The 91,017-nt window shown below is 67.7% G+C and carries 86 protein-coding genes, 2 tRNA genes and 2 rRNA genes (1 of these 90 only partly in view); 44 read left to right on the forward strand and 46 right to left on the reverse strand.

Going from position 1 to position 91,017, the window contains the following annotated elements; all coding sequences use genetic code 11:
- Together BM337_RS19210 and BM337_RS19215 are read right to left on the reverse strand one after the other, a co-directional pair.
- On the reverse strand, positions 1-21 hold the start of the coding sequence (locus BM337_RS19210; protein ID WP_089819010.1) for a hypothetical protein. It extends 432 nt beyond the left edge of the window; 21 of the gene's 453 nt are visible here — the first part of the coding sequence; the start codon lies at positions 19-21; the stop codon falls past the left edge of the window.
- An 83-nt stretch (positions 22-104) separates the two neighbouring features.
- A complete protein-coding gene (locus BM337_RS19215) occupies positions 105-284 on the reverse strand; it encodes a DUF8107 family protein (RefSeq protein ID WP_089819012.1) in 180 nt (59 codons plus the stop codon).
- 197 nt (positions 285-481) lie between these two features.
- Here BM337_RS19215 and BM337_RS19220 point away from each other — a divergent pair, with 197 nt between their 5' ends.
- The 3 genes from BM337_RS19220 (at position 482) to BM337_RS19230 (ending at position 3,875) form a co-directional block, all read left to right on the forward strand.
- Positions 482-796 (forward strand): DUF7990 family protein, encoded by a 315-nt coding sequence (locus tag BM337_RS19220; RefSeq protein ID WP_089819014.1) that lies wholly within the window; start codon positions 482-484, stop codon positions 794-796.
- Entirely contained in the window at positions 796-1,764 is a 969-nt protein-coding gene (locus BM337_RS19225) for an ArsA family ATPase (RefSeq protein WP_089819015.1), read from the forward strand. Before BM337_RS19220 ends, BM337_RS19225 begins: the two co-directional genes overlap by 1 nt.
- 245 nt (positions 1,765-2,009) lie before the next feature.
- Entirely contained in the window at positions 2,010-3,875 is a 1,866-nt protein-coding gene (locus tag BM337_RS19230) for a carbon starvation CstA family protein (RefSeq protein ID WP_089819017.1), read from the forward strand.
- On the opposite strand, the gene BM337_RS19235 is transcribed toward BM337_RS19230, so the two are convergent.
- Positions 3,872-4,537 carry a DUF8052 family protein gene (locus tag BM337_RS19235; RefSeq protein WP_089819019.1) on the reverse strand — a complete coding sequence of 222 codons (666 nt, stop codon included), beginning with the start codon at positions 4,535-4,537 and terminating at the stop codon, positions 3,872-3,874. The genes BM337_RS19230 and BM337_RS19235 overlap by 4 nt on opposite strands.
- Before the next feature lie 144 nt (positions 4,538-4,681).
- Between BM337_RS19235 and BM337_RS19240 the strand changes: the two genes are divergently transcribed.
- The 3 genes from BM337_RS19240 to BM337_RS19250 all read left to right on the forward strand — a co-directional run bounded on the left by BM337_RS19240 (position 4,682) and on the right by BM337_RS19250 (position 6,461).
- Positions 4,682-5,254, forward strand: a complete 573-nt coding sequence (locus BM337_RS19240; RefSeq protein ID WP_089819021.1) for a hypothetical protein — start codon at positions 4,682-4,684, stop codon at positions 5,252-5,254.
- A gap of 72 nt (positions 5,255-5,326) precedes the next feature.
- Entirely contained in the window at positions 5,327-5,590 is a 264-nt protein-coding gene (locus BM337_RS19245) for a DUF7536 family protein (RefSeq protein ID WP_089819023.1), read from the forward strand.
- A gap of 250 nt (positions 5,591-5,840) precedes the next feature.
- A complete protein-coding gene (locus BM337_RS19250) occupies positions 5,841-6,461 on the forward strand; it encodes a DUF8121 family protein (protein ID WP_089819025.1) in 621 nt (206 codons plus the stop codon).
- A 155-nt stretch (positions 6,462-6,616) separates the two neighbouring features.
- On the opposite strand, the gene BM337_RS19255 is transcribed toward BM337_RS19250, so the two are convergent.
- Positions 6,617-7,837, reverse strand: coding sequence for a potassium channel family protein (locus BM337_RS19255; RefSeq protein ID WP_089819027.1), 1,221 nt, complete (start codon positions 7,835-7,837; stop codon positions 6,617-6,619).
- A gap of 87 nt (positions 7,838-7,924) precedes the next feature.
- Between BM337_RS19255 and BM337_RS19260 the strand changes: the two genes are divergently transcribed.
- The 13 genes from BM337_RS19260 to BM337_RS19320 all read left to right on the forward strand — a co-directional run bounded on the left by BM337_RS19260 (position 7,925) and on the right by BM337_RS19320 (position 17,819).
- Positions 7,925-8,470: a GNAT family N-acetyltransferase gene (locus tag BM337_RS19260; RefSeq protein ID WP_089819030.1), complete on the forward strand. Its 546-nt coding sequence runs from the start codon at positions 7,925-7,927 to the stop codon at positions 8,468-8,470.
- 197 nt (positions 8,471-8,667) lie between these two features.
- Entirely contained in the window at positions 8,668-9,807 is a 1,140-nt protein-coding gene (gene citZ / locus BM337_RS19265) for a citrate synthase (RefSeq protein WP_089819032.1), read from the forward strand.
- 76 nt (positions 9,808-9,883) lie between these two features.
- Complete coding sequence (locus BM337_RS19270) at positions 9,884-10,300, forward strand: hypothetical protein (RefSeq protein WP_089819035.1); 417 nt, start codon at positions 9,884-9,886, stop codon at positions 10,298-10,300.
- 6 nt (positions 10,301-10,306) lie between these two features.
- Positions 10,307-10,690, forward strand: a complete 384-nt coding sequence (locus BM337_RS19275) for a gamma-glutamylcyclotransferase family protein (protein ID WP_089819037.1) — start codon at positions 10,307-10,309, stop codon at positions 10,688-10,690.
- A 376-nt stretch (positions 10,691-11,066) separates the two neighbouring features.
- Positions 11,067-12,278, forward strand: coding sequence for a threonine ammonia-lyase (ilvA, locus tag BM337_RS19280; RefSeq protein WP_089819038.1), 1,212 nt, complete (start codon positions 11,067-11,069; stop codon positions 12,276-12,278).
- 72 nt (positions 12,279-12,350) lie between these two features.
- Positions 12,351-12,728, forward strand: coding sequence for a Rid family detoxifying hydrolase (locus BM337_RS19285; RefSeq protein WP_089819040.1), 378 nt, complete (start codon positions 12,351-12,353; stop codon positions 12,726-12,728).
- 25 nt (positions 12,729-12,753) lie between these two features.
- Positions 12,754-12,993 (forward strand): DUF7981 family protein, encoded by a 240-nt coding sequence (locus tag BM337_RS19290; protein ID WP_089819042.1) that lies wholly within the window; start codon positions 12,754-12,756, stop codon positions 12,991-12,993.
- A 28-nt stretch (positions 12,994-13,021) separates the two neighbouring features.
- Positions 13,022-13,103 (forward strand) — tRNA-Ser (locus BM337_RS19295).
- 470 nt (positions 13,104-13,573) lie between these two features.
- Positions 13,574-14,077 carry a thiol-disulfide oxidoreductase DCC family protein gene (locus tag BM337_RS19300; protein WP_089819045.1) on the forward strand — a complete coding sequence of 168 codons (504 nt, stop codon included), beginning with the start codon at positions 13,574-13,576 and terminating at the stop codon, positions 14,075-14,077.
- A gap of 75 nt (positions 14,078-14,152) precedes the next feature.
- Positions 14,153-14,545: a DUF7383 domain-containing protein gene (locus tag BM337_RS19305; protein WP_089819047.1), complete on the forward strand. Its 393-nt coding sequence runs from the start codon at positions 14,153-14,155 to the stop codon at positions 14,543-14,545.
- Positions 14,546-14,721: 176 nt separating this feature from the next.
- Positions 14,722-16,401 carry a thermosome subunit beta gene (gene thsB, locus BM337_RS19310; RefSeq protein WP_177227739.1) on the forward strand — a complete coding sequence of 560 codons (1,680 nt, stop codon included), beginning with the start codon at positions 14,722-14,724 and terminating at the stop codon, positions 16,399-16,401.
- A 311-nt stretch (positions 16,402-16,712) separates the two neighbouring features.
- Positions 16,713-17,279: a type 1 glutamine amidotransferase domain-containing protein gene (locus BM337_RS19315; protein WP_089819049.1), complete on the forward strand. Its 567-nt coding sequence runs from the start codon at positions 16,713-16,715 to the stop codon at positions 17,277-17,279.
- Between the two features lie 87 nt (positions 17,280-17,366).
- Positions 17,367-17,819, forward strand: coding sequence for a ferritin-like domain-containing protein (locus BM337_RS19320; RefSeq protein WP_089819050.1), 453 nt, complete (start codon positions 17,367-17,369; stop codon positions 17,817-17,819).
- A gap of 30 nt (positions 17,820-17,849) precedes the next feature.
- On the opposite strand, the gene BM337_RS19325 is transcribed toward BM337_RS19320, so the two are convergent.
- Complete coding sequence (locus BM337_RS19325) at positions 17,850-18,737, reverse strand: NAD-dependent epimerase/dehydratase family protein (RefSeq protein WP_089819053.1); 888 nt, start codon at positions 18,735-18,737, stop codon at positions 17,850-17,852.
- A 349-nt stretch (positions 18,738-19,086) separates the two neighbouring features.
- On the opposite strand from BM337_RS19325, the gene BM337_RS19330 reads away from it, so the two are divergent.
- The gene (locus BM337_RS19330; RefSeq protein ID WP_089819055.1) at positions 19,087-20,340 is read left to right on the forward strand and encodes an adenosylhomocysteinase; all 1,254 of its coding nucleotides are present in this window, start codon (positions 19,087-19,089) and stop codon (positions 20,338-20,340) included.
- 52 nt (positions 20,341-20,392) lie between these two features.
- Here the strand turns inward: BM337_RS19330 and BM337_RS19335 are convergent, their stop codons facing one another.
- From BM337_RS19335 to BM337_RS19360, 6 genes are all read right to left on the reverse strand, one after another.
- Positions 20,393-20,857 (reverse strand): hypothetical protein, encoded by a 465-nt coding sequence (locus BM337_RS19335; protein WP_089819057.1) that lies wholly within the window; start codon positions 20,855-20,857, stop codon positions 20,393-20,395.
- A 78-nt stretch (positions 20,858-20,935) separates the two neighbouring features.
- A complete protein-coding gene (locus BM337_RS19340) occupies positions 20,936-21,742 on the reverse strand; it encodes an aldo/keto reductase (RefSeq protein ID WP_089819059.1) in 807 nt (268 codons plus the stop codon).
- 62 nt (positions 21,743-21,804) lie between these two features.
- Positions 21,805-22,278 carry a nuclear transport factor 2 family protein gene (locus tag BM337_RS19345; protein WP_089819061.1) on the reverse strand — a complete coding sequence of 158 codons (474 nt, stop codon included), beginning with the start codon at positions 22,276-22,278 and terminating at the stop codon, positions 21,805-21,807.
- 77 nt (positions 22,279-22,355) lie between these two features.
- Positions 22,356-23,144, reverse strand: a complete 789-nt coding sequence (locus BM337_RS19350; RefSeq protein ID WP_089819063.1) for an energy-coupling factor transporter transmembrane component T family protein — start codon at positions 23,142-23,144, stop codon at positions 22,356-22,358.
- On the reverse strand, positions 23,141-25,030 hold the full coding sequence (locus tag BM337_RS19355; protein WP_089819066.1) for an ABC transporter ATP-binding protein: 1,890 nt from the start codon (positions 25,028-25,030) through the stop codon (positions 23,141-23,143). The genes BM337_RS19350 and BM337_RS19355 overlap by 4 nt, the downstream gene beginning before the upstream one ends.
- A gap of 57 nt (positions 25,031-25,087) precedes the next feature.
- Positions 25,088-25,927: a QueT transporter family protein gene (locus BM337_RS19360; RefSeq protein WP_245778709.1), complete on the reverse strand. Its 840-nt coding sequence runs from the start codon at positions 25,925-25,927 to the stop codon at positions 25,088-25,090.
- A 172-nt stretch (positions 25,928-26,099) separates the two neighbouring features.
- Between BM337_RS19360 and BM337_RS19365 the strand changes: the two genes are divergently transcribed.
- Positions 26,100-27,086 (forward strand): ornithine cyclodeaminase family protein, encoded by a 987-nt coding sequence (locus BM337_RS19365; RefSeq protein ID WP_089819068.1) that lies wholly within the window; start codon positions 26,100-26,102, stop codon positions 27,084-27,086.
- 28 nt (positions 27,087-27,114) lie between these two features.
- On the opposite strand, the gene BM337_RS19370 is transcribed toward BM337_RS19365, so the two are convergent.
- From BM337_RS19370 to BM337_RS19400, 7 genes are all read right to left on the reverse strand, one after another.
- A complete protein-coding gene (locus BM337_RS19370) occupies positions 27,115-27,300 on the reverse strand; it encodes a DUF7535 family protein (protein WP_089819070.1) in 186 nt (61 codons plus the stop codon).
- A gap of 145 nt (positions 27,301-27,445) precedes the next feature.
- The gene (locus BM337_RS19375; protein ID WP_089819072.1) at positions 27,446-27,988 is read right to left on the reverse strand and encodes an HD domain-containing protein; all 543 of its coding nucleotides are present in this window, start codon (positions 27,986-27,988) and stop codon (positions 27,446-27,448) included.
- A 223-nt stretch (positions 27,989-28,211) separates the two neighbouring features.
- Positions 28,212-31,157: a leucine--tRNA ligase gene (gene leuS / locus BM337_RS19380; RefSeq protein ID WP_089819074.1), complete on the reverse strand. Its 2,946-nt coding sequence runs from the start codon at positions 31,155-31,157 to the stop codon at positions 28,212-28,214.
- A gap of 53 nt (positions 31,158-31,210) precedes the next feature.
- On the reverse strand, positions 31,211-31,570 hold the full coding sequence (locus tag BM337_RS19385; protein ID WP_089819076.1) for a DUF7344 domain-containing protein: 360 nt from the start codon (positions 31,568-31,570) through the stop codon (positions 31,211-31,213).
- Between the two features lie 127 nt (positions 31,571-31,697).
- The gene (locus BM337_RS19390; RefSeq protein WP_089819078.1) at positions 31,698-32,096 is read right to left on the reverse strand and encodes an Hsp20/alpha crystallin family protein; all 399 of its coding nucleotides are present in this window, start codon (positions 32,094-32,096) and stop codon (positions 31,698-31,700) included.
- A gap of 106 nt (positions 32,097-32,202) precedes the next feature.
- Positions 32,203-33,021 carry a prephenate dehydratase gene (gene pheA / locus BM337_RS19395; RefSeq protein WP_089819080.1) on the reverse strand — a complete coding sequence of 273 codons (819 nt, stop codon included), beginning with the start codon at positions 33,019-33,021 and terminating at the stop codon, positions 32,203-32,205.
- Between the two features lie 58 nt (positions 33,022-33,079).
- Positions 33,080-33,643, reverse strand: a complete 564-nt coding sequence (locus tag BM337_RS19400; RefSeq protein ID WP_089819082.1) for a hypothetical protein — start codon at positions 33,641-33,643, stop codon at positions 33,080-33,082.
- 301 nt (positions 33,644-33,944) lie between these two features.
- On the opposite strand from BM337_RS19400, the gene BM337_RS19405 reads away from it, so the two are divergent.
- From BM337_RS19405 to BM337_RS19415, 3 genes are all read left to right on the forward strand, one after another.
- Positions 33,945-35,645, forward strand: a complete 1,701-nt coding sequence (locus BM337_RS19405) for a sulfatase family protein (protein WP_089819084.1) — start codon at positions 33,945-33,947, stop codon at positions 35,643-35,645.
- A gap of 220 nt (positions 35,646-35,865) precedes the next feature.
- Entirely contained in the window at positions 35,866-36,852 is a 987-nt protein-coding gene (locus BM337_RS19410) for a formylglycine-generating enzyme family protein (protein WP_089819086.1), read from the forward strand.
- Positions 36,853-36,919: 67 nt separating this feature from the next.
- Positions 36,920-37,372 (forward strand): NUDIX domain-containing protein, encoded by a 453-nt coding sequence (locus BM337_RS19415; protein ID WP_089819088.1) that lies wholly within the window; start codon positions 36,920-36,922, stop codon positions 37,370-37,372.
- Between the two features lie 27 nt (positions 37,373-37,399).
- Here BM337_RS19415 and lpdA read toward each other — a convergent pair whose 3' ends face one another.
- The 5 genes from lpdA to BM337_RS19440 form a co-directional block, all read right to left on the reverse strand.
- The gene (lpdA, locus tag BM337_RS19420) at positions 37,400-38,854 is read right to left on the reverse strand and encodes a dihydrolipoyl dehydrogenase (RefSeq protein WP_089819090.1); all 1,455 of its coding nucleotides are present in this window, start codon (positions 38,852-38,854) and stop codon (positions 37,400-37,402) included.
- Between the two features lie 66 nt (positions 38,855-38,920).
- Positions 38,921-40,207, reverse strand: coding sequence for a hypothetical protein (locus BM337_RS19425; RefSeq protein WP_089819093.1), 1,287 nt, complete (start codon positions 40,205-40,207; stop codon positions 38,921-38,923).
- Positions 40,207-41,034, reverse strand: coding sequence for a hypothetical protein (locus tag BM337_RS19430; protein WP_089819095.1), 828 nt, complete (start codon positions 41,032-41,034; stop codon positions 40,207-40,209). Before BM337_RS19430 ends, BM337_RS19425 begins: the two co-directional genes overlap by 1 nt.
- 212 nt (positions 41,035-41,246) lie before the next feature.
- Entirely contained in the window at positions 41,247-43,019 is a 1,773-nt protein-coding gene (locus BM337_RS19435) for a hypothetical protein (RefSeq protein WP_089819097.1), read from the reverse strand.
- On the reverse strand, positions 43,016-43,780 hold the full coding sequence (locus BM337_RS19440; protein WP_089819099.1) for an ABC transporter ATP-binding protein: 765 nt from the start codon (positions 43,778-43,780) through the stop codon (positions 43,016-43,018). Before BM337_RS19440 ends, BM337_RS19435 begins: the two co-directional genes overlap by 4 nt.
- A 149-nt stretch (positions 43,781-43,929) precedes the next feature.
- Between BM337_RS19440 and BM337_RS19445 the strand changes: the two genes are divergently transcribed.
- On the forward strand, positions 43,930-44,379 hold the full coding sequence (locus BM337_RS19445) for a GNAT family N-acetyltransferase (RefSeq protein WP_089819100.1): 450 nt from the start codon (positions 43,930-43,932) through the stop codon (positions 44,377-44,379).
- Positions 44,380-44,409: 30 nt separating this feature from the next.
- Here the strand turns inward: BM337_RS19445 and BM337_RS19450 are convergent, their stop codons facing one another.
- Positions 44,410-46,959 carry a beta-mannosidase gene (locus BM337_RS19450; protein WP_089819205.1) on the reverse strand — a complete coding sequence of 850 codons (2,550 nt, stop codon included), beginning with the start codon at positions 46,957-46,959 and terminating at the stop codon, positions 44,410-44,412.
- Between the two features lie 127 nt (positions 46,960-47,086).
- Between BM337_RS19450 and BM337_RS19455 the strand changes: the two genes are divergently transcribed.
- Complete coding sequence (locus BM337_RS19455; protein WP_089819102.1) at positions 47,087-48,475, forward strand: PQQ-like beta-propeller repeat protein; 1,389 nt, start codon at positions 47,087-47,089, stop codon at positions 48,473-48,475.
- Positions 48,476-48,507: 32 nt separating this feature from the next.
- Here the strand turns inward: BM337_RS19455 and BM337_RS19460 are convergent, their stop codons facing one another.
- From BM337_RS19460 to BM337_RS21350, 15 genes are all read right to left on the reverse strand, one after another.
- Positions 48,508-50,355 carry a 2-oxo acid dehydrogenase subunit E2 gene (locus BM337_RS19460; protein ID WP_089819104.1) on the reverse strand — a complete coding sequence of 616 codons (1,848 nt, stop codon included), beginning with the start codon at positions 50,353-50,355 and terminating at the stop codon, positions 48,508-48,510.
- Between the two features lie 711 nt (positions 50,356-51,066).
- Complete coding sequence (locus tag BM337_RS19465) at positions 51,067-52,065, reverse strand: alpha-ketoacid dehydrogenase subunit beta (RefSeq protein WP_089819106.1); 999 nt, start codon at positions 52,063-52,065, stop codon at positions 51,067-51,069.
- A gap of 1 nt (position 52,066) precedes the next feature.
- Positions 52,067-53,176 carry a pyruvate dehydrogenase (acetyl-transferring) E1 component subunit alpha gene (gene pdhA / locus BM337_RS19470; protein WP_089819108.1) on the reverse strand — a complete coding sequence of 370 codons (1,110 nt, stop codon included), beginning with the start codon at positions 53,174-53,176 and terminating at the stop codon, positions 52,067-52,069.
- A gap of 174 nt (positions 53,177-53,350) precedes the next feature.
- Positions 53,351-54,583, reverse strand: a complete 1,233-nt coding sequence (locus BM337_RS19475) for a hypothetical protein (protein WP_089819110.1) — start codon at positions 54,581-54,583, stop codon at positions 53,351-53,353.
- Between the two features lie 125 nt (positions 54,584-54,708).
- Complete coding sequence (locus BM337_RS19480) at positions 54,709-55,068, reverse strand: DUF7521 family protein (protein ID WP_089819111.1); 360 nt, start codon at positions 55,066-55,068, stop codon at positions 54,709-54,711.
- A gap of 1 nt (position 55,069) precedes the next feature.
- Positions 55,070-55,441 carry a helix-turn-helix domain-containing protein gene (locus tag BM337_RS19485; RefSeq protein WP_089819113.1) on the reverse strand — a complete coding sequence of 124 codons (372 nt, stop codon included), beginning with the start codon at positions 55,439-55,441 and terminating at the stop codon, positions 55,070-55,072.
- Positions 55,442-55,515: 74 nt separating this feature from the next.
- The gene (locus tag BM337_RS19490) at positions 55,516-56,772 is read right to left on the reverse strand and encodes a hypothetical protein (protein WP_089819115.1); all 1,257 of its coding nucleotides are present in this window, start codon (positions 56,770-56,772) and stop codon (positions 55,516-55,518) included.
- A 115-nt stretch (positions 56,773-56,887) separates the two neighbouring features.
- Positions 56,888-58,033, reverse strand: a complete 1,146-nt coding sequence (gene lipA, locus BM337_RS19495) for a lipoyl synthase (RefSeq protein WP_245778711.1) — start codon at positions 58,031-58,033, stop codon at positions 56,888-56,890.
- Positions 58,034-58,352: 319 nt separating this feature from the next.
- Positions 58,353-59,534 (reverse strand): right-handed parallel beta-helix repeat-containing protein, encoded by a 1,182-nt coding sequence (locus BM337_RS19505; RefSeq protein ID WP_089819121.1) that lies wholly within the window; start codon positions 59,532-59,534, stop codon positions 58,353-58,355.
- A 131-nt stretch (positions 59,535-59,665) separates the two neighbouring features.
- Positions 59,666-61,078: a GntP family permease gene (locus tag BM337_RS19510; RefSeq protein WP_089819123.1), complete on the reverse strand. Its 1,413-nt coding sequence runs from the start codon at positions 61,076-61,078 to the stop codon at positions 59,666-59,668.
- A 117-nt stretch (positions 61,079-61,195) separates the two neighbouring features.
- Positions 61,196-61,471, reverse strand: a complete 276-nt coding sequence (locus BM337_RS21340) for a class I SAM-dependent methyltransferase (protein WP_089819125.1) — start codon at positions 61,469-61,471, stop codon at positions 61,196-61,198.
- A 100-nt stretch (positions 61,472-61,571) separates the two neighbouring features.
- On the reverse strand, positions 61,572-61,742 hold the full coding sequence (locus BM337_RS21345; RefSeq protein ID WP_177227741.1) for a hypothetical protein: 171 nt from the start codon (positions 61,740-61,742) through the stop codon (positions 61,572-61,574).
- Positions 61,743-61,962: 220 nt separating this feature from the next.
- On the reverse strand, positions 61,963-62,265 hold the full coding sequence (locus BM337_RS19520) for a DUF7521 family protein (RefSeq protein WP_089819127.1): 303 nt from the start codon (positions 62,263-62,265) through the stop codon (positions 61,963-61,965).
- The gene (locus BM337_RS19525; RefSeq protein ID WP_177227744.1) at positions 62,258-62,620 is read right to left on the reverse strand and encodes an ArsR/SmtB family transcription factor; all 363 of its coding nucleotides are present in this window, start codon (positions 62,618-62,620) and stop codon (positions 62,258-62,260) included. The genes BM337_RS19520 and BM337_RS19525 overlap by 8 nt, the downstream gene beginning before the upstream one ends.
- 44 nt (positions 62,621-62,664) lie before the next feature.
- Complete coding sequence (locus BM337_RS21350) at positions 62,665-62,850, reverse strand: hypothetical protein (protein WP_177227746.1); 186 nt, start codon at positions 62,848-62,850, stop codon at positions 62,665-62,667.
- Positions 62,851-62,934: 84 nt separating this feature from the next.
- Between BM337_RS21350 and BM337_RS19530 the strand changes: the two genes are divergently transcribed.
- Both BM337_RS19530 and BM337_RS19535 read left to right on the forward strand, forming a co-directional pair.
- Complete coding sequence (locus tag BM337_RS19530; protein WP_089819131.1) at positions 62,935-64,332, forward strand: MATE family efflux transporter; 1,398 nt, start codon at positions 62,935-62,937, stop codon at positions 64,330-64,332.
- 135 nt (positions 64,333-64,467) lie between these two features.
- Positions 64,468-66,846, forward strand: coding sequence for a DEAD/DEAH box helicase (locus tag BM337_RS19535; protein WP_089819133.1), 2,379 nt, complete (start codon positions 64,468-64,470; stop codon positions 66,844-66,846).
- Between the two features lie 125 nt (positions 66,847-66,971).
- Here BM337_RS19535 and BM337_RS19540 read toward each other — a convergent pair whose 3' ends face one another.
- Positions 66,972-70,181 (reverse strand): methyl-accepting chemotaxis protein, encoded by a 3,210-nt coding sequence (locus BM337_RS19540; RefSeq protein WP_245778712.1) that lies wholly within the window; start codon positions 70,179-70,181, stop codon positions 66,972-66,974.
- 428 nt (positions 70,182-70,609) lie between these two features.
- Here BM337_RS19540 and BM337_RS19545 point away from each other — a divergent pair, with 428 nt between their 5' ends.
- The 4 genes from BM337_RS19545 (at position 70,610) to BM337_RS19560 (ending at position 74,565) form a co-directional block, all read left to right on the forward strand.
- On the forward strand, positions 70,610-70,858 hold the full coding sequence (locus tag BM337_RS19545; protein ID WP_177227748.1) for a DUF8028 family protein: 249 nt from the start codon (positions 70,610-70,612) through the stop codon (positions 70,856-70,858).
- 198 nt (positions 70,859-71,056) lie between these two features.
- The gene (locus BM337_RS19550; RefSeq protein WP_089819137.1) at positions 71,057-71,797 is read left to right on the forward strand and encodes a PDDEXK family nuclease; all 741 of its coding nucleotides are present in this window, start codon (positions 71,057-71,059) and stop codon (positions 71,795-71,797) included.
- A gap of 38 nt (positions 71,798-71,835) precedes the next feature.
- Positions 71,836-72,903 (forward strand): tRNA-intron lyase, encoded by a 1,068-nt coding sequence (endA, locus tag BM337_RS19555; RefSeq protein WP_089819139.1) that lies wholly within the window; start codon positions 71,836-71,838, stop codon positions 72,901-72,903.
- 54 nt (positions 72,904-72,957) lie between these two features.
- Positions 72,958-74,565: a tryptophan--tRNA ligase gene (locus tag BM337_RS19560; protein ID WP_089819141.1), complete on the forward strand. Its 1,608-nt coding sequence runs from the start codon at positions 72,958-72,960 to the stop codon at positions 74,563-74,565.
- Positions 74,566-74,602: 37 nt separating this feature from the next.
- Here BM337_RS19560 and BM337_RS19565 read toward each other — a convergent pair whose 3' ends face one another.
- Together BM337_RS19565 and BM337_RS19570 are read right to left on the reverse strand one after the other, a co-directional pair.
- Entirely contained in the window at positions 74,603-75,160 is a 558-nt protein-coding gene (locus BM337_RS19565; RefSeq protein ID WP_089819143.1) for a hypothetical protein, read from the reverse strand.
- Complete coding sequence (locus tag BM337_RS19570) at positions 75,157-75,747, reverse strand: DUF7344 domain-containing protein (RefSeq protein WP_089819145.1); 591 nt, start codon at positions 75,745-75,747, stop codon at positions 75,157-75,159. The genes BM337_RS19565 and BM337_RS19570 overlap by 4 nt, the downstream gene beginning before the upstream one ends.
- Positions 75,748-76,147: 400 nt before the next feature.
- Between BM337_RS19570 and BM337_RS19575 the strand changes: the two genes are divergently transcribed.
- From BM337_RS19575 to pheT, 7 genes are all read left to right on the forward strand, one after another.
- The gene (locus BM337_RS19575; RefSeq protein ID WP_089819147.1) at positions 76,148-76,720 is read left to right on the forward strand and encodes a DUF1102 domain-containing protein; all 573 of its coding nucleotides are present in this window, start codon (positions 76,148-76,150) and stop codon (positions 76,718-76,720) included.
- A 14-nt stretch (positions 76,721-76,734) separates the two neighbouring features.
- Positions 76,735-77,280, forward strand: a complete 546-nt coding sequence (locus BM337_RS19580; protein ID WP_089819149.1) for a hypothetical protein — start codon at positions 76,735-76,737, stop codon at positions 77,278-77,280.
- A 2-nt stretch (positions 77,281-77,282) separates the two neighbouring features.
- The gene (locus tag BM337_RS21795) at positions 77,283-77,417 is read left to right on the forward strand and encodes a hypothetical protein (protein WP_281244919.1); all 135 of its coding nucleotides are present in this window, start codon (positions 77,283-77,285) and stop codon (positions 77,415-77,417) included.
- Between the two features lie 88 nt (positions 77,418-77,505).
- Positions 77,506-78,651 (forward strand): signal peptidase I, encoded by a 1,146-nt coding sequence (locus BM337_RS19585; protein WP_089819151.1) that lies wholly within the window; start codon positions 77,506-77,508, stop codon positions 78,649-78,651.
- Positions 78,648-80,423 (forward strand): DUF5305 domain-containing protein, encoded by a 1,776-nt coding sequence (locus tag BM337_RS19590; protein WP_089819153.1) that lies wholly within the window; start codon positions 78,648-78,650, stop codon positions 80,421-80,423. The genes BM337_RS19585 and BM337_RS19590 overlap by 4 nt, the downstream gene beginning before the upstream one ends.
- Positions 80,424-80,842: 419 nt before the next feature.
- Positions 80,843-82,354: a phenylalanine--tRNA ligase subunit alpha gene (gene pheS, locus BM337_RS19595; RefSeq protein WP_089819155.1), complete on the forward strand. Its 1,512-nt coding sequence runs from the start codon at positions 80,843-80,845 to the stop codon at positions 82,352-82,354.
- Entirely contained in the window at positions 82,354-84,093 is a 1,740-nt protein-coding gene (gene pheT, locus BM337_RS19600) for a phenylalanine--tRNA ligase subunit beta (RefSeq protein WP_089819157.1), read from the forward strand. The genes pheS and pheT overlap by 1 nt, the downstream gene beginning before the upstream one ends.
- 1 nt (position 84,094) lies before the next feature.
- Here pheT and BM337_RS19605 read toward each other — a convergent pair whose 3' ends face one another.
- Positions 84,095-84,676, reverse strand: a complete 582-nt coding sequence (locus BM337_RS19605; protein WP_089819159.1) for an NUDIX hydrolase — start codon at positions 84,674-84,676, stop codon at positions 84,095-84,097.
- 112 nt (positions 84,677-84,788) lie between these two features.
- Here BM337_RS19605 and BM337_RS19610 point away from each other — a divergent pair, with 112 nt between their 5' ends.
- Entirely contained in the window at positions 84,789-84,980 is a 192-nt protein-coding gene (locus BM337_RS19610; RefSeq protein WP_089819161.1) for a hypothetical protein, read from the forward strand.
- A gap of 9 nt (positions 84,981-84,989) precedes the next feature.
- Here BM337_RS19610 and BM337_RS19615 read toward each other — a convergent pair whose 3' ends face one another.
- The 3 genes from BM337_RS19615 to BM337_RS19625 are packed head-to-tail and all read right to left on the reverse strand — an operon-like array spanning position 84,990 to position 86,822.
- The gene (locus tag BM337_RS19615; protein ID WP_089819163.1) at positions 84,990-85,475 is read right to left on the reverse strand and encodes an RDD family protein; all 486 of its coding nucleotides are present in this window, start codon (positions 85,473-85,475) and stop codon (positions 84,990-84,992) included.
- A gap of 39 nt (positions 85,476-85,514) precedes the next feature.
- Positions 85,515-86,567: a quinone-dependent dihydroorotate dehydrogenase gene (locus BM337_RS19620; protein WP_089819165.1), complete on the reverse strand. Its 1,053-nt coding sequence runs from the start codon at positions 86,565-86,567 to the stop codon at positions 85,515-85,517.
- Between the two features lie 57 nt (positions 86,568-86,624).
- Positions 86,625-86,822 (reverse strand): hypothetical protein, encoded by a 198-nt coding sequence (locus BM337_RS19625; RefSeq protein ID WP_089819168.1) that lies wholly within the window; start codon positions 86,820-86,822, stop codon positions 86,625-86,627.
- A gap of 237 nt (positions 86,823-87,059) precedes the next feature.
- On the opposite strand from BM337_RS19625, the gene BM337_RS19630 reads away from it, so the two are divergent.
- The 4 genes from BM337_RS19630 to BM337_RS21450 all read left to right on the forward strand — a co-directional run.
- Positions 87,060-87,371, forward strand: coding sequence for a non-histone chromosomal MC1 family protein (locus BM337_RS19630; protein ID WP_089819170.1), 312 nt, complete (start codon positions 87,060-87,062; stop codon positions 87,369-87,371).
- Positions 87,372-88,162: 791 nt separating this feature from the next.
- Positions 88,163-89,635 (forward strand): 16S ribosomal RNA (locus BM337_RS19635).
- A 110-nt stretch (positions 89,636-89,745) separates the two neighbouring features.
- A tRNA-Ala gene (locus BM337_RS19640) sits at positions 89,746-89,817 on the forward strand.
- A 208-nt stretch (positions 89,818-90,025) separates the two neighbouring features.
- Positions 90,026-91,017 (forward strand): 23S ribosomal RNA (locus BM337_RS21450); the annotation flags it as partial.

The following is a 91,017-nucleotide window of genomic DNA, read 5'->3' on the forward strand; positions in this document are numbered from 1 at the left end:
GGTGGCGCTGAGACGTCGCATAGCAGCCGATCATACAGGTGACATGAATACCTTCTGTTTCACGCAGCGAGCAGCCACGTCTCGCACGGTCCCGTCACTGACAGTCATCGCAACACGACGGCGTACGTCACGACCGCAAGGAACAGCGTCGACACCGCGACGGTCGGCCAGCTGAACTCGTTGATGCCGGCGAAATCGAGGAGGGTGACGACCATGACGCTGAAGAAAAACGAGAGTGCCAGGTCGAGCACGAGCAGGACGCGCAGGTCGCCCTCGGCGGCCATACGGTCGCTGGTCCCACGAACGGCTTTGGTATGTGGCTCCTACCCGGAGAGTACTTCGCCGATTCCCAGGCGATACCGAAGAGTGGCAGGAGAGCCGCTATCCGTCGCGACCGCACGCTTATGTTTCTCGATTGCGAAGTTCTGGGCATGGTTGTCATTGACGCCCACGGTTCGCGGTCTGGTGGTGATCGGGGCGTATGAGCGACCGACGCGCCCGGCTCGCCCGTCGTATCGCCGCGTTCCGCGAGTGGGTCGAAGAGTGGGCCCACGGCCTCTGGCACGGGATGGTCGAACACCCCGCCAGCGAGAAGATAGAGAAGGAGGCCGAGGACGTCGAGGACGCGTTCCTCTTCGCCTGCTTCGCCGACGCCTTCGGCATCCCGAGCCCCATCTCCTACTACACCGTCGAACTGCTGCCCTCCCTCGGCGACGAGTTCGAGGCCTGGGAGCGGCGGATGTGGGACCGCGGGTCGCTCCTCGAACGCAAGGGCCAGCAGTACCACGTCCACTGATGGAACGATTCGTCTTCTTCGGCGGGAAGGGCGGCGTCGGCAAGACGACCGTTGCCGCCGCCTACGCGACGAAGTGCGCCGCGGCGGGCCTGGAGACGCTCCTCGTCTCGACGGACCCTGCCCACAGCACGTCGGACGTGTTCGGCCAGCAGTTCGGCGACGACGCCCGGCGAGTCGAGGGGTTCGAGAACCTCTGGGCGATGGAGCTCGACCCCGACGAGGAGGTCGAGCGCCACCTGCAGGAGGTCCGCCGACGCATGAACGACCAGGTGAGCGCGTCCATCGTCAACGAACTCGACCGACAGATCGAACTCGCTCACCAGACGCCGGGAGCCTACGAGGCGGCGCTGTTCGACCGGTTTATCGAAGTAATGCGCAGTGCGGGTGAGTACGACCGCGTCGTCTTCGACACCTCGCCGACCGGCGGCACCCTCCGCTTGCTCGCGCTTCCGGAGTTCCTCGAGAAGTGGATCGAGCGCCTCGTCGCCAAACGCGTCCAGAGCGTCGACCTGTTCGAGAAGGCCGCCATCGGGAAGCAGGCGGCCCGCCGCCGCCTCGACGACGACCCGATCATCGCCCACCTCCGCGAGCGCAAGGAGAAATTCGAGTTCGCGGCGCGCACCCTCCGCGACGAGTCGGCGTTCTACCTCGTCCTCAACCCCGACGGACTCTCGGTCGCAGAGACGCGACGCGCCGTCGACCAGCTGGCCGACACCGGCCTGACCGTCGACGGTCTCGTCGTCAACCGGGTGACGCCGGAACCCGACGACGACGAGCAGGGCCGGGGCGCCCGGTTCCTCCGCGAGCGCGTCGCGACGGAGCGCGAGCACCTGGGGCGCATTCGCGAAACGTTCGACGAACCCGTCGTCGGGGTCATCGAGACCCGCGCGGGAGACGTCGATTCGGACCTGCTGGCGACTATCGCCGACGAACTGGACGTCAGCGTCGCCGAGTCAGTGGAGGCGTGACCGGCGCCGTCGCCGCTGTCCGAGGTGGCGGACACTCCTGACGCCCGTCCCTGCGTCTTACGTACCACCCTTTCCGCAGGACGTCGTCAGATACCTACAGGATATGACATCGCAAGCCCAGAAAGCACTCGCTACTGCCTTCGAACGTGGCAGCAGCAAGGTGTTAGAAGCACCATTCGACATATACTTTCTGGTGTAGTTAAGGCGACGCTCGGCGTCCGATTCCTGATAGGTGTTCCCATACCATGGTTCAGGTCATGTGGATGGCGGTTCTGGCACTGGTCACGTTCTCGGTCGGCTACGTCGGCTACTCCCGGTACCTGGCGAGGTTCGTGGAACTGGACGACGAGAACGAGACGCCGGCGCACAAGTACGACGACGGCCAGGAGTACGTGCCCTCGAAGCGGTCCGTACTGCTGGGCCACCACTACTCATCCATCGCGGGCGGCGCGCCCATCGCCGGCCCCATCACGGCCGCGGCAGCGTTCGGCTGGATCCCGGCGCTAATCTGGATCGCCGTCGGTAACCCGCTGTTCGGCGCGGTCCACGACTTCATGGCGCTGTCGTCGTCGGTCCGCCACGAGGGGAAGTCGATCGGCTACATCATCGGCGAGTACGTCGGCGAGCGGGGCAAGAACATGTTGCTGTGGTTCGCGTACCTGACGATCATCCTCGTCATCGCCGCGTTCGCGTACCTCATCGGGCTGGTGTTCGACGCCTTCCCGTGGACCGCGACGGCGTCGCTGGTGTACATCGCCCTGGCGGTCCTGTTCGGGGTGTACCTCTACCAGCTGAACCTGCCCTTCCTGCCGGGAGCGATCGCCTTCGTCGCGATGGTGTTCGGCGGCGTCTGGGTGGGCCTCCAGTACCCCATCGCCGTGTTCGCCCGCGAGGGGCTGCCCGCCGGGACCATCGTCCTGCTGGGCGACGGGGGTAGCTGGCTCCCGCTGGCGGCGGCGACGAACGCGAACATGGCGGCCTGGGTGTTCGTCACCATCCTCTACGCCTTCGCCGCGAGCGTGTTGCCGGTGTGGGTGTTGCTCCAGCCGCGGGACTTCCTCACCTCCAGCCTGCTGTACGTCGGCGTCGGCGGGATGATCCTCGGGGCCATCGTCGGCACCGTGGTCGGCTTCTCGCCCATCACCGTCGACGTCGCCTCGGCCGGCATCGAGGGCGTCGAGGTGACGTCGCTGACCACCCAGATCCCGGGCTGGACCGGCTTCGTCCACTCCTCGCTCGGGCCACTGTTCCCGTTCCTCTTCGTGACCATCGCCTGCGGGACGATCAGCGGCTTCCACTCGCTGGTCTCCTCGGGGACGACGGCCAAGCAACTCGACCGGGAGTCCGACGCGCGCGTCATCGGCTACGGCGGGATGCTCGGCGAGGGGCTGCTGGCCATCACTGCCGTCATCGCCGTCTCCATCATCGCGGGCGGCACCGAGACGCTGAGCTCCGCGCTCGTGACCTTCCCGGCCGGCGGCGGCGCCCTCCTCACGGTGTTCGGCCTCGGCGTCACCGCGGCGGCGACGTTCATCGGCCTCGTGTTCGTCAGCTTCCTCCTGACGAGCACGGACACGGCGATGCGCCTGGGCCGGTACATGTACGAGGAGGTCGTCGGGACGCCGGAGACCAGCCTGGAGCGGACGACGACGAATCGCTACGTCAACGCCGGCATCCTCGCGCTCGCGGGCTACCTGCTCGTCGCCAGCGGCACCTGGGAGAACATCTGGCCGCTGTTCGGCGGCGCGAACCAGTCGCTCGCGGCCCTGGCCCTGCTCGTCGCGACGGTGTGGCTGGCCAACTGGGACGACGACAAACAGCTCGTCTCCACCGGCGCGCCGCTGGTGTTCATGCTCGCCGTCACCGTCGTCGCGCTGCTGTGGATCGGGCTGCTGCGCAACCCCTCGACCATCCTCGCCGGTGAGGCCGGTGGCCTGGTCGCGACCGTGTCGCTCCTGTTCCAGAGCCTCATCGCGCTCGTGCTGGTCGGCCTCATCTTCGGCCTGGTGCGTTACAGCGTCGACGACATCAGGGAGGCCCGTGGCGGCCTCGACCGCGAGTCGCTCGTCGGCAGCGGTGGCAGCGGTCCCCCGGAACCGTCCGACGACTAGGGGAGCAGTCGCGACAGGAGTCCCGACGACGAGTCCCCCTCCTCGTCCGACTCCCACAGCGCGAACGCGCGGGCGATGTCGGCCGACTCGCTCGCGACGATGTTCTCCCTTTCCGGTGCGACGACGACCAGGTTCACCTCGTAGTGGCCGTGGTAGCCGTACTTGATCAGCGTCCGATCCGAGAAGCCCGCGACGAACGACCGGACGTCGTCGGGGACCTTCGGCGCGACGACAGCGAACGTGAAGTCGGTGCTGAAGTGCTCTTCGCTGGGCTCGACCGTCTTGTCGGCCAGGTCGTGACCCAGTTCGACGAGACGCTCTAGGTCGGCGACGGTCACCGACTCGGTCCGGCGCGCGTAGAGGTGCTCGGTCCGCTCGTGGTGGCCGTAGGTGAGGTTCGGGTGGACGAAGTGCTTCTGCGAGGTCATTGCCAGGCGGCCGTAGAGGTCGAACCGCTCGCCCGCACCGCTCTCGCCGGCCTCGACCCGGTGGTCCTTCGCCAGGTCGTAGTTGTGGAACAACCGGTCGCTCACCCGGTCGAAGTACTCGTCCTCCCAGTCGGGAACGTCGGGTTCGTTCTCGTCCCTGGCGCTCGCGCCGTCCGCCGACTCCTCGGCGTCTTCCGGTTCTCCGGGTTCGTCGGAATCGCCGGCGGCGCTCATCTGACCACCGCCGCGGTGAGCGTCATGATACCGTGGCCCATACGTCCGAAGACGACCGGTTAGTTGAAAAACACGTCGGCGGAGCGAGGGCGGCTACTCGGTCGGGGCCCACCTTCAAGCCGTCACGAACGCAATATTGCTCGTATGTCCCTCCTCGCCCTCCTCCGCCCGACTCGGGCGATGGCGTTCCCGTTCGCCGCCGTCCTGTTCCCGCTCCTCTGGTTCGTCTACCGCGACGCGACCGGGGTCGACCGGTTCGCGACGTCGTCCCCCCGGATACTCGCACTCGTCGGCGCGGCGGTCCTCGTCAGTTACGCCGCTGCCGTCGTCGTCGGGGCAGTTATCGACTCTGCAGCCGGGGCCCCTAGCCGCACGAAACCGCTCTTCGCGCCGTCGAACGGTGCCCTCACGGTCGTCGCCGTCGTCAGCACGCTCCTGGGTCTGTACCTCCTCGGGGACGCGACGGGCGTCGTCCCGCGCTGGCTCACCACCGTCCTGACCCCCGTCGGAATCGCAGTGGGCTGGCCGATGCTCGTCGCCATCCTCGCGACCTACGCCGTCGGGAACGCGCTCGGGACCGAACTGCCCCTGGCTGTCGAGGGGGCGGTCGTCGCCGTCGGGATCGTCGCCAGCGTCGCCTGGCTGTTCGTTCTCGCGTCCTGGTTCGCGGCGTTCGCGACTGGTCGCTCCGCCACGGGCCACTCATCGGCGTCGTGAACGACGCCCCACGCCCTCGCTTCGTCGCTCCGAACCGACGCGCCCATAATCGCCCCCGCCCAACCCGCGGACGTGTCAGAACGCACCGAACCGTCGGGGCGGGCCGCGTTCGTCCGCGCGCTAAACGTCCGGCGCAACGCGAAGTGGGGGTTCGCCGTCTCCCTGGTCGTCACGCTGGCAGTCTTCGGCTTCTTCGTCGTCGTCCCCGGGACGACTCGTCCGTCGGTGCTCTACGTCGCCCTGGGGTTCGTCCTCGCCGTCTCGCTCGGGGGGCTGACGACGGCCGTCTTCACGCTGTTCTCGGCTATCCGGCTGGCGCGGGAGACGGAGGCGTAGAGCAGGCGGATGGTGCTAGTTCGGGCTGGCTCTGTTTTCGACCACGTCCGAGCGAAACCACGGTTCGGAGCGGGCGCCCACAGATCGATGTGCGGGCTGTGGCTCTCAGTCTTCTGCCAGGGACCTTCGCCGGAGATAGCGCGTGCTTTCGGCCCACGACCAGGCGGTGACTCCTCGAAGGTGAGTACGCGATCAGGGATCCGGTAGTAGTTCCTCAACGTTCTTGATGCTGCCGGCAATTTCGCCGTCTATGCGCCGTCGCGCATTCCTCGCGTCCGCCCTGACCGCCGCCTCCGCCACCGCTGCGGGGTGTAACGCTGTCGAGTCACGAACCGAACACACGGACCCGGCGGTAGAGACCGACGACAACCCGCGGGACGACGGCAAATATCTCGAATTTCGCGACGACGGGACCGGTCTCGCTACCGTGGGCGTCGACCCCAGGTTCTCTCCCTTGCCGGACCATTTCCACGTCTGGATTTCGCACCCCGAGGATACCGAACTGCAGTCGATGACACAGCGGTTCGTGGCCCTGGGCGGTGACGGCACCGCGCCACGCCTATCGCTCCAGGGGCCATTCATGGGTGACCACAGACCGCACCCGGCCGTGTCGCTGTTCCGAGAGGGGACCGCTGCAGTCGTCGAAGTCCACCGGTTCGGCGAAATTGCCGACGAGACCGCGTTCATCGACTTCCCGGTTACCCACTGGCCGGCGTCGGCCCGTCGACTCGTCGTCGAGAACACCGTGGAACTCGCCGAAGCGGGGCTGGTCGATCGGACACACGTCCTCGACGGATCACTCGAATTCGAGTTTACCGCCGAGACCGAAGCCGGCGAACGGACCGCCGACACGCCCGGTTCGTCGGAATAGGGCCGTCGAGCGCGGGTGCCGCTGGCCCCATTCGAGTGTTTGGACCACGCCGCAGAGCCCCGTCACGGGCGTCTCGAGCCTCGTCGCTCGCTCGCAAAAACACCGCTGTGGCCTGGCAGTACTCCCGCTCGTCGGTGGATTCCTGCCAGTAACGACTACCCGGCTTTCGCCAGTGCGGTAAACCGTTCCGCGCCCGAGCGCGTCCCCTTGGCGATGAGGACGTCGCCGCTGCCGAGCGTCGTCGCCGCGCTGGGGGAGACGACCCAGTCGCTCCCCTCGCGGGTGGCGCGCTCGCTCCCGGCGGCCCGCCGGATCGCGATGACGCGCATCCCGGTCTCCGTCTTCACCTGCTCGGCGCCGATGGTAGTGCCGTCGAAGGCGCTACCTGACTCCACCGCGACGCGGACGATAATCTCGTCGGACTCCTGGACTGCTTCGGCGACCACGGGGTGGGTCGAGAGCCCGCGCAGGACGCCTTCACTGATCTCGAGGGCGGCGTCGGAGATGACCTCCGTCGACCGGGCGAGGTGGACCAGCCCCCGGAGGCTCACGGGGTCCTCGACGCGGCCGGCGGCCTGGAGCGTCCATGCCTCGAAGCGGGACTGGAGGGCGTCGACCTCGGCCTCGAGTTCGACGACCTCCTCGGCGACGTCCTGGCTGTCGAACAGCACGGCGCCGTAGGCCAGGTCGACGGCGAGTTCGCCCATGTCCTTCATCAGGACGATGGAGTCGACGGCCCGCTCCAGATCGGTGAGTTCGCTCTCGGGCGGTTCCGGCGGTTCGTAGGTCTCCCCGCCCGTCGCGTCCCGGTAGACGTCCAGAATCCCTTCCTCGGGCCCGCGGAAGAGGACGACGTCGCCGGCCCGGAGCGCCGTCTCGGCGTCGGGGTTGAGCAGCCAGTCGCCCTGCCGGCGGACGGCGATGGCGCGGACGCCCGTCTCGGTCTCCAGGTTGAGCGTCGCCATCGTCTCGCCCGCGAACGGCGAGTCCGGGGAAATCGTCGCGCGCACGAGCGTCTCGACGGCCTCGGGCAGGGCCGCCCGCATCGCGTCGGGGAGGCCGATGTCTTCGAGTACTACTTTGGCGATGTCGCCGGCGGCGTCGGAGATCTTCTCGGCGGCGCCGACCATCCCAAGCACCGGCGCCAGCGCCTCGGCGTCCTCCGTCGACCGGGCGGCCATGAGCAGGCTCATCCGGGCCCGTAGCTGGAGGACGTCCATCTGCGCTTCCAGTTCCAGCACCTCGGCGGCCACCTCGTCGCTGCCCAGCAAGACGGCGGAGTACGACAGGTCGATCAGTAGCTCCGCGGTGTCCTTCATCTCGGCCAGTATCGCCTTGACGCTAACTGGCTCGTACGCCACTTCGTCGCCGGACATACGTTCCTCTCCGGGACCGGCGGGCAAAAAACCGGTCGTTGCAGCACCACCAGAAAACGTATCCTGACCGTGGACGACGATTTCCCCATGCCAGGCACACGCGTCGCGAGCGGTGAGCGCGTCACCCTCCGGACGGTCGAGAGCGAGGACGTGCCGTTCCTCCAGCGGGGCAACGAGCCCGAACTCCGGTACCCCCTCGGAACCCCGGTCAGGACCCGTGACCAGATCGAGACGGCGTTCGAGGAGTCGGACGACGACCGGTTCCTCGTCTGTCTCGACGGCGACGACGCCGACCCGGGCCAGGTCGACGTCGAGAACGTGGACCGGATTGGCTTCGTCTCCGTGGAGGACGCCGACTGGAAGCGTCCCGAACTGGGCTACTGGCTCGTCCCAGCGGTCCACGGCGAGGGATACGGGAGCGAGGCCGTCGCCCTCGCCGTCGACTACACGTTCCGGACCTACGACACGCCGGCCGTCGGGGCGGGTGCGTTCGCGTTCAACGACGCCTCCCGGGGCCTGCTGGAGTCCCTGGGATTCACCGAGGAGGGTCGGCGTCGGAAGTTCATGTTCGTCGACGGCGAGCACCGCGACATGGTCCAGTACGGCCTGCTGCGGGAGGAGTGGCGCGACTGATCTCGCGGGCTATGTTATCACCATTCATACAGTATCGACAGATCCGAAAGATGCTTTCGTTGACCGCCGATTCCGACGATCCTCGCCCACTGTTTTCCAGATTATTGAACGAACATCCACAAAATGGGGCGGTCAGTTCGCTCGTGTCGGTCTTCGAAAGATAATGCTTTTCCCGGCACGTAGTGAACGCTTACCGTATGTCAGACGACCTCAAGAAAGGGCTCGAGGGTGTCCTCGTCGCCGAGTCGGAGCTGAGCGACATCGATGGCGAGGTTGGCAAGCTCGTCTATCGCGGGTACACGATCGAGGACCTGGCGAAGGGTGCGAGCTACGAGGAGGTGCTCTATCTCCTCTGGTACGGCCACCTCCCGGACGAGGGCGAACTCGCGGAGTTCACCGACTCGATGGTGGCCGAACGGGCAGTCGACGACGCGGTTATCGAAGTGGTCCGTACGCTCGCCGAGGCCGACGAGAATCCGATGGCGGCGCTGCGGACCGGGGTGTCGACGCTGTCGGCGTTCGACCCCGACGACGGCGACGCGGACCCGACCGACGACGAGGCCAACCTCCGCAAGGCCCGTCGCATCACCGCCAAGATCCCGACCATCCTCGCGGCGTTCGCACGGATCCGCCAGGGGGACGACCCCGTCCAGCCCCGCGAAGACCTCTCTCACGCCGCGAACTTCCTCTACATGCTCAACGGCGAGGAGCCCGACGACGTCCTCGCGGAGACGTTCGACATGGCGCTGGTGCTCCACGCCGACCACGGTCTCAACGCCTCGACCTTTTCGGCCATCGTGACGGCGTCGACGCTGTCGGACCTGCACAGCTCGGTCACCTCGGCCATCGGCACCCTCAAGGGCCCGCTCCACGGCGGCGCCAACCAGGACGTCATGGAGATGCTCAAGGAGGTCGACGACGCCGAGCAGGACCCCCTGGAGTGGGTCAAGGGTGCTCTCGACGAGGGCCGCCGGGTCTCCGGCTTCGGCCACCGCGTCTACGACGTCAAGGACCCCCGTGCGAGAATCCTCGGCGAGAAGTCCAAGGACCTGGGCGAGGCCGCCGGGTCTATCAAGTGGTACGAGATGTCCACCACCATCGAGGAGTACATGGCCGAGGAGAAGGGCCTCGCGCCCAACGTCGACTTCTACTCGGCCTCGACGTACTACCAGATGGGCATCCCCATCGACATCTACACCCCCATTTTCGCCATGTCCCGCGTCGGCGGCTGGATCGCCCACGTCTTCCAGTACATCGACGACAACCGGCTCATCCGTCCGCGGGCCCGCTACACCGGCCCGGAGGACCAGGAGTTCGTCCCCATCGAAGAGCGGTAATCGTTCGTCGACCGGACCCATTCGAAATCCCTTTGACACGACGCCGAGTTCTCCCGAGCAACTGCCGGTCTCCCAGATGTCACTCCGTTCCCGAATCGAACGCGCCGTCCGCGAACTCCTTGCGCTCGCCGTTCTCGCGACACTCGTCCTTGCAACAGGCTGGGCGGCGTACTGGGGGTTCAGGCGGTCCGGACCGTATGCGCTGTCGACCGGTCTCGTCGTCGGTCTCTTCGTCGTTGGCTTCGAACCGGTCCGGTCGACGCTCGACTCCGCTTGCCAGCGCGTCTCCGATGCGGTCCCACGCGTCGTCGGCTGGCTCTGCTGCATCGGTGCATCGTCGGCACTGGGACTGGTGGACCGGGCGACTATGGCCCGCTGGGCGCCAGTCATCGCTGGGGTGTTCGGCGGCCTCCTCGTCGTCTGGTGCTGGTCGATAGCCACGTCCCTCCCGCGCCTCAGGGACGCAATCGCCGGTGAGACCGGGAAGGCCTGACCCATCATGCACGTCTTCGTCTACGGCACACTCTGTGACCCCGACACCGCCAGCGGCGTCCTCGACGATTTCGCGTACGAGGGGCCGGCCACGCTCGACGGCCTCCACCGCGTCGACGGCGAGTACCCGACGCTCGCGCCCGGCGGCGAGGTCGACGGACGGATCATCGTCACCGACGACGTCGCTGCGCTGGACCGGTACGAGGGCGTCGACCGCGGCCTGTACGTCCGCGTCCCGATACCCCACGCCGACGGCGGGACGGTCCAGACGTACGTCGGCGACCCGGAGCGACTCGGCGCGTCCGCGGCGTGGCCGGGTGAGGGCCCGTTCCGCGAGCGCGTACGGGCCTGCGCCACGGACGAGGACGTCCTCGTTCACTCCTCGCCGTGAGAACCGTTCGCAACGCGCTGTCGTCATTCGATCTCCATACGAAATGGTGGGGGCTGCCTGGCGATTTATTCCAGGCGATTCTCCCCGATGACGGGCGTCTGACGTTCGTCGCACGGCCGTTCTGTGGCCACTCAGTCTGGCACTTTCACTTTCACTCCGCACGGGTGGCCTTTATGACCCATCCACCCATCGCTTCGGCTGCAGTCACACAATCTATTCGTTCCCCCCTCGAAGTACAACTCGTGAGCCGTGGCTGTGGGATGTCGAGTGTATAGACCGCTGTAGCAATGCAGGTAGCAACCTGAACGCTCCACATTACACTCACACGACCACGAACACCGGATCGTTACGTAGCCGCAGGTCCAACGCTCGGGCAATGCTGACTTTCGAGGACGTGCTGGCGGCCCAGGACCGCGTTTCCGCGACGGCCCGGCACACGCCGCTGGACTACTCGCACACCTTCTCGGCGATGACCGGGGCCGACGTCCACCTCAAGCTCGAACTGTTCCAGCGGACGGGGTCGTTCAAGATCCGCGGGGCGACCAACCGCATCGCGACGCTCTCGGAGGCCGAGCAGGACGCCGGCGTCGTCACGGCCAGCGCGGGCAACCACGCCCAGGGCGTGGCGCTGGCGGCGACGCGCATCGGCGTCGACTCGACCATCGTCATGCCCGAGCACGCGCCCATCTCCAAGGTGCGGGCGACGCGCAACTACGGCGGCGAGGTCGAACTCTCCGGCCAGGACTACGACGCGGCGGCCGAGCGCGCCCACGAGATAGAGCGTGCGGAGGGGAAGACCTACGTCCACGCCTTCGACGACTGGCAGGTGATGGCCGGCCAGGGGACCATCGGCCTGGAGATCGCCGAGGACCTGCCCGGCGTCGACACCGTCGTCGTCCCCATCGGTGGCGGCGGGCTGATCAGCGGCATCGCGACGGCGCTGAAGGGCAAGGTCGACGACGTCCGCGTGGTGGGGGTCCAGGCCGAGGGCGCCGCCAGCGTCGCGGACTCGCTCCAGAAGGGCGAGGTCGTCGCTCGCGACTCCGTCGAGACAATCGCCGACGGCATCGCGACGCGGAAGGTCGGCGAGAAGACCTTCGAGGTCATCCAGGAGCGCGTCGACGAGGTCGTCACCGTCTCCGACTCGGAGATCGCCGTCGCCCTGACGACGCTGCTCGAACGTGGGAAGACGCTCGCGGAGGGCGCCGGCGCGGTGCCGCTCGCGGCCGTTCTCGAAGAACGCTTCGACTACGCCGACGACGAGACCATCGTCCCGGCGCTCTGCGGCGGCAACATCGACCTGAACATGCTGACGAACGTGATCATGCGCGGCCTCGTCGAGACCGGCCGCTACCTCAAACTCCGGACCGTCCTCAAGGACCGCCCCGGCGCCCTCGAACGCCTCGTCGAGGTGCTCACAGAGTACGACGCCAACATCTACGCCATCGAGCACGACCGCACCTCCCGGGACATCGCGATGAACGACGCCGAAGTCGAACTCGACCTGGAGACCCGCGGCCACGACCACGTCGCGACGATTATCGACGGCCTCGAGGACGCCGGCTACGAAGTCGAAATTCTGGTGTAGCAGTCCGCGACTCGTTCTGCCTCCTTTCGTTGCCCCGCTGGTTTCAAGGCCGTCCCCGCCGCTCCTTCGGGTATGAAACGCATCGTCAGCACCGACGCGGCCCCCGCCGCCGTGGGGGCGTACAGCCAGGCGACCGCCACCGACGACCTCGTGTTCACCGCCGGCCAGATCCCCCTCACCCCCGACGGGGACCTGCTCGACGCCGCCGCCATCGACGTCCAGACCGAACAGGCCCTGGAGAACGTCGAGGCCGTCCTCGAGGAAGCCGACGCGAGCATGGCGGACGTGCTCAAGGTGACCGTCTTCCTCGACGACATCGACGACTTCGACGCGATGAACGACACCTACCAGTCGTTCTTCGACGAGGACCCGCCGGCCCGGAGCGCCGTCGGCGTCGACGAACTCCCCAAGGGCGTCGGCGTCGAGATAGAGGCGATTGCGACGAAGTGAAGGCCGTCCGCGCGTGAGTGAGGCCATGGACCCGCGCACGAAGAGCCGCCTCCTCTGGGGCGTCGTCGGCCTGCTCTCCTTTCTCGTCCTGATCCAGGCCTACGAACTGGCGACGAGCGACCTCGTCGACTGGGGCGTCAAACTCGGCGTCGCAGTCGTGGTTGGCATCGCCGCTGCCCTGGTCACCGGTCAGTCCCAGAAGCGACTGGTCGAAGACGAGGCGGACTCCCGTTCCACCGACGCGACTGAGAACGAAAGCCCTTAAGCGACCGACCGCAGAATTACCGATGCGAGCCAGGATGGCCGAACGGTAAGGCGCACGCCTGGAAAGCGTGTTCCCTTTCGGGATTCTGGGTTCAAATCCCAGTCCTGGCGTCTTCTGCGACTGCAATGCGAACGAGGAGCGATAGCGACGAGTAAGCCAGCAGTCGCGAAGCAACAGTGACTGGGATTTGAGCACGCGAGTCGCAGCCCCGGAACGGCCGAACGGAGTGAGGCCGCACGCCCGGAACGTCTCGCATCTGTTCAAATCCCAGCCCTGGCGCTCCACGTTTTTCTTCGTCGGGTTTCCTCGCGAGCCTTCGGCTCGCTGTGGAGAGGGCTCCTCGAAAAACGTGGGCGAAAAAGGCCGGACGACTCGCTCACTTCGTTCGCTCGCGCCCGGGGAAACCGCGCCTTCGGCGCGGTCTGCTGGCGTGGGAATTTCGGCCTGTAAACTACATGTGGGAAGAGTTTGAGCCGACTTTCCACGACGGTTCGTTTCCGCGCCGGCCGCAGATCGCTCCGGTTACGCCGAGGGACCGCCCTCCACAACGCCTTTCTCCGGCCGCGACCGAACGTCGGGTATGTCTCGGTCCGACTCTCCGTCGACGGACGACGCCGACCAGACGGCTGACGAGTCGGATCTCCTCGCGGACGTTCCACCGACCGACGAACATCCGATCCTGCTGTTCGACGGCGTCTGCAACCTCTGTAATTCGATAGTGCAGTTCGTCGTCGAGCGCGACGCCGCGGGGACGTTCCGGTTCGCGTCGCTCCAGTCGCCCGTCGGCCAGGCGCTGCTGGAGGAACACGACCTGCCCACCGACGACTTCGACACGTTCGTCCTGATCGAGGACGGCGAGGCGTACACGAAGTCGGAGGGCGGTCTCCGCGCCGCGCGACACTTCGACGGGCTCTACCCCCTTCTCAGGCACTTCCTCCTCGTGCCGCGGCCAATTCGGGACCGGGTATACGAGCTCGTCGCGAACAATCGCTACGACTGGTTCGGCCGGAAAGACGCCTGCATGCTCCCGAGCGGTGACGTCGGGGAGCGCTTCCTCGACGACGGCGTCGGGCCGGAGGCGTGAGACGGCTCCTCTGGACCGTCCGATCCGCCCGAATCGTCCCGAACCTTCGAGTAGCTGCCGCGTGACGTGTCATCTATGGCAGAGTACCGCGCCAACTACGCGCTGGTGTCGTTTCAGGAGCACCTCGGGCCGGACGAGGACGGCCTCGACGTCCCCTGGGCGTCCTACTCGGGCGACAAGACCGACCAGCACACGTTCGACGTTCCAACCGGTGACCCGCAGGACGCCTACGTCCAGATGCAGGTGTACGACGTGGGAACGTACGACCACGACGTGCTCGTCAACGACACGCCCCTCTCGGGGTTCGACGTCCCCGCGCGCGAGGGCTGGCAGTACTGGATGGACACCGTCACCGCGGCCAGGTTGACGAAGGGCGAGAACACCATCCGATTCCGCCGGGACACCGACACGGACGATAGCTTCGTCGTCGGGACCGTCACAGTCCACTGGAGAGAGCCGGTCGACTGATCGCATATAAACGTCCGATTCGTTCCGACCGGGCCCGTGCCAATTGTTGTCACGGCACCGCGGGTGGAGGCGCTCTGTCCGGCGATTACTTGCTCGACGGGTCGCGAGGCGGTCGCGTCGCCGCCGCCGCCGAACCCTCACTTTTATATAGAATCACATTCAATCAATCAGTGACTATGAGCCAGCGACAGATGGGCGGCCAGCCCATGATCATCCTGGGTGAGGACTCCCAGCGGATGAAAGACAAGGACGCACAGAGCCACAACATCTCGGCGGCCCGCGCCGTGGCCGAGTCGGTACGCTCGACGCTCGGGCCGAAGGGGATGGACAAGATGCTCGTCTCCTCGCTCGGTGACGTCACCGTCACGAACGACGGCGTCACCATCCTCACGGAGATGGACATCGACAACCCGACCGCGGAGATGATCGTCGAAGTCGCCGAGGCCCAGGAGGACGAGGCCGGCGACGGGACGACGACCGCGGTCGCCATCGCTGGCGAACTCCTGAAGAACGCCGAGGAACTGCTGGACCAGGACATCCACCCGACGGCGATCATCAAGGGCTTCGACATGGCCGCCAAGGAGGCCAAGTCCCAGATCAACGAGATCGCCACCTCGGTCGACCCCGACGACGAGGAACTGCTCCGGAAGGTCGCCGAGACCTCCATGACCGGCAAGGGCGCCGAACTCAACAAGGAGCTGCTCTCCCAGCTCATCGTCGACGCGGTCGACGCCGTCACCGTCGAGGCCGAGGACGGCTCCGTCGTCGCCGACCTCGAGTTCCTCAACATCGAGACCCAGACCGGCTCCACGGTCGGCAACTCCGAGCTCATCGAGGGCGGCGTCGTCGACAAGGACCCCGTCCACGAGGGGATGCCCACCGACTTCGACGACGCCGACGTCCTCCTGCTGGACAACCCCATCGAACTCGACGAGGCTGACGTCGACGCCCAGCTCTCCGTCGACGACCCGAGCCAGCTCCAGAACTTCCTCGACAAGGAAGAAGAGCAGCTCCAGGAACTGGTCGACGCGATCGTCGACACCGGCGCCGACGTCGTCTTCTGCCAGAAGGGCATCGACGACATGGCCCAGCACTACCTCGCCAAGGAGGGCATCCTGGCCATCCGCCGCGCCAAGAAGTCCGACATCGAGTTCCTCCGCGAGGTGCTCGGCGCCAACATCGTCTCGGACATCCGCTCGGCGTCGGCCGACGACCTCGGCCGCGGCTCCATCCGCCGCGACGAGTCCGAGGGCCTCTTCTACGTCGAGGGCACCGGTGACGAGTCCCACGGTGTCACGCTCCTGCTGCGCGCCTCGACCGACCACGTCGTCGACGAGCTCGAACGCGGCGTCACTGACGCACTCGACGTCGTCTCCTCCACCGTCGCCGACGGCCGCGTCCTCGGTGGCGGCGGCGCCCCCGAAGTCGAGGTCGCCCGACGCCTGCGCGACTACGCCGACGGCGTCGAGGGCCGCGAACAGCTGGCCGTCGAGGCCTTCGCCGACGCGCTCGAACTCGTGCCCCGCACGCTCGCCGAGAACGCCGGGCTCGACTCCATCGACGCGCTGGTTGACCTCCGCGCCGCCCACGAGGACGGCGACGTCTCCGCGGGCCTGAACGTCTTCACCGGCGACGTCGTCGACACGCTCGACGCCGGCGTCGTCGAACCGGCCCACGCGAAGACCCAGGCCGTGTCCTCCGCTGCAGAAGCCGCGAACCTGGTGCTCAAAATCGACGACATCATCGCTGCCGGCGACCTGTCGACCTCCGGCGGCGACGAGGGCGGTGCAGGCGGCCCCGGTGGCGCCCCCGGCGGCATGGGCGGCATGGGTGGCGGCATGGGCGGCATGATGTAGGAAGGCGAGGAGCGCAGCGACTCGCCTTCGAAATGCCGAGCGGGAGCGGAGCGACACGCGAGGCTCGCGGTGCGGTCTCGCGGGATTTTCTGCAGGCGGGCGAGATTTTCTGCAGGCACGCGGTAGTCGCCCTCGCGCCCGCTCGCACGCTTCGCGTGCTCGCGGTACTTCGAACTCTTGCGGTGCGTTCCGGTTTCTGATTCGACTCACACTTCCAGCAGTCACTCGGTAACGGTAGTTCACACTCCAGCGGGCGGAAGTTGCACCAGCAAGTCCAGCGCTTAACCGATTCACGCTCCTAACCGACCTCGATGAGCCAGACCCAACAGCCACAGCTAGACGGCGCCACGGTCGGCGTGTTCATCGCGCCGGAGGGCACCGAAGAGGTGGAGTTCGTCGAACCGAAGGAGACCGTCTCCGAGGCGGGGGCGACCGTCGACGTCCTCGGGAGCGAGACTGGCGAGGCCCAGGCCGTCGAGAACGACCTGGAGGCGGCCGGCACCTACGAGGTGGAGACGACGTTCGACGACGTCTCCGCCGACGACTACGACGCGCTGGTCGTCCCCGGAGGGACCGTCGGCGCGGACAAACTCCGGGTGGAGGAGGCCGCCGTTGACCTCATCGAATCGCACGTGGCCGACGAGAAGCCAATCGGCGTCATCTGTCACGGGCCGTGGACGCTGGTCGAGGCCGACGTCGTCGAGGGGCGGACGCTCACCTCCTATCCCAGCCTGCAGACCGACGTCCGCAACGCCGGCGGCGAGTGGGTCGACGAGGAAGTGGTCACCGACGGCGGGCTGATCACGAGCCGGAAGCCCGACGACCTCGACGCCTTCTGCGAGACGCTCGTCGAGGAGATTGCCGCGATATCGTCCTGACGGCTGCCCGTTCGTCGACTCGGGTTGTCCGGGCTGGTGGTCGTTCGGCGACAGTGATTTGTTGCAGACGATACAAGTTCGGGTGTCATGACGGACGACCGCGTAATCGACCTTCTCAAGAAGGCCTACGGCGACGAGATTGAGACCGTGATGAACTACCAGACGCTGTCGATCGTCCTCGACGGCATCCACGCCGAGGAGATCAAGGAGAGCCTCCGGGCCGACGTCCAGGAGGAACTCGGCCACGCCGAACAGATCGGCCAGCGGCTCAAACAGCTGGACGCGCGGCCGCCGGGTTCCGAGGAGTTCGTCGCTCGCCAGGAGACGCTCCAGCCGCCCGAAGACACCACCGACGTCCTCTCGGTCATCGAGGGCGTCCTCGACGCCGAACACGACGCCATCCAGACCTATCGGGACCTGATCGACGCGGCGAGGGACGGCAACGACCCGGTCACGGAGGACCTGGCGGTGACCATCCTCACCGACGAGGAGGCTCACCGGACGGAGTTCCGCGGGTTCCAGAAGGAGTACGACGACTGACGGCGCCGTTTTTTCGGTATCGGATTCGGCTCAGACCGCCGGCGGTTCGACGTCCTCGTCGGCGGCCTCGCGCCACGACCGCGTCGGTTCCCAGCCGAGCAACTTCGTCGCCTTCGCCGTCGCGTAGGCCGCGGCGTCGCCCTCGACGTCGCAGTCATCGGGGAGGGCGCCGTAGTGGGTTTCCATCAGTTCGGCGAGCGGCCGGCCGAGCGCGTTGTCCGGCCCGACGCAGTTGAATGCCTCGTGGCCGTCGACGTCGCCGTCACTGACACCGGACAGCGCCGCCTCGACCAGGTCGACGATGTCCCGGACGTCGACGTAGGACCAGTAGTTCCCGGCGCCGGCGCTCAGGTCCTCGACGTAGTCGCCGTCTCGGCAGAGATAGTTTCCGGGCTCCTGGATCCACGAGGGCCGGATGGAGGCCACGGAGACGCCGTCCCGACGGGCGATGGTCTTCCCGATCTCCTCGGTCACGATCTTCGACAGTCCGTAGTCGTCCTCGGGCCGCAGGGTGTGGTCCTCGGTGATCGGGAGTTCGTCCGGGACGGGGGTCTCCTCGGCGAAGAAGAAGCCGTAGGCGCCGTCGGAGGAGGCCTGGACCACGTCGGCGCCGACGCGACCCGCCGCGGTGAGGACGCCGTGGGCCGCGAGCGTGTTGTTCCGGTAGAGGTCGACGCCGGGGTGGTTGCCGGCGACGGGGATGGCCGCCCAGTGGACGACGGCGTCGGGGTCGATTTCAGTGAGCGCGTCGAAGACGCCACCGGGTTCGGTGAGGTCGAGGGCTCGATAGGAGACCTCGGCGTGGCCGTCTGGTCCGGGGTGCTTCTGGTCGAAGACGGTGACCTCGTGGTCGGCGGCGAGACGGTCGACGATCCATCGCCCTGATTGCCCGCGCCCGCCCGTGACGACGACGTTCATGGATGATGTGTCTGCGGTGTGCAGCGCCCAAAGTCTGGTGGTCTCTCTGGAGTGGTTGAAACTGGAACGACAGGAATTGAGGGGACAGCTGCAAACAACTCGAAAGCCCCACCCACGCCGGTTGATCAGCCGCTGTGGGCGGGACTGAAAGGGGCGGCTGGCTGACCGAACCCCGGCGAAGCAAGCACCGCAGGCGAAGCCGAGGAGCGCAGCGAGCCGCGGGAGGTCAGCCAGCCGGGGCTTTCGAGTTGTTTGCGGTGTCAGATCCGTCGGTTTCAGGCCCACTTCCGCTGATTCATAGCTTCCGGATTCACAGCGCTTAACCCCTGTCACGGAGTACCACTCTCGAATGTCTCCGGTATCGCACGACGCCGACGACCCGCTGGCATGGGCGCGCGAGTACACCCCCATCCTCCGCTCGTATCAGGAGGAGTACGGCGAGACGAAGCCGCTTTCGGGGTACACGGTCGCCTTCGCCTCGCACCTGGAAACGAAGTCCGGCGTCGCCATCGAGACGCTCCGCGAAGCGGGCGCGGAGGTCCTGTTCGCGCCGAGCGAACCCCAGAGCACCCACGGCGACGTCGTCGACGCGCTGGACGCCCGGGAGGGGATCACCGCCTTCGCCTGGGAGGGGATGACCGACGACGAGTTCGACGCGGCCCAGCACGAACTGCTCGAGGAGGAACCCGACTTCATCCTCGACGACGGCTGTGAACTCATCGCGAAGGTCCACGCCGAACACCCCGACGTCGCGGCACAGGTCATCGGCGGCGGCGAGCAGACGACGGCTGGCATCACCCGTCTCGAAGCGATGGAGGAGGAGGGCATCCTGCAGTTCCCCGTCTACGGCGTCAACGACACGCCGATGAAGCACTTCTTCGACAACGTCCACGGGACAGGCGAGTCCTCGCTCACCAACATCGCCATCACGACGAACTCCATCGTCTCCGGGAAGGACGTCGTGGTCTGTGGCTACGGCTACTGCGGCCGCGGCATCGCTCGCAAGGCACGCGGGATGGGCGGCCAGACCATCGTCACCGAAGTCGACCCCCGGAAGGCGCTCCAGGCGCACATGGACGGCCACCGCGTGATGGACATGGCCGAGGCCAGCGAGGTGGGCGACCTGTTCATCTCCGCGACGGGCAACCGCGAGGTGATGCGCGAAGAGCACTTCGAGAAGATGCAGGACGGCGCCATCCTCGCGAACTCGGGGCACTTCGACGTCGAAATCGACCTGGAAGCGCTGGAGGCGGCGGCCGAATCGACCTCGACTCCCAAGGAGGGCGTCACCCAGTACCACATGCCAGATGGCCGGCGCCTGAACCTCCTCGCGGAGGGTCGCCTCGTCAACCTCACCGGCCCGTTCAGCCAGGGCCACCCCGCCGAGGTGATGGACACGACGTTCGCGATGATGTTCGTCGCCGCCTACGACATGCTCGTCGACGGGCCGGACCTGGAACCCGGGCTGTACAACATTCCCGACCGCCTGGACCGCGCCGTCGCCGAGCGGAAACTGGAGACGCTGGGCGTCTCTATCGACGACATGACCGAGAGCCAGCAGGCCTACACCGAGGAGTGGGAACACCCCGACAGTAGCTTCTGAAGCGGCGGTGACGAAGCGACGGTGACTGCGGCAGGCTGGTGTTCCTCTTCTCTCAGGCCGAGTCGCTCCTGCGATAGTCGACGTACTCGACGAGCGTCCGGACCAACGTCCCCACCAGCACCAGCGCCGCGAGGCCGACCACGACGAAGAACACCCCGATAGCGCCCGGGCCCGCCATCGGACCCTCGGGGATCCAGGCGACCAGTGCGAGGAACCCCGCGACGGCGGCGACGGCGAGGCCCGCTTCGAGCGTCCGGGCGGCGCCGTACAGCGGCCGGTCGGCGAGTCGGTCGGTCACCCCTCGACCGTCGCCCAGCGCGCGATAGCCGGCGACCAGCGCCTCGGCGACGACGACCATCGTCAGGACGAACGCGACGAGCGGCGCGAGGAAGAGCGTCGTGATGCCGGCGTTCGGCGCGACGCCGAAGAAGACGGCGGCGCTCGCGAGGAGGGTGAGGATCACGGCGACGAGTTTGCCGGCCTGGAGGGGTCTGGACCGGTGGAACGGGGAGACCATCTCTGCGAACCGTCAGACCGATCCGGTATCGGTCTTGTGGTGGCCGTCTCCGCGTTCGAAACCGCGTCCGCGGTGGTCCTACTGGTTCCAGGGCGCGCCCTCGAAGTCGACCTCGCGGTGGCCGCGGTCCAGCTCCGCGATTCTGTCCAGGTCCTCCTCGTCCAGGTCGACGTCGTAGGCCCCCCAGTTCGCCCGGATGTGTTCCTCGCTGGTGGCCTTCGGAATCGCGGTGACGTTGTCCAGCGCGAGGAACCAGGCCAGCGTCACCTGGGGAATCGTCGCGTCGTGTTTCTCGGCGACGTCTTCGAGGACTGGGTCGTCGAGGACCTTCGTCCGGGCCAGCGGCGAGTAGGCCACGACGTGGTGGCCGTGGTCGGCGGCGTACTCGCGCAGTTCGGTCTGCTGGAGGTACGGGTGCATCTCGACCTGGTTGGCGAACAGCGGCGCCTCCAGGATCTCCCGGGCCTCGTCGAGGTGGCGCGGCTCGAAGTTCGAGACGCCGACGTGGCGGATCTTGCCCTGGTCGTACAGTTCGTCGAACGCCGACAGCGTCCCCTCGGCGTCGTAGGTGTTCGTCGGCCAGTGGACGTACAGCAGGTCGACGTAGTCGGTGCCGAGTTTGTCGAGGCTCTCGGCGGTGGAGTCGAGCACGTCGTCGTGGGCGAGGCTGTCGGTGTCCACCTTCGTCGCGAGGAACACCTCCTCGCGGGGGACGTCCGCTTCGGCGATGCCGCGGCCGACGTCCTCCTCGTTGTCGTAGCCCTGCGCGGTGTCGATATTTCGATAGCCAAGTTCCAGCGCGGTCCGGACGCTCGCGGCGCACTGGTCGGGGTCGTCGTTCTGCCAGGTGCCGAGTCCGAGTCGGTGCAGATCGAGTGCAGACATCTACCGTGGGTCGGACACTCCGGCACCTAACGCTTGTGGCCGGGGCAGATCGCCCCGTTTCGTCACTGCTCCGTCGATGGGCCCGTAAGCGGGATCCCCTCGTCGTCGAACCGCAGCGCGCCCCAGTGGGCGGTGAGTGTCCACTCGTCGTCGACGAGCGCGTATATCTTCGCCGTCCGGCCCTCCCAGTGGAACTCGGCGCCGGTCTCGCGGTGGCGCCACAGCGTGTCGATGTCGACGACGGCCATCCCGCCGTCGCCCTCGTCGCTCACCGAGACGTCGACCGTCTCCCGGTCGTTGTGGACGAGGTCGTGCGTGTCGAACAGGTCCTGCCACGCCTCGCGCCACCGCTCGCGGTCGAACCGACCGAACTCCAGGTCCCACGTGGCCGGGTCGTGGTCGTAGCCGGTCGGCGGCCAGGCCCACACCATGTCGGGGTGGAACAGGTCGAGCAAGGTTTCGACGTTTCGCGCGTCCCAGGCAGCGGTCTCGCGGTCGACCATCGCCCGAACCTCGTCCGCGGGTGCGTCGCTCATGACCGAGAGAGGTCGGGGGTCACGATGAGGGTTTCCTCGGTGCGACAGTCGATACCACGATTCCGCCCACCGCTGACTCAGACCACTCCGAGTCCAAAGACGTAGCGCGCGACGGCCGCACCGACGATCAGCGCGGCGCCGGCGAGGATGGCGAGCCAGTCGCGACCCTCCAGGGCTTCCCGGCCGTAGAAGGTCCGCTCACGTCGCGTGTCGAACCCGCGGGCCTCCAGCGCCATCGACTGGGTCTGGACGTTGCGGATGGCGGTCATGAACACGGGGATCAGGAGGGGGACGTAGTTGCGGATCCGCCTGATCGGCGAGCGCGTGGCGACGTCGTGACCGCGGGCCTCCTGGGCCTGTCGGACCGTCCCGGTCGCACTGAGCAGCGTCGGGAACAGGCGCAGCGCCGTCCCGACGGCGAAACAGAACGCGAAGGGGACGCCGAGGCTCCGGAGGCCGGCGACGATCTCCTCGTTGGAGGTGACCGTCACGAACAGCAGCCCGGTGACGATGAAGGACGCGAAGCGGGTCGAACGGCCCAGCGCGAGGAGCACCTCGTCGCGGGTCACGTCCATCACCGGCGTCGCGAGGACGACGGGGCCGCCCGCCGGGACGAACGCCGGCCAGACGACCATGCCGACGACGAAGATGGCGACGACGACGAACCAGACTCGCATGAGGTTCTTCAGGCCGCCGAGCGCCAGCAGCGTCACGAGGCTCACCGCGAAGGGCACGATGACCCACGCGGGATGGTCGAACGCGAGCGCGACGGCGAACACGCCGAGGGCCAGCGCGATTTTCGCCCGCGGCGCGAGCCGGTGGAGCATCGAATCGCCGGTGACGTACAGCGACGACCCCCCACTCATCGGTCTTCCCCCGCAGCGTCGGTCGTCGCGGGCCGCGTCTCGTCCCCGCCGAGGCCCGCGACGAGTTCGTCGACGGAGAGCGCCGGCAGCGCGTCGTCGAGGCCCTGATCAGCAGCCAGGCGATTGGCGAGTGCGACGGGCTGTGGCGGACGCAGGTCCCACTCGTGGAGCTGGTCCTCGTCTGCGAACAGCTCGCGCGTCGGCGCGTCGGCCACTTTCCGGCCGTCGGCCATCACGACCGTCCGGGGCGCGTACGTCGCCACCGTCGACATGCTGTGGGTGACCATCACCACCGTGACGTCCTGTTCGCGGTTGAGTTCGGCGACCAGATCCATGAACGTCTCTTGCTGGGTCGCGTCCAGGCCGGTCGTGGGCTCGTCGAAGACGATGGCGTCCGGTTCGGTCGCAAGGATGCTCGCGAGGGCGACGCGCTGGCGCTGGCCCTTCGAGAGGTTGAACGGGTCGGCCTCCTCCAGGCCGTCGAGGTCCACCGTCTCGATGGCGTCAGCGACCCGCCGGTCGAGTTCGTCGCCGGAGAGCCCGAAGTTCTCCGGGCCGAAGGCGACCTCCTCCTCGACCGTGGCGGCGAATATCTGGTGGTCGGGATTCTGGAAGACGAAGCCGACGCGTCGGCCGACTTCTGACATCTGCAGGTCCGCGAGGTCACTCCCGTCCCAGCGGGCCACGCCCTCGTCGGGGTCGAGCAGGCCGTTGAGCTGCTTGGCGAGTGTTGTCTTCCCGCTGCCGTTGTGGCCGACGATGGCGACGACCTCGCCTTCCCGAATCGTCAGATCGACGCCGTCGACGGCACGAACGGTCTCGCCGTCGGCGTCGTACTCGTAGGCCACGTCCTCGAGTTCGAACAGCGCGTCGCCGACGTCGGGGGCCGTCCCCGCGGGCGCGCCCGGCAGGGCCTCGCCTCGCGTCGCCGGCGGGTTCCAGGAAAGGTCCGATTCGGCTGCCGTCTCCGCGGCCGCGTCGACGGACAGCGGCAGGTCGGGCTGGTCGAAGCCGAGGCGGTCGAAGGCGTCGACCAGCGGTGGGACTGCGACCCGTGAGTCCCGGAGCGAGTCGACGTCGGTGAACACGTCCTCGGCGCGGCCCGAGTGGGCGACCTGGCCCCCCTCGAGCAGGACGGCGTGGTCGGCCAGCAGCGCTTCCTCTATCTTGTGGGTGACCAGGACGATCGAGTCGGGGCCGGCCCAGTCGCCCACCCGCTCGTCCGCGCGGGCGGCGTCGGCGAGGCGGCCGATCACCGACAGCGTCTCGCGGCTCCCCACGGGGTCGAGGTCGCTGGTCGGCTCGTCGAGCAGGAGGAGGTCGGGCTGCATGGCGAGGACGCCCGCGAAGACGAGGCGTTGCTTCTGCCCGCCGGAGAGGGCGTCGGGCGCGCGGTCCCGATCCAGGTCGGTCAGCCCCGCGACGGCCAGCGACTCCTCGATACGGCTGTCGATGTCCGCAACCGGGACGGCGAGGTTCTCCGGCCCGAAGGCGACCTCGGCGGTGATCGAGGTGCCGAACAGCTGGGCCTCGTAGTCCTGGATCACCATGCCCACGTCGCGAGCCATCTCGCTGACCCGGGTCGACGTCGCGTCGCGGCCGACGACGTCGACCTCGCCGTCGAACGCGCCGGTGATGAAGTCGGGGATGATGCCGTTGAACGTCCGCAGAAGCGTCGACTTGCCGCCGCCGCTGGCGCCCATCACGACCGTGAACGAGTGGTCGGGGACGTCGAGGTCGAGACCGTCGAGGACGAGCCCGCCACGGGCGTCCGGGTCCGGACGGCCCGACCCTTCCTCGAAGTCGGCGTCGCGGTCGTAGGAGAAGAACACGTCACGGAGCCGAGCAGTGACGCCGTCGTCCCGCTCGTCCGCGGTACCAGTCATCGACGGAAGGGTGAACGGGAACAGTTGTAAACGTTCGTACTCTGGCGAGGGTCCCTGTCAGCGACGGACCATCTCCGAGAGGCTGTCCCCGGAGATGGCCGTCAGCCCCAGGAGGACGAGGAGGCCGACCGCGCCCAGCACCTGCTGGGTGACCGACCCGCCCTGGCCGAACGTCTCGCCCGTCGTCGCCAGGAACTGCGTGCCCTCGACGCCGACGCTGATGGCGATACCGACGGCGACCCAGACGATGGAGACGACCACGATGCCGGTGGCCGCGAGCTGTCGGCGGGAGGGCGCGACCTCGGGCAGGTCCTCTTCGCGCATGACGTCGGGGTAGAGGAGGCCCATCTCCTTGACGCGGGGGTAGACGAGGTACAGCAGCGGCGGGCCGAGCACCGCGGCCGCCAGGAAGTTGTTGACCGTGATGATCGTCCCGAGCACGGAGAAGGGGAACAGCTCCAGCACGTCGAGCCACCACGCGATGATGGCCGCACACGCGGCCGCGGCGGTGAGCGCGATGACGAGGTACTCGACGACCTGGCGGGCAGAGTCCATCCGGGGTTCCTCGCCGCTGGACAGCGGTCCGAGGTTGCCCCAGAGCTTGTAGCCGACCAGGCCGAAGAAGAAGTTCCCGAGGAATCCACCGAGGCTTCCCGGGCCCAGCTGGCCGCTGAAGACGTCGCCGATGAGGTTCCCGACGGCCGAGCCCCAGGCCGCCGCCGGGCCGAACATGATGCCGAAGATGACCGGGAAGACGTTCGCCGGCCGGATACTGGTGATCCCCGGGATGATCGTCAGTGCGTTGAACGGTATCAACACCGCGGCGTAGATGGCCGCGATCACCGCCACGAGCATTATCATCCGCGTGTCCCGCCACATCGTAATGAGTTCCCGCATGACAGACGGGCACACTCCCCGTCGTCACATAAAACCGATCCCCAGATCCGTCCGTGATGACAGGTCTTGCGCCGTCTACGGGCCATCTTGGGAGTAGCGCGGGATCTGGGCACCCGCTCCACGCGCTCGTCCCTGCGGACCTGCTAAGTACCAGCGGCCGTGAGTGAGTGGTATGCAGACGCTGCTTCTGGGTCCCGACGACGTCGACGCGAACACGCCGCTCGCCGCAGTCATCGACGCCGTCGAGGGCGCCTTCGGCGCGTACGCCCGCGGCGACGTGGTGATGCCCGCGAAGTCCTACGTCGACCTGCCACAGTACAACGGCGACTTCCGGTCGATGCCGGCCTACGTCGCCACCAACGAGTGGGACGCCGCCGCGGTCAAGTGGGTCAACGTCCACGCGGACAATCCCGAGAAATACGACCTCCCGACGGTGCTGGGGACCATCATCTACTCAGACCCGGCCAACGCCTTCCCGCTCTCGCTGATGGACGGCACCCACGTCACGCGCAAGCGAACGGGCGCCGCGGCCGCCGTCGCGACGGACTACCTCGCCGTCGACGACGCCCGGTCGATGGGGCTGGTCGGCGCCGGCGTCCAGTCCTACACCCAGCTGGAGGCGATTTCCCACGTGCGAGACATCGAGGAGGTCGTCGTCGCCGACGTCGACGAAGACGCCGTCCAGGCGTTCGTCGACCACTTCTCGGACCGTTTCGACGTCCGCGCCGGGTCCATCGAGGAGGCCGCCCACTGCGACGTCCTCTCGACGGTGACGCCGGTCGAGGAGCCTCTCGTCCACTCCGTCGGCGAGCACACCCACGTCAACGCCATCGGGGCCGACGCCGCCGGCAAACACGAGATTTCGGACGACATCCTGCTCGACGCCACACTCGTCATCGACGACTACGACCAGTGTACGCACTCCGGCGAGATCAACGTCCCCTGGAGCGCGGGCGTCCTCTCCGACGCGGACCTGCACGCCGAACTCGGTGAGATCGTCGCCGGCGAGAAGGAGGGTCGGACGGCAGATGACGGCGTCACCGTCTTCGACTCGACGGGCCTGGCGATCCAGGACGTCGCCACCGCCCACGTCGCCTACGAGCGGGCCCGCGAGAACGGCGCCGGGACCGACTTTACCCTCGTGGGTACCGACGTGTAGGAGCCGGCGGAGACGGCAGAAAGCTGGGTTATCGGCCGGTCAGCTTCGAGATGACCCAGACCGCGATAAACACCGGCAGCAGCGGCAGCAGGACGATGGCCATCCCGATGAACACCAGCCAGCCGATGGCGTCCATCTGCTGGTTGGACGTACTCCCCGTCAGCGGCGTCACCGATCGGATGAATCCTTCGTCGTCAGCCTCGTTGGTAGCCATATTGGTCGAAAGTTCGGCCGCGAGGCTGATAAAACGTCTCCATTCGCTTCGCCTGCCACCGCTCTGCTTGATCGCTATGCCGGGGTTAAGAGACTGTTCGATGCAAAGACGTCTCACCTAGTACTGCAGAAGAGACGATTGGGTATTAGCAATTTCCTCTGTCAATCCTTTCCTTTACATTGGAATATCTATCATGTAATTCTTGGTGGAGCCGTTCATCTCCAATATATGACCCGGAATTATCGATAAAGAACGCCATCTTCTCCATCAGGTTCTTTCTTAATTCCTCTGAGTCAGCAAGATGATAATAGTTAGAGTTATCGAGGATATCTGCGGCTTTTACGATTACTGGTTCTCTTCCCTTTTGGAAGCATCTATCGAGGGTATCATGGTATCTGTCTGGGTAGTCCTGAATCTCTCTATCGAAACTAGTGGCCTCTACGATATCTGAAACTTCCCTCCCAAAATTTGAAGCAATCTCGTCCTTCTCGACGTCTGTATCTTCTATCAGATCATGGAGGAGACCAGCGATTACGATATGTTTCTCGTAACCTCGATTATAGAGGCCCATTCCCACGCGAATGCTATGGAAAATAACCGGTTTCTGATTTTCGCCAGACGCTTCGAAGGAATGTACTAAATATATTATCGCTCGCTCGATTTCTTCATCCTCTCTCCCATCTCTCATTGCCGGTCTAGAAAACCGTTTTGATTATAAACATTACCGGGTGGAAATTAGGGGTATGGCGTGAAACTCTCCTATTACATATGAGCGCGGAGGATTTCGCTCACTGCTCAATTTACTGCTAGAAGCTGTGATACGGAAAGTGGTCAGTACACGCTCCTGCCGAGTGTTTGCCGTCGTCGAGTGAGAAGACGCGACGAGAAAGAAAACCTCGCCCGAAATCCAGTTACTCCAGATGGACGGCGGGGCGGAACGGAATCGCGTTGCTCGCCTTGCCGCCGGGATCCTCGACGTCTTCGCCGTCCTCCGCGTACACTTCGACGTCGGCGTCGAACTCGGTTTCGAGGAAGCGGCGGGCGTCGTCGTAGACGGACTGTTCGTCGACGTCCGCCAGGGCCTCCAGCGTCTCGTCGTCGCGCTCGCGGACCAATTCCACCAGGTCCTGGACGAGGTCGTTGACGTCGTTACCCTTCTCACGCAGCTCTTCGTTCTGCATCACCTTCCCCATCACCGCGCCGACGTCGGGGCCGGTCTCTCGGACTTCGTCGAACACCGTCCGCTTCCAGTCGGCGGCGACGTAGAGGCGGACGACGTCGGGGTCGGTGTCGGTGACGTCGACGATGTCGTGGACGTCGTCGGTGACGGTCTCGACGAGGCGCTCCTGGACCTCGATGGTGTCCGACTCGAAGGCGGGGTCGGGCTCGGGCCAGGCGGCCTCCTCGACGGGCTCGCCGTTCAGCTGTTCGTACAGCTCGTTAGTGAGGAACGGGATGAAGGGCGAGAGCAGGCGCAGGCGGGCGTCGAGCACCTGGCGGAGCGTCCACTTCGCGCCCGGTCGGTCCAGGTCGGCGCGCCGTCGGTACCACTTGAGGTGCTCCTCGAAGCCGTAGAAGGCGGTCTGGCTGGCGGTCCGGGTCTCGAAGCGGTCCATCGCGTCGGTGCAGGTCCGGATAGTGTCCTGCAGCTTGGACAGCAGCCAGCGGTCGATGTGGGGGAGGTCGGGGATCTCGCCGTCCGCCGTCGAGCTCACTTCCGTCTCCTCCATCTCCAGGTCGACGGTGACGTCGACGACGTCCTCGACGCCGTAGTCGATGACCTCCTGGGCCCGATTCCAGAACCGGTCGAGCTGGTCGCGCGTGTCGCCGACGCGGTCGGCCCGCCAGTCGTAGTCCTGCCACGGCTCCGAGGAGTTCAGCAGGAAGAAGCGGACGGTGTCGGCGCCGAAGCGCTCGATTGCCTCGCCGGGGAGGACGACGTGGCCCTTCGAGGAGGACATCTTCTCGCCCTCCAGCAGGCCCATCCCCATGACGGTGATCCCCTCCGGCCAGTTGTCCGGGTCGAACAGCTCCGCGTGGTGGAAGAGGAAGAACGTCAGGTGGTTGCTGATCAGGTCGTTCGCCGAGCAGCGGACGTCGACGGGGTACCAGTAGTCCCACTCCTCGCGCAGGTCCAGCGCGCGCTGGTCGGGCTCGTCGACGCCCTCGGGGCCGTAGAACAGTGTGTCGAAGAACTCCCGGTCCAGGTGGTCCGGCGGGATCTCCTGCAGCCGGTGGGCGATGGTGTAGTACGCCATGTAGATGGTCGAGTCCGAGAGGGGCTCGATGACGAAGTCCTCGTCCCACGGGAGCCGGGTTCCCAGCCCGTAGTTCCGGATGGCGGGCCACTCGTTGAGCCAGTCGATGGTGTGGTCGTACTGCTCGCGCGTGTTCTCCGGGATGGCGTCGAGCTGGGCGACGGCGTCGTGGGCCTTCTGCTTCCACTCTTCGTCGTCGTACCGGAGGAACCAGGTGTCCTGCTTTGCCACCTCGACGTCGCCGCCGCAGCGACAGATCACCTCTTCGGAGAACTCGTGCATCGTGTCGAAGGCGCCCGAGTCACGGTGGTGGTCGCGGTAGGCCTCGCGGACGTCCTCGACGACCTCGCCGGCGAACTCGCCGTACTCGTCGTTCAGTTTCCCGGCGTGGAACTCGTCCTGGTAGAGGTCGTTCGTCACGTCGTGGAGCGCCGGGTCGTCCGAGGAGTCGATGCCCGCCGACTCGACGGCGTCTTTCGCCGGAATCTCGCCGTACCCTTCGATGGTGAGGATGGGGACCGGTTCGATGGCCTCGACCTCGGCGGGGTCGACGCCGTACTCCCGCATGCGCTCGTCGTCGGCCTTGGCCTCCTGCAGTGCGACGTAGTCGTCCGGCGAGTGGGCCGGCACGGACATGACGACGCCCGTCGCGTTGTCGGCGTCGACGAAGCTCGCGGGCAGGACCAGCACCTCGTCGCCGGTGATGGGATTCGTGACTTCGGACCCGACGACCTGGCTCCCGGGGAACGACTCGTGGACCTCCACGTCGCGCTCCTGCAGGCGGAACTTCTCGGCGGCGTCCTCGGAGATGAGCCACTCCTCGCCATCGACGGTCGCCCGGACGTACGTCGCCTCGGGGTTGACGTACGCGTTGGTGACGCCCTGGACCGTCTCGGGTCGCAGGGTCGCCATCGGCGCGACGACGTCGTGGGCTTCCCCGTCGTCACCCTCGATTGCTGTCTCGAAGCGGATCAGCGTGTACTCCTGGAACTCCGCTTCCTCGCCCTCCAGCAGGTCGTGGGTGGTGACCGGCTGTTGCTCGTTGGTGCAGTACTTGACGGGGTGGAGCCCGCGGTCCATCAGGCCGCGCTCGCGGAGCGTCTCGTACTGCCAGGTGATGAACTTGGAGTAGCGCTCGTCGTTGGTGGTGAACTCCCGGCGCCAGTCGATCGAGAGGCCCAGTTGCTTCATCCCCGACTTGTAGTGGTTCTCGACGAAGTAGCGGGCGAAGCCCATCGGCGTCTCCAGGTCCTGCAGTTCGTCCTCGGGGACGTCGTAGGTGTCCCGCAGGACCGACAGCTGGCTCTCCTCGCCCTTCTTCAGGCGCTCGACGGCGCCGATGATCGGCGTGCCCGTGACGTGCCAGGCGATGGGGAAGAGGACGTTGTCGCCCTGCAATCGCCGGTAGCGGGCGTAGACGTCGGGCACGGTGTAGGTGCGGGCGTGGCCGATGTGCATCCCGCCGCTGGGGTAGGGATAGGGGACGGTGATGAACGTCGGGTCGTCGTCGCTGTCCGGGTCCGGATCGGCAGCGTATCGCCCCGAGTCGGCCCACCGCTCGCGCCACTTCGATTCGAGTTCCTGGGGCTCGTAATCCATGTCGCCCAGTTACCCAGCCGCGACTAAAAGGGCTACCATACCACGACAGGCGATCACTCGAACAGCGAGTGGGGGACGTCGTCTACCTGTTCAGCCAGCGCGACCTCGCCGTCCGGGTCGAAGTCGGCGACGAGGCCGGCCGACGCCAGTTTGGGGAGGTGGACGTGGTACAGCGTCGTCGCGATCTCGCGGCGCTGCTCCCGACCGATCGGTCGGGCGACGGTCTGGCGCGCGACGTCGCCGACGAGTTCGTCGAACGACGCCGTTCCGCCTGCGTCGCTCAGCGACTGCAGCGTACAGCGCCGCCGGGCGTCGGCCAGCACGTCGAAGAGTTCGTCTAACTCCGCGGGCGTGAACTGTTTCGAGCGGAACGGACCGTCCGTGAGCCCGCTGTCGTTGGCCGGAGGCGTCATTACTATCTCTTTAATTGTCCACCGAATAAGAATATGGCACCTAGCCTGCCTAGGGGCGACCACGGCCCGGCCGAAGCACGGACGGCGCCGCGAGTATGCGGTACATAACCGCCCCGTTCCCCGCTGATCAGTTCACGGGGATGTCGGTCTCGTCGTCGTCACCGTCGTCCCGGGGCTTCGCGAGGCGGACGGTCAACACGCCCGCGTCGTAGTTCGCTCTCGCGTCCGCCCCCACGACGGGTTCGGGCAGCGAGACGGTCCGTTCGGCGGTGTGCTGGCGGCGCTCGCGCCTGACGTACCGGCCCTCCGCCTGGTCTCCAGATCGGCTCGCGGTGATCCGGAGCGTCCGCGCGTCGGGCAGCGAGACGTCGACGTCGTCGGGTCGGTAGCCGGGCAGGTCGGCGCGGACGACGTAGGCGTCGCCCTCGTCGATGAGGTCCGTCGGGACGCCGGCCAGTTCCGTCCCGAACTGCTGGCTCAACAGGCCGAACACGCGCTCTATCTCGTCGAGTGGGTCCGTCGCCATCGTTCTACGCCGGAGGTTGGACGCCGCGTCTCTTATAATTCGGGTGTCAGAACAGTCACCGCGCCGCGCTAGGGCGGATCGCACCGGACGGTTCGCTCCGGACGGCTCAGTACAGTACCGTCTCGGAGTCGTACGAGCCCAGGCGGCGGACCCACCCCTCCTCGACGATGTCCTCGACGTCGGCTAGTGCTTCCTGGGTGCGCTCCTCGTAGAGGCCGGCGGCGACGTCCATGTGGAAGACGTAGTCGCCCAGGCGCTCGCCGCTGGGACGGGACTCGACGCGGGTGAAGTTGACGTCCCGGTCGGCGAACGGTTCCAGCAGTTCCAGTAGCAGACCTGGGTAGTCGACGTCGGGGTAGACGATGAAGGAGGACTTCGACCCCGCGTCGGAGCGTTCCTCGGCGGGCGCGACGACGAGGAACCGGGTCGCGTTGGAGGACTGGTCCTGGATGTCCTCGGCCAGCACCTGGAGTTCCTCGGCGTCGGCCGCGTTGGCCGGGTGGCCGATGGCGGCGAAGGAAGCGTCCTCGCGTGCGCGCTGGACGCCCCGCGCCGTCGAGGCCACCGCCTCGAGGTTGGCGTCGGGGTAGTGTTCCTCCAGGAAGCCTCGACACTGGGCCAGCGCCTGGGCGTGGCTGGCGACGGTGTCGAACTCCTCGTCCTGGGCCAGCAGGGCGTGGCGGATGGGGGTGATGATCTCCTGGACCACCGCGACGTCGTACTCGGCGAAGGCGTCGAGTGACTCCGTCACCGACCCCTCGATGCTGTTCTCCACGGCGACGACGCCGCGGTCGGCGTCGCCGTCGGCGACCGCCTCGACGATGGCGGTGACCGACTCGAGGAACTCGATGTCGTCCCCGTCGGCCACGGCCTGGGCGGCCCGGTGGGAGTAGGTCCCCGCGGGCCCCAGCGTGAGCGTGGTCATGTCTCCCGATACTGGGGTAGCCGTGAAAAGAATCGCGGTCTGACAGTGTGTACTCTCCCTACCCGCTCCGGGGAAGTCGCCCCTCGAAAAACCGTCCCGTCGCCAGCACCGCCATCGCGGCGACCATCGCGCCGGCCGCGACGGCGGCGGTGACCGGTGACGTCGCGGTCGCCGGGGGCCACCCGGTGACAAGTCCGACGAGGGCGGCCGCGACCGTCGCCGCGACGACCAGGCCACCGGAGGCGATGCCGAGGTACGACGCGGTGTCCTCGACCGTGACCAGGGCCAGCGCCTGGCGCTCGGTCAGCGGTTCACACCGGAGGCGACACGTTCCGACCGCGGCGTGGGTCGTCGCCCCCGCCGCGACCAGCGCGCCGCCAGCAGTGCCCAGGGTGAGAAGTCGAGTCGAGGCGGTTCCCGCTGCGCCGCTACTGACACCGAGTGCCAGCGCGAGCGCGGCCGCCATCGCGACGAGGAGCGCTCCCTCGACGCGGAGTTTGTCGGCCAGCGGCTGGGCGAAGTGCGTTCGCCGCCCCTCGCGCATCCGTTCGTAGGCCAGGCCGGGCGACCGACTCACGATGGTCGAACTGCGAACGTCGTCCGGTGACTGCTCCGTGCTCATGTCCGGTGAGTCTGCCGGCCGTTTCGTGACCCGCTACATATGCTTTTCCCGGTGGACACGACAATCGGAGAGAATCGCCGCATCACGTTCGAAAACGACGGCTACCACGCAGTTATCCGATCGTATCCGAATCTAACTGGTACGTAAATTGTGTCCACTGAAGACCGACTGGAGATAACTCGTCCGACAGGTCGCTGCCAAGCGACGCGGCCGCGAAGGTATCGGAGGACAAACTCCCGAACGAGGGTCGATGGACGGCGGCCGGCCAACACTTTTGAAACTGTCGCGCGATTGCCGTTCCATGGCTGACCCGGCCCGTCCGAACGTCGTCTGGCTCGCGATGGAGGACACCTCGCCCCGCCTGGGTTGCTACGGCGACGACGTGGCCCGGACGCCGAACGTCGACGATCTCGCCGCCGAGGGTCGGCGCTACCCCAACGCCTTCTCGACGGCGCCAGTGTGTGCCCCGAGTCGCTCCGCCGTGTTCACGGGCTGCCACCAGAACGCAATCGGCACCCACCACATGCGGACGACCCACACCAACGACGCCGCGCCGGAGCTGCCGACGCCGTACGACGCCGTCCCGCCCCACTACGTCACCGGGATTCCCGAGTACTTTCGCCGGGCGGGCTACTACTGCACCCTCGACGCGAAGACCGACTACCAGTTCGGCGCACCGTTCACGATGTGGGACCGCCAGCACGAGGCGACGCGCTCGCGTTCGCGCGACGACGGCCCCGGCGCGGGTCCGGGCTGGTGGGACGACGCCCGCGACCCGGACCAGCCCTTCTTCGCCGTCTTCACGAACGGCGTCACCCACGAGAGCGGGATGTGGGACCCGACCGGACCCGGCGCCGACGACCAGTTCGGCGGCGCGGTCGAGCATCCCGAGACGGACCCCGACGCAGTCGACGTGCCACCGTACCTCCCCGACACCGAGACGACCCGAACCGCCATCGCCCGCCAGTACGACAACGTCGCCCGTTCCGACGAGTGGGTCGGCGAGATTCTCGACCGCCTGGACGCCGACGGCCACGCCGAGGACACCATCGTCGTGCTCTGGAGCGACCACGGCGAGGGACTGCCCCGTGCCAAGCGCTGGCCCTACGACTCGGGGACGAACGTCCCACTGGTCGTCCGCTGGCCCGGCGAGGTCGACGACGGTGACGTCGACGACCGCCTGGTGAGTCTCGTCGACCTCGGCCCGACGACGCTCTCTGCGTGTGGGCTCGACGTGCCCCGGTACTGCGACGGCCGAGCCTTCTTCGCGGCCGGCAACGACGGTACCGCGCCGGAACGCCAGTACGTCGTCTCGACCCGGGACCGCTACGACGAATCGTACGACATGGTCCGATCGATCCGCGGCGAACGCTACCGGTACGTCCGCCACTATCGCCCCGGCCGGCCCTACCGCCAGTGGATCCCCTACCGGAATCGCCACCCGGTGATGCAAGAGCTACTGGACCGGGACGCCGCGGGCGACCTGACGGGCGCTCAGTCCTGGTTCGGGGAAGATCGGCCCGCCGAGGAGCTGTACGACCTGGCGAACGACCCCCACGAGACGGAGAACCTCGTCGGCGACCCCGCTCACGCCGACGCCCTCGGCAGGCTCCGCGACGCCCTCGACGAGTGGCGAGAAGACGTTGACGACGTGGGCGACGTCGCCGAATCGCAGATGGTCCACGAGCGATACGAGGGCGGCGACCAGCCGACGACCGCGACGCCCCGGTTCGTCCCGAATGTGCCCGGAAACCGGGAGCGAGATGTGATCGACGGCGTGGTGGAGCTGGACGGGCCCGCGACGCTCTCGCTGTACTGCGCGACCCAGGGCGCTTCTGTTGGATACGTCGTGGACGACGGTGAGGATAGCGAGGTCCAGTGGGACCTGTACACCGGCCCGATTCGGCTTTCGGAGGGCGAGACGACCATCCGTGCGAAAGCCATCCGCTACGGCTACGAGGAAAGTGAAGTGAACGAGGTGACGGTGCACGTTTCGAAGTAGTTCGAACTGCAACGAAAATTGGACACAGGAGACCGAAAGCCCTCGGCGCGCTACGAAGAGCCGACGACGATACCACAAACACCCAGAAAGCCCTCGGCGTGCTCCGGTCCCGCGGACCCCGCCGAGGGCTTTCCTCTGTTTGTGCGTTCTCTGTCGACTCTCTGCACACAAGAGGACAGTTCTCCCAAGGACTTACTCTCCAAGCAACCAATCATCGAGTATGGCAGAGGACGAGCGGGACTGCTGTGCGCCGTCGAACGAGGCGATCGGCGCGTCGGCGGACGCCGGCACGACTACCGCCGAACCACATAGAACGTCGCCCACAGCCACAGACGACGACCGAACGAAGGGGATGGTCAGGCTCGACGGCGCCACGTTCCGCATGGGCACCGACGAGGACGTCGGCTACCCGGAGGACGGCGAGGGACCCGAGCGCGCCGTCACCGTCGACGCGTTCTATATCGACAAGTACGCCGTCACCAACGCCCAGTTTCTCCAGTTCGTCAAGGAGACGGACTACACCACCGACGCGGAGCGGTACGGCTGGTCGTTCGTCTTCCACGAGTTCGTCGCCGACGAGAGCGCCGTCCGCCAGCGGGTCCCGGGGACGGAGTGGTGGTGCGTCGTCGCGGGCGCGAACTGGTTCCGGCCGAGAGGACCCGAATCCAGCGTCGTTGAGGACGGCCTGCTGAAACACCCCGTCACCCACGTCTCCTGGCGCGATGCGCAGGCCTACGCCGACTGGGCGGGCAAGCGCCTCCCCACGGAGGCCGAGTGGGAGTACGCCGCCCGCGGCGGCCACGACGACCGGCGGTTCCCCTGGGGCGACGAACTCGAACCCGGCGGCGAGCACCGTTGTAACGTCTGGCAGGGTGACTTCCCGGACCACAACACCGGCGAGGACGGATTCCTCGGTACCGCCCCCGTCGATGCCTTCGAGCCGAACGATTTCGGGCTCTCGAACGTCTGCGGCAACGTCTGGGAGTGGTGCGCCGACTGGTTCAGTCCGGACTACCACACCACGGACGGCTACGACCCGGACAACCCGACGGGACCGCCCGACGGCGACGAGCGCGTGATGCGCGGCGGGTCGTACCTCTGTCACGAGTCGTGGTGCAACCGCTACCGGCTGGCGGCGCGGTCGAAGAACGAACCCGACGCGTCGACGGGCAACGTCGGGTTCCGCTGTGTCGTCGACGCGGCGTGACCCGAGCTGGTGGACGGTGGCGACGGGACGGCGAAACGTCTTTTCGTCTCCACTGCGCCGTTCCGCCATGCTCACGAACGTCCTGTCCGCCGCGAGCCAGCGAGTGCTGGAGGGGGTCCTCTCGTGGCCCTTTCCGCGTCCGGCCGCGCGGGCGCTGGTCGAGCGCGACGACGAGTACCTCTTCGTCGCCGTCGAGATGGCGGGAGAACGGCTGTGGATCCTGCCAGGTGGCGGAGTCGAGGCGGGTGAATCGCCACGAGAGGCGGCGGCCCGGGAAGTCCTCGAAGAGACCGGCCTGGACGTGACCGTCGGCGACCCCGTCGACGCCTTCGCCTTCGAGTCCTCGGTAGGCGCCCACGTCGCGACGGTGTTCCGTTGTACCGCTCCGAGGGGCGACCTCACGACGGACGAGAATCCGGACGTCGAACCGATCGTCGACGCGCGGTGGGTGCCAGCTGACGAGGTGAGCGACCTCTCGCTGCCGTCGGAACTGGCGCCTGTCGTCGATCGATGTTGTTGACCGGCTGGTCGACGGTATCGAGAGAACTCAGCGGTTCGCCGTGTGGATCGCCTCGCCGCGGGCGGCCATCGCGGCCTCGTGGACGGCCTCGGTGAGCGTCGGGTGGGTGTGGATGGTCGCCGCCATATCCTCCAGTGTGGCCCCCATCTCGATGGCCAGTCCCACTTCGCCGATCAGTTCCGAAGCCTCGGGAGCGACGATCTGTGCGCCGAGGACGAACTCGCTCTCCGCGTCGGCGACGACCTTGACGAACCCCTCCTTCTCGTCGAGGGTGAGCGCCCGGCCGCTGGCCCGCAGCGGCATCTGGCCGACGACGGGGTCGAAGCCGGCCTCCTCGGCCTCTGCGGCGGTCATCCCGACGGTGCCGATCTCGGGATCGGTGAAGACCGCTGCGGGGACGGCCTGGTAGTCCAGCGCAGAGGGCTCGCCGGCGATGACCTCGGCGGCGACCTCCCCTTCTTTGGAGGCGAGGTGGGCGAGCATCGGTTCGCCGGCGACGTCGCCGACGGCGAAGACGTGCTCCTGCTCGGTCCGGGCCTGGTCGTCGGTCGGGATGAAGCCGTTCTCGTCCGTCTCGACGCCGAGTGCGTCCAGGCCGAGGTCCTCGGTGACGGCCCGGCGGCCCACGGCGACGAGCGCCTTGTCGGCGTTGAACTCCTCGACCGCGACCTCCTCGTCCCCATCTCCGTCCTGGGCTGTGCTCTCCGTCCTGACCCGGATGCCGTCGGCGTCCTCCCGTTCCTCCCAGCCGCTGGCGGCCTCGCCGAAGTAGAAGTCCACGCCGACGTCCTCTGCGCGCCCGCGAACGATGTCCGTCACGTCCTGGTCGTAGCCCGGCAGCGCTTCCTCGAGCATCTCGACGACGGTGACGTCGCAGCCCAGCTTCTGGTACACCGTCGACAGCTCCATCCCGATGTAGCCCGCGCCGACGACGAGCAGGCTCTCGGGCACCGACTCCAGCGCCAGCGCGTCCTTCGAGGAGAGAATGCGCTCGCCGTCGAACTCGAAACCGGGGACGGTGACGGGCCTGCTCCCCGTGGCGACGATGGCGTGCTCGAAGGCGATGGTCTCGGAGCCCTGGCCCTCGCCCGAGTGGGCGACGCGGGCTTCGTTCTCGCCGGTGAAGGTCGCGACGCCGTCGACCAGTTCGACCCCGGCGTTCTCACAGAGCGACTCGACGCCGCGGGTGAGTCGGGTGACGACGCCGTCCTTCCACTCCATCATCGCCTCGACGTCGACGGCGGGGTTGGCGAACACGCCCATGTGCTCGGCGTCGCCGGCGCGGTGGGCGACGTCCGTCGCCGAGATGAGCGCCTTCGAGGGGATGCAGCCGTAGTTCAGGCAGGTGCCCCCGTAGGCGTCCTTCTCGACCAGCGTCGTGTCCAGCCCCAGCTGGGCGGCGCGGATGGCGGCGACGTAGCCGCCCGGTCCGCCGCCCACGACCAGTACCTCCGTTCCGGTAGTGACGTCTCCGACGACCATTTCTTACTGTTGGGTCGGTCGGCCGCCGTTTAACTGTGGCGAGGGAGCCGCGTCCGTACCAGGGAGCTACCCGCCCAGCACGTCGACGACCTGTTCGACGGCGGTCGGAACGCTCCGGGCCCGTAGCGTCGCCGTCGCGTACCGCTCCATCGGGTCGTCGAGTCGCCTGACGTCAACCTCGCCGTGGAACCGGCCGAGGCTCTCGTCGGCCCACGCGACGGTCCAGGCCGCCTCCGCGAGGACCGGGCGGGCGAGCGCCGGTCGCGGGCTCTCCGAGAGCGCCGTCCGGATGGCGTCGAGCGCCGTGGTGCGGGTCTCCCGGACGTCGGCGACCGATTCGGCGCCGAACGACTCGCCGTCGTCGACTCGCTCCTTGAACCGGTCGAACGCCAGGGAGTCCGTGAGTCCGTCGGTGGCTGCCAGCACGGCGCTGGCCGGGCCCTGCGCCTCGGTGACGCGCTCAGCGCTCCACTCGACTTCGTCCCGCAGGTCGTACCGGAGCCGGTCGACCAGGTCGTAGTCGTCCTCGGTGGGTTCGGGCGGCAGTTCCTCGCGGCGCTCCCGGAGGTCCGCGGCGAGCGACTCTGCCGCGGCGTCGAGCGTCTCCTCGACCGTTCCGGGGTCGTCGGGCAGCGACGACGTGAACCGGTCGTAGAGGTAGCGACTGTCGGCGACGCGGGCCCGCGCCGTCTCGGCGTGCTCGCCCCACTCGGCGACGGTCAGCAGCGGACTCTCCCGTGCGTAAATCGACGGGGGCTCGTTGTCGAGGACGAGCCGGAGGTTCCGCTCGACGCGAGCGTGGACCAGCGCCGCGTCGACGGGGTCCGTGCCGACGTACTCGTGGTCCGATTCCAGCGATTCGGCGTCGTCGACGGCCGCCTCGTGGTCGGCCTGCACCGCCGACTCTGTCAGCTCCTCGTCGACGAACGCCCAGCCGGTGGCGGCGTAGCGGGCCTGACACCGCGCCTCCCGGAGCGACTCGAGCGCCGAGAGTCGGGTCTCCGCCGTCCGGGCGTCGTCGACGTACTCCGTCGCGTCCTCGGCCGCGCCGACGAGGCGCTCCCGGACGTAGCCGTTCGGGACGTCTGCCGGGCCGAACGCCATCGGGAGCGTATCGAGCAGTTCGGTCACGCGCTGGCGGCGCTCGTCCAGGACCGTCCGCTCGATGTCGACGGGCACGTCCTCACCCAGAATCGGTTCCACGTCGCCGTCCTCGGCGGCCTGGGGGAGCTCGTGGGCGTAGACGGTCTCCCGGTCGTCCTCGCCCAGTTGCTCCAGACTCCCGCAGCCCGCCAGCAGCGTCGTCCCGGCGGCGGCAAGGAAGCCGCGGCGGGTCGGGGATCCGTCTCTCATTACTGGTCACCCCCGTTGGTGGTCTGGTGCGGTGTCACGGGTGTCGCTGTCTCGCTCTCCGTGGAACGTTCGGCAGTCTGCGGGGCGCTTTCGGTGGTCCCGTCGCTCCCGCTCCCGCTCCCGCTCCCGCTCGACACCTCGGCGCGAGCCCGTCCGTTGCGGTCACAGCGGCCGCTGCCGCCGATGCCAGTGCTGTACGAGTTGACCGACTCTTCGTCGAGCGCGACCGGGAGCCGGATCAGCCGCGACTCGAAGACGTGGGCGTCGGCCTCGCACCGCTCGTCGTAGGACCTGAGCTGCTGGGTGTAGTCGGTGTCGATGGAGTCGGATCCCCAGGAAACGTGACAGAGCGCCAGCCGGAAGCACTCGCGGACGCGCGTGCTCTGGAGGTACAGTGACTCCGTCTCGAAGTCGGTCTCCGCGACGAACGCCGACACCGCCTCGGCGGCGTCGGCCCCGCCCTCCCCGTCCGTGTCGGTCTCTTCGCCGCCCGCGGTGACGCCGTCGGCCACGGTGAGCCGGTCGGCCCGCGACTGACTGCCGATCACTTCGTTCGTGATCCGACCCGAGACGTGGTCGCGCTCGGGCGTCTCTGGACTCTCCCGGTCGGGGTCGTCGACGCGGACGGGGGGCCACGCCGTATCGGCGCGGACCAGCAGCGTCGGCGGGTCCGTCGCCGTGTTGCTCGCCGGTGGGTCCGGCCTGGCGCCTTCGGTCGCCGTCCGGGTGGACTGTGCGCTACCGTCGGTGAACTGACTGCAGCCGGCCAACCCGCCGGCCGTTGCAGCCGCTACGTGGAGGAACCGTCGTCGCGTGTGGGGGACCATCTGTGTCGATACAACGTGTGAGAACCGATCTGAAAGGTTTTGTGGGTCTCGGATTCGGTCGGTCGGCGGGTCCTCGACGGGTCGTCCGTCGTTGCAGTCGTGCCGGCGATCCGTACGTCGTCCGTGGGGCCGTACTGGCGCCCGGCGCTCGAACGGGGGCTGTCGGAGTGTGATGCGAGACTGATTCGAACCCGTCCCACCTCGCGTTCGGCCTACGTCTCGTCCAGCGTCAACCGGTCGAACTTCCGGACGGCGGCGACGTAGCCGCCGCCACCGAAGAGTGCGAGGACGGCAAGGTAGAGCGTCCAGGCGATGGCAGGCAGGAGGGGCGAGTGCGCGTCGACGCTCCAGGCGACCAGGAAGACGCCGATTCCGCCGACGAACAGCCCGCCGAACAGGTAGCAGATCAGGGCGATCGTCGAGGGGTGAGCCCGTTCGACGCTCATGTACTCGCGGCGCTCGAACCGCGGGAGGACGGCGCCGATTCCGAGCGCCGTCCCGGCGCCGGCCAGCGAGAGGACGACGGCGAAGCCGGCGAGGGCGAGCGTCGAGACCACCGACGTGGAGGCGATACTCAGCGGCGTTCCCACCCCGACGGCGAGGAGGAGTCCGAGGACCAGGCCGGCCAGCACTCGGCCACGGAGCACCACCGCGACTGACCGGGTGCTAGTGAGCAGCAGCGGTAACTGGTCGCGGTCGTCGCCCAGCGGGTTCATGCAGTACGCGGCGCCGGCCACCGTCGCGCCGGCGATGGTGGCCGCCGGCGGACCGAAGGTGAGCAGCGACCCGGGGTTCCGGAAGACGCTCGCGCCCATGCCGAGCATCCCGAACAGCAGCGGGCCGAGGTGAGCGAGCATCCGTGGGTCCCGACGGGTGCGCAGCAGGTACCGCCAGGCTACCCTCGCCGAAGGGGTTGCGGTGAAGGGCCACGGCACGCCGCGGCTCCCGCTGGTCTGCTCCTCGTCGCTTGGCGACTCGCGCAGGAGCAAGTGGGTCTCCCACCGCACCGCGGCGGCGAAGCCGAGCGGGACGGTGGCGAGCAGGAGAACGGCGACGAGACCCCCGAGCGGTCGCGGGTCCGCACCGAGCGGAGCGAACGCCACGCCGGCGTAGGCCTGGAGGGGCTCTCCGGGGAGAAACGCCGGCGGGAAGACCCCTGCGAGTCCACCGGATTCGTCCAGTCCGGCGTAGACGAACCGGTAGCTGCCGACGTACCCGACGACCGTGACGGCGAGGAAGACCAGCGCCTTCGTCCACAGCGACACCCGGAGGACCTCGCTGGCGTGTCGGACCGCGTCGCCGAGGAGGCGACCGACGGCGAACGCGGCGAGGAACACCGGCAGCGACGCGACGGCGAGCAGGGCAGGGGTTACCGGCCCGCCAGCGCCGACCGCCACTTCGAGGAGTAACGCGACCGCCGTGGGCACGCCGATCGCCGTCGCCTGGATCGACTCGCTCCCGAGGCGTCCCAGCGACATCGCCGTCGGCGAGATCGAGGTCCTGACGAGCGGACCGACGGTCCCGGCGGCCTCCTGGTTGAACCCGCTGGCGCCGCCGACGTACAGGCCGAGGACGGAAACGGCGCCGAAGGCGACGCCTGCGGGCCCGAGCGGCGGGCTTCCGCTCGCCAGTGCGCGTCCGAAGCCGGTCCCAACGCTCCACAGCACGAGCGGGAAGAAGACGCCGAACGCGAGGGCCATGAACGCGACCGAGAGGAGTTTCCGCGCACTCCCGCGGACGTCTCGCACCCGACAGCGCAGTTCCGTCCGCGCGAGCACGCGGGCGTCGCGGACGTCTTCCCGGAGCCGGGACTGCCGAGTGGCTGGCGGCGACCCAGCGCGCTGGCCGGTCGGCCGTCCGTCTGTCGGCCGTCCGTCTGTCGACCGTCCGCCTGTCGACCGTCCGCCCGTTGACCGTCCGCCCGATCCCCGTCCGCCCGTCGACCGTCCGCCCGATCCCCGTCCGGCGACCGATCCGTCGCTCATCGACCCAGCGCAGCGTCCGGTTCGTTCGTCAGTTCGAGGAAGGCGTCCTCCAGGTCGGCGTCGCTGGCACCGCCCTGAGCGGCGGCGGTGAGTTCCGCGGGCGGGCCCTCGGCGACGAGGCGGCCGTCGTGGAGCACGCCCACCTCGTCGGCGATCTCCTCGACGACGGGGAGGATGTGGGTCGAGAGGAACACCGTCGCGTCGCTCGCGGCGATGTCCAGTATCTGCGAGCGCAGCGTTCGGGCCGCCCGCGGGTCCAGCCCGGAGGTCGGTTCGTCGAGGAAGACGACGGCGGGGTCGTGCTGGACGGCCTGGACGAACGCCGTCTTCTGGGCCATTCCCTTCGAGTACCCCTCTATCCGGCGGTCCAGGTCTTCGGCAAGGTCCAGCGCCTCGCACATCTCCAGCGCTCGGTCGGCGACGGTCTCCCAGCGGACGTTCCGGAGGTCGGCGGCGAACTGCAACTGTTCGCGCCCGGTCAGCTCGTCGTACAGCGGTGGCTCTTCCGGGAGCAGGCCGACCTCGTCGACGAGTTCGCGTCGGTCAGTACAGGGCGTGCCGCCGACGCTGGCCGCGCCGTCGGTCGGTTCGACGAGGCCGGTGAGCATGCGCATCGTCGTCGTCTTCCCGGCGCCGTTCGGCCCGAGGAAGCCGTAGACGACGCCCGACTCGACGGCCAGGTCGAGGTCGTCGACGGCCGTCGTCGAACCGTACCGCTTCGTGAGGCCATCCGCGAGGATGGCGGTGGAGGGCTCTGTCACGTAGGGACTGTCGGATAACCCGATTGAAAATCTTGGGGATCCAGGGGGTGGAATTTACGCCGTGTTCGCCGTTTGGGGGCTCGAACGCCAGCACCGACGCCGCCACACAACCACTTTGTGCCCGTCGGGCGACTGGACCACTGTCCGCTATGGCCACCGCGAGGACGATCCGACCGGACGAACTTGACGAACTGCTGACGCTCTACCGGATGCTCAACCCGGACGATCCACCGCTGGAACCAGGCGACGGGCTGGACCGCCAGTGGCGTGAGATGCTGGCCGACGAGACGCTCGACGTCGTCGTCGTCGAACACGACGACAGGCTCGTCTCGACGTGCGTGCTGTCGATCACGCGGAACCTGACCAGGGGCGCCAGACCGTTCGGGCTGGTCGAGAACGTGGTGACCCGGGAGGGGTATCGGGGGCGCGGGTTCGGGAAACGCTGCCTGGCGAAAGCCAGGGAGCTGGCGGAAGCGCGGGACTGCTACAAAGTCATGCTGCTGACGGGCACAGAGGAGGCGTGGAAACACGAGTTCTACGAACGCTGTGGATTCGACGGCGACGAGAAGTCCGGGTTCGTGCTCGACCTGCGGGAGTAGTCGCCGAGCGAACCGACGCCCGGCACTCTCTCAGTACGTCGCGCGGAGGTGCCGTATCTCCAGTCTGTCCTCGATTTCGGCCTCGACGACGGCCTCGCGCTTTCCGTCGTAGGCGTCGAACGTCACCGTCCGCTCCTCGCCCGGTGCGAGGTGGAAGAAGTCGTCCGAGAAGGCGCCCGACAGCGTGCCGACGTCGAGTTCGACGAACAGTGCGGCCCGGTCGCTGGCGACGGTGACGTCCGCGCCGTCGACGTCGACCGATAGCTCGGGCTCGGGCAGGTCGAGGGCCTTGTACTCGGCGAAGACGGCGGTGGCGGGGTAGGACTCCTCGTCGCCCAGGTACTCCGCGCGCACCATGACCTCGCTGACGTCGACGTCGTCGGGGAGGTCGGCGCGGTCGACGGTCGCCAGTTCCTCGCTGGCGTTCGGATCGAGGTCGAGTTCGACCGTCTCCTCGTGGACGAGTCGGCCGTCCGTGAGGTGGACGACTGCCAGGTCGACCCGCCCGTCCAGCCGTTCGGGGACGTCGCTGGTGATCCACAGCGTCTGGGACTGGACGTCGCCCCACGCCGTCGCGTCGGGGTCCTCGGCCTGGGCGTTCTCCGCACCGCTGGCGCCCTCGAATCCCGGGTCGAAAGAGACCAGCACGGGCGCGTACTGCCGGCGGGCCATGTACTGCTGGGCCTTCCACTTGCCGTCGTACTCGATGGACGCCCACGAGGCGACGGGCCAGAGGACGTTGAGTTGCCAGTACAGCGTCCCCATGGTCTCGGGCTTGCGCCGGCGCCAGTGCTCGATGGCAGTCTGCATCGCCAGTCCCTGCTGGACCTGCGAGAGGTAGACGAAGTCCTCGAAGTCGAAGGGCATGCGAAACGTCTCGGCCATCCGGGTGAGGATCGTGGTGTTTCCGCCGGGATTGCGCTGGTGGTGTTCCATCATCGGGGAGGTCGGATTGAAATCTGCCTCCTCGATGACGGTCCGGAGCGAGTCCGTCGACGGGAACGACTGGTAGCCGAACTCCGAGACGAACCGGGGCTCTGTGGCGAGGTACTCCTCGAAGGGTTCGCCGGCGTGCCAGACGTCCCAGTAGTGGACGTCACCGGCCCCGAAGACGTCCGGGTCGTCGGTTCCCGGGCCGCTGGAGGGCGACCCGGGCCAGTACGTCCGTGAGGGGTCCTCCTCGCGGCAGGCGGGAGCGATCGTCTCCTCGTACAGTGCCCGGTAGTCGGCGACGTGGTCGTCGTGGTGCTCGTGGTCGGCGAACCACTCGTGCAGCGCCACCTCGTTCTCGTTGTTCCCGCACCACAGCGCGAGCGAGGGGTGGGTGGCCAGCCGGCGGACCTGGTGGCGCACCTCCGCTTCCACGGATGCCAGGAACTCCTCGTCGGCGGGGTGGAGCGAACACGAGAACATGAAGTCCTGCCAGACGAGGAGGCCGTACTCGTCACAGAGGTCGTAGAACGCCTCGTCCTCGTAGTAGCCGCCGCCCCACACGCGCAACATGTTCATGTTCGCGTCGGCGGCGCTGCGGACCAGGTGCTCGTAGCGCTCCTCTGTGACGTCGCCGTAGAACGGCGACACCGGGACGGTGTTAGCCCCCTTCGCGTAGACGGGCTGGCCGTTGACCTCGAAATAGAAGGAGTTCCCCGCCGCGTCGGGTTCGACGACGAGTTCGACTTCGCGGAAGCCGACCCGGTCGGTGTGGGCGTGGCTGACTCCGCTGTCCTCGTCGGCGATCTCGACTTCGAGGTCGTACAGCGGCTGGTCGCCGAGGCCGTTGGGCCACCACAGGTCGCAGTCGGCGACGGGGACGGTGAGTTCGAGTTCCTGTTCGCCGGCTGCCAGGGAGACTGGTGCGGTCACCCCGGCCGCGGCGTCGGCGCCCGGGAGCGTCGCAGCGAGCTCGTACTCGCCGGCGCGGGGCGCGTCGATTCCCACGCGGACGGTCAGGTCGACGCTATCGCCATCGCCGCCGTGGTCCTGTTCGGTCTTGACGTACTGGATCCGCGGGCTGGAGTACGCCTCGAGCGAGACGTCGCGGTAGATGCCCATCGTCGGCAGGCAGGGGCCCCAGTCCCAGCCGAAGTGGCACTGGGCCTTTCGGACGAACGGGCGCCCCGGCTGGTCGACGGGGTATCGCGTGCAGGGGACCTCGTAGGGGTACTCCGCGGCCCGCTCGACGCCGTACTCGACGGGCGAGCGAAAGCGGACGACGACCTCGTTCTCGCCGGGAACGAGGGCGTCGGCGACGTCGAACCGGTGGCCGACGTGCATGTTGGCCGACCGTCCTACCTCCTCGCCGTTGACGAAGACCGTCGCCACCGTGTCCAGGCCGTCGAATCGGAGCAGGACGCGTTCGTGGTCGAGGAGGGCCGCCCCGACGTCGACCGTCCGGCGGTACTCCCAGTCGGACTCGCCGACCCACTGGACGTCGAGTTCGTTGTCCCCGTAGAACGGGTCGGGGATCTCGCCCGCCTCGCGCAGGTCGGTGTAGACGCCGCCGGGGACCGCGCCGTCGAGCCACCGGTCGTCGCCGACCCGGCGGAACGCCCAGGCGCCGTTCAGTGATTTACTACGCACGTGGTAGCCGTGTTCGCGGCGGCGGTAAAACGATACCGAGGCGCGCTCGCCGATTCTCGTCTCGGGGCCGATACTCTCGGACCGGTCGCACAGAAGACACTTACCGGGGCCTGTTGCACCGTCGGCCATGTCCCCTGACTGGTCCCGACGCGCGTTCGTCGCGACGCTGCCGGCCGCGGTCGCCGGCTGCGTCACGACGCCCGGTACGTCACCGAGCGATCGACGGTCGGAATCGGACGGCGACGCCGGTTCACGGACGCGAACGACGACCGAGACGCCCGAGGACGGGGTCGAGCGACTCTCCGCGGACCACCCGGCGCTCGCGTGGGCGGTCAAGCTCCCGCGTCCGGTCGAGTTCCGGCCGGCCCCCGGCCCCGGCGGCGCCAGCGTGTACGTCGGAACCGGTCAGACCTACGTCCCCGACGAGGGCACGGAGGGGCCGGGCGGCGACCTGTTCGCCCTCGATGCCGCCAGCGGCGCGGTGCAGTGGCGCGCCCGCTCGGACCTGCCGGTGTTCGACCGGCCGCTCGTCCACGACGGCCGCGTCCACGTCGTCACCGGCGGCTCCTACGGTGAGACCGGACGGAGCCACCGCGTGACTGCCTACGACCCGGACGGGTCGCGGCGCTGGCAGACTGACCCAGTAGACAACTTCCTCGGCTTCGTCGCCGGCCACGACGGCACCGTCTTCGCCGGGACCCGGGACGACAACTACGAGGCGTCCGGCGAAACCCTGTTCGCGCTCGGGGACGACGGTGACGTCCGGTGGGAACAGTCGACCGGCGACTCGCGCTACCCTGGGACTGTCGTCGACGGCCGGTTGCTCCACAGCGCGGCTGGTATCGAACTCCAGGCGTTCGACCTCGAAACCGGGGAGACGGGGTGGCAAGTCGAGGGCGAACCGTTCGCCGACCCCGTCACGCCGGTCGCGGCGTCCGGAGAGCTGTGTTTCACTCAGCCGCCGGTCAATTCCGACGAACAGGACGCCGTCGTCGCTCGTTCGACCAGTGACGGCGCCGAGCGATGGCGTTACGCGGGTCCCTCCAACGGCGGGGACTCGTTCCATCCGACGAGGGTCGTCACCAGTGGTGAGGGCGACGCACCTGCCGTTGTCGGCCGGGAGTACGACGGTACGACGTTCGCGCTCGACAGCGAGGGGAACGAACTGTGGACCGTCACCACCGACGGCGACACGTACGGGAACCCGGTCGTCCGGGACCTGATCTACCTCAGCGACGGCGACGGGACCATCACCGCGCTGGACCCGGCGGACGGAACCCGTCAGTGGCAGGTTTCCTTCGCCGACGCAGCGGGGATCACGCCGACGGCGACCGGACTGCTCGCGCACGTGGACGACGAGAACGGGCGCGTCGTCTCCCTTGGCCGGAACGGGGATGAACGGTGGCGCTACGAGTTCTCGACCGCGACGCGACGGACGGCGATCGCCACTACCGACGGACGTGCGTACGTCGGCGGCGCCGACGGAACGGTCGCGGCGTTCGCGACCGTCGGGTAGCGGGACCGGTCTCCCGGCAGCCGGTTACCGACTCACTCCAGCAACAGTAGCGTCGGGTCCGAGAGGTACTCCTTGACGGTGTTGACGAACCGCGCGGCGTCGGCGCCGTCCACGACGCGGTGGTCGATGGCCAGCGAGAGCGGGAGCGTCTGCTTCGCGACGACCTCGCCGTCTTCTGCCACTGCTCGCTCTTTCAGCGCGCCGATGCCGAGAATGGCGGTCTGGGGTGCGTTGATGATGGGGTCGGCGAACTCGCCGCCGATGGCGCCGAAGTTGGTGACGGTGAAGGTGCCCTCCTGCATCTCCGAGCGCTCGATGGAGCGGTCGCGGCACCGTTCGACGAGGTCGTTCACCTCGGCGGCGACCTCCAGGATGCGCTTGTCGTCGACGTCGCGGACGACGGGGACCATCAGTCCGGCGTCCGTCGCGGTCGCGACGCCGACGTCGTAGAACTCCTTGTAGACGATCTCCTCGGCCTCCTCGTCGAGTTCCGTGTTGAGGATCGGGTGCTCCCGGAGGGCTGCGGCGACGGACTTCAGGACGAAGGGCAGGTAGGTCAGCTTCACGCCGCGTTCCTCCGCCAGCGGTTTGAGTCGCTCGCGGGCCTCGACCAGCGCGCTCACCTCGGCCATGTCGTGGTGGGTCGCGTGGGGGATCTCGCGACGCGAGCGCTGCATCTGCTCGCCGATGGTCCGGCGCACACCGCGGTAGGGCTCCCGCCGGGTGGGCCGCGGGGCGTCGACGACCTTTTCGGTGGGTTCCTCGGTCGGCTGCGACGGCTCGTCCGGCGCGCGTTCCGCCTGGCTCTCCGTCGCACTCTCCCCCTCGACTGCCTGCCGTCGTTGCTCGCGGGCCGTTTCGCTCACGCTCGCGTCGCCGGCTGTCTCGCCCGGTGTCTCCGCTCCTTCCGCCGGACGGTCGGCCAGGGCCGCGTGGCGGCGCTCGGCGTAGGACCGTACCGCCTCCTCGGTGACGTACGCCTCGCCGTCGCGCGTCTCGTCCGTCGGGACCGAATCGACGTCGACGCCGAGTTCCCGGGCCACCTTGCGGGTCGCCGGCGTCGCGAGCGTCTGGTCGCGTGTGACCTCGTCGCCGTCGCTGGCGCCGACCTTCTTCACGGCGGACCTGACGGCCGGATCTTCGGCCCTGTCGTCGTCAGCGCCCCCGGCGTCGGCCTCCTCGGCCTCGGCGTCTCCCTCGCCCACGCGCTGGACGGCCGACTTGAGCTGGCTGTCCTCCTCCGCGTCTTCGTCGGTCTCGTCGCCATCGTCCTCCCCGACGCGACTGACGGCGGATTTGAGCTGTGTATCGTCCTCGCTCTCGCCTTCGGCTGCGACAGTCTCGTCGGCCTGTTCGTCCTGCTCGGCCGCCTCCGCCGCCGCGCGGACGTCGGCCTCCGAGACGCGCCCGCTCGGGCCGCTCCCGGGGACGTCCGTTATCTCGACGCCCAGTTCCCGGGCGAGCCGGCGGACGTTCGGCGGCGCGAACACGCGCCCGCCCTTCGCGCTCTGGACCGCCTCGCCGGTCACCTCGGTTTCGGCGGTGGCGGTCTCCTCGTCGCCTTCGCCGGTCGCCGTGGATTCGACGGACCCGTCCGCTTCGGCGGCCTCACTGGCCGATGCTTCGTCGGCCGCCTCGACGTCACCATCCTCGTCGATGGTGATTATCACTTCGCCGACTTCGACCACGTCGCCCTCGTCGTAGCGCAGTTCCTCGACGACCCCGTCGACGGGGGAGGGGACGTCGACGGCGGCCTTGTCCGTCTCCACCTCCGCGAGCACGTCGTCTTCGGCCACGGCGTCGCCCGGCGCGACGTGCCAGGCCAGAATCTCTCCCTCGGCGACGCCCTCGCCGAGGTCCGGCAGCTTGAACTCGAACATGCCGTGAACCTCGGTGCCCCGCCGGATAAAAACTGCTAGCTACGGCTGTGGGGTGATTCTGGCTTGTGGGGGAATGTCGCTTGTGGGCTCGGCGGGGGTACTGATGGAACCGACGCTCTCGGAGTCGATGACGATGCCGCAAACACCCCGAAAGCCCTCGGCGCGCTGGAGTCGCGCGGACCACGCTGCGCGCCTCACTCCGTTCGGTGCTTGCGGGTCCGTGCTTCCTCCACCCCGCCTCGCCCTTTCAGTCCACCAGGCACCGCATCGCAGCCCTGCCCTCCCCCTGGTCGCGCGATGAAACGCGCTCTCACGGCGTGCGCCGTTCGAGCAAACGTGGTCGCTTCGCGACCGCTCCGCTCCCGGCCGACCGCCGCGCGGCTGCGGAGCGGTCAGGATGCGTGTCGCGCCGCCAGGCGCGACCGGGGAGGAGTGGGGAGTCAATCACGAGCGCGTGCCGAACGGAGTGAGGCCGCGCGAGCGATGCTGGGCCTGGAGGACTGAAAGGGCGAGGCGGGGTCGACGACGTCCGAACCCGCAAGCACGCGAGGAACGAGCGCGCACAGCGGGTTCGCACGAGTCGAGCGCGCCGAGGGCTTTCGTCGTGTTGGCGGTCTCGATTCGGACTCCAGAGAGCGCGCCGAGGGCTTGCTGGGTGTTGTTGTCCTAATCCACGCAGCCGATACCACAACTTCGACCAAAATCAACGACTCAAAACTCTATGGCGTCCAGAATCCCGTCCGCGATGCGAGCGGGTTCGGGCAGGTAGAAGTCCTCCAGGGCGTACAGCGGGAAGGGGACGTCGAAACCCGTCACCCGGCCGATGGGCGCCTCCTGGTAGAGCAGCGCCTCCTCCTGGATGGTCGCGATGATCTCACCCGCGATTCCACCAGTTTTGGGCGCCTCGTGGACGACGACGGCGCGACCGGTCTTCTCGAACGACTTGACGATGGTCTCGGTGTCCATCGGCTTGAGCGTCCGGAGGTCGACGACCTCGACGTCGATGCCGTCCTCGGCGAGGTCCTCGGCCGCCTCGATGGTCGGTCGGCACATCGCGCCCCAGGTGAACACCGAGACGTCGGAGCCCTCGCGGCGGACGTTCGCCTCGCCGAGCGGGACGGTGAACTCCTCGTCGGGGACTTCGTCGCGGAAGGCCCGGTAGATCAGTTTGGGTTCCATGAAGACGACGGGGTCGGGGTCCCGTATCGAAGCGGCGAGCAAGCCCTTCGCGTCGCGGGGCGTCGACGGGATCACGACTTTGAGTCCGGGTTCGTGGGCGTAGAACGCCTCCTTGGACTCGGAGTGGTGTTCGGGCGCGCGGATGCCGCCGCCGTAGGGCATCCGGAGCGTCATCGAGCAGGCAAACCGTCCTCTGCTCCGCGAGCGCAGGCGGGCGGCGTGGCTGACGATCTGGTCGAAGGCGGGGTAGGCGAAGCCGGAGAACTGGATCTCCGGGACGGGCTTCATGCCGTAGGCCGCCATGCCGACGGCGGCGCCGACGATGCCCGACTCCGCGAGGGGCGTGTCGATCACCCGGTCGGGGCCGAACTCGTCGTACAGCCCCTGGGTCGCCCGGAAGACGCCGCCGTTCTCGCCGACGTCCTCGCCGAGGACGACGACGTCGTCGTCGCGTTCGAGTTCGCCGTAGAGGCCGTCCCGCACCGCCTGCACGAGCGTCAGGTTCTGGGTGGCGGATTCTTGCGTGCTCATGTTAGCCCTCCAGGAGCGTCTCGTCGCCGTGGCGTTCGCGCAACTCTTCAAGGTACCCCAGTTGCTCTTCGAGGCGCTGGGGCATCTCCGCGTAGACGGCGGCAAACATCTCCTCGGGCGTGGGGCGGGCGTGGGATTCGGCTCTGTCGATGGCGTCGGCCACCTCGTCGGCGACCGATTCCTCGAGCTCCTCGACCCGCTCGTCGTCGAGCAGGTCGCGGTCGCGCAGGAAGGCCTCCAGGCGCGGGATGGGGTCCTTGCGCCGCCACTCCTCGACCTCGTCCTCGTCGCGATAGACGCTCGGGTCGTCGGCGGTGGTGTGGGCGCCGAAGCGGTACTGGACGGCCTCGATGAGCGTCGGCCGCCGTTCTCCGTCGTCGGGGTCCCTCGCCTTCTCGACGGCCTCCTTCGTCACCTGATAGACGGCCAGCGGATCCATCCCGTCGACCTGGACGCCCTCGAAGCCGTAGGCCGTGGCCTTCTGGGCGAGCGTGGCGGTGGCGGTCTGGCGTTCCCTCGGTACGGAGATGGCCCACTGGTTGTTGTTACAGAGGAAGACGGCGGGGACGTCGAACACGCCGGCGAAGTTGAGTCCCTCGTGGAAGTCGCCCTCCGAGGTGGCGCCGTCGCCGAAGTACGCCGCGCACACCGCGTCGTCGCCCTGCAACTTGGCGGCCCAGGCCCACCCGGTCGCGTGGGGAATCTGGGTCGCGATGGGGACCGAGAGGGTGAACGCGGCGACGCCCTCCGGCGGGTCGTTACCGGCCTCGTTGCCCATCCAGTACAGCAGGACCTGGTCCAGCGGCCAGCCGTGGACGTGGAGCGCGGCGTGTTCGCGATAGCTCGGAAAGATCCAGTCCGCGTCGTCGAGCGCCATCGCCGACCCGACCTGGGCGCCCTCCTGGCCGGCCATCGGCGGGTAGGTCCCCATCCGGCCCTGGCGCTGGAGGCTCACCGCCCGCTGGTCGAAGTGGCGGGCCAGCTTGAGTTCGCGGTACATCGCGACGAGTTCGTCGTCGGAGAGGTCCGGGACGGACGCGCCCTCGCGGACCGACCCGTCCTCGGCGAGGACCTGTACCTGGTCGGTCGGGTCGCGCTGGAGAATACTCACGGCGAAAGACACCTGTCACGGTGTGACATGAGTATGGTATTGTCTCTCGCGATGTTTAGAGTTTTCGTGGCCTCGGCCGCTGTACTTGCGGATCCCTGTTCAAATACGATCAGAAGTGAACGTATTCTCGCACCGGGAGTTGACGAACGAACAGTTCCGGATGTTCGATCGGTCTCAGGCGAGGCCGTAGTTCAGCAGCGGCGTCAGTAACTTCTCGTCCGCGGATCGATACGAGAGGAAGACACTTCCCCGGGAACTGCGGCCTTTTCGCGGGATCGTCAGGCTGTCGCCCGGTTCCACGCGCTCGGGCGGGTCCGCGAACGGCGACTGGTCCACCTCGCCGTCCCACCGCACTTCGAGACGGTCGGTCTCGACCGGGTCGCCGGCTTCGTGCCGGAACGTCACGCGGTCGGTACCCAGGTCGAACTCCGCGCCCCACGTGATCTGTGGGACGGGGTCGCGGGACACCGCGACGTCCTGTTCGTACCGCTCGTGGCTCAGCTGCATCTCGACGATCGCGAGCTGTCCATCGATCTCGATGTCGACCGACAGGGAGGCCAGCGCGCGGCCCCACTCGGCCAACCGCTGCTTGATCCTACGTTCGGTCACGTCGACGTCGTCCGGGTACAGCAGGACGTGGTACGAATAGACCGAGTCGTCGTCGTAGTCGAGCGAGTCGCCGACGCCGATAGGGTCGCCGTCTTCGCGCGCACTCGGATGTCGCAACGAGAACGACGTCCAGGGTCGCGCTCCAACGGCGCTGCTGAGCGTCTCGAACGCCGCGTTCCGCTCGTGGTACGGGGGGTACTCACCGCGCCGGGTCTCCTCGACGATACGGATGTCGGTAGTCGGTGCGGTGCCCCGTGAGAAGAGGAGTCGCCCGTCGCGGACGCCGACCGCTCGTGGGACGTCGGATCGGGTGAACAGGTCGTACCCGGCGACCGAATCCGCGCGTTCGTAGCCGGTGCCCTCGAGCGCAGCAGCGACGACGTCAAGGTCTACCGTCCCTTCGAGGACGGCCACGTCCCCGGTGTACAGGAGGAAGTCGTAGTTCTCGACGCCGACGCCGAAGTAGTCCAGCGTGCCCGTGACGAACGCCCCGGGGAGGGTCGGTCTCGCGCCGAGCACTGACTCACGGAGTTTCGACGGGGTCGAGGTGGTCAGGCCGTAGCCGTCCTGCAGCGTCGAACTCGCGTCGTCCGGGAGGGCCGAAGGGGCGGGGAGCCACTCTCGATACATCGGGGCGGCGGGCTCGGGGGCGTCGACTCGCCCGTACTGCACTCGCTCGCCGAGCGGGGGGAGGGCCGAACAGCCGGCAAGGGACGACGCGACGCCGGCCAGGGCTGTGCCGCCGGCCGCCAGCAGGTCGCGCCGCCCGAGGGGCGGGTCAGTCGTCCATCGTGACATCCGGTTCGGGATACCCGACAGCGGGCCTTAATACCGGCCGGCGTCCGTCGCGACGGTGCAGACCATGGCAAAATTTAAATGTTCGATTCGGGGAACAAGACCGCAGTCGACCGGCCAGATCTCCCTCAGTCGTCCGCCTCGACGGCGCGGTCAGCAGGTCGCGCGTCCGCCCGCGTGAGATAAAGCGAGTACGCGATACAGAGCAGCCCAGAGAGCTGGATCAATCGCACCACCAGCCGGAAATATCCCTGGTAGACGAGGGGGAACGCCCCGACCTGCAACAGCGCGTTGCCCGCGAACGCCGTCACGTAGGTGACGCCGAACAGGAGCACCATCCCGAGGGAGAGGTATCGCATGGGGGCGCTGTCGTGGCGCCGCAGCCCGCGATAGGCCTGGTAGCCGATGTAGAGGCCGACGAGCGCGGTCAGTCCGGCGGCGGCGGTCGTCGCCAGTTCGAGCGTCGTGAGCGAGTCGTGGAGCGTCATCTCAGAAGTCCTCCCAGAGCCTGGTGAGTCGGTCGGCGACGTCGTCGCCGCGTCGTTCGAGGTCGAACTGGAGGTCGCCGTCGCGCAGACGTATCGATACCTCGTCCAGCGTCGCGACGTAGACGGTGTCGTGGTGGCCGTCGGCCCGCGGGCGGGTCCGCTCGTCGACGAGTCCGGCCGCCGTCAGGCGCTCGACGCGCCGGTAGACGGTGGCCTGCGAGACGTCGCAGCGCTCGCTCAGTTCCTTCGCGCTCAGCGCGTCGACGCTCGTGGCCGTGAGAATCTGCCGGACGTGCTCGTCGTCGAGCAGGGCGACGACGGCCTCGAGCGTCGGGTCGTCTGGCACGCCCGGCGGGTCGCTTGCTGGTGGCATAAGTGTCGGTGTGGCGGCGGAGCGGTGGACGGGCCCACCATCGGCCCCGTCGGCTCCTCGTCTTTGGATTGTGGTCATGGCAGCTGGTACGCGATCAGCGTCGTCGAGGCCGAGCGGTCAGGCGCCTCGTAGGCGAGGCGGACGCTGGCGTCGGCACGGACGTCCGTCGTCGAGACGGTCACCTCGTCGCCGGGACGGACCGCGTCGCCGACACCGTCGAACGACGTGGCGGGTTCCCGGCCGGTCCGGTACGCCGTGAGCCAGCCCGTCCGGACCGGGTCGCCGGCCTCGTGGTGGAACGTCAGGCGCTCGGCGTCCGCGTCGTAGGTGACGCCCCAGGTGACGTGCGGGGTCACGAGCGGGTCGTTGCTCACCGCCATCCGGTACTGCTCGTGCGTGAAGTACATCTCGACGGTGGCGACGCGGCCGTCTATCTCGACGTCGACTGTGCTGGAGTCGGCGACCCGGCCCTGTTCGTCCAGCCGTCGCTTCATACGAGCCTCGGTCACGTCCGCGCCCGCGGAGAAGACGAACGTCTCGACGTGGTAGACGCCACTGTCGTCGGCGTCGAAGGCGATCCCCCAGCCGACGGGGTCCTCGTCGGCTGTCGCGTCGTTCTCGCTGACACTGCTGTGCCCGGACCAGGCGCCGTCGCTGCCGGGATGGAGCAGTCCCCACTGTCGGAGGCCGCCGCTCTCGCTCAGGGCGTCGAAGTCGGCGTCGCGGTCGACGTACCGCGGTCCGTCGCCCGCCCGGGCGTCCGCGAACGCCCGAAATTCGGCGTGCGCCCGGTCGCCGCCGGCGCAGACGACAGCGCCGTCGCGGACGCCGAGAACCCGCGGCACGTCTGCACGGGCGAACAGTTCGTAGTCCGCGTACGTGCCGTCAGGCTCGTAGCCCGTATCGGCGAGGACCTCGCGCACAGTCGCCGGGTCGACGTCGCCGAGGAGAACGCCCACCGAACGGCCCGCGAAGGCGAGGTCAGCGTCGTCCAGGTGGAGGCCGGCGTACGCCACCGAGTGAGTGATCAGGCCCCGGGCTATCGAGGTATGTTCGGGGGCGCCAGAGGCCGCTTCCGGCGCGTATACACCGACGTGGTAGTTCTCGGGGCGGCCGTATCCCAGGTCGGGGAGGGCCGAGGGCGCGGGAAGCCACTCGCGGTAGGCGGGGTCGGCCGCCGCCGGCGCGTCGACGCTGCCGTACCTGACTCTGGTGCCGAGCGGCGGCAGCCCGCTACAGCCCGCACCGAGAGCGGTGAGCCCCGTCGCGAGGGCCGCGCCGCTCCGTCGGAGGAACCTGCGACGGGACGCGTTTTCGAACGATTCTGGCATCTACGCAGCGATTACGTGGCGGGTGTGATAAAGGGAGGAGCCGGTCGGCTCACCAGTGCAGAGCGTGGAAACGATTATATAGGAACCTTCGCCCGGTCTCGATTTCCGCTGGCTGTCAGTCACCGGCCCGCGCCCGCTCGCGCGCCTGCTCGACGCCTTCGCCGTCGCGCATCACCGCTTCCACAAATAACTCGCCGGCCTTGTACGACGACCGGACCATCGGCCCCGAGGCGCAGTAGGCGAACTCGAACTCCTCCTCGGCGATCCGCTGCCAGGTGTCGAAGACGTCGGGGTGGACGTACTCCGAGACGTCCAGATGCGAGCGCGAGGGCTGGAGGTACTGGCCGAAGGTGACGACGTCGACGCCCACCTCCCGCAGGTCCGACAGCGTCTGGTACACCTCGTGGGCGTACTCGCCGACGCCGAGCATCAGGCTGGTCTTGGTGAAGACGTCCGACTCGCGCTCGGCCTGTTTGAGGACCGACAGCGACTGCTCGTAACCCGCCCGCCGGTCCCGGACCGGCCACTGGAGTCGCTCGACCGTCTCGACGTTGTGCGCGAAGACGTCCGGTTCGGCGTCGAGAATCTTCTGCACGAGGCGCTCCTCGCCCTGGAAGTCGGGAACGAGGCACTCGACCAGGATGGACGGGTCGCGCTCCTTGATCGCCCGGATGGTGTCGGCGAAGTGGCCCGCCCCCTGGTCGGCCAGGTCGTCCCGGTCGACGCTCGTCAGGACGACGTAGTCCAGCCCGATGTCGGCGACGGCGTCGGCGACGTTCCCGGGTTCTTCGGGGTCGAGGGGCTCCATCCCGCCCGTCTCGACGTCGCAGAAGTTACACCCCCGCGAGCACCGGTCGCCCATCAGCATGAACGTCGCCGTGCCCGGGCCGTCCCGTCCCGACCAGCACTCGCCCATGTTGGGGCAGTTGGCCTCCTCGCAGACCGTGTGGAGGTTCCGGTCACGGAGCGACTGCTTGATCTCCGTGAACCGCTCACCCGACGGCGGCCGCATCTTCAGCCAGTCGGGCTTTCGGGTCTGGCTCATTGGCTGGTGGTTGGTCTGGGTCGTGGAAAAGGATGCGGTCCTCTGATCTGGATGGGTTTGTTGACAGGGTGGACTGTGGTGTGGCGTTGCCGCAAACAAAGGAAAGCCCTCGGCCCGCTGGACTCGCGCGGACCCGCTGCGCTCCGTCGGTGCTTGCGGGTCCGTGCTTCGTCCAGCGCGCCTCGCCCTTTCATTCCTCCAGGGACAGCACGGCACCGCAGCCCTGCCCTTCCCCTGGTCGCGAGGGCCTCGCTATTGCTCGGCCACTCGCTCCCGGCCGGGCGGTGCGGTCAGGAAGCGTGTCGCTCGCCGGACGGCGAGCGACCGGGGAGGGGTGGCGGAGTCGATCGCGAGCGCCTTCATGGCGCGAGCAATGCTGATCCTGGTGGACTGAAAGGGCGAGTGCGGTTCCGGGAACCCGGAGCCCCCAAGCACCGCAGCGAAGCGAGGAGCGCAGGGCGGCTCCCGGGACCGGAACCGCACGAGGGCTTTCGACATATTGTTCCCGACTCTCGCTCCGCAGCAAACGCTCTCTCTACGAACCCCAGGAAGCGCCTTTCCGCGCGGGAATCGGGTCGACTTCGGGATCGCGCATCGTGGGCTGGGGGCCGGGCTCAGGTTGCTCCCGATAGCTACCACCGGGGAACTCGCCGTCGTCGACGTCGCGCTTCTGGGCGTTCAGGACCTCGCTCACGCGCTCGGAACCCTGGCTCGCGTCCTCCTGGATTCCGGGCGGTCGGCTATCGGCGAACTGGTTGCCTGAGAACTCGTTCCCCGCGCCGGCGGGCGTCCCGAGCGCCAGGTCGGCGAGGCCCGAGTCGAGGACGACGTTGTTCCGGACGACGTTGCCCGAGGGCGGGACGACGTTGTGGTGGGCGACGACGCCGTAGTTCTCGTGGTTGTCGACCAGGTTGTCTTCGACGAGGTTGTCGCTGCCGCCCCAGAGGGCGATGCCGGTGCCGAAGGTGGGGAAGGTGTGGGCGACGCTGGGGGCGTCGCGGTTGTCGTTGCCGTAGACGACGTTGCCGACGATGCGGCTGGCGCGCTGGGGCGGGTCCGCCCGGTCCAGCGTGTTCGGGGCGATGCCGGTCATGTTGCGGCGGAACAGCGAGTCCCTGATCGTCAGGTCGGCGCCGGTGCTCGTGCCGGAGTAGCCCATGCCGTTGTGCTCGGCGACGACGTCGGACACCACTGCTGCGTAGGGGTGGTGGCGCCCGAGGTAGAAGCCGGCGTCGGGGTGGCCGGAGGCGTAGCTGTACTCGAAGCGGCCGTCGCGAGAATCGTAGGCGTAGATGCCGTAGTAGCCGTCGTTGTAGGCGGTGAGGTAGCTCCCGCGGAAGCCGACGACGCCGGACCAGTAGACGGCGTTGCGCCGGTAGCGCCGGACGGTGAGGTTCTCGACGGCGACGCCGTCGGCCTCGATCTCGACGCCGTTCTGGCGCTGGAACCCGCCGTCGAGGACCACCCCGTTGCGGTCGCGCCCCCGGAGTGTGATGTCGGGCGTCGTCACCGAGACACTCTCGTCGTAGGTGCCCGGCGCGACCAGTACCAGGTCCCCCGATGCGGCCGCGTCGACGCCGGCCTGGACTGTTTTCTGGTCCTGCGGAACCCGGATCGTGTCGTAGCCGTCGCCGCCGGACTGGGCGAGGACGGCCGGTCCGGTGAGGACGCCGGTCCCCGCGAGGCCCACCGCGCCGAGGAAGGTTCGCCGGTCCATGGGGACCGTTCGACCCCCGGCCCTTCGGTCTTGGTGGGTCCGGTGATCGACTGACAGCGAACGGATCACCGAACGAACGGAGCTGGTACCCTGGGACCGATATCGTCTCCGCGGGACCACCGGCCCGTTGGTCAGGCCAGCGGGAACAGCGTCGAGTAGATCACCGTCGTGATCAGCCCGGTCACGGCGATGATCGTCGTCAGGACCGTCCAGGTCTTGAGCGTCTCGGCCTGGGTGAGGCCGCCGATCTCCTTGACGAGCCAGAACCCCGAGTCGTTGTACCACGAGAAGATGTTGCCACCGGCGCCGATGGCCATGACGAGGTAGGCGGGGTGGACCGTCAACTGGCCGGTCAGCGGCACCATGATCCCCGCGGCCGTCAGCATCGCTGCCGTGGCCGAGCCCTGGGCGATCCGGACGATGGCCGCGATGAGCCACGCCGTCACCAGCAGGCCGATACCGACCTCCGCGAGTATGCCCGCGATGTAGTCGCCGATGCCCGAGGCGGCCAGCATCGCGCCGAACGCGCCACCGGCGGCCGTGATGGCGGCGATGTTGCCACCGCTCTTGAGCGCCTCGGTCAGCTCTTCGGTCCACTCGCTCTGGGTCATGTCGCTGTACCGGTAGAACGTGTACGCCGCCACGAGCGCCGCGATGGTGAGGGCGACGTTCTTGTCGCCCAGGAACGCGACGACCGGTTGGATGCTCACCAGCGCTGGAATCGACTCCTGGAACGTGTCGACGAAGGTGAACGCGCCGATGAGCAGGACTGCCACCAGGATCGGCGCGAGCGATTCGAGGACGCCCGGAAGCCGGCTGGTCGGCCGGTCGGCGACTTCCTGGAGTTCCTCGGTCGTCGTCGCCATCGTGTCCCGGAGCGGGATGTCCAGCCGGCCGTTGATCCACCGGCCGTAGACGAGGCCGGCGACGACGGCCACGGGAAGGGCCGTCAGGATCCCGACGAGGATGGTCATCCCCAGGTTGCTCTCTACCCTCGCGGCGACGGCGAGTGGGCCGGGCGTCGGCGGGACGAACACGTGAGTCGTCGCGGCGCCGGCGCCGACGACGACGATGAACAGCGCGTAGTCGCGGCCGACCCGGGCGCGCATCGAACGCGCCAGCGGCGCCATCAGGTAGAACACACTGTCGAAGAACACCGGGATGGCGAGGACGGAACTGCTTCCCAGTAGCGAGACGTCGGAGTTCCCCTTGCCGAGGACGTTCTGGAACCCCCTGACGGTGCGCTGGGCGGCCCCGCTCTCGAGCATCGACTTCCCGATGACGGCCGCCATCAGGATCGGTATCCCGATGCCGGCCATCCCGTTGCCGAAGGCTTCGGCGACGGCCGTTGCCGCCTCGGACGGGGCGAAGTCGGGGACGAAGACGACGTTAACGACGCCGACCGTGAACGCCGCGATTATCAGACCGATGAACGCTGGCAGGTCCAGCACAACGAGCAAGAAGACGACCGCGACGAGTCCGATGATGAACGTCACGAGCGGACTGTGCGCGAACTCGATCGCCTGTAATGGGACGAACACCATGTAACACATTCCCACGTATCATAACTTATAATTGGGGATGTCCGACTACCAGTGCAGCTGGGCGTAGCGGGTCGCCGTTCGACAGAAATCAGGTCCCGACCGATGCTGTACAGACTGCTAGCACGTGGGCCGACAGGTTGACGACGGTCCGGTCCTCGCGCTGACGTCGACGAGCGCCACGTCGTACCCCTGCTCTGCGAGCCACACGGTGTAGCGACCGGCGCCGCCGCCGGCGTCGAGGACGCGCCCGCCGTCCGGCAGGTGGCCCTCCAGGTACTCGACGGTCCCCTCCCACTCCAGGCGACCGTGGAGTGACCGCTCGAGTCGCTCCCACTCCTCGTGGCCGTACTCGTCGTAGAACGCCTCGGGGTCCTGTACCGCTCGATCGGTCATGGTACCGGCCCCATCGCTGGCGAGGGTGAAAAACGGTGGGAGGGCCGTGCGAACGGTTAACGGGGGCGGCCAGCGGGGCGGATCGGCTACCCTGAGGCCGTCATTCCTCGTCGCCGCCGAGGGGCTCCTTGGTGCCGCACTCGGGGCAACTGAACCAGTGGGTGTCGGGGTCGGTGGCCCGCTCGAACGTGGCACCGCACTCGACGTAGTCGTAGGACGGCGTCTCCGATTCCATTCCGATCGCCGACTTGACGGATTCGATGACGGACATGGTACGTCGTGTACTAGTCCCACGATGCATGTTATACTCTGTCTCGGACTTCAGGCCGTGAATTCGCGCCGTCGTCACTCCGCCTTCGCGTGCCCCCTTCGCGTCCCGGACCGGGTATTTTCGGCGAGGGACGCGCCCTGCGGACGGATTACGGTCCGCCCACCCCGAGGGACGGATTTTGAGTCGCTGAAACTCCGCCGAGACGGGTGACGGCCCGCTGTCAGTAGTTCCGCAGCGAGTAGAACAGGACCGCGAGCCCGCAGGCGATCACCACGCCCTCCACGGCGTGGAGGGCGAGTAACTCCCGCTCCGAGAGCGCGAAACTCTGCCGGATCCCGAGTTCGTACAGGGCCTCGACGACCGAGCCGAGCGTCACCAGGCCGAACCCGGCGCTGGCGACGGCGAGCGACCGACGACCGGACCGGCGGTAGGCCGCCCCGCTCAGGCCAGCGAGGAGGCCGCCGAGGACGAGCACGAGGGCGTTCGACAGCAGGTACGCCCAGAACTCCGGCGGGCTACCCATCGCGGCCACCTCGCTCCAGGTCGCTCCAGAAGTCACCGAAGCGGTCCACGAGGTCGTGTCGGAGCGAGATGCTCACGTCGAACCCGCCGTCCTCGACCTCGAAGCAGATCCGCTGGAGAGTGGTCTCGTACTCCTTGTAGTGGTTCCCGTCGCCGTCCACGCGCGATCGCTCCGCGAGTAGGTCGTACTTCTCACAGACGTTCACCCGGCGGTAAACGGTCGGTTGCGAGGCGTCCAGTCGGTCGGCGAGTTCACTGGCTGACATGGGCTCGGCGTCGGCGAGCGCGAGGATCCGCCGGACCTCCTCGCTCCCGAGGACGTCGAACAGCGTCTCCGGGTCCCAGTCGTTGGTCACGTGGGCGTGTGCGGACGCGCGTGACAATAAACGTCGGGCCGACCTCACTCGGCCAGACCCCGGAGTCGTTGTCCTCCGAGAAGACGTTGCCGTCGCTCTCGGCCGGCCGTCAACTCCTCGCCCCACTCGCTCTGGGTCGTGTCGTTGTGCCGGTAGAACGTGTATGCCACCGCGAGCGCCGCGATGGTGAGGGCGACGTTCTCGTCACCCAGGAACGCGAGGAGCGCCACGTCGTCCCCCCGCTCGGCGGACTACAATTATTCTGCGCGTCCGAAACGAATATTTAACACGCGTCGGAGTCGCAAGTAGTACCGATGTTCGACGTCTCGCGCGAGGAGATCGTCGGCGGGTCACTCCGACGGGTCCTCCTGGTGCTGGCCGGCCCACTCGTGGTGCAGAACTTCGCGCTCGTGGCGATGGAGGTCGTCGACCTGTTCTGGGTCGGTCGCCTGGGCGGGACGGCCGTGGCAGCGGTCGGGCTCGCCGCCGTCGTCGTGGGCCTGTTGCTGGTGCCGTTCGTGATGGTGTTCACCGGGACGCAGGTCGTCACGTCCCAGCGCGTCGGCGCCGAGGACCTGGCCGCCGCGCGCAGAGTCCCGTTTACCGGAGCCGCCGTCGCGCTCGTCCTGGCCGCCGCCGTCGCCGTCGCCGTCCTAGTCGGGGCCGACGACGTCGTCGGTCTGCTGACGGACGACCCGGCCGTCGCGGCCGGCGCGGCGAGCTACCTGACCGCCTACGCGTTCGCGCTGTTCACCATCGCCGTGAGCGACACCGTCGAGGGCGGCTTCACCGGGTGGGGCGACACCAGGGCCGCGCTGTACGTGAACCTCGTCGCCATCGCCGTCAACGTCGTGCTGGACCCCCTGCTCATCCTCGGGATGGGTCCGTTCCCGCGCCTGGAACTGTTCGGCGCGGCGCTGGCGACGGGGATCGGTTACGGCGTCGGCGCCGTCTTCGCCGTCGCGCTGGCGGTCCGGGGCCGGAACGGTCTCCGACTGACGGGCGCGGCGATCCGCCCGGATCTGTCGGCCGCACGTGCGATTCTGGAGGTGGGCGCACCCATCGCCGGCCAGAACGCCGGTCGGCAGCTCGCCCGCCTCGTCGTCGTCGCCGTCGTCTCCGCCGCGGGCGGGGCCGCCGGTCTGGCGGCGTACCACATCGGCTCCCGCGTGGCGACCGTCGCGTTCGTCCCGGCCCAGGGGCTCGCACAGGCGGCGACCAGCGTCGTCGGCCAGAACCTCGGCGCCGAGCGGCCCTTCCGCGCGCGCCGGGCCACCTGGCTCGGCGTCGGCTTCGCCGCCGCCGCGCTCCTAGTCGTCGGGGCCGGCCAGTGGCTCTTCCCGGTCGAGATAGCGCGCGTCTTCGTTCCCGACCTCTCGGGGACGGACCTGGCGCTCGCAGTCGCGTACCTCCAGATACTCGCATACGGCTACTGGGCGCTGGGGGCGATGTACGCCGTCGAGGCCGGCTTCAACGGCGCCGGCAACACGACGGTCAGCATGGTGTCGACGCTGGTGCAGTACTGGGCGGTCCGCGTCCCCATCGCCGCCGGCGGGGTGTACCTGCTGGCCGCCGACGTCCGCGTCGTCTTCTGGGCCGTGACGATATCCAACGTCGCCGCGGCGCTGTGGTTGACGGGCTACTTCGCCTACTCGACCCGGCGCGGGATGCTCGAACGCGCCGCCGGCGAGGGGGCCGCCGCGGCGGACTGATAGTGGTGGCTGTACGCCCGTACAAAGTTACAACCGCCACTACGACGCCGGGCCGCAGGGCCCCATCCCTGCCCCGCCGTCCACTTTCACTGCGCCATAGTAACGCCTTTCACGTCGCGGGTCTCCCTCCCTGACGTGGCTGGTCGCGCCGACACGGAGACGACCGTCGCGGTGGCGGACGTCCTCCCAGAGTACGCCGACGCATTTCCCTTCGACCGCTTCAACGAGATGCAGACGGAGGCGCTCCCCGCGTTCACCGACTCCGAGGAGAACGTGGTGGTGAGCGCGCCGACCGCCAGCGGCAAGACCGCACTGGCCGAGATCGCGATCTGTGAGACGCTGGAAGCGGGCGGCACCGCCCTCTTTCTCGCCCCGCTGCGTGCCCTCACAAACGAGAAGGAGAGCGAGTGGGAACGCTTCGAGGATCTTGGCTACTCCGTCTACGTCGTCACCGGCGAACGCGACCTCAACCCCCGACGCGCCGAACGTGCCGACGTGCTGGTGATGACGCCCGAGAAGGCCGACTCCGCGACCCGCAAGCACGATTCCCGGCGCTACGGCTTCATCACCGACGTCGACTGCTGTATCATCGACGAGGTGCACCTGCTCGATTCGGACCGACGAGGGTCGGTCCTCGAAGTGACCATCTCCCGGATGCGCCGTCTCTGCGGCCCGCGCGTCGTGGCCCTCTCGGCGACGATGCGCAACGTCGACGACGTGGCCGCGTGGCTCGACGCGCCCGCCGAGACCACCTTCGAGTTCGGTGACGACTACCGGCCGGTGCCCCTCGACGCCGGCGTCAAGACCTACTCCCACGGCGAGAACGCCTTCGCCGACAAGTACCGCCGCCTCTACCGCGCGCTCGACATCGCCGAACCGCACATCCGCGAGGAGGGTCAGGCCCTCGTCTTCGTCTCCTCGCGCCAGGACACCGTCCAGGCCGCCAAGAAGGCCAGAGACGAGATCGTCGAGCGGGACGTCCCGATGGGCGCGCGCGGCGAGTACGATTTCCATACCGACGCCAGCGACCTGAACAACGACACGCTGCGACAATCCGTGCTCGACGGGGTGGGCTTCCACCACGCAGGGCTCTCGCGGGAGGACAAGAACCGCGTCGAACAGTGGTTCAAAGAGGGCAAAATTCAGCTCCTCTTCTCCACCTCCACGCTCGCGTGGGGGGTCAACCTCCCCGCCCGCTGCGTCGTCATCCGCGACACGAAGCTCCACGACCCCCTGGAGGGCGAGGTGGACATGAGTCCCCTCGACGTCCTCCAGATGCTCGGGCGGGCCGGCCGGCCGGGCTACGACGACGTGGGCTACGCCTGGATCGTCTGCGACCGCTCGGACGCGGACAAGTACCGCGACCTCCTCCGGGACGGGAAGGACATCGAGTCCCGCCTCGCCGAGGACATGGACTCCCACCTCAACGCCGAGATAGCGCTCGGCACCCTGCACGACGTCGAGGACGTGATGGACTGGCTCGAGACCACCTTCTATTACCAGCGCGCCCAGAGCGCGCCCCACGAGTACGTCGCCGGGAGCGACCTCCGCGAGCGCGTCAGCGAGACGCTCCGCTCGCTCGTCGACGACGGCTTCGTCGAGATGGACGACCTCTCGGTGGAGGGCACCGCCCTCGGCCGCCTGGCCTCGAAGTTCTACCTCCGCCTGGAGACCGCCCGCGGCTTCGCCGACACGGCCGAGCGGGCCGACGACGGCGTCGACCTGGCCGAGGACGACGTCCTCCGGGCGGTGGCCGCCGCCGCCGAGTTCGACAGCGTCAGCGCCCGCTCCGACGAGGAGGACGCCGTCGCCGCAGTGCTTGGCTCCCGGGCCGACGACCTGGGCCCGGGCCCGCGCAAGGTGCTGGCCATCCTCCACTCCTCGATGTCCGGCACCACCCCGACCGAACTCAAGAGCGACGCCTGGGTGATCAAGCAGAACGCCCTGCGCATGCTCGCCGCGTTCCGCGCGTTCCTCGACCGCTTCGCCGGCCCGAAGGCCGCGAACCTCGCGCGCCGCGTCGAGGCCCGCGTCGAGAACGGCATCAGCGAGAGCGCCGTCGGCCTCACCGCCATCAACGGCGTCGGCCCCGGCCGCGCCAGCACGCTCGCCGCCGAGGGGTACCGGACGCCCGCCGACGTCGTCGACGCGGGCGTCTCCGGCCTCGTCTCGGCCGGCCTGGGCGAGGGCGTCGCCGACCGCGTCGTCACGAACGCCCGCGAACTCCCCGCCGTCGTCGTCGAGTGGGGCGACCTGCCCGATTCGATCGCCAGCGGCGAGCGGGAACTCCACGAGGTGACGGTGAAGTCCGTCGCGGGCAGCGCCCGCGCGGGCATCCGCGTCACCATCAACGGCCACGAGATGACGGCCAAGCCCTCGTACCTGGGCGAGGCCACGGTCCCCGTCGCCGTCTTCGGCGCCGACGCCGACGAACTGGATCTGTGCGTCGAGGTGTGTTTCCCCGAACTGCCGCTGCCGCTGGTCGAGGAACACCGGACCGTCCGCGTCGAATAGGGCGGCGCAGACTGCAGAACTCGTTCCTCGCGTTTCGTCAGTGTCTCGTCAGCGAGCGGCCGCAGCAGTTGGACAGAAGAGCGACCCAAGAGTCGAAGAAGAGAGCGACCGACGACCGACTGCCGCTAGTCGTCCGCCGCCGTCGGGTCGTCCGCTGTGGTCGGGTCGGGCCCGTCGACGTCAGTCGACGCTGATCCAGTCGCGTCCGCGCCGTCGCCGCTGACCTCGAACTCGTCGACCAGCTCCTCCAGGTCGTCGGCGAGGCCGGCGACCGACTGGACGTTCTCGGTGACGCCGGTGAGCGAACTCGTCTGTTCCTCGGAGGCGGCCGAGACGTTGCTGGCCTCGGCGGCCGTCTCCTCGCTGACGGTGCTGACCTCGTCGACCATCGCCACGATCTCCTCGGTGGAGGCGGCCTGGTCGTCGGTGGCGTCGCTGATCTCCTGGACGCCGACCTCGGCCTCGTCGACGGCCTCGGCGACCTCGTCGAACATGTCGATGGACTCCTCGATAGTGGCGGCCCCGCGCTGGACCCGGTCGCGCATCCCCTGGATGTCGTCGACGGTGTCGCCGGTCGTGGACTGGATTTCGGTGATGAGGGTCTCGACCTCCTCGGTCGCCTCGCCGGCCTCCTTGGCCAGGGACTTGATCTCGTCGGCGACGACGGCGAACCCTTCGCCGGCCTCGCCGGCGCGGGCGGCCTCGATGGAGGCGTTGAGCGCGAGCATGTTCGTCTGCTCGGCGATGCCGGTGATCATCCCGACGATGTCGCTGATCTCGTCCATCTCGTCCCGCAGGTCCGCGACCTGCTCGACCGCGTCGTCGGCCTCGTCCTCGATCTCCTCGATCTCCGCCGAGGCCTCGGCGGCCTGCTCGCTGCCGCGTTCGGCGCGGGCGGCCGCCTCCTGGGCGGTGTTGGCGACGTCGACGGAGGAGGAGGCGATCTCCTCGATGGTCGCGGACATGTCGTTCATCTCGCTGGCGACCTCCTGGAGGTTCTCGGACTGGGTGTCGGAGCCGTTGGAGATCTCCTGGACGGACTGGGCGACCTCCTGGCTCGCGGCCTCGATCTCGGTCGCGCTGGCGGCGACCTCGTTGCTCGCGCTGTTCACTTCCCGGGCGATGTCCTGCACGCGAGCGATGCTCTCGTCGACCGCGTCCAGGCCCTCGTCGATGTTCGCCACGACCTCGCCGTACGCGCCGGGGAGGTCGGCGTCGAGGTCCTGGTCCAGCTTGCCCTCGCGCATGTCCGTACTCACGCGCTGGAGCTGGTCGAAGCTGTCCGAGAGCTGCTGGAGGCCGCCGTCGAGTTCGGACATCACCTCGCCGTAGTCGCCAGGCAGGTCGGTGTCGAGTTCCTGGTCCAGGTCGCCCGCGCTGACGTTCTTGCTCGCGCGGCTGATCTCCTCGAAGCTCGCGCCGAGCTGGGTCATGCCGGCCTCGAGACCCTCCATGATCTCCCCGAACTTCCCGGGCAGGTCGGTCTCGACGTCGTCGTCCAGCGTCCCCTCGCTCAGGGACTCGCTCACGGCCTCGATCTGGTCGACCTGTCGATTGAGGTTCGTCTGCATGGCCTCGAAGGCGTCGACCATCTCGCCGATCTCGTCGTCGGGCGCGTCGATGGTCTCGGTCTGGTCGAACTGGCCGCGGGACATCGCCGTCGCGCGGTCACGGATCTGCTCGATGGGCCGCGAGATGTACCTCGCCGCGGCGTAGCCGGTCACACCGACCACGAGCGCCGAGACGACGAACAGGCCCAGGATGAAGTTCCGCGCCGAATCGGTCGTGCCCTGGAGCGCCGCGCCCAGCGCCGCGATCGGTTCGTTGACGTCCGATTCGGGGACGGTCGCCACGAGCGTGAACTGCTTCATCCCCAGGTCCAGCGGCGCGAACCCGACGTACTGGGTCGCGTTCTCCTCGCCCTCGACCTGCTTCGTGTACGTCGCCATCCCCGACTCGCCTTCGAGCATCCGGCTCTGGGCTATCTCGCCCAGTTCGGCGCCGTACTCGCCCTCGGCGACGTTCGTCCGCTGTTCGATCGTCGCTCGCTCGGGGTGGCTGACCGTCCGGCCCTGGTCGTCCAGGACGTAGAGGTAGCCGGTCTCGCCGACCGTCACCCGGTTCGTGGTCTCGGTGATGATCGAGTAGTTGAACTCGGCGGCCACGACGCCCTCGAAGGTGCCGTTGTGGTACACCGGCGTCGCCACGTGCATCTGTTCGTGGCCGTTCTCCGTGCGAATCTCGCCGAAGTGGCTCTCTCCCCGGTCGCCGCTTTTCGCCATCTCGAACCAGTCCTCGTCGGCGTAGGTCCGCGAGTCGTCGGCCCCCGTGGTGACGTCGCCGCCGGACCGCTCCGCGTGGAGAATCTCCGACCCCTCGGCGTCGACGAACGTGATCGCCTCGTAGGCGGTGCGCTCGTTGTCGCCGACCGTCACCGTCCGCGTCTCGAGGTAGCGCTCGAAGGAGTTCTCCATCTCGCTCTCGGCGTCGTCGACGGCGGTCTGCTGGAGTTCGTGGTAGTAGACGCTCGGGGCGATTATCCAGTCGAAGGGCTCGTAGTAGGTGTAGGCGATGAACTTCGTCATCTCCGGGTTCCCCTCCTGGGTCGTGTCCTCCCACTCGTACTCGGCGATGCCCCAGTCCTCGCCGTTCCGGACCGCCTCGTCGGACTGGACGTGCGCCTTGATGTCCTCGAAGACGACCAGCGTCCCGCCGCTGTCCTCCTTGAGGTTGTGGCCCTCGTCGAGACTGTGATGGACGACGACGTTCGACTCCAGGTCGGTGATGTAGGCGTACCCCGTCTCACCGACGTAGCCCGGCTGGAACGTGTCGGCCATGGTCCCGCTGGACTGAACGCCCGTGCCTGCAGTGCCGCCGATCATCGCCTCGACGTCCCGCTCGACCTGTCGTTGCTCGGACGGCGAGAGCTGGTTCCACGAACGCCCGTCGTACTCCTTCTCCAGGACCATCTGCGTGGCACTGTCGATGCCGGTGTTCATCTGCAGCGATATGTGTCCCAGCTGGGCCTGACTCGACTCCTGGACCAGTGCCATCTCTCCGTTCTGGGCGGCGAGGTAGTTCTCCATCGTCGAGGACTCCGACAGCGACCTGACGTCGACCTCGCGCTGGTTGAGCTGGTTCTGGATCCCTTCCTGTCGCGCCTCGACGCTGTTGTTGAGCTGGTCCGTCATCTCGCCGCGCAGGTAGTCGCCGCTCTGGGCCTGTGCGTTCTGGTTGAGCTGTCCCATGCTGTTCGCCGAGAGGAGTCCGACGCCGGACAGCGGTACCAGCGATATCGTCAACAACAGAACGATCAACTTGACCTGCAGATTCATACACGTCGTCGTCAATACCGCTATTTAACCGCTTGTGGCGGATTCTTCCTTCCGATAACTGGAGCGGGAATTCAGTCCGATTTGCGGCCGATTCTCTGCGAGGAGTTCGCATACCGACTCGCGCACACGAGCGGACGTGAAACAGGTTCGACACCGGCCGTGGTTCAGGCACCACGCGAGCACCACCCTCGCGGCAATTCGCCACCACGAGCAACTTCTGACCTCCTGACCACGACAAATAGGGGATACAACGTTAGGATCGTCTATAAACAGTCTAATCAGTTCTGGGGCGGTGAAAAAACTCGAACGATCGTGGGTAAAAGGTGAGTATCGGGTGTATAGTTCCCCGAAACGAAGCGAATTATCGCCAATGGTCGACCTATTATATGGGGTATTCGTGCCAAGGAGTGAGTGAGGAGAGAGCACCAATGTCCATCGCGTCCCCATTCGGCTTCGACCGATCCGCCTCCACCGTCGACGTACAGACCCTCCGAACGATCGCCCTGCGCCCCATCGAGACGGTCGCCTTCTGGGCCGCCGTCCTCATCCCGCTCGTCTACCCCGCGCTGATGTACGGTGGACTCGACGGGCAGGAGCTCTTCTTCCTCCTGGGTGCCCTCGCGCTCAACGCGGCCGCGCTGTTCCTCGGCCGCGACTACAATCGCGACCAGGCCTGAACGCGGTCGAACTGGCAGTCCGGAACCTGGTGGCTCCCAGGCCACCGCGGACCGCCCCTCCACGGTCCGACTCCTGACGTCCCCGCCCTCCTCCGGGTCGTCCCTCCACGGCCCGGCCCTCCACGCTCCACCTCTCCACGCCGTTTTCGAACACCCTCCTCCGAACCTTCAAGTACGAACACGGGACCAGCCCGGGCCATGCACGACGGAATCCGCGTGATGGCCGGCGACTGTACGACCGTCTTCGAGGGACCCCGCGAGCGCGAGCAACGCGGCGACGTGCTCGTAGTCGTCAAACCGGACAACACCGTCCTGGTCCACGACGTCGACGGGTACCAGCCCGTGGCGTGGCTCACACGGGCCGACAGCGTCGCCATCGAGGACGGCGCCGTCACCGCCCGTGACGGCGACGAACTGCTCCGGGTCGTCACCCACGAGGAACACGGGAGCGCGCGCTATCCCGCCTCCAGCGCGGGCGTCCCGGTCGGCGACTGTCCCGACTGTACCGGCACGCTCGTCCGCTCGAGCGGCGGCGTCACCTGTTCCGGCTGTGACGCCCGGTACGGGCTCCCCTCGGACGCCACCGTCACCGGCAGTCGCTGTGACGAGTGCGGACTCCCGACGCTCCGGGCCGAGCGCGGGCGCGCCTTCGAGGTGTGTCTCGACCGGGACTGCGAGTCCCTCGACGAACGCGTCAAGGCGGCCTTCGACCGGGAGTGGGACTGCCCTGCCTGCGACGGCGACCTCCGGGTCCTCCGGACGGGCGGCCTGCTGGTCGGCTGTGAGCACTACCCCGACTGCGACACCGGCTTCTCGCTCCCCGCCGGCGTCGTCGTCGGGGAGTGCGACTGCGGCCTCCCCGTGTTCGAGACGGCCAGCGGGCGGCGCTGTCTGGACGCGGCCTGCGAGGGCGAGACGGCCTCCGCGGCCGACGCCTAAACACAGGGGCTTTGGTCCCGCGGTGGCAGGGTCGAGGTATGAACGCGACGCTCGCGGGGGACGTGGTCCGGGCCGGCAAGCAGGCCCGGGAGCGGTTCTACGACGCCCGCGGCTACGGCCGGCCGGTCGACGGCGGCGCCCTCGAACTCGCCCCCGTCGAGGCGGCCCACCTGCTGTACCGGGGGGACCTCGACGACGTCGACGGGATGGACGTCGGGGAGTTCCTGGCCTCCGCCGCCGTCTCCGAGGTGGCCTTCTTCGTCTACAAGGACCTGCGGGACCGGGGATTCTACCTGTCGAGGCCGGCGCCGACCGACGGGAGGGGCCGGCAACAGGTGAGCGGGGAGGAACGACCCGCGAACCGCGAGGCCGGCGACGACCGCCCGGTCGATTTCGAGGTGTACCCGCGCGGGAAGGGGCCGTGGGACGACGAGGTGGCCTACCGCGTCTGCGTCGTCAGCGAGCGCGAGTCGGTCGCCGCGGAGTCGCTCGGTGACTGCGTCCTCGCCGTCGTCGACGAGGAGAGCGAGATAACGTACCTGGAGACCGGTCGTCCCGAGGTGTCGGGGACCAGCGCGAGCGAGATTCCGCCGGTGGAGGGCAGCCTGCTCGCCGACCGCGTGCTGTGCTGGGATCCGCCCGCCGAACTGTACGAACGCGGGTTCTACGGCCAGCGGCTGGACGACCAGGACGACGGCGACGGCGCGGTCCAGCTATCGCTCGTGGAGGCCGCACACCTCGCACGTGAGGGCGTCCTCTCGGTCGACGGCGGCGCCGACGCGGTCCGCGAGCGCGGCCGCGACGTCGAGGGCGACCGGTTCGACCGCCGCCTGCGCGTGTACGAGCGCCTGCGCGCCGACGGGATGGTCCCCAAGACCGGCTTCAAGTTCGGCGCCGACTTCCGGACCTACGCCGACGTCGAGTCCGTCGACGATCTGGGCCACTCGGAACTGCTGGTCCGGGTGCTGCCCGCCGACCACGTCTTCGAACCGCGCGACCTGGCGCTGGACGTCCGACTCGCCCACGGCGTCCGGAAGACGATGGTGTTCGCGCTGGTCGACGAGGAAGACGTGTCGTGGGTCGACGTCGAGCGACTGACGCCGTAGCGGGTGGCAAAACGAACGCTTTTTGCGCGTGTCGGTTCGAATATCGCCTAATTGATGACACGTGACGACTCCGACCGGGACGACCCCGGGTCCGAACCCGTAACCGATGGAGGCACCGAGGCGGCGGGGGCCGACGACGTCGCGCTGGACCCGTGGGGCTCCTCGACGGTGTCGGACTACCGGAAGCTGTTCGCCGAGTTCGGCATCGAGGAGTTCGACGAGATACTCGAGGAGGTCCCGAACCCCCACTACCTGATGCGCCGCGGCGTCATCTTCGGCCACCGCGACTACCGCCCGGTCGCGAAGGCGATGCGCGAGGGCGAAGAGTTCGCCGCACTCTCCGGGTTCATGCCCACCGGCGACCCCCACATCGGCCACAAGCTGGTCTTCGACGAGATCATCTGGCACCAGCAGCAGGGTGGGGACGCCTACGCGCTGATCGCCGACCTGGAAGCCCACAGCGCCCGCGGCCTCAGCTGGGACGAGATCGACGAGCACTCGCGGAACTACCTGCTGAGCCTGCTCGCGCTCGGTTTCGACCCCGACGAGGGCGAGCTGTACCGCCAGTCCGACAACCGCGAGGTCCAGGACCTGGCGTTCGAACTCGGCGCCGAGGCGAACTTCTCCGAGATGGGCGCCATCTACGACTTCGACGGCGAGACCGACATCTCGCACATGCAGAGCGTCGTCACGCAGATGGCCGACATCCTCTATCCGCAACTCGAGGAACCCAAGCCGACGGTCATCCCGGTCGGCCCGGACCAGGACCCCCACATGCGTCTGGCCCGTGATCTGGCCTCGCGGATGCGGTTCTTCGGCGTCACGCGCGCCTACGCCGGCTTCGGGCTGGAGGACGAGGAGCGCGTGATCCTCGACGACCTCTACGCCGACCTCACGGACGAACCCACCGACGCAGGCGAGGACGCTGACCCCCTGCGCTGCGAGGACGCCGCCGAGGCGCTCCGAGAGTCCCGAGACCGGTACGAGTCGCCGGGCTGCGACCCCGCCACCGTCGACGCGCTCGCGGAGAAACTCGAAAACGCCGGGAAGGAACCGCTCCGGCCGCGGACCCGGTTCCTCGACCGTAACGCCACCGAAGAGGCGTTCGAGGCGCTCATCGACGCCGTCGAGGGCGAGAAGCGCGTCTACGACGAACACGTCGACTCCTTCGAACTTTCCCGCGAGGCGGCCGAAGAACTGGCCCGCGAGGTCGAACTCGACCACGGCGGCTACGGCTTCCTCCCGCCGTCGTCTATCTACCACCGGTTCATGACCGGATTGACTGGCGGGAAGATGTCCTCCTCGATTCCGGCCTCCCACATCAGCTTGCTCGACGACCCCGAAGACGGCTACGACAAGGTCAAGTCAGCGACGACGGGCGGCCGGGCCACCGCGGAGGAACAGCGCGAGAAGGGCGGGAAGGCCGACGAGTGCCCGGTGTACGAACTGTACGCCTACCTGCTGGCCGGCGACGACGACGAGTTCGCCAAGGAGGTGTACGACGAGTGCGTCGGCGGCGAGCGCCTCTGTGGTGGGTGCAAGGAGCAGGCGGCCGAACTGATGGAGGCGTTCCTCGAGGACCACCAGGAGAAGCGCGCGGAGTGGGAGGAAAAGATCGACGAGCTGGACATCGACCTCGACTCCGACCGCAAACGGCAGTGACCTCGCGACGGGTCCGACTTACGCTGCCGACAGTCGCTTACTGACCGGCGTTGCCTGAATTCGATGTCGACTGGGTAGCGCCGTCCGACTTCGACCGATCACGCCCGCTCTCACCGCGGTTGGGCTTGCCAGTGCAGACGACGGTGACGTTGCGCTCCAGTTCGACGCTGCTCCCACCCGCGGTCGTCGCCGTGATTCGGATCCTGACCCGGTCGCTTCCGGGCGGATTGGCCCCGCAGGTCACGCTGGCCGTGACGGCGACGGACTCCCCGATACCGACCGGCGTCGGCGGTGGCTGGACGCCGTGGCCGGTGAGCCGGGGCGGTGACGGGTGCCCCGCCGAACGCACCGACGCGTCGACGTCGACGATGGCCGCCGGGAACCGGTTGGTGATCGTCAGCAGGGTGACGTCCCTGTGGTTGCCGTTCGGTAGCTCAGGCGCCGCCGACTCCACCGTCAGCAGGGCGCTGTCGTCGGCGCCGGAGGCGATCTGGACGGTTCGCTCGCTCGCCGCGGTCGTGAACCCGCCGCTGCTCGTCACGAGGACCAGCGAGACGGCGAGCGCGAGCACCGCGACCGGTCGGTGTCGGTTCATCCGTCTAGCTCGGCGGGCCGGTCGGTCGACCCCAGCCGCATCTCGGTGCGGTTGTAGTACGTGTGGACGATGGACGCGACGAGGACCGTCGTCGTCGCGAACGCGCCCCAGGCGATGTCCGGGAACGCCGTCAGGGGGGCGAGGTCCGCGCCCGCGGCCGCGAGCAGTGCGACGTTGAGGACGCTCAGCCCGAGGTAGAACTGGCTCCAGGGGACGTCGGCGCCGGTGACGACCTCCATGTACACGTCGAGGTCGTCCGACGCGGGCCCCAGTCGGACCGTTCCCTCGCGGTCGTCGAACTCGACGACCCCCAGGTCGTCCATGCGCGGCAGGTGAACCTGCTGGAGCGAGGTGTACACCCGTTTCCGGTCGGCCGAGGAAACCTCGCTGAGGCTCACCTCGTTCTCCCACGCGGCGACGACCTCGGCGAGTTCACCCAGCTCCGCGCGCTGGTCGCGCTCGTGGAGATAGTAGAGGACGTATCGTCTGCGATGGTTACTCAGCAGGTCGAACCCCTGGTCGTGCGAGACGCCCTCAGACCCGCTCTCGATCCCTATCGAACCCGATGGCTGTACTGATTTACTCATGACCACCCCTCACCAAATTACAGTATAGATCCTGTAAATATAAGTTGGGGGGTTAGTACGAAAAACGCCACTCGCTGGGGCTGCTGACAGCCGTCGGGCCGAGTCGGACGCTGGAACTGGTCCGCGATGGTGACAGACTGGACGGAGAGCCACCAGTTCGCTGGGACGACTCTCCCTGCGGTCCGTTCTGGCACGTCCTTCGGCCGCTTCAGGCCGGGTGATACGCCCTGGCGCGCCGGTTCAGACCGACCGATACGATCGGGCCGTTTCGTTCCGGCGGCTCGATACAATGGGGTGTGGGGTCGTCGACGAAAGTGCACACTCACCCGCGAACCGAATCGCGGACGGCCCGCGTCAGTACGGGCCAGGGGGGTGTGGTCGAAATCAGGTGTGAGTACCAATGCAACGACGCAAATTCGTGATAGGTGTGGGATCGCTCGCCGCCGGCTCGGCGGCTGCAATGGGGACTGGCGCGTTCACGAGCGTGACGGCCAGTCGGGACGTCGACGTGGAAGTCGCCTCGGACGCCTCCGCGTACCTCCGGCTCGAGGGGGCCGGCGGGCCGAACGCTCCGTACGTCACCGACGACGGGAGTTCCGGCACGCTGGGCATCACCCTCGATCCGAGCAACAGCACCGCGGCCGGCGGTGAAGGCGTGAACCCGGACGCGCTCACGCGCATCGACGACCTGTTCGTCGTCGAGAACCAGGGGACCCAGTCGGTCGACGTCTCCATCGCCAAGTCCGGTGACAACAGCGGGCTGGTCTGCTTCTTCGCCAACGACGCCCAGGGCGCCAGCGATCCGTACGACGAGAGCAACGGATCGACGGCCCGGATCGACGGCTCCGGCAACGACGTGACGCTGGACCCCGGCGAGAGCGTCTACGTCAGCCTCCAGGTCGACACGCGCGGTGAGGGCGTCGGCGACGGCGACGAACTGCTCGACACCGTCGTCGTCGAGGCGGTGGCCTGACGGGGTGACCAGAGATGGAACGACGCAAATTCGTGCTGAGTCTCGGCGCGCTCGCCGGCGGTAGCGCAGCGGTCGGGACCGGCGCGTTCAGTTCGGTCGGTGCGAGTCGTGACGTGACCATCGACGTCGCGGGCGACGCGAGCGCGTACCTGGGCATCCAGCCCCACGACGGGCCGAACGGCCAGTACGCCGACACGACGAGTAGCGACGCCCTCGCGCTCGACTTCTCGGGCAGCAACTCGAATATCGGCGACGGCATCGCCGGCGGCGAGGGCGTCAACGCGAACGCGCTGACGACGTTCGCGAACGTCTTCACGGTCGAGAACCAGGGGACCCAGGACGTCGACCTGACGGTGACGCCGCTGGCGTTCATCGAGACGGACGGGGCCCCGTTCCCGACGTCGCTGCTGCTGGTCGCCATCGTCCCGGCGGCACTGTCGATAACACTCGGTCCGGGCGAGTCCCAGGACTACCACGTGGTCGCGCTGTCGCTGGAGTCCGACGGTGAACCGGACGTGAGCCTGCAAGACGAGATGCAGATTACCGCGGAGGAGGCCTGACCATGAGTTCCGATTCACCCACGGTCGACGACTACTTCGAGGCATCGGACGAGTACGACCACGACGACAAGTCGGAGATTCCCGCGGAGAAGCTGGCGGAACTCGAGGCGGAGATCTCGGCGCTCCAGTCGGACTGACCTGGCTGGCCGCCCGGTCCGGTCCGTCGTGATCTCTCTCCTTTATTTCACCACTACTTATTTAGCATCTTGAGCGCAAGGGCGCTGTATGGGTGGTGAACGGGGGTTCGGGGTCGCCGTAGAGGTCGCTGCCGTCGTCCTGCTCGGCGCGATGGTCGCCGGGCAGGCGCTCGGCCAGCCGATACTGTTGAGTTACGTCACGACCGGGAGCATGGAGCCGACGCTGGAACCTGGTGACGGGTTCGTCGCCATCCCGGCGGCCGTCGCCGGGCCAGTCGAGACGGGCGACGTGGTGGTGTTCCGTGCCGAACAGCTGCACGGCGGCGGGCTCACGACCCACCGCGTCGTCGAGGAGACAGACCGGGGCTACGTGACGAGGGGTGACGCGAACCCCTTCACCGACCAGGACGGCGACGAGCCACCGGTGAAGGACGAACAGGTCGTCGCGGTCGCCTGGCGGCCGGGCGGCGACGTGCTCGTCCTGCCGGGACTGGGAACCGCGGTCACCGGGGCGCGCTCGGTCCTTGACACCGGCCAGCGCCACGTCGCCGGGGCGCTGGGGACCCGCGCGGTGCTCGGGCCGCAGGGACTGGCCTACCTCCTCTTCGGGACGACGGTCGGGTACTACCTCGTGAGCGCCTGGCGGGCCGACGGCGCCGAGCGCGAGCGCACTCGCACGCGCGAGACGCCGACGGACCCCCGGCTCTACGCCGCGGCCTTCACCGCGCTGGTGGTCCTGGCGGCGACGGCCGCGATGGTCGTTCCCGCCGGCCCCCAGCAGTTCGGCGTCGTCAGCGCCGAGTCCGACTCGCCGGGCCCGCGCGTCGTCGAACAGGGGACCAGCGAGTCCGTCGACTATCCGGTCGGCAACGGCGGGTTCGTCCCCGTCGTCGCGTACTTCGACTCGCGGAGCGACCGGGCGACCGTCGAACCGACGTCGGTCGCCGTCCCCGCGCGCCAGTCCCGGAGCGTGTCGGTGACTCTCTCCGCGCCGCCGGCGACGGGCTACTACCGCCACTACCTCGTCGAACACCGCTACCTCGCGGTGCTCCCCCGACCACTCATCGACGCGCTCTACGGGGTCCATCCCTGGCTCCCGATACTGGCGATCGACGCGCTGCTGGCCGGGCCGTTCTACCTGCTGAACAGGCGGCTGCTCGGCACCGGACGCGTTCGGTCCCGGTCGCGCGGCCGTGACCCGGTGCGAAGCACGCTGCTGGGGCTGGAACGATGACGGGGAGCGACGACGCCGCGACGGCGCCGCGCCTGGACCCGACGGAGCGCCGACTCCGCCGATTCAGGATACTCGTCGACGACAACCTCGCACTCGTGGTGACCGTGCTCGTTCTCGTCGCACTCCTGGGGGGCTACGTCACGTACGCGACCCACGTCGCGCCAGGGACGACGACGGAGACCCGCGAGGTTTCGGACTGGGAGTCCTCGGGCGAGTTCTCCCACCGGGCGACCGTCGTCAACGGCACCGACGCCTTCGAGCGCGGGGCCGTCCTCCGGAACCGGTCGGTGTACTTCCAGCGGGTCGCGCCGACGCTCGACGGCCGGTTCGCCTACGAGTACGCGGCCAGCGACGGCGGGTCACTGACGGTGACCGTCGAGACGGTGGCCGTCATCCGCTCCGTGTCGGCGTTCGAGGGGGACCGGAGGGCCGAGCACTGGCGCGTCGAAGAGCCACTGAACCGCGACCGGGTCGACTCGGTCGCGCCGGGCGAGCGCGTCACCGTCCCGTTCTCGGTCAACGTCTCCGCCGTCTCCGAGCGGGCCCGCCGGATCGAACGCCAGCTGGGCGCCAGCCCGGGCCAGACGGAGGTCACCGTCACCTCGCGCGTGACGGTCTCGGGCACCCGCAACGGCCAGTCCGTCGAGGAGACGCGGCGCTACCACCTCCCCATCGAACCCGGCGTCGGCGTCTACCACGTCGAGGAGCCGGATCCGGACGCGCTCACCGACGACGGGGGGACGCCCGAGCAGGTCTCGGTCCAGCGATCCTACGGGCCGGTCCGTGAACTCGGTGCGCCGCTGCTGTTCGTGGCCGGCGTCGGTGGACTCGCTGCCATCGCCGTCGGCCGGCGCCGCGACGCGCTCGCGGTGAGCCAGACAGACCGTGAGCGCCTGGCCGCCGCGGCGACCCGGGAGCAGTTCGACGACTGGATCACGCGCGCACGCGTCCCGGCCACTGCCCGCGTGGACCCACCGGTTCCGGTCGACTCGCTCGAAGGGCTCGTCGACGTTGCCATCGACACGGACGCGCGCGTCGTCGAGGACCGGGACCGGGGCGAGTTCGTCGTCCTCGGCGACGCCGTCACGTACGTCTATCGGCCGGCGAACCCGCGAATCGGTGGCGTCGGCACAACTGATCTCGACCCTCTCTCGTATTCGGACGAGTCGCCGTCGTCAGGCGGCCTCACCAGCGCCGAGGTGACGACGGACGTTCGCGAGAACGGTGAGACGACGGCTCCGTCGGGGAACGGAACCGAGCACTCCTCGTCGGGGACTGGAGCGACCCCGGACGAACCTGAAAGCGGTGCTCCGGCGAACCCCGCTCCGGACGACGGGGTGTCCGAGGGACCGATAGCCGGCGAGTACGGAACTGGTCCGCCGACGGACCTGATACCGGCGGACCGGGCGACTGGCGCGGAGGTAGATCCGTCGCCGGACACAGACGCGCCGAACACTGATGCGCCGGACACCGACGCGCTGGACACCGATGCGCCGGACACCGACGCGCCGAACACTGATGCGCCGGACACCGATGCGTCGGACACAGACGCGCCGGACCCGTCCCCCGACGATTCGCCGTCTGCACAGTCCGCCGATGGGGCGGCGTCGGACCGGTCGACGGCGGCGGCCGACGGCACCCTCGAGACGGTGCCGGTCCCGAGCCTGGCCGTCGACGACCACCCGGCGATCTATCACGAGAACGACGGCGCGGACGCCGACGGGTGGCCCGACGACCGGAACCTCGCCAGGCGGTCGCCGTCGGACGACTGATAGTGGTGGTTGTATCGTTTTACCGGCGTTCGACGTGGCCGGTGCCGGCGAACGCTTCGGCGTGCTCCGCAACGCTTTTCTCGCCCTGTGCGTACGTTTCGCACATGGCATCCGAACCCCCGTTCGGTCGATCCGTGCGCCAGCCGCCGCAGCGCCCGGGGTTCGGCTTCTTCTTCGTCGCCCGTTGACGGGTGGTGGACTTCGGGGCTGGCCGAAACGCGACTCCGAACGAAACCACTCGAAGGCGAGCGCGAACGACCGTGGCGTCTCCGGCCCGCAGACGAGCGGACCCACCGTCTGGCTCACGTGCCGTCCCGCTCCGTTCGCCATCGAGCCGGCACCTCCCTGCGGTCGGTGGCGCCCAATTGAGAACCGTTAACTGACGAACCACCGGTACAACAGACAACGACCACTATCGCATGAAGCTACCACAGGCACAGGCGGCGGTCCTCCGGGCCGCCGACGCGGACGAGGACAGGCGCATCGACGAGGTGGCCGCCGAGGCCGACCTCAAACCGGAGACGGCCACGCGGGCCGCCTTCGAACTCGAAGACCAGGGGCTCCTCACCGTCTCCGAGGAGACGGTCGAGTCCGTCGAACTGACCGAGGAGGGCGACCGGTACGTCGACGAGAGCCTCCCCGAGCAGGACCTCTACACTGCGGCCGTCGACGCCGGCGCCGACGAGGGGCCGGTGTCGATGGGCGAGGCCATCGGCGCCTCGGGGCTCGAGGGCGCGGCCGTCGATATCGCGCTGTCGAACTACGCCCGCAAGGGGTACGGACAGATCGACAGCGGGGAGATAACGGCCGACCCCGAGGCGGCGCCCGGCGAGGACTCCGAGATGTTCACGCTGGAAGCCGTCGCGGACGGGCGTCCGGACGACGCCGACGCGGACGCGCTCGACCAGCTGGAGCGGCGCGGCCTGGTCGAACGCACCGAGACGACGGTCCGGTCGGTCCGGCTGACCGACGAGGGCGTGACCGAACTGATGGCCGGCGTCGAGGTGGCCGAGACCGTCGGCGAGGTGACGCCGGAACTGCTGACCAGCGGCGAGTGGGAAGGTGTCGAGTTCGCCGAGTACAACGTCGAGGCCGACGCCGGGGAGGTCCGGGGCGGCAAGGAGCACATCCTCCGCCAGACGGCCAACCGCGTCAAGGACGTCCTCGTCGGGATGGGCTTCCAGGAGATGGAGGGTCCCCACGCCGACGCGCAGTTCTGGATCAACGACTGCCTGTTCATGCCCCAGGACCACCCCGCGCGGACCCACTGGGACCAGTTTGCCCTCTCGAACCCCGAGGAGATCGACCACCTGCCCGAGGACCTGGTCGAGCGCGTGAAGTCGGCCCACCTGGAGGGCGTCGGCCCGGACGGCGAGGGCTACCACTCGCCGTGGGACGAGGACGTCGCCCGCGGCATCGACCTCCGGGGGCACACCACCTCGCTCTCGATGCGCTACCTCTCCGGCCACCAGACCGGTGAGTTAGAGCCACCGCAGCGCTTCTTCAGCGTCGAGAAGGTGTACCGCAACGACACGCTCGACCCGACGCACCTCCTGGAGTTCTTCCAGATCGAGGGGTGGGTGCTGGCCGAGGACCTCTCGGTCCGTGACCTGATGGGCACGTTCACGGAGTTCTACGAGCAGTTCGGCATCACCGACCTGGAGTTCAAGCCCCACTACAACCCCTACACGGAGCCGAGCTTCGAGCTGTTCGGCACCCACCCCGAGACGGACGAGATCGTCGAGGTCGGCAACTCGGGGATCTTCCGGCCCGAGGTGCTCGAACCGCTGGGCGTCGACGCCGACGTGATGGCCTGGGGGCTCTCGCTTGAGCGCCTGCTCATGCTCATGTACGGCTTCGAGGACATCCGCGACGTCCACGGGACGCTGGCCGACCTCGAACTCCTGCGGGAGACGGAGGTGGTGTACTGATGCCTGTCGTCGACGTCGACCCCGACGAGCTCCGACGGCTGACGGGTCACGACGAGAAGGACGACGACGAACTCCGTTCGGACCTGTTCAACCTCGGTCTGGAGTTCGAGGGCTGGACCGAGGACGACGAGTTCCAGCTCGAATTCGCCCCCGACAGACTCGACCGGCTCTCCGTCGAGGGCGTCGCCCGGTCGCTGCGCTACCAGTACGGCGACGACCGCGGGGTGTACACGCCCGACACGAACGCCGCGGAGTGGGTCGTCGAAGTCGAGGACACGCCGCCGGAGCGACCCTACGTCACGGCCGCCGTCGTCCGCGGGCTGGACATGGACGACGAGGCGCTGGACTCCATCATCCAGCTCCAGGAGAAACTCCACGCGACGATGGGCCGCCAGCGCGCCAAGGGCGCCATCGGCGTCCACGACCTGACGATGCTGAAAGGCAAGTCCGGCGTCGACGAGGTCGGGAAGTCCGTCACCTACACCGGCATCGACCCCGAGGGCGACACGTTCGTTCCCCTCGAAGGCGACCAGGAGATGACGCCCGCCGACGTGGTCGAGGGCCACCACATCGGCAAGGAGTACGCCGACCTCGTCGACGAGATGGACCGAGTGCCGGCCATCTACGACGCCATCGGCCTGTTCTCGTTCCCGCCGGTGGTCAACGGCCGCCGGACCGAGGTCTCGACGGGCTCTCGCGACCTGTTCATCGAGATGACCGGGACGGACCAGTGGACCATCGACCACATGCTCAACATCGTCTGCTACGCGCTCGACGCCCGCGGCGGGCAGGTCGAGGAGGTCCGCATCGAGTACTCGGCCGACGCGCCTGGTGAGTACTCGGGCCAGCAGTTCGTCCGCCCCGACCTCGCCACGAAGACCAAGACCGTCACCCACGAGCGCATCGAGCAGATCCTCGGGATCGAGCTGGACCCCGAGGAGGTCGTGGACTGCGCCGAGCGCGCGGGGCTGGACGCCCGCGGCGAGGCGGACGAGGAGACCGGCGCCGTCTCCTACGAGTTCGACGTCCCTCCCTACCGCGTCGACGTGCTCCACCCGCTGGACGTCATCGACGACGTCGGCCGGGCGTACGGCTTCAACACGCTGGAACCGCGCTACCCCGACGTCTCCACCGTCGGCGGGCGCCACGAGCGCTCCCGGCTGGAGGACGGCGCCCGCGACGCGCTCGTCGGCCTCGGCTTCGAGGACCTGCTCAACTTCCACATGATCAACGAGCAGGAGAACTACCACAGGATGAATATCGAAGCCGGGACGGACGTCCTCGGCGCCGGTGACCCGGTCACCATCGAGCAACCCTACAGCGAGGACTACACCATGCTCCGGACCTGGGCGCTGCCGTCGGTCCTGATGGTCCTGGAGAACAACACCCACCGCGCCTACCCCCAGGACCTGGCCGAGATCGGCCTCGCCGCCGAGATCGACGAGTCGGAGAACACCGGCGTCGCCGAGCACCGCACGGTCGCGGGCGCCCTCGCGCGCACGGACGCCTCCTACGAGGATGCCAAGGCCCGCCTCCAGACGCTGGCGAAGGCCTTCGGCAAGGATCTTTCGACGCCGCCGACCGAGCACCCGACGTTCATCTCCGGTCGCGCGGCCGAGGTGGTGCTGGACGGCGAGTCCGCGGGCGTCATCGGCGAGGTCCACCCGAAGGTGCTGGTAGAGCACGACCTGGAACTGCCGGTGGCGGCCTTCGAGTTCCGCCTAGACGCGCTCGAATAGCTCAGAGATATCCGTCTTCTTTCGCGAGTAACAGCCCTTCTAGGGTGATGTCGTTGGCCGGCTGGGATCGGGCAACGTCGATTGTTTCGTCGACAGGCACTCGTTCGACGCTGAGGAACTCGTCGTCGTCCAGGTCCCGCTCGCCGGCCGTCAGCCCCTCGGCGACGACCACGCCCCGCTCGTGTCGTACGTAGCTAGTCTCGAGGACGAACTGCTGGAGGAGCGTCGTCTCGTCGGCGACGAATCCGGTCTCCTCGCGGAGCTCCCGAGCCGCGGCGTTTTCGAATGTTCCAGGAGTCACTCGCCGAGTCACGCCGTCACTGCGACGTTCTCCGTCTGTCTCCGGTTCGACGAAGCCTGCGGGGAGTTCGCGGTGTGTCTCGCGGACAGCCGGTCGGTGCTGTTCGACGAACAGGACCGCGTCGTCAACGACGGCGACGACGACGACTGCCGGCGGCAGGTCGAGCCACGGACACCGCCGTTCGGTGCCGTCGGGTTGTTCGACGCGGTCCTCTCCGACGGTGACACGTCCCGATTCGTACTTCAGCGTCTCGTCCAGCACGGACCACTCGTGACCGCTCATATGCGCCGCCTCTCCCACTGTTCACAAGTACCTTCGGCCGTCTCGTGAGCGAAACTCGGGCCCGGCGTGCCATCGACAAGAACTATAGCGCGCGGCCGTCACCCACTGACCAATGAGTGCAGAATCGACGCTGGAACGGTTCTCCCGGAAGGGCCGGCGGGTCCTGTTCGTCGTCATCGGCATCTTCCTGCTCGTCGCCGGCGGTGGGCTCTACATCGCCCTGCAGGTCGGGCCGCTCCAGGCCGTCGTCTACGTCCTGGGGATGTCCGCGCTGACGGGGTTCCTGTTCCCGCGACTGGTCTGACCGTACTGGCTACTCGCCGGGGCGGACGTACTCGACGTCCGCCGGAACGCGGTCGTCCTCGGACACCGCTACGACGATGGTCGAGGAGAGTTCGTTGAACAGCCTGACGTACTCGTCCTCCATCGCTATCCAGCCGATCAGCAGGTCGAGCGGGAGGAGAAACGCCTTCCCGAAGCTCTCGATGGCTGCAGTGAGATAGTCGATGTCCTCACCTCGCTCGTCGGTGACGGCGATATCGAGTACCATCTTGCCGGCGGACTGCCCGTGGTACCCTTCGAGGGCAGTCCAGTAGATCCACAGGCCGAGGCCGTTGACGCCGAGGAACGGCGAGACGACGACGCTCCCGGTGAGCACGGAGAAGACGCCGACGACCTCGCCGAACGCCGAGAGCACGGCGCCCACGAGGATCACGTCGATCAGCCACGCCCAGAAGCGGTCGTCCCACGAGGCGAGGTGGATGCGTTTCGCCTCCGTGTCCGCGTCGTCGGTATCCATACGTGATCGGTACGGCCCGAAACAATCAGTGTTCGCCCGCTACAGGTCTGCGCCGACCGCGTCCGCGACGGAGTCGAACCCGTCTCGTTCGAGGAGTTCGAGCAGGCCCTCGTTGATCTCTCTGGCGACGGAGGGGCCCCGATAGACGAGCCCCGTGTACAGTTCGACCACCGAGGCGCCGGCCCGGATCTTTCGATAGGCGCCCTCGGCCGTCGAGACGCCGCCGACCCCGACGACGGGGACGTCGACGCGCTCCGCGCAGAAGCGGACCATCCGCGTGGCCTCGTCTTCGATGGGCTTGCCCGAGAGGCCGCCTTCCTCGACCCGGTTGTCGCTGCGGAGTGAACTCGGCCGTTCGGTGGTGGTGTTCACCGCGACGACGCCGTCCAGGTCGAGTTCGGTCACCAGGTCGAGGGCGTCTTCGGCGGCGGGTTCCGGCAGATCCGGCGAGAGTTTCACGAGCAGCGGGCCCGCGCCCGCGTCTTTGAGCGCCGAGAGCACCGCGCGCATCGCGTCCTTGTTCTGCAGTTCCTCGAACCCCTGGGAGTTCGGGCAGGAGACGTTGACGACGAAGAAATCTCCTCCGTCGGCCACCTGTTCGTATGTCTCGCGATAGTCATCCGGGGCGTCGTCGGTGCCGACGTGTTCGCTCTTGGCGATATTGACGCCCACGGGCACGGGCGCGTCCGTGCGCGCGAGACGGCCCCCGACGACGTCGGCGCCGTGGTTGTTCAGCCCCATCCGGTTGACAATCGCCTCGTCCTCGCGCAGGCGGAACATCCGTGGTCGGGGGTTGCCGTCCTGGGGGACCGCCGTGACGCCACCCACCTCGACGAAGCCGAAGCCGAGCGCAGCCAGGGCGCCCGGGATCTGGGCGTTCTTGTCGAAGCCCGCGGCGACGCCGACCGGGTTGTCGAACGACTGGCCGAACGCCTCGACGTGGAGGCGCGGGTCGTCGACGACGTAGCGGTCGGCCATGGCCGCGGCGATCGGCGTCCCGTCCGCGGCGTCGAGCAGTCGGTGGACGATCCGGTGGGCGGTTTCGGCCGGCAGCGAGAACAGGAGTGGTTTCGCCAGGTCGTACAGGGTCATGTGACTAGAGGTGAGCGCCGTCTGCCCGGCGGTGCGATTCGCTCGTCGGTCGTGGGGTCAAAACTCGTGTTCGACGTCGTCTGGGTTGGCTTTCTGGATGATTATCTTGTTGTCTCGTACCCGGACGAACACCTCGTCGCCGATGTCCATACCGGCGACCGCGAGTTCGTCCTCGTGAATGTTGATGTGGACGTTGTGGTACTCGCCGTCCTCGTCTTTGGCGCCACTCGGACTGAGCTTCTTCTTTCGCACCATCGCGCTATCCTATTCCGTGCTTCGCCGTAGGATATACTTAAGTCTACCGTGCCCGGTTCCGTCACCACGGCGAACGAGTGCGCGCGCGCGGCCAAAGACCCGAAATCTGGGGGTGAGATCGGCCGTGATACAGCCTCCGATACCATCTGGTATATAAACGTACCCCATGAGGGCGCCCGTATCTGGGGGTATATTTATATGGGGTCATGTAATGAATTGACACGGAGCGGTAAAACCATGGCACGCAACGAGGACAAGCGCAATTTCGCGCTCCGAACTTCGGACGGTGACGAAACGAGCGTCTTCTCGGGTGGGACACCACGGCAGGCTGCGCTGAAGGCAGCCCGTCGACTCGACCCCGCTGACAGCGAAGACGACGCAGACGAACAGGAGCTTCGCCTTCGCGAGAAGGGTACCCGCAAGGTACACATCTACGAGGGCTGGGCCTGGGTCGAAGAGGCACCCGACGACAAACCCGACTGGATGCCCGGCGACATCACGAAGGGCAACGTCTCCAAGCAGGGCGTCGAGCACCTCGACGAGATTTAGACCGACGGCGCTTCGTCTATTTTTCACCACCGCCGAGCCACGGTGCTCCATTGGGATGCGTGCCGGGAGACATATACGACTCCGTGGTGCACCCACACGTGCGCGGAATCACTCAGTCCGACCGGACGCACACCGCGCGGGATGACCGACTGGCCTCCAGCCGCGCAACATCTTCTGCACACACAGCGCGTTCTCGGGAGGACCTGATCCGTGAAACGGAACCATGGGTACGTCTACCGCATGAAATCGGCTGCCGTGGGCGAGTTCGTTCGACGCGCTTAAGTAAAGACCTCCCATCGTGTTGAGTACGAAGCGGCGCGGGGCAACCGAGCCCTGCCGGGCTTCACACCGATGCCGTCTCGACGGTCGAGGCGAGCACCGATCCGACGCCCTTAAGTGTAACAGGGCGCTCGGATTGGACGCGAAGGTCGTTCTCGTCCCGCGGTTCGGGGCGAGGCGAACTCCGATGCCCTTAAGTGTAGTAGGGCACTCGGATATGACGCGAACGAAGTCCGGCCGGGGCGGCGTGCCTGCGGCCGACAGGACCAGCCGACGAGTCGAGATCCGTCGGACGTGTTCCGAAGCCCTTATGTGGGATTCGGGACAACGTTCAGGTCCGAAGAAATGAGGATTCCACCCCTGCGGTCCGCCGTACAGATGGGATCTGATGTTAGCCTTGGTAGTTCGGTGACACTCGGTCGACGAGTGTCGTCGGACGCATTTCGATAGCGACCACGTCCACGGGTAACAGTGGACGTGATCCCGCCTAACCTCCCTGCTCTGCAGGGAACATTCCGGTTGATCCTGCCGGAGGCCATTGCTATCGGAGTCCGATTTAGCCATGCTAGTCGCACGGGCTCAGACCCGTGGCAGATAGCTCAGTAACACGTGGCCAAACTACCCTACAGATCGTGATAACCTCGGGAAACTGAGGCTAATAACGAATACAGCTCCCAGATTTGAACATCGGGAGCTGGAAACGTTCCGGCGCTGTAGGATGTGGCTGCGGCCGATTAGGTAGACGGTGGGGTAACGGCCCACCGTGCCGATAATCGGTACGGGTTGTGAGAGCAAGAACCCGGAGACGGAATCTGAGACAAGATTCCGGGCCCTACGGGGCGCAGCAGGCGCGAAACCTTTACACTGCACGACAGTGCGATAAGGGGACTCCGAGTGCGAGGGCATATAGTCCTCGCTTTTCTGTACCGTAAGGTGGTACAGGAACAAGTGCTGGGCAAGACCGGTGCCAGCCGCCGCGGTAATACCGGCAGCACGAGTGATGGCCGCTCTTATTGGGCCTAAAGCGTCCGTAGCCGGCCAGACAAGTCCGTTGGGAAATCGACGCGCTCAACGCGTCGGCGTCCAGCGGAAACTGTCTGGCTTGGGGCCGGAAGACCTGAGGGGTACGTCCGGGGTAGGAGTGAAATCCTGTAATCCTGGACGGACCACCGGTGGCGAAAGCGCCTCAGGAAGACGGACCCGACGGTGAGGGACGAAAGCTAGGGTCTCGAACCGGATTAGATACCCGGGTAGTCCTAGCTGTAAACGATGCTCGCTAGGTGTGGCGCAGGCTACGAGCCTGCGCTGTGCCGTAGGGAAGCCGTGAAGCGAGCCGCCTGGGAAGTACGTCTGCAAGGATGAAACTTAAAGGAATTGGCGGGGGAGCACTACAACCGGAGGAGCCTGCGGTTTAATTGGACTCAACGCCGGACATCTCACCAGCACCGACAGCAGTAATGACGGTCAGGTTGATGACCTTACCCGACGCTGCTGAGAGGAGGTGCATGGCCGCCGTCAGCTCGTACCGTGAGGCGTCCTGTTAAGTCAGGCAACGAGCGAGACCCACACTTCTAGTTGCCAGCAATACCCTTGTGGTAGTTGGGTACACTAGGAGGACTGCCGCTGCCAAAGCGGAGGAAGGAATGGGCAACGGTAGGTCAGTATGCCCCGAATGTGCTGGGCAACACGCGGGCTACAATGGCCGGGACAATGGGATGCGACACCGAGAGGTGGAGCTAATCCCCTAAACCCGGTCGTAGTTCGGATTGCGGGCTGAAACTCGCCCGCATGAAGCTGGATTCGGTAGTAGTCGCGTGTCATTAGCGCGCGGCGAATACGTCCCTGCTCCTTGCACACACCGCCCGTCAAAGCACCCGAGTGAGGTCCGGATGAGGCCTGGATTCCCAGGTCGAATCTGGGCTTCGCAAGGGGGCTTAAGTCGTAACAAGGTAGCCGTAGGGGAATCTGCGGCTGGATCACCTCCTAACGATCGGGACCAGGCCGACGTGCCTGGCCCACCTTTGGCTGCGTCCGGAGACATCCGTCGACCGGGCACCTTTGAACTACCGAGGCTAACACCTGCGGACCTGACGTCGGGCCCATAGCTCAGCGGCAGAGCACCTCCTTTGCAAGGAGGAAGCCCTGGGTTCAAATCCCAGTGGGTCCATGTGCCGGACCAGTCGAAACCGCTCCCCTTAAGTGGGTGACGGCGCTTCGACTGGTTACGGAGAACCGATGCACCATCCCGTGCAAGCGCGGATGGGAAGGGTCGATGCGCCCAGTTAGACCACTTGGGCTGCATATGAAACCGTGTGTACGTGCGATCCAGGCGTCCACTGGACTCGTTCATTCGAGTCACAACGTTAGAAGTATCTAGAAGTTGGCTACTATGCCAGCTGGTGGATGGCTCGGCTCGGAAGCCGATGAAGGACGTGCCAAGCTGCGATAAGCCTACGGGAGCCGCATGGAGGCGAAGAACGTAGGATATCCTAATGGGAATCCCCACCGCAATTGCTTCGCGCAATGGGGAACGCCGGGAATTGAAACATCTCAGTACCGGCAGGAAAAGAAAGCGTAATGCGATGTCGTTAGTAACCGCGAGTGAAAGCGACGCAGCCCAAACTGAAGCCCTCACGGGCAATGTGGTGTTCGGGCTACCTCTCATCGGACGACCGTTTTCGTGAAGTCTCCTGGAAAGGAGCGCGATACAGGGTGAAAGCCCCGTAACGAAGGCCAGTAGTCCGTGCGGTAGTTCCAGAGTATCGGGGGTTGGAAATCCCTCGTGAATACGGCAGGCATCGACTGCCAAGGCTAAACACTCTCCGAGACCGATAGCGAAAAAGTAGCGTGAGCGAACGCTGAAAAGTATCCTCAGAAGGGAGGTGAAACAGGGCCTGAAATCAGTTGGCGATGGAGCGACGGGGCATACAAGGTCCCGTACAAAACGAACGAGACGCGAGTCTCCAGTAGGAAGTACGGGAAGCCGATGTTCCGTCGTACGTTTTGAAAAACGAGCCAGGGAGTGTGCCTGTTTGGCGAGTCTAACCCGATCATCGGGGGAGGCATAGGGAAACCGACATGGCCGCAGCGCTTTGCGCAAGGGCCGCCGTCTTCAAGGGCGGGGAGCCAAACGAGCACGACCCGAAACCGAGTGATCTACACGTGGACAAGGCGAAGCGTGCCGAAAGGCACGTGGAGGCCTGCTAGAGTTGGTGTCCTACAATACCCTCTCGTGATCTTCGTGTAGGGGTGAAAGGCCCATCGAACTCGGAAACAGCTGGTTCCAACCGAAACATGTCGAAGCATGACGTCCGCCGAGGTAGTTCGTGAGGTAGAGCGACCGATTGGGATGCTTCACTCCGAGAGG

It is taken from the genome of Halomicrobium zhouii (genome assembly GCF_900114435.1).
GTDB lineage: Archaea > Halobacteriota > Halobacteria > Halobacteriales > Haloarculaceae > Halomicrobium > Halomicrobium zhouii.

What these genes read in the sequence shown, in the direction of transcription:
- BM337_RS19215 (WP_089819012.1), bottom strand. Translation starts at nt 284, where the DNA reads ATGGCCGCCGAGGGCGACCTGCGCGTCCTGCTCGTGCTCGACCTGGCA.
- BM337_RS19220 (WP_089819014.1), top strand. Translation starts at nt 482, where the DNA reads ATGAGCGACCGACGCGCCCGGCTCGCCCGTCGTATCGCCGCGTTCCGC.
- BM337_RS19225 (WP_089819015.1), top strand. Translation starts at nt 796, where the DNA reads ATGGAACGATTCGTCTTCTTCGGCGGGAAGGGCGGCGTCGGCAAGACG.
- BM337_RS19230 (WP_089819017.1), top strand. Translation starts at nt 2,010, where the DNA reads ATGGTTCAGGTCATGTGGATGGCGGTTCTGGCACTGGTCACGTTCTCG.
- BM337_RS19235 (WP_089819019.1), bottom strand. Translation starts at nt 4,537, where the DNA reads ATGAGCGCCGCCGGCGATTCCGACGAACCCGGAGAACCGGAAGACGCC.
- BM337_RS19240 (WP_089819021.1), top strand. Translation starts at nt 4,682, where the DNA reads ATGTCCCTCCTCGCCCTCCTCCGCCCGACTCGGGCGATGGCGTTCCCG.
- BM337_RS19250 (WP_089819025.1), top strand. Translation starts at nt 5,841, where the DNA reads ATGCGCCGTCGCGCATTCCTCGCGTCCGCCCTGACCGCCGCCTCCGCC.
- BM337_RS19255 (WP_089819027.1), bottom strand. Translation starts at nt 7,837, where the DNA reads ATGTCCGGCGACGAAGTGGCGTACGAGCCAGTTAGCGTCAAGGCGATA.
- BM337_RS19260 (WP_089819030.1), top strand. Translation starts at nt 7,925, where the DNA reads ATGCCAGGCACACGCGTCGCGAGCGGTGAGCGCGTCACCCTCCGGACG.
- citZ (WP_089819032.1), top strand. Translation starts at nt 8,668, where the DNA reads ATGTCAGACGACCTCAAGAAAGGGCTCGAGGGTGTCCTCGTCGCCGAG.
- BM337_RS19270 (WP_089819035.1), top strand. Translation starts at nt 9,884, where the DNA reads ATGTCACTCCGTTCCCGAATCGAACGCGCCGTCCGCGAACTCCTTGCG.
- BM337_RS19275 (WP_089819037.1), top strand. Translation starts at nt 10,307, where the DNA reads ATGCACGTCTTCGTCTACGGCACACTCTGTGACCCCGACACCGCCAGC.
- ilvA (WP_089819038.1), top strand. Translation starts at nt 11,067, where the DNA reads ATGCTGACTTTCGAGGACGTGCTGGCGGCCCAGGACCGCGTTTCCGCG.
- BM337_RS19285 (WP_089819040.1), top strand. Translation starts at nt 12,351, where the DNA reads ATGAAACGCATCGTCAGCACCGACGCGGCCCCCGCCGCCGTGGGGGCG.
- BM337_RS19290 (WP_089819042.1), top strand. Translation starts at nt 12,754, where the DNA reads ATGGACCCGCGCACGAAGAGCCGCCTCCTCTGGGGCGTCGTCGGCCTG.
- BM337_RS19300 (WP_089819045.1), top strand. Translation starts at nt 13,574, where the DNA reads ATGTCTCGGTCCGACTCTCCGTCGACGGACGACGCCGACCAGACGGCT.
- BM337_RS19305 (WP_089819047.1), top strand. Translation starts at nt 14,153, where the DNA reads ATGGCAGAGTACCGCGCCAACTACGCGCTGGTGTCGTTTCAGGAGCAC.
- thsB (WP_177227739.1), top strand. Translation starts at nt 14,722, where the DNA reads ATGAGCCAGCGACAGATGGGCGGCCAGCCCATGATCATCCTGGGTGAG.
- BM337_RS19315 (WP_089819049.1), top strand. Translation starts at nt 16,713, where the DNA reads ATGAGCCAGACCCAACAGCCACAGCTAGACGGCGCCACGGTCGGCGTG.
- BM337_RS19320 (WP_089819050.1), top strand. Translation starts at nt 17,367, where the DNA reads ATGACGGACGACCGCGTAATCGACCTTCTCAAGAAGGCCTACGGCGAC.
- BM337_RS19325 (WP_089819053.1), bottom strand. Translation starts at nt 18,737, where the DNA reads ATGAACGTCGTCGTCACGGGCGGGCGCGGGCAATCAGGGCGATGGATC.
- BM337_RS19330 (WP_089819055.1), top strand. Translation starts at nt 19,087, where the DNA reads ATGTCTCCGGTATCGCACGACGCCGACGACCCGCTGGCATGGGCGCGC.
- BM337_RS19335 (WP_089819057.1), bottom strand. Translation starts at nt 20,857, where the DNA reads ATGGTCTCCCCGTTCCACCGGTCCAGACCCCTCCAGGCCGGCAAACTC.
- BM337_RS19340 (WP_089819059.1), bottom strand. Translation starts at nt 21,742, where the DNA reads ATGTCTGCACTCGATCTGCACCGACTCGGACTCGGCACCTGGCAGAAC.
- BM337_RS19345 (WP_089819061.1), bottom strand. Translation starts at nt 22,278, where the DNA reads ATGAGCGACGCACCCGCGGACGAGGTTCGGGCGATGGTCGACCGCGAG.
- BM337_RS19350 (WP_089819063.1), bottom strand. Translation starts at nt 23,144, where the DNA reads ATGAGTGGGGGGTCGTCGCTGTACGTCACCGGCGATTCGATGCTCCAC.
- BM337_RS19355 (WP_089819066.1), bottom strand. Translation starts at nt 25,030, where the DNA reads ATGACTGGTACCGCGGACGAGCGGGACGACGGCGTCACTGCTCGGCTC.
- BM337_RS19360 (WP_245778709.1), bottom strand. Translation starts at nt 25,927, where the DNA reads ATGCGGGAACTCATTACGATGTGGCGGGACACGCGGATGATAATGCTC.
- BM337_RS19365 (WP_089819068.1), top strand. Translation starts at nt 26,100, where the DNA reads ATGCAGACGCTGCTTCTGGGTCCCGACGACGTCGACGCGAACACGCCG.
- BM337_RS19370 (WP_089819070.1), bottom strand. Translation starts at nt 27,300, where the DNA reads ATGGCTACCAACGAGGCTGACGACGAAGGATTCATCCGATCGGTGACG.
- BM337_RS19375 (WP_089819072.1), bottom strand. Translation starts at nt 27,988, where the DNA reads ATGAGAGATGGGAGAGAGGATGAAGAAATCGAGCGAGCGATAATATAT.
- leuS (WP_089819074.1), bottom strand. Translation starts at nt 31,157, where the DNA reads ATGGATTACGAGCCCCAGGAACTCGAATCGAAGTGGCGCGAGCGGTGG.
- BM337_RS19385 (WP_089819076.1), bottom strand. Translation starts at nt 31,570, where the DNA reads ATGACGCCTCCGGCCAACGACAGCGGGCTCACGGACGGTCCGTTCCGC.
- BM337_RS19390 (WP_089819078.1), bottom strand. Translation starts at nt 32,096, where the DNA reads ATGGCGACGGACCCACTCGACGAGATAGAGCGCGTGTTCGGCCTGTTG.
- pheA (WP_089819080.1), bottom strand. Translation starts at nt 33,021, where the DNA reads ATGACCACGCTCACGCTGGGGCCCGCGGGGACCTACTCCCACCGGGCC.
- BM337_RS19400 (WP_089819082.1), bottom strand. Translation starts at nt 33,643, where the DNA reads ATGAGCACGGAGCAGTCACCGGACGACGTTCGCAGTTCGACCATCGTG.
- BM337_RS19405 (WP_089819084.1), top strand. Translation starts at nt 33,945, where the DNA reads ATGGCTGACCCGGCCCGTCCGAACGTCGTCTGGCTCGCGATGGAGGAC.
- BM337_RS19410 (WP_089819086.1), top strand. Translation starts at nt 35,866, where the DNA reads ATGGCAGAGGACGAGCGGGACTGCTGTGCGCCGTCGAACGAGGCGATC.
- BM337_RS19415 (WP_089819088.1), top strand. Translation starts at nt 36,920, where the DNA reads ATGCTCACGAACGTCCTGTCCGCCGCGAGCCAGCGAGTGCTGGAGGGG.
- lpdA (WP_089819090.1), bottom strand. Translation starts at nt 38,854, where the DNA reads ATGGTCGTCGGAGACGTCACTACCGGAACGGAGGTACTGGTCGTGGGC.
- BM337_RS19425 (WP_089819093.1), bottom strand. Translation starts at nt 40,207, where the DNA reads ATGAGAGACGGATCCCCGACCCGCCGCGGCTTCCTTGCCGCCGCCGGG.
- BM337_RS19430 (WP_089819095.1), bottom strand. Translation starts at nt 41,034, where the DNA reads ATGGTCCCCCACACGCGACGACGGTTCCTCCACGTAGCGGCTGCAACG.
- BM337_RS19435 (WP_089819097.1), bottom strand. Translation starts at nt 43,019, where the DNA reads ATGAGCGACGGATCGGTCGCCGGACGGGGATCGGGCGGACGGTCGACG.
- BM337_RS19445 (WP_089819100.1), top strand. Translation starts at nt 43,930, where the DNA reads ATGGCCACCGCGAGGACGATCCGACCGGACGAACTTGACGAACTGCTG.
- BM337_RS19455 (WP_089819102.1), top strand. Translation starts at nt 47,087, where the DNA reads ATGTCCCCTGACTGGTCCCGACGCGCGTTCGTCGCGACGCTGCCGGCC.
- BM337_RS19460 (WP_089819104.1), bottom strand. Translation starts at nt 50,355, where the DNA reads ATGTTCGAGTTCAAGCTGCCGGACCTCGGCGAGGGCGTCGCCGAGGGA.
- BM337_RS19465 (WP_089819106.1), bottom strand. Translation starts at nt 52,065, where the DNA reads ATGAGCACGCAAGAATCCGCCACCCAGAACCTGACGCTCGTGCAGGCG.
- BM337_RS19475 (WP_089819110.1), bottom strand. Translation starts at nt 54,583, where the DNA reads ATGTCACGATGGACGACTGACCCGCCCCTCGGGCGGCGCGACCTGCTG.
- BM337_RS19480 (WP_089819111.1), bottom strand. Translation starts at nt 55,068, where the DNA reads ATGACGCTCCACGACTCGCTCACGACGCTCGAACTGGCGACGACCGCC.
- BM337_RS19485 (WP_089819113.1), bottom strand. Translation starts at nt 55,441, where the DNA reads ATGCCACCAGCAAGCGACCCGCCGGGCGTGCCAGACGACCCGACGCTC.
- BM337_RS19490 (WP_089819115.1), bottom strand. Translation starts at nt 56,772, where the DNA reads ATGCCAGAATCGTTCGAAAACGCGTCCCGTCGCAGGTTCCTCCGACGG.
- BM337_RS19505 (WP_089819121.1), bottom strand. Translation starts at nt 59,534, where the DNA reads ATGGACCGGCGAACCTTCCTCGGCGCGGTGGGCCTCGCGGGGACCGGC.
- BM337_RS19510 (WP_089819123.1), bottom strand. Translation starts at nt 61,078, where the DNA reads ATGGTGTTCGTCCCATTACAGGCGATCGAGTTCGCGCACAGTCCGCTC.
- BM337_RS21340 (WP_089819125.1), bottom strand. Translation starts at nt 61,471, where the DNA reads ATGACCGATCGAGCGGTACAGGACCCCGAGGCGTTCTACGACGAGTAC.
- BM337_RS21345 (WP_177227741.1), bottom strand. Translation starts at nt 61,742, where the DNA reads ATGTCCGTCATCGAATCCGTCAAGTCGGCGATCGGAATGGAATCGGAG.
- BM337_RS19520 (WP_089819127.1), bottom strand. Translation starts at nt 62,265, where the DNA reads ATGGGTAGCCCGCCGGAGTTCTGGGCGTACCTGCTGTCGAACGCCCTC.
- BM337_RS19530 (WP_089819131.1), top strand. Translation starts at nt 62,935, where the DNA reads ATGTTCGACGTCTCGCGCGAGGAGATCGTCGGCGGGTCACTCCGACGG.
- BM337_RS19540 (WP_245778712.1), bottom strand. Translation starts at nt 70,181, where the DNA reads ATGAATCTGCAGGTCAAGTTGATCGTTCTGTTGTTGACGATATCGCTG.
- BM337_RS19545 (WP_177227748.1), top strand. Translation starts at nt 70,610, where the DNA reads ATGTCCATCGCGTCCCCATTCGGCTTCGACCGATCCGCCTCCACCGTC.
- BM337_RS19550 (WP_089819137.1), top strand. Translation starts at nt 71,057, where the DNA reads ATGCACGACGGAATCCGCGTGATGGCCGGCGACTGTACGACCGTCTTC.
- endA (WP_089819139.1), top strand. Translation starts at nt 71,836, where the DNA reads ATGAACGCGACGCTCGCGGGGGACGTGGTCCGGGCCGGCAAGCAGGCC.
- BM337_RS19560 (WP_089819141.1), top strand. Translation starts at nt 72,958, where the DNA reads ATGACACGTGACGACTCCGACCGGGACGACCCCGGGTCCGAACCCGTA.
- BM337_RS19565 (WP_089819143.1), bottom strand. Translation starts at nt 75,160, where the DNA reads ATGAACCGACACCGACCGGTCGCGGTGCTCGCGCTCGCCGTCTCGCTG.
- BM337_RS19570 (WP_089819145.1), bottom strand. Translation starts at nt 75,747, where the DNA reads ATGAGTAAATCAGTACAGCCATCGGGTTCGATAGGGATCGAGAGCGGG.
- BM337_RS19575 (WP_089819147.1), top strand. Translation starts at nt 76,148, where the DNA reads ATGCAACGACGCAAATTCGTGATAGGTGTGGGATCGCTCGCCGCCGGC.
- BM337_RS19580 (WP_089819149.1), top strand. Translation starts at nt 76,735, where the DNA reads ATGGAACGACGCAAATTCGTGCTGAGTCTCGGCGCGCTCGCCGGCGGT.
- BM337_RS21795 (WP_281244919.1), top strand. Translation starts at nt 77,283, where the DNA reads ATGAGTTCCGATTCACCCACGGTCGACGACTACTTCGAGGCATCGGAC.
- BM337_RS19585 (WP_089819151.1), top strand. Translation starts at nt 77,506, where the DNA reads ATGGGTGGTGAACGGGGGTTCGGGGTCGCCGTAGAGGTCGCTGCCGTC.
- BM337_RS19590 (WP_089819153.1), top strand. Translation starts at nt 78,648, where the DNA reads ATGACGGGGAGCGACGACGCCGCGACGGCGCCGCGCCTGGACCCGACG.
- pheS (WP_089819155.1), top strand. Translation starts at nt 80,843, where the DNA reads ATGAAGCTACCACAGGCACAGGCGGCGGTCCTCCGGGCCGCCGACGCG.
- pheT (WP_089819157.1), top strand. Translation starts at nt 82,354, where the DNA reads ATGCCTGTCGTCGACGTCGACCCCGACGAGCTCCGACGGCTGACGGGT.
- BM337_RS19605 (WP_089819159.1), bottom strand. Translation starts at nt 84,676, where the DNA reads ATGAGCGGTCACGAGTGGTCCGTGCTGGACGAGACGCTGAAGTACGAA.
- BM337_RS19610 (WP_089819161.1), top strand. Translation starts at nt 84,789, where the DNA reads ATGAGTGCAGAATCGACGCTGGAACGGTTCTCCCGGAAGGGCCGGCGG.
- BM337_RS19615 (WP_089819163.1), bottom strand. Translation starts at nt 85,475, where the DNA reads ATGGATACCGACGACGCGGACACGGAGGCGAAACGCATCCACCTCGCC.
- BM337_RS19620 (WP_089819165.1), bottom strand. Translation starts at nt 86,567, where the DNA reads ATGACCCTGTACGACCTGGCGAAACCACTCCTGTTCTCGCTGCCGGCC.
- BM337_RS19625 (WP_089819168.1), bottom strand. Translation starts at nt 86,822, where the DNA reads ATGGTGCGAAAGAAGAAGCTCAGTCCGAGTGGCGCCAAAGACGAGGAC.
- BM337_RS19630 (WP_089819170.1), top strand. Translation starts at nt 87,060, where the DNA reads ATGGCACGCAACGAGGACAAGCGCAATTTCGCGCTCCGAACTTCGGAC.